This window comes from Gordonibacter urolithinfaciens (assembly GCF_900199375.1).
Taxonomy (GTDB): Bacteria; Actinomycetota; Coriobacteriia; order Coriobacteriales; family Eggerthellaceae; genus Gordonibacter; species Gordonibacter urolithinfaciens.
Genome location: NZ_LT900217.1, coordinates 3152791 through 3268133, shown reverse-complemented (window position 1 = coordinate 3268133; position 115343 = coordinate 3152791). Strand labels below are relative to the sequence as shown.

Sequence of the window (115343 nt, the reverse complement as noted above, 5' to 3'; positions counted from 1 at the left end):
CCTCGAACGCCTGGTTGATGTTCTCGAAGTCATAGAACTCCACCAGCTTGTCGAAGGGGAAGCGGCCCTGGCGGTAGTACTCTACCAGCTCGGGGATGAACAGCTGGGGCACGGTGTCGCCCTCTATGACGCCCGTCACCGTTTTCCCCTCGGCCATGACCTCGCCGAACATATCGACGGTCATCTCGGGCGTGATGCCCACGATGGCCACCGTGCCCAGCGGGCGCAGCGCCGCCAGGCTCTGGTGGACGACCGCGGGGACGCCGGTCGTCTCGACCGCGAAATGGGTACCCGACGAGCCTGTCGCCTTCCTGACCTCCTCCACCACGTCCACCTCGCTGCCGTTGAGCGCGTAGTCGGCGCCCAGCTCGCGCGCCAGCTCGAGGCGCCTCTCGTGCACGTCGACCGCGATGACGGTCCTGCATCCCGCGATCTTCGCCGCCATGACGGCGCTAAGCCCCACCGCGCCGCAACCGTACACGGCGATCGTGGAGCCGAACGAGGGCTTGAGGCGGACGAGCACCGTCCCGCTGCCCGTCTGGATGCCGCAACCCAGAGGGCCGAGCAGCTCCAGCTCCACGTTGTCGGGGACCTTCACCACGTTGCGCTCGTCGGCGACGGCGTAGGTGGCGAACGAGGACTGCCCGAAGAACGTGGCCACCGGCCTCCCGTCCTGCTCCAGGCGCTCGATGCCCTCGGAGCCGAAATTCAGGTCGTTCATCTTCTCGCACGTGGGGGGATGGGCGGACAGGCAGTTCTCGCAATGGCCGCACGAGGAGTACGAGAGCACCACGTGGTCTCCCGGCCCGACCGTCTTCACGTTCGCGCCCGCCCGCTCGACGATGCCGGCCCCCTCGTGCCCGAGGACGATCGGATAGGGCACGATGCCGTTGTCCCGGGCGACGGCATCCGTATGGCAGACGCCCGTCGCCACCACCCTCACCAGAACCTCGTTGGAGCGGGGTTCTGCCAGCTCGACTTCCCCGATCTCGAATTCCTCGCCCATGCCGTGGGTAACGGCGGCCTCGATCTTCATGGTGCGCTCCTCCTTCGTGCTCCTCGGTAGCCTTGCGCACCATGCTAGGCTCCGCGTCGAGCGCAGACGCGGCCGCACCGCCAACTGGCGGTATCGCCCATCCCTGCGGACGCGCGCGGCGGCGGGCGGCGAGGGAGCTGCGGCGGGCGGAGGCTCCCTTAGGAGGCTACGGGCGCTTCAAGGGCCTCGCGCGCCTCCAGCTTGCGCAGGCGGCGCCACTCCGCCGCCAGGAAGGCCACCACGAGCAGCGTGGACGTGATGTCCGAGATCGAGGGCGCGAAGAACAGGCTCTGCAGCGGCGTCCAGGGAAGCACGAGCGGCAGTACGTGGGGGCTCGCCAAGAGCAGCGGGATGAAGAACAGTATCTGGCGCGTGAGCGTGAGCAGCGTCGCCTTGAGCGCCTGCCCGGTGGCGTCGAAGTAGTTCGACCCGATGAGCGCCACGGGAAGGATGGGTATGAACACGAGGTAGGCGATGAGCGCCCACGCCGTGGCGTCCAGGTAGGCCTCCGGCAGGCTGAACAGGTGCGCGTACATATCGGGCAGGAAGAGCACGGTGAGCCACAGGGGCGTGGTGATGGCGATGCCCAGGAGGATGCCCTGCCCCAGCGTGCGCTTCATGCGCCCGAACTTCCGCGCGCCGTAGTTGTAGCCGATGATGGGCTGCGCGCCCATGGCGATGCCCATGGACGGCATGATGGTGAACATGCCCACGGCCGAGAGCACGCGCATGACCGCGAGCGCGCCGTCCGAGCCGAGGGGGTCGGAGGCGCCGTAGAACAGCAGCAGGTTGTTCATGATCATGTTCGACACCGCGAAGCCCAGCTCCATGACCGAGGGGGCCACGCCGAGCGCGCAGATGCGCAGCGCCACGCGCCACTTGATGCCGAGGGCCTCGCGGCGCAGCGGCATGGGCGAGCCCTTCTTCAGGAAGAACTGCATGACGAAGGCGGCCGAGAGCGCCCACGAGCATACGGTGGCGAGCCCCGCGCCCGTCATGCCGCCGTCGAGCACGATGATGAACAGGTAGCCGAGCACGATGTTCGCGCCCGTGCCCACGAGCATGGAGCCGAGCGCGCGGTTGGGGTGGCCCGCCGTGCGGATGAAGTTGTTCATGCCGAACGCCACGAACTGCAAGGGACAGCCCGCGATGATGACCGTCATGAAGGCGCGCGCGTGCGGCAGCACCGCGTCGTCGGCGCCCGAGGCGCGCAGGATGGGGTCGAGCGCCGCGAGGCCGACGATCCAGGCGACGACGCCCGCGCCCACGAGCAGCACGAAGCTGTTGCCCAGCACGCGCTCGGCCACGCGCTTCTTCCGCTCGCCCAGCTTGATGGCCGCGAGCGCGTTGCCGCCCACGCCCACGAGCATGGCCACGGCCACCATGAACGTCATGGCGGGGTTCGCCACCGTCGTGGCCGCCAGGCCGTTCTCCCCCACCGCGGCGCCCACGTACACGGCGTCGATGACGTTGTAGAGCGTCTGCACGAGCACGCCGAACACGGCCGGGATGGAGAATTCCAGCAGCAGCTTGAGCGTGCTGGCGGTGCCCATGCGGTCGATCTTCGCGTCGCCGGCGCGCTGCTGGTCCGTGCGCGCGACGGGCACGGCCACCTCGAGGTCGCCGGTGTCGAGCACCGGGCGGCGCTCGAACGGCTCCTGGGCGGCTATTTGGGCCGACAGCGACGTATCCTCGGCTTCGCCGCCGACGCGGGAGGCGCCCTCTCCCCCGCCTCGCGGCGTTCCCTTCTTCTCCTCCATCGTGCTACCCCGTTGCATGAACGCAGGCGACCTCGAGCCCTGCCCGCCTCGCGGACGGTGCGGTTTTCTCGATCGCGGAATTTCCCGGGTTGTCCCGGCAGACTGGACAGGCGGCGGAGCTTCCCTCTCGGGGCTCGACGCCGCGCCGGCTCGGGTCATCCCGAACAGAGGCCAGTATACGGGAGCCCGGAAGCGGCGGCAAGCCCGCCCGTGCGGGCAAATGCGGGCGCTTGCGAGGCCCTGCTTGCCAGCCGGCCGGTTGACGGGAACGCGACGGGCGCTCCCCCGGTTTTTCCGAAAATTCGCGCTATGCTGTCAGGAAAGCCGTCCCTGGATCGTATTGAAGGTGAAGCGACGTTGCTCGAACATCCCCGGCGGCAGCCGGGCAAGAGAGGGAAAAGCCACGGATGGGGACAAGAAGAGCAAGCGAGGTGGAGGCCGAGCGGCTGGTCGAGGCCTACGCGGACCTCATACTGCGGCTGAGCTACACCTACCTGAAGTCCACGCACGACGCGGAGGACGTCTGCCAGACGGTGCTGCTCAAGCTCATGGGGGCCCGCACGAGGTTCGAGGGACCCGAGCACGAGAAGGCCTGGGTCGTCCGCACGACGGCGAACGCCTGCAAGGACGCGCTGCGCAGCGGGTTCAGGAGGCACACGGTTGGGCTGGAGGCGGCGCCCGATGCCGCAGTCCCCGACGAGCCCGACAGCGGGGTCGTGGACGCCGTCATGGCGCTGCCGGCGAAGTACCGCGAGGCCATCTACCTCCATTATTACGAAGGGTACTCGATCCGGGAGATCTCGGAGCTCACCGGACGGAGCGAGTCGGCCGTCAGCGCCCATCTGAGCCGCGGCCGCGGCAAGCTCCGCACTATGTTGGAAGGAGCCTATTGTGGACAGGGAGTATAACGAGGCCATGGACGACCTGAGATTCTCGCCCGCCGCGAAGGAGCGCATGGCGGCGCGCCTGGCTGCGGCGCAGGAGCAGGCGCGGGCGGTGCGCCCGCAACCGGATGTGCACGCAGCGCGCGGCGGCAAGCGGCGCTGGCGCTTCGCGGCGGCAGCGGCGGCCACGGTGGTTCTGGCAGTAGGCCTGGCAGGGGGTGCGTACGCCTCCGGCGCGCTCATGGGCGTGGGCAACGTCATGGACGACCTGTTCGGCGGCCCACCCGCCCAGACCGAGGTCGTGGGCAAGATAGGGCGCCCCCTCGGCGCGAGCGCCACGTCGAACGGCGTCACCGTCACGGCCGAGGCCATCATCGGCGACCGGGCGAACTACACCATCGTGTTCAGCATCGCCAAGGACGACGGCACGCCGTTCGAGGGCGTCGAGGCCCTGGACAACGGTGCGCTGCCCCTCGGGTTCGGAGAGGCGGCCGGAGTCCACGTCGACGGGGTGACGACAAGCGGCGGAAGCAGCCACTTCTACGATGCCGACCCTTCCGACAACGTCATCCAGTACGTGGAGCAGATGTCCGTCACCTCGACCGGCGGCAGCATCATCGGGCATACGGCGCGCGCGAGCTTCCAGAACCTGTACCGGTACGGCGACGGCGGGCGCGAGGCCGTCGCCGAAGGCACCTGGGACATGAAGTTCGTCGTGGACTACGAGGACACCTCCGTCGACCTGCCGGCCGGGCAGCCGTTCGAGCTGAACGGCATGGGCGCCACGCTGGACAGCGCCAGCATCTCGCCGATCGCGCTCACGCTCGAGTACACGGCCGACGGCGCCATGGACTGGCTCGAGCAAGGATCCGGGCGCCTGTCCGAGCACAACGGCAGCGAGGTCGACCGCTTCCTCAACCCGTCCATCACGGTGAACATGAAGGACGGGACGGTTCTCGAAATCGATGCCTCGAAGCACAGCGGGGGAACCCGCGAGAACGGCAGCACGACCGCCTGCCATAAGAACATAGTGTTCGAAGAGTTCTTGAACACCGACGACGTGGCCTCCGTCACCATCGGCGGCACGGAGATAGCGCTGCCGTAGCCACTAAGCCGGAGGAGGCGCCGCAAGCCAAAGCAGCGGGGCCTCCTCCGGTTCGCCTAGGCGCTCTTCTTGGTGACGAAGTTGATGATGGCCAGCAGCACCACCGACCCGAGCAACGCCACCACGAACGACCATAGGTTGAACCCGGTGAAGCCCTCGGCCCCGAAGAAGCTCATGATGAACCCGCCGATGAGCGCGCCCACGATGCCCACGATGATGTTCTTCACCAAGCTGCCCTGCTCCTTCATGATCATGCCCGCGACCCAGCCGGCCAGGCCGCCGATGATGATCCACACGATAATGCTCATAGTTATGCTCCTTTCTGTGACCGACACCGTCCAGTGTAGGAGTTCGCGGGTCGGGCAGCCGATACTGGAAGCATCCCGTGCGCACGGCGTTTCCACGCTGTTTCGCGAAGATCCGCCCGCCGGCCGTCAGCGGCAGTCCAGGTACTCCAGGAAGCGTTGCGTGGCGAGCGAGGCCGCCTCGCGGCTGCGCAGGGCGAGTCCTATGGTGCGGTAGGCGGGCTCCTCCAACGGCCGCGCCGCGATGCGGTACGGCGCGCGCCGCAGGATGAGCCCAGGCAGGATGCTCACGCCCAGCCCGCATTCCACCATGGCCATGATGGCGTAGTCGTCCCAGGTGGTGAATCGCGTGCGCGGTGACAGGCCGTCGCGCTCGAACACCTCGGACACCACGGTGTTGTCGCCCTTCTCCAGCAGCAGGAACGGCTCCTCGCACAGCTCCGCCGCCGGCACGCGCTCCTGCTCGGCCAACGGGTGCCCCTCGGGGAGCACGGCCAGCAGCTCGTCGCGCTCGATGAACGCCGTCTCCAGGCCGCGGTGCGCAGGCAGGCGCAGGAAGCCGCAGTCCACGCGCCCCTCGAGCACCCACTCCTCGATCTCGCTGTAATCTCCCAGCAAAAGCTCGTAGTCGATGTTCGGGTAGTCCTCTTGGAACGCGCGGATGACGTTCGGCAGCCAATGGGTGGCCACGCTGGAGAACGTGCCGATGCGGATGAGGCCCGCCTGCAGCCCGTTCAGCTCGTCGACCTGGGCCTGCAGGCGCGCATGCTCCTCGCACACGCGTCGGATGCAGGGCAGGAGGCGCGTGCCCTCGGACGTGAGGCGCACGCCGGCCCGCCCGCGCTCGAGCAAGGCGACTTTCCACTCCCGCTCCAGGTCGGCCACCATGCGGCTCACGCCCGACTGGGAATACGACAGCGACTCGGCCGCCTTGGTGAAGCTTCCCAGCTCAACCGTCCTCACGAACGCCTGGTACTTCTGGATGCTCGCGTCCACCGCCGTCCTCTCTTTCCGCCTCCGTGGGCCATCGTTTCCCTTTTGCATGCGATTTTATCATGCTTATTATGATAAACATTCGCTTTTGTGCTGTTTGATTCTGTGACACACTGTCGCCCGGCAGTTTCTCGCACCTTATGCGGGTAGGCGGCGTGTCAAGGAAAGAAGGACGAAGGTGGCACGGGATTACGGGAAGTACGTAGGGGCTCTGCTCCTGTTCGGCAGCAACGGCATCGTGGCGAGCGGCATCGCCTTGCCCAGCTCCTCGGTCGTGCTGCTGCGCACGTTGCTGGGAAGCCTGCTGCTGGTCGTGCTGCTGCTTGCCGCGAAGCGCCGCGTCACGTTCCACCGGCACCTCGGCGACTTGGGCTGCCTTGCCGCATCCGGCGCCGCGCTGGGCGCCAGCTGGCTCTTCCTGTTCGAGGCGTATCGCCATCTGGGCGTGGGCACCGCCTCGCTCGTGTACTACTGCGGCCCCATCATCGTGGCCGCCCTGTCGCCGTGGCTGTTCGGCGAGCGGCTGACCCGTGCGAAGCTCGCCGGGTTCGGCCTCGTGCTGGTTGGCGTGCTGCTGGTGAACGGCCGCGCGCTCGGCGAGGGCGCATCGGGATGGGGGCTGTTCTGCGGCGGGATGTCGGCCGTCATGTACGCAGCGATGGTCGTGTTAGCGAAGAAGGTGCGCCACGTGGAGGGGCTGGAGAGCTCTGCCGTGCAGCTCGTGTCCAGCTTCGCGGCCGTTGCGCTGTTCGTCGGCGCAACCGGGGGGACCTCGCTGCAGATAGGCCCGGTCGACTGGGCGCCCCTCCTGGTGCTGGGCCTGGTGAACACCGGATTCGGCTGCTTCGTGTACTTCTCCGCCATGGGCAAGCTGCCGGCGCAGACGGTGTCGGTGTGCGGCTACCTGGAGCCGCTCGCGGCCGTCGTGCTGTCCGCGTTGCTCTTGGACGAGGCCTTCTCCCCTGCTCAGGCGATAGGCGTGGTGCTCGTCATAGGCGGCGCCGTGTACGCCGAGTGCGGCGCGAGGCTGCACCTGCCCCACGTCCGTCGCGCTCGCGGCGCGGAAGCGGCGCTGTAGGGCCAGGCGTTTCGGCTTCGCCCCAAGCGCCTGGCGTGAAGCCCGCGCAAGCACGAAAAAGCCGCCCGAAGGCGGCTTTCGAGTTTCTGGTCGGGTTGACAGGATTTGAACCTGCGACCCCTTGACCCCCAGTCAAGTGCGCTACCAAACTGCGCCACAACCCGTTATGCGTCTTGGGGTTTGCATCGTTTCCCCGTCAGACAGCTTGAACATATTACCGTTACTCGCCGGGTATTTCAAGATGGAATTTATCATCTTCCCCGAATCTTTTTCAATTGCAGGTGATCTTGGGTGCAACGCCCGCCGACGGGCCGATCGTGTGGATAGCGTGTGCAAGGGGCTTTCCGCCCAACCCCGACCGAAAAGCCCGCGGATGCGCGTACACTGGTTGACGCGGCATGTTGCCGCACGTTGTTGGCAGCGATTTGGTTTCGGCCGCGCTGCCCGTTAAGTGCCCTGCGGGGCAGAAAGCTAGGTTTGCATGTCTACTGGTACAGTCAAATGGTTCAACGCCGACAAAGGCTACGGTTTCATCTCTCAGGACGGCGGCGATGACCTGTTCGTCCACTTCAGCGAGATCCAGACCGACGGGTTCAAGACCCTCGAGGAGAACGCCCACGTCGAGTTCACCGTCGCGGTCGGCAACAACGGCAAGAGCCAGGCTACGATGGTGCACACCATCTAGTTCGCCGAACTTCCGAACTGCCCGGGGCCGCCTACCGGCCCCGATTCGAGAAAGCCCCTCCGCCCTTTCGGGCCGAGGGGCTTTCTTGCTTTTACAGGAAGGACCAGCTGAAAGATCAGGCTCGGCTTACGGCAGGAACGAGGCGGCCACGTCGAGGATGCGGTCGGCCAGCCGGTCCTTGGACATGAGGGGAAGGCCGTAAGTCTCCTCGGCGGTGACGAACCACACCTCGTTGTCGTCGGTGCCGAAGGCGCGGCCCCCTCCCACGACGTTTCCCACGACAAGATCGGCATGCTTGGAAGAGAGCTTCCGCTGGGCATTGGCCACCACGTCGTCCGTCTCGGCGGCGAAGCCCACCACCACCTGGCCGGGACGCTTGGCGGCGCCGAGCGTGGCCAGGATATCGGGGTTCTCCACGAGCTCGAGGGTATCGAGCCTCGCATCTCCTGCGCCCTTCTTCAACTTGTGCGCCGCAGCCTCGCGCGGCCGCATGTCGGCCACGGCAGCCGAGAACACGGCGATATCGGCTGCCGCAAACGCCCTTTGGGCCGCAGACAGCATCTCGCGCGCCGTCTCCACGTGCACCGTGCGCATGCCCTCGGGCTCCGGGAGCGCCACCGGGCCGGACACGAGCGTGACGTCGGCCCCGCGGGCCGCAGCCGCCCGTGCGATGGCGTAGCCGGTCTTGCCCGACGAGCGGTTCGTGAGGTAGCGCACCGGATCGATGGGCTCCACGGTGGGCCCAGCCGTGACCATGACGCGGCGCCCGGCCAGGTCGCGGCGCATATCCAGCTCCTCGAGCACGGCGGCCACGATGTCGGCCGGCTCGGCCAGACGGCCCCGTCCCACGTCGCCGCAGGCCAGATAGCCGTCGCCGGCCTCCACGATGCGCGCGCCGCGGATGTGAAGCTTGCCCAGGTTGTAGCGCGTCGCCGGGTTCTCGTACATGTTCACGTTCATGGCGGGCGCGACCACGAGCGGGCACGTGCAGGCGAGCGCCGTGGTGGTGAGCAGGTCGTCGGCCAAGCCGTTCGCTATCTTGGCAATGACGTTCGCCGTGCAGGGCGCGATGACGAAGCAGTCGGCCTCCTGCGCAAGCGACACGTGGTGTATGGGGTCTGACGGGTCGTCGAACAAGCCCACGGCCACCGGCTCGCGCGTGAGCGCACGGAACGTCGTGGGTCCCACGAACTCGGCGGCATGCTCGGTCATGACCACCTTCGCCCTCACGCCGGCCTTCTGCAGGAGGCGCACGATCTCGCAGGACTTGTAGGCCGCGATGCAGCCCGTCACGCCCACGAGCACCGTCTTCCGCGGCGCCGGAGCCGCGGCGCCTTCTTCCCTGGCCATCATCGGCCTCCTTCCACATGGGGGCGAAGCACGTCGGCGAGCACCCTCACGTGCGCGCGGCTGCGGTCGAGGCAGGGCACGTACGTGAAAGCGCCTTCGCGCGGCTCGCGGCCCGCCTTCCTGATCTGTTCGAAATAGAACGGCTTCAGCTCGTGCTCGATGTCGTAGAGCGTCTCGAGGCAGTCCACGGCGAAGTTCGGGCACACGAAGAACACGCGGCCCACGTCTGCCTCGGCCCAGCGCGCCAGGACGTCGCGCGTGAACGGCGAGAGCCATTCGCGCCCCTTGTCGAAACGGCACTGGTAGCCGATGGTCCACCGGTTGCGCTCGATGCCCAGCTCGCCCGCTATCTGGAGGCTCGAGGCACCCGACTGCAGCTCGTAGGTGTCGCCCGCCTCGATGTCGACGAGCGGGATGGAATGGTACGAGAACAGCACCTTGTCGTCAGAGTCGGGATCGAAGCCGGCGTGCCTGACCGAGGCGGCGATGGCGCGCACGTAGGTGGGGTCGTCGTGGTAGTTGTCCACGAAGTCGCAGGGCACGTCCCACCGCTCCTTGCGCAGCGCGCGGCCCACGCCGTCCGATACCGAGCCGGTGGTGGAGTGCGCGCTCTGCGGGTACAGCGGCAGCACGACGAGGCGCGTGCAGCCGGCCTCCTTCAGCTCGCGCACGGCGTCGCGCACGAACGGGGCGCTGTAGCTCATGGCGCAGCGCACGACGGCGTCGTGGCCCTCCTCGGCCAGCTGCGCGTCCAGGGCGCGGGCGAGCTTCATGTGGGCGACCGTGAAAGGAGACCCCTCCTCGGTCCAGATCCTCGCGTACTTCTCCGCCGAGGCGCGCCCGCGCTTGGGCAGGATGAACAGGTGGAGGACGAACCACCAGCCCACGCGGTTCATGGGGGCGATGCGCGGGTCCATGAGGAAGCGCGCGAGGTACTTGCGCACGGCGCGCGGTCGCGGCTCGTCCGGCGTGCCGGTGTTCACCAGGAGAATGCCGGTGCGGTCCCCTTCTTGCACGATGTCGATCCCCTTCCCGGCCTGCGCGCATCGCCGAGGCGAAACGGTGCCCGTCCAACTTGAGAAATCTGCTATAGTTTAGCCCTATCGGCCCCTCGAGGAACGGATGAATGGAGAAAGAACCGAAAAACCCGGGTTCGCCCGAATCGGAGGGCGATGCTCCGGCCCCTTCGGGGGCTGCGCCCGCGCGTGCGGGCGCCTCGGAGGGTGCGGACCTGCTGAGCGAGGTCAAGCAGGAGGTACGAGCCCAGGTGTTCCACAACACCGGCTACCTGCGGCTCGACTGGTTCAACCTGTTCTGGCTGTTCGTGGCGGGCTGCGTTATCGGACTCGCCGTGGAGACCGTGTTCCACGCCATCGTCTACGGCGGCCTCGAGAGCCGCGCGGGCTTGGTCTGGGGCCCCTTCTCGCCCATCTACGGCGTGGGCGCCGTGGTGCTGACGCTGTTCCTCAACCGCTTCTACCATTCGCACAACCTGGTCATATTCCTGGTTGCCATGGTGGTGGGCAGTGTGCTGGAGTACGTGACCAGTTGGGGCATGGAGTTCTTCTGGGGTGCTGTGGCCTGGGACTACTCGGGCACGTTCGGCTCCATCAACGGGCGCACGAACTTCGCGTTCGGCATGATGTGGGGCCTTTTGGGCCTTGTGTGGGTGCGCGTGGCGCTGCCTGCCGTCAAGCAGGCGTTCTCGCACGTGAACGCGCGAAACGCCGCCGTGCGCGCCGTGACGGCGCTCATGGCGGCCTTCCTGGCCGCGGACGTCGCGGTCACGGTGCTCGCCCTCGATCGGGAGGGGCAACGCGCCCAGGGCGTCCCCGCCACCACCTGGGAGCAGCGTTTCCTCGACGAGCACTTCCCCGACAGCTTCTTGCAGTCCAGGATGCAGAACATGAGCGTGTACGGGAAGGAATGAGACAAGGGGACGGGGTTAATGTCTCATTCTCGTGCGGTTGACGCGATCCTCAGGCTTTGCGGAATGAGACATTAACCCCGTCCCCTTGTCTCACCTTGTCTTACAGCCTCGGGTGCGGCGCGTCCCTCAACAGCTCGAAGACCTCCCTGCCGGCCTCGGTGCGGCCGCGGCTGCGGTCGGCCAGGGAATCGAGGGCGGCTTGCAGGTCGGCGGGCAGGTTGTCGGCGAACGAGAGCTCCTCCCCCGTGGCGGGATGGGTGAACGCCAGCTGGAACGAATGCAGGAACTGGCGCTCGAGCCCCAGGTCGGCAGTCGGATCCTTGGGGGCGCGGGAGCGGTAGACCGGCTCCCCTGCCAGCGGGTGCTTCGCGTACTCCATATGCACGCGGATCTGGTGCGTGCGGCCCGTGAACAGCTTGCAGTCGATGAGCGTGTAGCCGTCGTCGCGCGGCCCGTGCTCGAAGCGCTCCAGCACGCGGAACGTCGTCACCGCGTCGCGGGCCGAGGGCACGTCGCGCACGGCCATGCGCGTGCGCTCCTTCTCGGCGCGGGCGATGGGCGCGTCCACCATGCCGGTGTCGTGCGGGATGACGCCGTGGACGAGCGCCAGGTAGCGCCGGTCGACGGCGCGGGCGCGGATGTCCTCCATGAGCGCGTAGCCCGCCTCGTCGGTCTTGGCGGCCAGCATGAGGCCGCTCGTATCGCGGTCGAGGCGGTGCACGATGCCCAGGCGGTCGTCCTCGCCCTGCACGTTGCACAGGTTGGCGGCCCCGCAGTGGTGGACGAGCGCGTTCACCAGCGTGCCGTCGTAGTGGTCGACCGAGGGGTGGCACACGAGGCCCACCTGTTTCGACAGCACCAGGAGGTGCTCGTCTTCGAAGCGGATGTCCAGGTCGATGGGCTCCCCCTCCAGCGCGCGGGGGGCGGCCTCCTCGGGCGCCTCGTACACGACGGTGTCGCCGGCCGCCACGGCGTGCTTCTTGGCCACGTTCGCGCCGTTCACGAACACGGCGCCCTCCTCGATGGCGCGCGCGGCGGCGCTGCGGCTGGGGTACAGTCCGCGCTCGGCCATGAGCGCGTCCAGGCGAGCGCCGGCATCGGCCGCGCCCACGATGTGGCAGAGCGAGCGCGTCATCGCTCCCCCGGCCCTTCCCCGCCGTCCCCGGGCGCCTGCGGCCCCACGGAGCCCTCGGCCAGCGCCGCGGCCTCGCGGTCGGCGCGGCGGTACGCCAGGATCATCCCTGCCACGAACAGCACGAACCCGCATGTCACGCCTATGTCGGCCACGTTGAACACCGGGAAGTCTATGAACACGGGCTCGATGAAGTCCACCACGTAGCCCAGCGTGAAACGGTCGAACGCGTTGCCCAGCCCGCCCGCCACCACGAGCGCCACGCCCACGACCTCCAGCATCCCCGGACGGGGCGACAGGAAGAACAGGTACGCCACGAGCACGAGGCATACCGCGATGGACACCACGCCCAGCAAGAACGTCGAGTCGCCGAACATGCCCCACGCCGCACCCGTGTTGTGCACGAGGCGGAAGCGCACGAGCCCGAGGAAGGGGCCGCCGGCCACCTCGCCCACGGCGAAGGAGCCGTTGAAGTAGCCTTTCGTGAGCGTGTCGAGCGCGAGCCACGCCAGGGCCACCGCGCCGAACACGAGCGTGTCGCGCAGCCGTGCAGCCCGCCCGAGGGCGGCGTCCCCGCCCTCGGCGCTCACGCCCAACCCGCGCTTTTCCTCGCTCAAGCGTCCGACCCCGCTTCCTCGTAGCCGATGGCGTCGAGCACGTCGCCGCAGCGCTCGCACACATCCGGATGGCTCGGGTTGCCGCCGAGCGCGCGGTAGTTCCAGCAGCGCGGGCACTTCTCGGCGGTCGTCTTGCGCACCTCGGCCGAGAGTTCCTCGCCTTCGACGAACGACACGGACGCCACGATGAACAGCTCCTCGAACACGGCGGCGTCGTAGCGCTCCACGTGGTCGAGCACCGAGCGCGGGGCCGTCACGGTCACATCGGCCTCCTGGCTCTTGTTGACGACCTTCTGGCCGCGCGCGTCCTCGAGCGCCTTCGTCGCGATCTCGCGCACCCCGAGGATGATGCCGAAGTCCTCGGCGATGCGCTCGGCGTCCGCATCGTCCGGCAGCGAGGGCGCGAAGTCGGACTTCTCGGGCCAGCCGGCCAGCTGCACGTTTCCGGGACGTCCCTCGCGCGAGCGGATGGCCTCGGGATAGTGCTCCCACACCTCGTCAGTGGTGAACGACAGCACCGGCGCGAGGACGCGCACGAGCACCTCGACGATGTTCATGAGCACGGTCTGCGCGGCGCGGCGGCGCGGCGAGTCGGGCGCCTCGGAGTACACGCGGTCCTTCGTCGCGTCCATGTACACGGCCGAGAGGTCGCCCACGATGTAGTCGTACACCGCGCGGTACACCACATGGAACTTGTATTCGTCGTAGGCGCGCTCCACGTCGACGAGCAGGTGCCACAGGCGCACCATGGCCCACTGGTCGACGGGTTCAAGCGCATTCCAGTCGGTGACCGTATGCTTCAAGTCGTCGAAGTCGCTCAAGCTGCCCAGCAGGAAGCGCATCGTGTTGCGGATGCGGCGGTACGCCTCGCTCGTGCGCTCGAGGATCTCGTCGCCGATGTTCACGTCCTGGGAGTAATCGACGCTGGCCACCCACAGGCGCAGCACGTCGGCGCCGCTCTTCGCCATGACGTCCGCCGGGTCGACGCCGTTTCCGGCCGACTTCGACATCTTCTTGCCCTCGGCGTCCATCGTGAATCCGCAGTGCATGACGGACTTGTACGGCGGCACGCCGTAGGCGCCCATGCTGGTGAGCAGGGACGACTGGAACCAGCCGCGATGCTGGTCGGAGCCTTCGAGGTACATGTCGGCCGGGAAGCGCAGGCCCTCGGCCTCGCGGTGCTTCAGCACGGAGGTGTGCGACACGCCGCTCTCCCACCACACGTCGAGGATGTCCTTCTCGGGGACGAGCTCGGAGCAGCCGCAGGTCTCGCACTTCACGCCGCGCGGCAGGTAGTCGGACGGCTCGTGCGTGAACCACGCGTCGGCGCCCTCGCGGTAGAACAGGTCGATCACCGCGTCGAACGTCTCGGCGGTGGCCACCGTGTTGCCGCACTTGGCGCACTTGAACACGGGGATGGGCACGCCCCATGAGCGCTGGCGCGAGATGCACCAGTCGGGGCGGTCGGCCACCATGGACCCGATGCGGTTCTTCGCCCACGCGGGGATCCACTCCACCTTGTGGTCGATGGCGTCGAGGGCGTCCTCGCGCAGCGAGTTCTTGTCCATGGACACGAACCACTGGTCGGTGGCGCGGAAGATGACCGGCTCGTGGCAGCGCCAGCAGTGCGGGTAACTGTGCAGGATCTCCTTCTGGGCCACGAGCGTGCCGCGCTCGCGCAGCCACTCGATGATGGCCGGGTTCGCCTCGTCCACGTCGAGGCCCGCGAAGGGGCCCGCCTCGTCGGTGAGCACGCCGTTGTCGTCCACCGGCATGAGCAGCGGCACGTCGAACTCCAGCGCCACCAGGTAGTCGTCCTGGCCGTGGCCGGGGGCGGTGTGCACCGCGCCCGTGCCCGAGTCGAGCGTGACGTGGTCGCCGTAGATGACGGTGCCCTTGAGGTCCTGGCGGATGGGGCACGTGTAGGTCAGTCCCGTGAACTCGCGGCCCTTGAGCGCGACGGGCTCGCCGTCGGCGCCGCGCACGAGGTCGTAGGACTCCCAGCCCGCGATCTCGGCCACCTGCTCCACCAGCTCGCGCGCCATGATCATGTTGGAGCCGTCGGCGACCACCATGACGTAGTCGGCGTCGGGGGCCAGCGACACGGCCGTGTTCGCCGGCAGCGTCCAGGGCGTGGTGGTCCAGATGAGCACGAAGGCGTCGCCCACAGCACCCGCGGCCTCGAACATGCCGGGCATGAGGTCCATCTTGAACTTCACGAAGATGGACGGCGACGTCTCGTCGGAGTACTCGATCTCGGCCTCGGCGAGCGCGGTGTGGCAGCGCTTGCACCAGTGGATGGGCTTGCGGCCGCGGTACACCGAGCCGTCCAGGTACATCTTCTTGAACACCTCGACGTTGCCCGCCTCGTAGTTCGGAGTGAACGTGAGGTAGGGGTGCTCCCAGTCGCCGTTCACGCCGAGGCGCTTGAAGCCCTCGCGCTGCACGTCGACGTACTTCTCGGCCCACTCGCGGCACAGGCGGCGCAGCGTGGGCTGGTCGATCTTCGCCATCTTCTCGGGCCCGAGGGTCTTCTCCACCATGTGCTCGATGGGCTGGCCGTGGCAGTCCCAGCCCGGCACGTACGGCGTGAAGAAGCCGCGCTGCGCATGGGACTTGTTCACGAAGTCCTTGAGGATCTTGTTGAAGGCATGGCCGATGTGGATGGGGCCGTTGGCGTACGGGGGGCCGTCGTGCAGGATGAAGGGCTTGCCGTCCTTGTTCTTCTCCAGCACGCGCTCGTAGATGCGCTCTTCCTCCCACTTCGCGAGGCGCTTCGGCTCGTTCTCGGGCAGGTTCGCCCGCATCGCGAAGTCGGTCTTGGGCAGGTTCATCGTTTCCTTGTAACTGTTCGCCACGGGGTGCCGTACCTTTCCTTCAAGCATGCGCTGCGCGGGGCGGCGGCCGAGCCGCCGGGCCCCGCGGATTCAACATTCGATACAAACCGCTATAGTATAGGCGATTGCGCGCGGATTGCACGCGCGCCAAGGGCATATTCCCCTCGCCTTGGCCACATTTCAAAAATGCGACACAAGAAATTGCAGGGAAATAGGTATACTTTAGAAGGTAACCACGGCGCCCTTTCGCGGCGGCCCCGCACATCGGAGGAACGAAATGGATTTTGAGATCGTCACCGATTCAAGCAGCAACCTCGTCGAGGAGATGATCGACGACTTCGGCCTGCACGTCCTGCCCCTCACCTTCATGGTGGACGGCGAGGAGTACCAGAGCTACCTCAAGGGCCAGCACACCGACCTCAAGCAGTTCTACACCATGATGCGCGAGGGCAAGGTCATCACCACGTCGCTGCCGAACCTGGCCGAGTCCGAGGCGCTCATGCGCGGCCTCCTGGAGCAAGGGCGCGACATCCTGTACCTGGGTTTCTCGAGCGGCCTTTCCGGGACGTTCGAGGCCACCGAGCTCCTGATGCGCGACCTGGCGGCGGAGTTCCCGGAGCGCACGCTGTGCGCGGTGGACACGCTGGCGGCTTCCGGCGGCGAGGGCCTGCTCGTGTGGCATGCCGTGCAGCGCGCCCGCGCCGGCGCCTCCATCGGGGAGGTGCGCGACTGGGTGGAGGAGAACAAGCTGCACCTGGCCCACTGGTTCACCGTGGACGACCTCATGTTCCTGTTCCGCGGCGGGCGCGTGTCGAAGACGGCGGCCTGGGCGGGCACCATGCTCAACATCAAGCCGGTCATGCACGTGGACGACGAAGGGCATCTCATCCCGCTCGAGAAGGTGCGCGGCCGCAAGAAGTCGCTGAACGCGCTCGTGGACCACATGGAGAAGAGCGCCGTCCAGCCCATCGACCAGCAGATGGTGTTCATCACGCACGGCGACTGCCTGGAAGAGGCCGAGTACGTGGCCGACCAGGTGAAGGAGCGCTTCGGCGTGAAGGAAGTGGTCATCAACTACGTCGACCCCGTCATCGGCGCCCATTCCGGCCCGGGCACGATGGCCCTGTTCTTCCTGGCCGACAAGCGCTAGACGCTCTCCACCTGATTCAATCTGCCGGGAGGCCGGCTTCGCTTTGACGGAATCAACCTGCGACGCTTCTCTTACTTGTAATCCGCCGGGTTCTTGCTGGACGAGCCGGTGGTGTTCCCCTCGTTGCGCAGCTCGTGGCCGAAGCGGACGGCGGCCTCGCCGAAGCGGTCCTTCACGAGGTCGGTGGCCTCGATGAGGCCGCGGCGCTTGCGCTCGTCGCGCACGACGGGCTCCACGTCGTCGGCGGACGGCGCCGCCTCGGCCACGTCGAAGAGGCTCTCCTGCACGGCGCCCTCCTCCGCGAAGCCGCTCATGCCCACGCCGATGAGGCGCAGCGGCGTGCCGGGGCGCCACACCTCGTCGACCATGGCGTAGAGCAGCGGCGTGTAGGCCAGCTCGTCGTCGCTCGGCTGCGGCAGCTGGCGCTGCACCGAGCGCACGCTCAGGTCGTCGAACTTCACGCGCAGGGCGAGCGTGCGGCCGCGCAGGCCCTTGCGGCGAAGGCGGCGCCCCACCTTCGCGGCCATCGTGGCGATGGCGGCCTCCACGTCCTCTCGGCGGGTGAGGTCCGTCGCGAACGTCATCTCGTTGGAAACCGACTTCACGGCGTCGTCCTGCTCCACCGGCGCGTCGTCGCCGCCGTTCGCCCTCACGTGCATAACGCGCCCCAGCTTGCCGAACACGCGCTCGAGCATGCGCAGGTCGGCGTCGGCAAGCTGCCCGAGCGTGCGGATGCCGCGCGATCTCAGCTTCTCCTCGGCCGACGCGCCGATGCCGCTCATCGCTCGCACGGGCAACGGCGCCAAAAAGTCGCGCTCGCTGCCGGGGTAGACCACGGTGAGGCCGCGCGGCTTGTCCATGTCCGAGGCGATCTTCGCGATGGTCTTGGAGGTCCCCGCGCCGATGGAGCACGTCACCCCCAGCTCCTCCACGCGCCGCTGGATGCGCTGGGCCACGCGCACCGGGTGCTCGCGGTTCACCGCGGTAGGCGTGACGTCCAGGAACGCCTCGTCGATGCTCACCTGCTGCACGTGCGGCGTCTCGGAGCGCAGGATGGCCATGATGGCGTTGGACACCTCGCGGTAGCGGTCGAAGCGTCCGTGCGTCCAGACGGCGTCGGGGCACAGGCGGCGCGCCGTCGACGAGGGCATGGCGCTTCTCACCCCGTAGGGCCGCGCCTCGTAGGAGGCGGTGGACACCACGCCGTGCTTGTCCGCGTCGCCGCCCACGATGACGGGCTTGCCGCGCCAGGCGGGATGGTCCAGCTGCTCGACCGAGGCGAAGAACGCGTCCAGGTCTACCAGCAGGATGGCCGGCCCCTCCCACGGCTCGAGCGGCAGCGGGCGCGCCGGGGCTTCCCCCGCCCGCGGGCGGGAGGGGCGGTCGCCCGGTGCGGGCGCGGCGGTCTGCGGGAATTCTTCCTTCATTGCGCGAATTAGTCTACCATGCCGCACGCGGCCGTTGGGAACATGTGCTAGGATTATCATTCCCCCGCAACCTCCGCGCCCGATCGCGCGGGCGGGGAACTTGACATACACGGCCGCGCTCGAATCTGCCACCTGCTGAAACGTCCCCCAGATTCCCCTCAAGCCCGCAGCGGACCGTATCGGGAAGAGATGGGAAGGAGAGACGACATGTCGAACGGATGCGATGCGACGCCCGGCGTGCGAGCCGCGGTGACCGCCCTGCCCGAGCAGCTGCTCTCCCCTCCCTACGAGTTGCGCACCGAGATGAACTGGATAGACTTCTCGGGAACGGCCAACCCGCTGGGCACGCCCCCCTCGTTCATCCGCGCCATGCAGGCTGCCCTCGCAGCCGGCGAGTTGAACTACTCCCCCGACCGCGAGGCGCACACGCTGCGCAGCGTGCTGGCGCGCCAGCACGGCCTGCCCGTGGAGTCGTTCCTGGTGGGCTCGACCGTCGGCGACATGGTGCGCGCCGTCGCGCAGACCTACCAGCCCTGCACCGTGGGCGTGGCCGTGCCGGGCCCGGTGGAGTACGCGCTGGCGGCAGGCAACGCCGGGCATCGCGTGGTGGAGATCGCAAGCCCCGCCGGCTTCGTCATGCCCGACCCTGCCGCGGCCGCGCGCCACGGCGTGTCGTTCGACGCCGCGGTGCTGGCGAACCCCGGCTACCCCACGAGCCGTCTGCTGCCCCTGCCCACGTTGCTGGCCTACCTGGACGCATGCACCTGGGTCGTGGTGGACGAGCGCTCCATCGAGCTCACGCTCGGCGGCGAGAGCATGGTGGGCCTGGTGAAGGAGCACCGCAACCTCGTGGTGGTGCGCTCGCTCTGCGAGCCGTACGCCATGCCGGGCATCCCCATCAGCTACTGCGTGGCGCACCCCGACACCATCGCGCAGATCGCCCGCTTCTACGACAGCTCGGGGGTGCCCATGTTCGCCGAGGTGCTGGGCGAGCTGGCGCTGGCCGAGCGCGAGCACCTGGAACGCACGCGCGAGTTCCTGGATTCCGAGATCCCGTGGATGCAGTGCATGCTGAGCCTGGTGCCGGGCATCGACATCTTCCCCGCCGAGGCGAACTACGTCATGTGCGCCTTCGACCACGGCCCCGATTTGAACCTGGGCGTGGCGAGCACCGAGGAGCTGGCGGCGCGCCTGCAGCTGGCCGGTTTCCTCATCCGCAAGCTGCAGGGCACGCCGGGGCTCGCCAACGGCAAGTACTTCTGCGTGGCCGTGCGCACCCGCGAGGACAACGAGAAGCTCATCGCCGCCCTGCGCGAGATCATCACGGGGTGCTAGGAGAGGTTACTCCACGCCCGTTACCTCGTAGTCCTGCTCCTCCACGGCGGCCTTCAGGGTCGCATCGTCCACCTCGCGCGCGAGCCTCGCGACGGCGGTCTTCGCGTCGAGGTCCACGACGGCCTCTTTTACGCCGTCCACGGCCTCGAGGGCCTTCTTCACGCGCGCAACGCAGTGCTGGCACATCATGCCCTCGACATGCAGTACCTTTTCCATGACGATCTCCTTTCCCGCGGGCGCCGCGGCGCCCCCTTCGATTTCCTTACCACCGCTCTCCTCGCCCGCTGCGAGCGTCGACGGTCGAGCGGCGGGCGGCGCGGCCGCCGTGAACCGTGGCTGCCACCCGCGCAACCGCAGCGCGTTCGACACCACGCACACCGAGCTCAACGACATGGCAGCCGCGGCGATCATCGGGTTCAGGTTCACGCCCGCGAAGGCCAGCGCACCGGCCGCCACCGGGATGCACACGGCGTTGTAGACGAGCGCCCAGAACAGGTTCTGCTTGATGTTGCGCAGGGTGGCGCGCGACAGCTGGATGGCCGCCGGCACGTCCATGAGGTCGCTTCTCATGAGCACGACGTCGGCGCTCTCGATGGCAACGTCGGTGCCGGCGCCTATGGCGATGCCGATGTCGGCGCGGGCGAGCGCGGGCGCGTCGTTGATGCCGTCCCCCACCATGGCTACGCGTCCGCCCTGGGCCAGGCGGCGGATCTCGCGCTCCTTGCCCTCGGGCAGCACGCCGGCTATCACCTCGTCCGCGCCCACCTCGCGCTGGATGGCGGCGGCCGTGCGCTCGTTGTCGCCGGTGAGCATCACGGTGCGGATGCCCATGGCCGAAAGCTCGGCCACGGCGGCGCGGCTCGTGGGCTTCACCGTGTCGGCCACGGCGATCACGCCCAGCAGCCTGCCGTCCGCAGCGAAGAACAGCGGCGTCTTGCCGTCGTCGGCCAAGCGCCGCGCCCGCGCGCCCATCTCGCCTGCGTCCACGCCGCGCGCCTCCATCATGCGCAGGTTGCCGGCCAGCACGGCCGCGCCGTCCACGGTGGCGGAAAGGCCCTCGCCGGGCACCTGCATGAAGCCCTCGATGCGGGCGTCCGCCGCCGTCCCGCGTGCCTGCGCGAAGCCGCACACGGCGCGGGCGAGCGGGTGCTCGCTCAGATGCTCCACGGCCAGCGCCGTCGCCAGCAGGCGTCCCTCGGGCACGCCGGGCGCGGTTATCACGTCGGTCACGCTCGGGGCGCCCTCGGTCACGGTGCCGGTCTTGTCGAGCACGACGGTGCGCACGTCGTGGGCGCCCTCCAGCGCCTCGGCTGACTTCACCAGGATGCCGCTCTTCGCGCCGCGGCCGGTGCCCACCATGATGGCCGTGGGCGTGGCGAGCCCCAGCGCGCAGGGACACGATATCACGAGCACCGAGATGGCGTGCGACAGGGCTGTCTCCAACCCCGCTCCCAGCACCATCCATACGGCGAACGCGGCCAGCGCGATGACGATGACCACGGGCACGAACACGCCGCTGATGCGGTCGGCTATCTTCTCGATGGGCGCCTTGGAGCTGGTGGCCTCGTCCACGAGGCGGATGATGCCGGCGAGCGTGGTGTCGTCGCCCACGCGCGTGGCGCGCATGGTGAAGTAGCCCGTGCGGCTCACCGTGGCTCCCGTCACCGGGTCGCCGGGCGCCTTGTCGACTGGCACCGACTCGCCGGTGATGGCCGATTCGTCCACCGACGCCGCGCCGTCCACCACCACGCCGTCCACCGGCACGCCCTCGCCCGCGCGCACCGCCAGCACGTCGCCCTCGCGCACGTCGTCGGCCAGGATCTGCTCCTGGGTGCCGTCGGCGGAGACGCGCACGGCCGTCTTGGGCGCCAGGTCCATGAGCGTGGCGATGGCATCGGTCGTGCGGCCCTTCGCGCGCGCCTCGAAGTACTTGCCCAGCGTGATGAGCGTGAGGATCATGGCCGCGCTCTCGAAGTACAGGTCCATGCCGGCCGCATGCGCCCCGTGCACATCGCCCGCGCCGAGCGCGTAGGCAATGCGGTACAGCGCGTACACGCCGTACACCGTGGCCGCCGTGGAGCCGAGCGCGATGAGCGAGTCCATGTTGGGCGCGCCGCGGAAGAGCGTCTTGAAGCCCACGCGGAAGAACTTGAAGTTCACGAACACCACGGGCGCGAGCAGCAGAAGCTGAGTGAGGCCGAACGCCATGATGTTCCGCTCGCCCAGCAGGAACCCCGGCAGCGGCCAGCCGAACATATGGCCCATGGAGATATAGAACAGCGGGATGGTGAACGCGAACGACACGACGAGCCGCTGCCTTACCTGCTTGGCCTCCGCAGCCGCCGCGCCCATCGGCGAGGGGGCTCCCGCCTGGACGCCGCACGCAGGGCCCGCGCCCTTGGCCTGGCGCGGCAAGGCGCCGTAGCCGGCTTTCTCCACGGCCGCGACCACGGCCGAGAGCGTCTCGGGCGCGCCGTCGGAGTCCACCTCCATGCTGTTTTTCAGCAGGTTCACGGCAACGTCGGATACGCCGCCCACGGCGCGCACGGCCTTCTCCACGCGCGCCGAGCACGCCGCGCACGTCATGCCGGTCACGTCGAATGTCTGCTTCAAGGCTTCCGCCTCCTGTTCCGCGCGGCCCTTGCAGGCCGCGCCGTCTGCCTTCATCTCTCGCCGAACCGCGCATTGCGCGCCGGCCTTCCGGCGCAGGCCGCGCCGCGGCGCGGTCAGCGCGAGAACTTCCTCATGAGCTGCATGACCTCGTCGACTACCTCCACGTTGCCGCGCTGTATCTGCTCGACCACGCACGTCTCCAGGTGGTTCTGCAGAAGCCTGCTCGAAATGCTGCGCACGGCGCTCTCGGCCGCGGCCAGCTGCACGAGCACGTCGCCGCAGTAGCGGTTGTCGTCGAGCATGGCCTTCACCCCGCCCAGCTGCCCGATCACCCGGTTGAGGCGTTTTTGCAGGTCGGCCTGCAGCTCCTCGCTGCGGGGCGTGTCCTTGTGACGGCATGGGCAGGCCGTCCCGTCGCGTGAGCCGCTCTCCGCCGCCTTCGGTTTGCCGGCCGTCCCCGTATTTCCGTCCACCAACGGGCCGCCTTGCGCCATGGCTTGTCCTCTCTGCTTGCCAAATACCCCTTGTGGGTATCTCACGTGCGGTCAGTATATACCCCTTAGGGGTATTGTCAAGAGCCTGTCCCCCGACGGTTTGCCAACATCGCGCATGATTTCACGTCTCATTTGCCATGAGCCGGCCGCGCGAAGCTGCATGAATGATAGAATTGCCTGCTAAAAAACGATCGAGGAGGAACCCCATGACCACCGTCTCGTCCGTCAAAGACGTGAAGGACAGCAGGATAAGCGTGCAGGTTGCCGTGATCTCCATGCTGCTGGTGCCCGTGGCGGGCGTGAGCTGCCTGCTGTTCCCCTCCCTTGCCGAGGAGGCGCTTCCGTGGTACCTGGGCGTGCCGATGGTGGTCTCGGCCATCGGCAGCATCGTGGCCGTCGCACGCGAGCGCGACGCGGACGCGGGCCGCGAGAGCCTGGGCTCGGCCATCGTGCTGTGCGTCCTCGGCCTGGTCATCATCGTGCATGGGGCGAACTCCACCGTTTTTATCGGCATCGTATGGGGCCTCTTGGGCCTGCAGAAAGCCGCGCGCACGTTCGACGGCATCTTCTCCGACATCAGGCACAAGCGTCCCTTCGCCGTAGCGCTCGCGTTCTGCGTGCTGCAGTTCGTGCTGTCGGTGCTGCTCATACTGAACCCGTTTGCCAACATCGAGCACCATCTCATCGTGCTGGGCATCGAGCTCATCCTCTACCCCTTCAAGCTGCACCGCGAGCACGGCAAGCTGAAAGTCGAGGCCGAGGCGTAGCGAAGGGCGGGCAGAGACCCCGCCCTTCTCCTAACCCGCGTGGGTCGGATCGGCGGTTCCTAGAGCAGCTCGCCGCGCGTCGATATCGTGGCCACCGCGAAAGGCACGTCCTTTCCGCTGCGCGCGAGCGCCGTCCGGGCCGCCTGCTCGAGCCCGCCGCAGCAGGGAACCTCCATGCGCGCGACCGTGACCGAGGCCACGTCGTTGGAGGCGAATATCTCGGCCAGCTTGCCCGTGTAGTCGACCGCGTCGAGCTTGGGACAGCCGATGACCGTAGTCTTGCCGTCCATGAAACGGCGATGGAAGTCCGCATGGGCGAACGCCGTGCAGTCGGCTGCCACGAGCACGTGCGCGCCCGCGAAATACGGCGCCTGCGTGGGCACGAGCTTGATCTCCACCGGCCACTGCGCCAACCGTGACTTCGGCGGAGCGCCGAGGGCGTCGGCATCGGCGGAAGCGTCGGCCCCCGCCGACACGGCAGACGAATCCTCCGCCGCGAAGAACCTCGAGAGCGATCCCGGGCAGCCGCCCGCGTGCCGCGTCGCTGCGACAGGCTCGGGCGCCTCGCCCGCATGCTCCAGCGACGCGGCAGAGGCTCCTGGCGCCGCCCCCTTCGCCGCGAGCACCGCCTGCTCGTCGTAGGGTTCCGCCTCGCGCTGCACGAACGAGATGGCCCCGGCCGGGCATGCCGGCAGGCAGTCGCCCAGCCCGTCGCAGTAATCGTCGCGCAGGAGCCTCGCCTTGCCGCCCACCAGCCCTATCGCCCCCTCATGGCATGCGTCTACGCACAGCCCGCATCCGTTGCAGGCAACCTCGTCTATCTCCACGATCGTACGGATCATCTCCGCCTCCTCCGTTCTCCCTCGCTCGCGCCGAGCGCCCGATCTGCATCATGCGAACCGCCGTCAGCACCCGGACCTGTTCCCGTCGGAGCAAGCCTACCATCCCATCCTCCCCGCTTCCGTTGTATTTACAACATCCCCTACCACAACCGTTTTTTCGCGAACGAAAAAACGGTTGTGCAGCCCCTCCCGCGGTTTAGCGGCCCTGCAGCGCCGCGGCCCCTCAGCTCGGCAACTCGGCAGTTCCGCAGAACTCTCTCGGTTTCCGCATCTCCTCTTTTCTCTTTTCCATTCCCCTGCTCGCTTACTCCCTCGCAGGCACTTCCCCTGCGTTTCTGCAATAACACGACGCCCCAGTGATCTGGCTGTCCCCCTGCGCTCGCACCGTCGGGCCCCGTCATCCTAAATGTTTCACGTGAAACATTCGTTCGCTATCCCGGCGACCCGCGGCCCCTGCCATGAGCGGTGCCCCCTCTTTTTTCTTTTTTGCGCGTCTTTTCCGCAACCTTGCCTCTCGCCCTTCGGCTGCCGTTTTTCCAGCGCCCTTCCATATCTCCCTCCCCCCGACCCCTTCCGCCGTCTTCCGGACGATTCGTTTTTTCGCTGGCCGGGAGAAAGTCTGCCGAACCCCTTGACAGCTCCCTTCTGGTTCGTATACTTATGAACAGTTGATCATATGTTAAGAGGTTGAAATGGTATCTACGAGAAACGAAGAGCACGGAACGGTCGCACCGGCGGCCGAGCACGACCACCGGTGCGCGTGCGGCAGCGCGGAGCATCCCTCGCCCGACCAGCCGCCCGAATCGTTGCCCGACGAGGAACTGCTCTACGACCTGGCCGACCTGTTCAAGGTGTTCGGCGACACGACGCGCATCAAGATCCTCTACGCCCTCATGGGAACGGAGCGGTGCGTGGCCGACATCGCCGAGCTCGTCGGCGCCACGCAGAGCGCCGTGTCGCACCAGCTGCGCACGCTCAAGCAGGCCCGCCTCGTCAAGTTCCAGCGCGACGGCAAGAACGTCATCTACTCGCTGTCCGACGACCACGTGTACACCATGCTCGCCCAGGGCATGACCCACATCTGCGAATAGCGAACGACGAACAACCCGACGAACGCCCCTACCGAAAGGAACCCCCCATGCGCAAAGCATTCAAGCTCCAGGACCTCGACTGCGCGAACTGCGCGGCCAAGATGGAGAACGCCATCTCGAACATCGACGGCGTGAAAAGCGCCACGGTCAGCTTCATGACGCAGAAGCTCGTGTTGGAAGCCGACGACGACCGCTTCGAAGCGGTGCTCGACGAGGCCGAGCGCGCGTGCCGCAAGATCGAGCCGGATTGCGTCATCCTGCGCTAACCGCCCGCTGACAATTGAAGCGTCGCCCTGCAAGAACGCGAACGGATGTTTCACGTGAAACAGTCCGACGCTGCGGCGCGCCCTTTCCCGAACCATACGAAAAACAAGGTTGGAGATCATGAACAAGAAACAGAAACGCACGAGGAACCGCATCGTCCTCGCCATCGCGCTGTTCGTCGTCGTGTACGTCGTGGCGGAGCTGCTTCCGCTGTCGACGTGGCTCGGCAGCGAGACGACGGCGCTGTGGGTGGAGTTCGCGCTGTTCCTCGTCCCCTACCTCATCGCCGGCTACGACGTGCTGCTGCGCGCGGCGAAGAACATCGGCCACGGCCAGGTGTTCGACGAGAACTTCCTCATGAGCGTGGCCACCATCGGCGCTTTCGCGCTGGTGCTGTTCCCCGACAGCGACCCGCACATGGCCGAAGGCGCGGCCGTTATGCTGTTCTACCAGGTGGGCGAGCTGTTCCAAAGCTACGCCGTGGGCAAATCGCGCAAGTCCATCGCCGACATGATGGACATCGCGCCCGACTTCGCCAACGTGGAGCGCGACGGGCGGCTCGTGCAGGTGGATCCCTACGAGGTGGCCGTGGGCGACGAGATCGTCGTCAAAGCCGGCGAGCGCGTCCCGCTCGACGGCGTGGTGACAAGCGGCACGTCGCAGCTCGACACCGCGGCCCTCACCGGCGAGTCGGTGCCGCGCGAGGTGCGCGAAGGCGACGAGATCATCTCGGGCTGCGTCAACATGACCGGCCTCATCACAGTGCGTGCGACCAAGCCCTTCGGCGAGTCCACCGTGAGTCGCATCCTCGAGCTCGTGGAGAACGCGGCCGAGAAGAAGGCCAAGACCGAGAACTTCATCACCCGCTTCGCGCGCTACTACACCCCGGCGGTCGTCGGCATCGCGGTGCTGCTGGCCGTCGTGCCGCCGCTCGTGCTGGGCCAGAACTGGTCCGACTGGGTGCAGCGCGGGCTGATCTTCCTCGTGGTGTCGTGCCCCTGCGCGCTCGTCATCAGCGTGCCCTTGTCGTTCTTCGGCGGCATCGGCGGCGCCTCGCGCCTCGGCATCCTCGTGAAGGGCAGCAACTACCTGGAGACGTTGAGCCATGCCGAGACGGTCGTGTTCGACAAGACCGGCACGCTCACCGACGGCTCGTTCAACGTGGTTGCCGTGCACCCCGCCTCCGGCATCGACCCCGACCGGCTGCTGTCCATCGCGGCGCACGCCGAGGCGTACTCGAACCACCCGATCGCCCTGTCGGTGCGCGCGGCCTACTCGGGACCCATCGACCAGCAGCGCATCGACGACGTGCAGGAGCAGAGCGGCCACGGCGTGCGGGCGCGCATCGACGAGCACGTGGTGCTCGTAGGCAACGACAAGCTCATGAGCGAGTGCGGCGTGGGCTGCCACGACTGCGAGCTGACCGGCACCATCCTGCACGTGTCGCTCGACGGGGAGTACATCGGCCACATCGTCATCGCCGACGTCGTGAAGCCCGACGCGGCCGAGGCCGTCGCCGCCTTGCGCGCGGCCGGCGTGAAGAAGACCGTCATGCTGACGGGCGACCGCGCCGACGTGGCCGCCGCCGTGGCGAAGGAGCTGGGCATCGACGAGTTCCGCGCGCAGCTTCTGCCCCAGGACAAGGTGGCGGAAGTGGAGAAGCTCCTCGAAGAGACGCACGCGCACGCCACCGGGAAGGGCAAGCTGGCGTTCGTGGGCGACGGCATCAACGACGCGCCCGTGCTCACCCGCGCCGACATCGGCATCGCCATGGGCGCGATGGGCTCGGACGCGGCCATCGAGGCGGCCGACGTGGTGCTCATGGACGACAAGCCGTCCAACATCGCGCGGGCGATCGGCATCGCCCGCAAGACCATGGGCATCGTGTGGCAGAACATCGTGTTCGCCCTCGGCGTGAAGTTCCTCGTGCTGATCCTGGCGGCGGTGGGCATCGCGAACATGTGGCTGGCCGTGTTCGCCGACGTGGGCGTGGCCGTGATCGCCGTCCTCAACGCCATGCGCGCCATGAACGTGAGGAAGAGGTAGGGCGCACGGGGGACGCTCGACTCGATCCATCCCGATTGCCGAGGCAACGGCGCGTTCATGGGCAGTCAACGGGAGCGCGACCGGTTGGGCGCAGAGGGGTCGGCGCTAGAAGTCCGCGGTACGCTGGCGGGCATGGAATCTCGCAAGACATCAGGTAACGCCCCCGCGCCCTCCGACCGCTCGAAGCTGCGGCCGTTCGTCGTCGCCGGGCGATGGGCGGCCGCCGTTGCCTGGGGCGCGGCGGTCGTGGTGTTCTGGCCCGCCATCCCCCGCATGTTCGCCGCCTTTTTACTCGCCTTCCTCCTGGTGAACGCGCTCTGGCAGCATGCGGAGCTCAAGCGGGCATGTGCGATGGCGTTCGCCCTCACGGGGCTGCTCGCCATCGTGGGAGAGGTTGCCCTGGGGACCGCCGACTTCGAGTCCGTCCCGGTGCTCTGGCTCGTGGACGCGCTCGGCGCGGTCATCGGGGTCCTCGCGGCCTACACCGCGCTACCGCCGATCGACCGGGCGCTCAACCGGCTCCCGTAACGCGCAGTCCACCGCCCCCTCGCCTTCCCGCCCCTTCTCGCCATGCGCGCCCATCGCGCCGGAGCCGCCCATACCGTGTCGCTCCAAGTCAGATGCCAAGCGCCTAGAAGCCGCTCCCGGCAGCCCTCCTCGCTGCGCGGCGGCGCGTTTTCTGCTACCGTGTTCGGAAACGCCCGCAGGAGAAGGAGCCGAGCGCATGCGCATACTCATCGTGGAAGACGACGCGGCCATCGTGGCCAGCCTGACCGACCTCTTGCGCCGGGAGGGCTACGAGACCGAGCACGCCGACGGCCAGGACGCCGCCGCGGCGCTGCTGGCAGGCGAGCGGTTCGACCTGGCCCTCGTGGACATCGCACTCGCGCAGGGCAACGGGTTCGCCGTGTGCGCGGCGGCGAAGGCGGCCGACCCCGCGCCGGCCGTGATCTTCCTCACGGCCTCCGATGACGAGTACAGCACGGTGGCCGGCCTCGACATGGGTGCCGACGACTACATCGCCAAGCCCTTCCGCGCCCGCGAGCTGCTCTCGCGCGTGAAAAGCGTGCTTCGCCGCACCTCCGGCGCGTCCGCCGCGCTGCGCCTGGGCGACGTTGAGGTGGATCCGACGGCGGCCGCCGTGCGCAAGGCGGGCGCCGAGGTGCAGCTGACCGCTCTCGAGTACCGGCTGCTGCTCCTGTTCGCGCAGAGCCAGGGGCGCCTGGTCACGCGCGAGCACGTGCGCAACGCCATCTGGGACAGCGCCGGCGAGTATGTGAGCGACAACACCCTCAACGTGTACGTGAAGCGCCTGCGCGACAAGATAGAGGACGACCCGACAAACCCCAAACTCGTGCTCACGGTGCGCGGACTCGGGTACAAGGCGGGCCCTGTCGCGGAAGGCGGCGCGCGATGAGCCTTCTGCGCAACCGCTCCCTCGCGGTGGAGCTCGCCGTTCTGGCCGCGGTGCTCGGCGTCGTTGCCGCGCTCGCGTGGACGCTCGCCGGGCCGGGCGCGGGGCTTGCGGCGCTGGCGTCCCTCGCCCTCGCCTGCACACTCTTCACCGCGTTATCGGCCCGGCGCTACCGGGAGATCGCGCGGCTGGCCGCCGAGGTGGACGAGGTGCTGCACGGCGGCCGGAGCATCGACTTCGCGGACTACCGCGAGGGCGACGTGGCCGTTCTCAAGAACGAGCTGGCGAAGATGACGGCCGCGCTCGCGGGGGCCACCGATCGCCTCGGGCAGGAGAAGGCCGCGCTCGCCGATGCACTCGCCGACGTGTCGCACCAGATCAGGACGCCGCTCACCGCCATCGGCCTGCTGGTGCCCGCCATCGAGGACGCCGAGGGCCCCGACGAGCGCGCCCGCGCCCTGCGCGAGCTGGAGGCGCTCGTGGAGCGCGTAGGCTGGCTCGTGACGACGCTCCTCAAGCTGGCGAAGGCCGACGCCGGGGCCATCCGCGTGCAGGCCGCTCCCGTGGACGTGGAGCGCCTCGTGCGCGACGCGTTCGCCCCGCTCGCCGGCGCGTTCGACCTGCGCGGCGTGTCCTTCGAGGCGGACGTGGCGCCGGGCGCGTCGTTCGCGGGCGATGCCGCCTGGTCGGCCGAGGCGCTCGGCAACGTGCTGAAGAACTGCCTCGAGCACACGCCCGCCGGCGGCATCGTGCACGTGAGCGCGCATGAGGACGCCGTGGCGTTGCGCCTGCGCGTCACGGACACGGGCCCTGGCATCGCGGCAGAGGACCTGCCGCACCTGTTCGAGCGCTTCTACCGCGGCGCGGGATCGGAGGGCTTCGGCATCGGGCTCTCGCTCGCGCGCTCGCTCACCGTCGCCCAAGGCGGGACGCTGCGCGCCGGCAACGACCGCGCAACCGACGGCGCGCGCTTCGACTTCGCGTTTCCCAAGATGGTGGTGTGAGGGAGGGCGACCAGGGATGCGCGAGGTAAGGCCCAGAACCAAAGTGACTATTTCGTAATGCGGGGTTCACGTCGCCGAAAGGCCGCGATGGGACACTGTCCGTAGAGAACCGGGCGAGAAAGGCGAAACCTATGGACATCCTGACCACCGAGCGGCTGACGAAGGTGTACGGGCAGGGCGCGACGGCGCTCAAGGCCCTCGACAACGTGTCGCTCTCCATCGGGCAAGGCGAGTTCGTGGCCATCGTGGGCTCGTCGGGTTCCGGCAAGTCGACGCTTCTGCACCTCATGGGCGGCGTCGACCGCCCCACGTCGGGCACCGTGCGCCTGGCCGGCACGGACGTGTACGCGCGCTCCGACGAGGAGCTCGCCGTGCTGCGCCGGCGCGAGGTGGGGCTGGTCTACCAGTTCTACAACCTCATCCCCGTGCTCAACGTGGTGGAGAACATGACGCTGCCCGTGCTCATGGACGGGCGCAAGGTGAACGAGGAGCGCCTGCGCACGCTGCTCGACGGCCTGGGGCTGCGCGGCCACGAGGGCTTCCTGCCCAACCAGCTCTCGGGCGGGCAGCAGCAGCGCGTGGCCATCGGGCGCGCCCTCATGAACGCGCCGGCCGTGGTGCTGGCCGACGAGCCCACGGGAAACCTCGACTCGCGGAACTCGAACGAGATCATGGCTCTCCTGCGCGACTCGAACCGCCACTTCGACCAGACGCTCGTCGTCATCACCCACGACGAGGACATCGCCTGCGCGGCCGACCGCGTCATCGCCATCGAGGACGGGCGCGTGGCCTCGGACGAGAGGCGGCGCTAGCATGGGCATCTTCACGCGCTTCACGCTGCGCTCGCTCGCGAAGAACCGCGTGCGCACCGCCGTCACCGTGGCGGGTATAGCGCTCTCCACCGCGCTCCTGGCCGCCGTGCTCACGAGCGTGGGCAGCATGCAGGCGGCGCTCCTGCAGCGGACGATGGACACCGAGGGCTCGTGGCACGTTTTCTCCTCCGACGTGTCCGGCGAGGCTCTGGAGGCGATCGCGGCAGACGATCGCACGGTCGACATCGCCACGTTCGAGGAACTGGGGTCGGCGCTGCTCTCCGACGAGGAGGCGCATGTCGTGGGCGAATTCGTAGCCGTGCGGACGCTTCCCCGGGCGATGAAGGGGTCGTTCGAGCCGAATGGACAGCCACTCGCCATCATGCCGGAGATCGTGGAAGGCCGCTTGCCCGAGTCCGCAGACGAAGTCGTGCTGCCGGACTACGCACGCGGCATCGAGCTGGGCGGAGAAGGCGCACGCACGGACGGACCGCTCGCCGTGGGCAGCGAGCTCGCGCTCGACTTGGGGACGCGCCTGTACGACAACGGAGTCGACGGGCCGGCCGTGCTGAGCAGCGTGGACAACTGGTACCGCTCTCCCGAGAGGAATTCGGGAGATGCCGAAGAGGAGCTCGTCGACATCTCCGAGCGCACGTACAGGGTGGTGGGCTTCTACGAACGCCAACCGAACTTCCCTGGCAACAACTTTGCCGCATCAAGCTCCTCCATCGTGGCGCTTGCAGCCCCTGGCCAGACAGGCGGCGCGCTCACGGGGGCCTACGTGCGGACGCAGGGCATCGGCAGCCTGGAGGACATGAAGGCGTTCATGGCTGGGGCGACGGGCACGGAGGATTTCAGCTCCACGTACTTTCACACGAACCTTTTCCGCTACCTCGGCATCTCCGACGGACGGCCCATCTGGGGCACGCTCTGGATGGTCGCGGCCGTGCTCGCCGTGGTGATCGTGGCGGCATCGGTGTCGCTCATTTACAACGCCTTCGCCATCTCGGTGGCGGAGCGCACGCGCCAGTTCGGCCTGCTGGCCTCGCTCGGCGCGTCGAAGCGGCAGCTGCGGCGCACGGTGATCGCCGAGGCGCTCGTGCTGGGCCTCGTGGGCGTGCCGCTGGGCCTCGTGCTGGGCTTGGGCGGCACGGCCGGCGCGTTCGCCCTGTCGCAGGAGGCGTTCACCTCGCTCGTGGGCACCGGAAGCGGCGTGCCCGTGCACGTGGACGCAGCCGTGCTGGCCGCCGCCGCGGCGCTCTCGCTGGCCACGCTCGTGGCGAGCGCCTGGGTGCCGGCCCTGCGCGCGGCCCGCGTGTCGGCCGTCGACGCCATCCGCCAGACCCAGGACGTGCGCCTCTCGAAGCGAGCGGGCCGCAAGGCGGGCGCGGGCGCCGGAACGCAGGTGAGGATGGGCGCGGCCGGGAAGCTCTTCGGCGTGCCCGGCTTCGTGGCGCACCGCAACCTCTCGCGCTCCGCCGCACGCGGGCGCACCGTGGTGGCCTCGCTCGCGGTGAGCGTCGTGCTCATCGTGGCCACCGGCAGCCTCGCGGATGCGATGGCCCCCATCTCCGATCGCGCGGCCCGCGGCGGCGCGGCAAGCGAGGCCGACATCGTGGCTTCCGCCCACGTCGACACGAGTGCTTCCGGTTCATACGACCTTTCCGACCATGGCAGGGACCTCGACCTCTTCCTTGAAGACGCGCGCACTATCGAGGGCCTTGAGCTTCTCAGTTCGACGCGCCAGGGCCAGGCGGAAGGCATCGTGCCCGCCGCCATGATCGCGTCAGAGATGAAAGACGTGCGCGAACGCCTCGATGCCGAGCGCAACGCCGACTACGTGCCCTCCAGCTTTAACGAGCAGGGCGACTATCTCGGCTACACGGCGCTGTTCTATCTCGACGACGCCTCGTGGCGCGCGCTCCTGGCGGAGCTCGGCCTCGACGAAGCGGCGTACACCGACCCCGAAAACCCGCACGCCATCGGGCTCAACACGTTCCAGGACACGTTCATGGATGGAACCTACGCGTCGACTGCGCCATTCGCAGGAACAGGGAGCATCGACCTCTACGCCATCGACCGGCCCGACGGGTTCTCCCTCATGGGGATTCTCGACAGCGCCGAAGGCCCGCTCGTGTCCTACCTGGACATAACGGATCCGCAGGGTCCCGCAAAGACGATCCCGCTTGAAGACGTGGCGACGGCGATGCCGCTTAAGGTGGGAGCGCTCGCGAACAAGGAGCCCGACGCCCTAAGCATTATGGGCGCGAGCAACCAATTCCCTGCGTTCATCCTGCCCGAGAGCGTGGCGGTCGCATCGAGCGGCGACTACCGGACGAACCCCTTCACGTACTCGTTCGCAAGTTTCTCGTTCAAGGCCGCCGACCACGCGAAGGCCGCCGACGAGCTGGAGAAGATGGCCGCAGGCTTCGACGGCATCTCCATCAACGTGTCCGACCTCGAGGAGAGCGCGCGCCAGGACCGCCTGACGACGCAGGCCATCCAGCTGTTCGTAATGTGCTTCTCCGTCATCATGGCGCTCATCGCGGTGGCGAACGTGTTCAACACGCTGGCGAACAGCATCATCCTGCGCACGCGCGAGTTCGCGGTGCTGAAGTCGGTCGGTATGGGGGGCCGGGCGTTCGCCCGGATGCTCGCCTGCGAGTGCGCGAGCTACGCGGCGCGCGGCCTGGCGATCGGCCTGGCGGCTGCGACCGCCGTGGCGTGGGCGCTCCATCAGGCCACGGCTTTGGCGTTCGAGGGCCTCGCGTTCTCGCTGCCATGGCCCTACGTGGGCGCCGCGGTGGGCATGGTGCTCGCGGTGCTCGCCCTGAGCGTGGCCTACGCGCTCGCCCGCGCCCGCGCCGGCAGCATCGTGGAGGCCCTGCGCGCCGACGCGATCTAGGGATCGCCATTTCCCCGCGCAAGGGCCCCGGAACCTCGCTTTTCCGAGCGCGCCGGTCGACATGTTAAGATGGTTGCCGGCGCCTCGGAACGGGGTGGCATAGGCGCTTTGCGCAAGGAGGAACGCATGCTCGACTTGAACCGCACCATGTTCTACAAGACGGAGTTCGATATCTTGGCGCTGAAGGGGCAAGACGCCCTCTGGTCCGTCGTCCTGAAGATCCGCGGATGGATCGCCGACAAGGCGCGCAGATCGTCGTACCGCTTCCCTTGCGACAACGCCACCTGGACCTCCCTCAAGAACGGGACTCGTGCCAAGGCCGAGGGGGCGGACGTGGAGATGTACTCGTCGCTCCATATCGAAGAGGGCGTGTACACATGGGCATGCCGGTTTGCGGAGAACGTCGATCTCAAGGACGGCAGCGCTCCCCGCCAGTGGCTCACCGAGGTCGGGTTCAAGGGACGCAGCCTCGAGGAGAGCACCTTCTCCCTCGTTTTGTCGTATAGCGACCGGGCGGGCTTCATCGGCCCTCTGCAGGCCGTGCCGGGCCGCAGCATCCCGAAGCTCGTCGACTACCTCCTGAAAGACGACGCGCTGGACTGCACCGTGTCGGGCATCAATGTCAAGTCCGGCCCCGTCGAAGTAGGGTCGGAGAACGCGCAGGAGATGCTCGGCATCATCGCGAACACCGACCGCGGCATACCCGTCGTGTTCGCCAGCCCGGGCACTCTCGGGCAACCGCTCGTCGACCCGCACGAACTCCACCGGGCGCTGGGACCGAACGCGTTGGTGTGCTACGCAATGGGCCTCCAAGCAGCAGAGGCAATGAACAGCCTGCTCGAGCCCCTACGCCTTGCCTGCTTCGGTGGCGCGGTCCGTGTCTACGCAACGCAGCCACGCGTAGACGAGCCCCTTGACCACGCGCGCCATCGGTTCGTCGCCGCTTCCGCCATCCGCGAGCACGGCGAGGACTACGTGGTCGACATGCTGAGACGCGCGCTCGCCCAAGACGTCCATTTCTGGCAGAGCATGCTGCGTGTCGACGACGTCAAGCACCTCAACCGGGAATCCGCGCGCGAACGACGCATCGCCGAGCTCAAGCGCCGCTTCCAGGACGAGGCCCTCGAGGAGATGCTGTCCACCGAGGAGGCAACCGAAGCCCTCAAGCAGGACAACGAGCTGATCAAGGAAGAGAACAACCAGCTCAGGGAGGAAGTTCACAACCTTCGGGCCCGTTGCCAAAGCTACGAGGCCGCCTTCGCCGGCGCCTCCGCGGCGGATGGCGAAGGGCGGCTTGCCGAGATCGTCCGCGCCGCAAGGCGCCTCCCCCCGGCCACGGCGACGGAAACCGCCCGACTCGCCGTTGCGGCGTTCCCCGACCGGATAGACTTCACGGAGCGCGGGTGGGACTCATGCGGCGAGTGCCGCACGGATCCCTCCGTCTTGTGGGCCGCTATCCACGACATGTGCACCATTCTGCACCCGCTCTATGCCGGCAGCGAGAGCGTGGACATAGCGCGCGAGTTCAACAGCCGCTCTACCTTCTCGCTGGCGCGCGGCGAGGGCCGCATGACCCGCAAGAGCCCTAAGACCATGGCATCGCGCAAAGACGATTACCAGGGGCGCGACATCTTCATCGAACCCCACGTCAAGTCGAGTACCGGGAACCAGAAGGACCCGAACTTCGTCCGCATCTACTTCGACTGGGACGAAGCCAGCGAAAAGCTGGTGGTGGGTGATTGCGGCGGGCACCTCGAGAACCACTCCACGCGGTCCGTGCGGTAAGGCCGCCTGTCGCACCACGGCGTGCGACAGGCGGCCTACCTTCACCGGGGCGTCCCCTCAGCGGTTCTCTATGCTGCCGATGTTCTTGAGCTCGATGCTGATGAGGCCGTTCGGGCCGCTCACGAACTCGATGAACTCGGGGTTCTCGCCGAGCTCCGCGGGGAAGGTGATGTCGATGCCCGTGTCGGTGCGTATCTTATGGCTCCTCGCCACGCGCTTGGCCACGTTCTTCTCCACCACCACGCGCTCGGGAAGGGCCTCCTCGGCAAGCGCCTCCTCGAAACGGCGCTGCAGGGGCTCGTCTTCGAACACCTCTTCGCCGAGATCCCACGGGGCCAGCTCGTCGGATTCGGCAGCGTTCTCCGCCACGTAGGCCTTCGCCTTCGAGAGCGCCACGGTCGAGTTGGCGCCGTACTCCTCGGCCACCTCCTCCACCAGGCGCGCCACCGTGTCGAACACCTCCTTGCTCGAAGCCTCCATAGAGCATTGCAGAAGGCCGTCGGGGATGAGCCAGCGCCGCTCGCCCGCGATCTCGCGTTCCTTGTCGCAGAACGACACGCCGAGCGTCTTGGACTCGACCACCGCGAACGACGCCACCTTCTGCGAGGGGTTCGGCAGGATGGCATGGTGGCGCGCCACGTCCACGCGCTGCGCGCCGCTCTCGCCGTAGCCCACCTCGTGCATGTAGGCTTGCCGGCTCTCCAGCAGCATGAACGCGAAGTAGCGCTTGCCGCGCGCCTCGTAGGCGGCAGCAGCCTCCTCGTCGTCCATCGCGCGCACCATGGTGTCGGGATCGTCCTCGAAGTCGAGCACCAGGAGGTCGGCCGACTCGGACTTCTCCATGCGCCCCAGCTCGCCGGCGATGAACTCGGCTACCTGGACGGACAGCCCCACGAAGTCGCGCTGCCCGCGGAAGTAGGCTCGCAGCTCCTCGGCGAAGAGGCTGTCCTCGGCGAACTCGCCGCGCTTGGCGTCCATGTTGCCGAGCGCCTTCTTCGCGTGGCTCGTCACGTAGCGCTTGGCGTTCTTGCTGGCCAGGTCCAGCTCCTCCTGGGCATACACGTTAACGCACGACACGAAGTCGAAGACGTGCAGGATGGCATGGTTTATCTTCATGAACGGCTTTCCTCTTTCTCTTCCATTTCCTCGAACCCCCACAGGCGCACCTCGGGCACGAGCTCCACGCCCGCGCTCTCGCGCACGCGCGCCTGCACGTCGGCGATGAGCCGCCGCACGTCGGCGGCCGTCGCGCCCCCGCGTTCACCACGAAGCCCGTGTGCTTCTCCGACACCTGGGCGCCGCCCACGCGGTATCCGCGCAGGCCCGCCTCCTGCACGAGCTGGCCCACGAAGCATCCTTCGGGGCGCTTGAACGTGCTGCCGGCGCTCGGCAGCTCGAGCGGCTGCTTCTCGGCGCGCCGGCGCGCCAGGTCGTCCATGCGCGCCTGGATGGCGGCCGGGTCGTCGCGGCGCAGGACCAGCGTGGCGGCCAGCACCACGTAGCCTGCCGCGCCCATCATGGAGTGCCGGTACGACCATTCCGCCCGTTCGGCGTCCACGTCCTCCACGCTGCCGTCGGGGGCCAGGCAGCGCACCGAGGTGCACACGTCCTTGAACTCGCCGCCGTAGGCGCCCGCGTTCATGATGGCGGCTCCCCCCACCGTGCCCGGGATGCCGCAGGCGAACTCGTAGCCCGCGAGCCCCGCCGCACACGCGGCGCGGGCGACGTCGGCGTTCGCGCACCCCGCCTGCGCGCGCACCGTCTCGCCGTCCACCTCGAGCGCCGCGAGGTTCTCGGCCAGGCGCACCACGATGCCGCGCACGCCCTCGTCGGCCGCCAGCACGTCGCTTCCCAGCCCCAGCACCCGGAAGCGCGCGCCCGCCCGGCGGCAGGCCGCCGCCACGGCGCGCACCTCGTCCTCGGTGCGCGGCTCCACGCAGCACTCGGCGGGGCCGCCGATGCGAAACGTCGTCATCTCCGCCAAGGGCGCGCCGCAATGCACGCCCTCCACGCCCACGATGCCGCGCAACTGCTCCAGGAGCGCTTCGTCCACCACCGCGCTCACCTCCTCCGGTTCAGCTCGTAGAGGCGCCGCAGGCCGCGCAGCGTGAGCGTGTCGTCGGCCCGCGCCTCGTGGCGCAGCAGCGCTGCCATGGCGGTCGCGTCCGCGCCCGTCACCACCACCGGCGCCTCGCAGCCGAGCTCGCTCAGCACCAGGTCCACCAGCCCGTCGATGCGCGCGACCTCGCCCATGACCACGCCGGCCTGCATGGCCTCGCGCGTGGACGTGCCGATGACGGACGCCGGCGCCTTCAGCTCCACACGCGGCAGGCGCGCGGCAGCCTGCGCGAGCGCCTTCGCGCCCAGCGCCAGCCCCGGCGCGATGATGCCGCCCACGAACGTGCCCTCGGCGTCCAGCACCTCGAAGTTCGTCGTCGTGCCCAGGTCCACCACCACGAGAGGCCCGCCGTAGTCGGCCAGTGCGGCCGCCAGGTCGGCTACGCGGTCGGGACCCACCTCGGCGGGGTCGCGGTAGCGCATCCTGATGCCCGTCTTCAGGCCGGGGCCCACCACGAGCGCCCGGCGCCCGCACTCCGCGTGCAGGGCCCGGGCCCACACGTCCACGAGGTCGGGCACGACGCACGAGAGGATGGCGTCGGCCGGCCGGCACGCCCCGGCTACGGCGGCCGCATCCCCCTTCCCGGCGCCCCTGCGGCGCGCGAGCGCATCGAGGAAGCCCGTCACCACGAGGCGCGCCTCGTCGGACGTGCACCGCTCCGGCGTGGTGGCCTCCCACGTTGCCACGAGCCCCCCGCCGTCGAACAGCCCCAGCCGCGTGACGGTGTTTCCCACGTCGACCGCCAGCAGGCCGCCGGCCCGCTCGCCGCCGACCGCCTCACGCGCATCCGTTCCCATGATGTCGCCTCGCCTTCCGCGCCTCGTGCGGCCGTCGGACCGCGCGCTGCGCCTTTTTTACCCAATACCGCGAAATTAACGATGTTCACCGTCGCTCGCCCCGATTATACTGTACCCGTCTCATCAGTAACCCGACTTCCCGAAGAGAGGGGAAGCGGATATACGAGAAGGAGCGGAACATGCAAGCCTTGAAGGGGCAACTGACCTTGCGCGGCGTCGCCATCGGGTGCGTCGGCTGCGCGATCATCACCGCGGCATCGGCCTACACGGCCCTCAAGATGGGGGCGCTTCCCTGGCCCATCATCTTCGCCGCCATCATCTCCCTGTTCTTCCTGAAAGCCCTCGGGCACACGAACCTGAACGAGGCGAACGTCACGCACACGGTCATGTCGGCCGGCGCCATGGTGGCGGGCGGGCTGGCTTTCACCATTCCCGGCGCCTGGATGCTCGGGCACGCCGCCGAGATCGACTGGTTCCAGATGCTGGCCGTGGCGCTGGCGGGCGTGGTGCTGGGCCTCGTGTGCACGGCCCTGCTGCGCCGGCACTTCATCGAGGACGCCGAGCTGGAGTACCCCATTGGCCAGGCGGCCGCGCAGACGCTCGTCGCGGGCGACTCCGGCGGCTCCACCGGCAAGAAGCTGTTCGGCGCCATGGGGCTGGCGGGCCTGTTCACGGCGCTGCGGGACGGGCTGGGCGCCATCCCCTCCCTGCTGTTCGGCAACGTGGCCCTGCCGGGCGTGGCGTTCGGAGTGTACCTCTCCCCCATGCTCCTGGCCGTGGGCTTCCTCGTGGGCACCGGCGCGGTGGCCGTATGGTTCGCCGGGGCGCTCATCGGCAACTTCGGCATCGTCGTGGGCGGCACGGCGGCGGGGCTCTGGGACGTGGCCGCGGCGCAGGGCATCGTATCGAGCCTGGGGATGGGCGTTATGATGGGCTGCGGCGTGGGCGTCATCGCGAAGAACATCCTGTCGAAGGCCGTCTCGCTCGTCAGGGACACGCGCGGCTCGGTGGCCGTGGCCCGCGTTGACGCCGCCTCGCCGGCCGCCGCCGACGAGGCGGCGGCGACGGCGGCCCCGGGCGCCCGCCATCGCCGCCGCCTCACCGCGGGACTCGCGGCGCTGGCCGTGGCCGCCGTGGCGCTGCTCGCGTGCTTCGCGCTGGGGCTCGGCGCGGTGCCGAGCGTCATCGTGGTGCTGCTCGCGTTCGTGACCTGCGCCATGAGCGCGCAGAGCGTGGGCCAGACCGGCATCGACCCCATGGAGATCTTCGGCCTCATCGTGCTCTTGGCCGTGGCCGCCCTCTCCGACGTGGCGCAGGTGCAGCTGTTCTTCGTGGCCGGCGTGGTGGCTGTGGCGTGCGGCCTGGCGGGCGACATCATGAACGACTTCAAGGCGGGGCACGTGCTGGGAACGGACCCGCGGGCGCAGTGGATCGGGCAGGCCGTGGGAGGCGTGCTGGGCGCCGTGGTGGCCGTGGCCGTCATGGCAGTGCTCCTGGCCGCCTACGGGCCCGACGCGTTCGGCCTGCAGGGCACGTTCGTCGCGGCGCAGGCATCCGTCGTGGCCACCATGGTGGCGGGCATCCCCTCGGTGCCGGCGTTCCTTGTCGGCCTGGCCGTCGGCTTCGCGCTCTACCTGCTGGGCGCGCCGGCCATGATGCTGGGCCTGGGCATCTACCTGCCGTTCTACATGTCCCTCACCGCGTTCCTCGGCGCCATGGCGAAGATGGCCTACGATGCCGTGTGTGCGCGTCGCCGCGCGAAGCTGCCGCCCGACGAGGCGGCCGCGCGGCTCAAGGCGCAGGACGAGACAGGGCTCGTGGTGGCAAGCGGCCTGCTGGGCGGCGAGTCGGTCGTGGGCGTGGTCATAGCCCTGGCCGCCGTCGCGGCCGGATTGGGGGCGTAAGGACGCCCCTCCCGCTGCAGGCGCCGGCCTGGGGAGGGCGGCTTCGTGGTACCATGGCGAGGACGGGCGCGGCGCGGGACGCGCATCGGCCGACCTCGCAACCGCCCGCCCCGCCCGACCCTCGGAGGTTTTCCCATGGAGCTCATCATCACCCTGTGCGCGGCGCTGTCCGCCGGCACGGTGTTCGGCGTCGTCGCCGGCGCGGCGAAGTACCGCCTGCACCGCAAGCGGAGCTATTCCGACAAGCAGGTGGCCGCCTACCAGCGCCTGTGGAAGAAGGGCTCCATCCTCTTGCGGTTCGCCACGGGCACCGTCCTCGCCCTCGGGCTCATCTGGTGCACAGGCTTCCTCGTCGTCGGCGCGCTCTACCCCGACCAGACCGATTACGCGAACAACATGGCGGAGCTCATCGTGTGCGTGCTCACCGTGGTGTCCATCATCTTCGCCTTCTACGAGTTCGTGCGCAGGAAGTAGCGCCGCGCGCGGATCGGGCACGAAGCGAAACGGGTGCGGAGGTTGGCGTGGCAAGACAGCGAGAAGCCCCCTCGTGCAGATTCGGCACGAGGGGGCTTCTCGCTGCTGGCTCGTTCCGGCAGCCGTCGGGCCGCCGGAACCTAGTTGAACTTGAATATCTTCTGGGCCATGCGGTAGCCGGTGATGCCGATCTTGCGGCCCAGCTCGGTGGGCAGGTTCGTGCCCATGTTCAGCACGCTGCGGCGGATGCGCCGGTAGACCTCGGGGTTCTTCTCCTTGAGGTAGTCCCAGATGCCCTCGCGCTTGTCCTCGGCCTCGTCGGTGCCTATCATGCGCAGGAAGATGGAGCAGATGCACATCATCATGGACAGGTAGTTCTCCATGTAGCGCTCCAGGCGCTTCTCGGGAACGGCGTCGGGCAGCTGCACGGCGTCGATCATGAGGCGCGTGACGCGCAGCTGCTGGTCGATGCGGCCCTTCATGACGCTCTCGTTCACGCTCTGGTCCTCGCGGCCTATGTAGTAGCGGTACATGTCCACGTCGCGGTAGTAGATGGTGCGCACGTGCGGCAGCGGCACGTACACGAAGATGTTGTCCACGTAGAACGTGTGCTTCGGCAGCTCCAGGCCCATGTCGCGCAGAAGCTCGGTGCGGTAGACCACCGAGTGCATGAGCAGGTACTGGCTCTGGCCGAAGTGCCCCACCTCGTCCCAGCCGAACTCGCGTCCCTCGGGGAACACGTTGCGGTAGTGCATGACGGTGCGCGAGCCCTCGGACACCTTCTCGTACACGTAGTTGCCGATCACGAGGTCGGTGGCGTCCTCCAGCTCGTTCTGGCGGCGCAGGTAGGCCATGATCTCGCGCATGGCGGCCTCGTCGAGCCAGTCGTCGGAATCCACCACCTTGAAGTAGCGCCCCGTGGCGTTCGCCAGGCCCGTGTTCACGGCCTGGCCGTGCCCGCCGTTCTCCTGGTGCACGGCCTTGACGATGCCGGGGTGCCGCTCCGCCCACGCATCGGCCTTGGCGGCGGTGTCGTCCTTCGTCGAGCCGTCGTCCACGATGATGATCTCTATGTCGTCGCCGCACTTCAAGATGGACTCGATGCACGCGTCCATGTAATCGGCCGAGTTGTAGCACGGCACGGCGAAGGAGATGGTCTTCACGGCGCTACCCCACCAGCTCGTCTGCCAGCGCCAGCGCGCGCCCGATGATGACGTCCATGTTGTAGTAGCGGTACTCGGCCAACCGGCCCAACGGGTGGAAGTTCGGCAGCGACTTCGTCAGCGCGCGGTAGCGCTCGTAGTGCGCGGCGTTCTCGTCGTTGATGATGGCGTAGTACGGCGTCTGCGTCTTGGGGTCGTCGTAGGAGTGGCTGTACTCCTTCATGATGGTGGTCTTGTCGGCCTCCTGGCCCGTGAGGTACTTGAACTCCGTGATGCGCGTGTAGTCCTCGGTCACGGTGAAGTTCACCGTGCCGCAGGGCAGCACGTGGTCGGCGTCGTGCGTCTCGTACACGAAGTCCAGGCTGCGGTACGGCAGGCGGCCGAAGCGCGACAGGAAGAGCTCGTCCAGCGGCCCGGTGTAGACGATGGGCCCCGTGAACGGGCGATCCTTGACGTTGATGGCGGACAGCGGAGCGTCCTCGTCGTCGCTTTCGAACTCCAGGTCGAACACGCTCTCCGCCTCCACGCCCAGGCACACCTGGATGTTCTCGTGGTCGAGCATGCGCTCGAACAGCGGGGTGTAGCCGTGCAGCGGCATGCCCTGGAAGGCGTCCTGGAAGTAGCGGTTGTCGCGCGACACGAACACGGGCACGCGCGCCGTGACGGAGGGGTCAACCTCCTCGGGCGTGAGGCCCCATTGCTTCTGCGTGTAGTAGAGGAACACGTTCTTGTAGACGAAGTCGGCGATCTCGGAGAGCTCCGGGTCGTCTTGGGCGCGCAGCTCGGTGATGGTCACCTTGCGCTCGTCGCCGAACGTGTCCACGAGCTTCTCCGTGAGGCGCGCGGCCTTCTCCTCGCCGAAGGCGATCTCCATGGAGTTCTTGTTGAACGGCACGGGCAGGTAGGTGCCGTACCAGTCGGCCAGCACCTCGTGCTGGTAGTCGCGCCATTCGGTGAAGCGGCGCACGTAGTCGAAGGCGCGCTCGTCGTTGGTGTGGAAGATGTGCGGCCCGTAGCGGTGCACGAGGATGCCGGCCTCGTCGGCCTCGTCGTACATGTTGCCGCCGATGTGCGGGCGCTTCTCCACCACGAGCACGCGCTTGCCGCCGCGCTCGGCCAGCTCGCGCGCCATGACGCCGCCCGCGAACCCGCTTCCCACGACGAGGGCGTCCACCTCGTCGATATCGACGTCCTTGAAATCGCAGTACTGCACACCCATGGGGCACCTTCCTTTAGTCTCTATACCAGCGGTAGGGCCTCTCCCGGCCCGAAGTATGCGCATATTGCACCGAGAAGCCAGTTTACCGAAAAACCCAGCCCGCGGGCACGCTATCATACAACCATCGTTTTTTTCGCATGCCTTCCGTCGTGCGAGCTTCGATCATATACGCGAAAGGATAGTGCCGATGAGTGCATTTCTTGATTCCATGCTGGCCCGCGCCAAGGGCGACCTGCAGACGATCGTGCTGCCCGAGGGCGACGACGAGCGCACGCTGCAGGCGGCCGAGCGCATCTTGGCCGAAGGGGTTGCGAACCTCGTCATCCTGGGCGATGCCGCGGCCATCGAGGCGAGCCCCTACGCGCTGGACGGCGCCCGCATCGTAGACGTGCGCACGGCCGCCGAGCGCGCCGAGTTCGCCGCCGCCCTCTACGAGCTGCGCCGCCACAAGGGCCTGACGCCCGAGCAGGCCGAGGCCCTCATGGACGACGTGCTGTACTTCGGCGTGATGATGGTGAAGCAGGGCTTGGCCGACGGCATGGTGGCCGGCGCCTGCCACGCCACGGGCGACGTGCTGCGCCCGAGCCTGCAGATACTCAAGACCGCGCCCGGCGTGAAGCTGGTCAGCTCGTTCTTCGTCATGTGCGTGCCCGACTGCGACTTGGGCGCGAACGGCACGTTCCTGTTCTCCGACTGCGGCCTGGAGGTGCAGCCCGACAGCGAGAGGCTGGCGCACATCGCCGTGAACTCCGCGAAGTCGTGGGAGACCCTCATGGGCGAGGAGGCCCGCGTGGCGCTGCTCTCGCATTCGACCCATGGCTCGGCCAAGAACGCCGACGCCGCCAAGGTGGTGGAGGCGACCGAGATCGCACGCGAGCTGGCGCCGGACCTGGCGTTGGACGGCGAGCTGCAGCTCGACGCGGCCATCATCGGCTCCGTGGGCGCGTCGAAGGCGCCCGGCTCCCCCGTGGCCGGCCGCGCGAACGTGCTCGTGTTCCCCGACCTGGACGCCGGCAACATCGGCTACAAGCTCGTGCAGCGCCTCGCCCGCGCCGAGGCGTACGGCCCCGTCACCCAGGGCATCGCCGCGCCGGTGAACGACCTGTCGCGCGGCTGCTCCGCCGATGACATCGTGGGCGTCATCGCCATCACCTGCGTGCAGGCCCAGGCGAAAGCCGCCGAATAGCGAAGCGCCTGCAGGCCGCCCCCGCCTATGCGCAAGGGGGCGGCCGAGCGCAGGGGATTTCCTGCTCCCCCGGACGGCCATGCACGGCATACCAAGGCGGCCCCGCGCGTTGCGCGGGGCCGCTCCAGGTTCTGGGCTCGCAGGAGAAAGCGCCCTACGCCAGCACCGGCTCCTCGTCGAACACGGTGCCTTCCACGCGCATCTGCTCGTGGACGATGTCGTAGGTGTCGCGCGCGATCATGTACTCCTCGTTCGTGGGGATGATGATGATCTTCACCTGCGAGGAGTCGGCCGATATCTCGCGCTCGAAGCCGCGCTGGCGGTTCTTCTCCTCGTCGAGGATGATGCCGAGCGGCTGCAGGCCGGTGAAGATCATGCGGCGCATCTTCTCGCAGTTCTCGCCCACGCCGGCCGTGAGCACGATGGCGTCCACGCCGCCCATGACGGCGATGTACTGGCCGATGTACTTCTTCACGGAGTTCGAGTACATGTCGTAGGCGAGCATGGCGCGCTCGTCGCCCTTCTCGGAGGCGTCACGCACGCTGCGCAGGTCGTTCGAGATGCCCGAGATGCCCAGCAGGCCCGACTTCTTGTTCATGAGGTCGTTCATCTCGGCGCCGGTCAGGTTCTCGTGCTCCATGACGAAGGGCACGATGGCCGGGTCGATGGCGCCGCAGCGCGTGCCCATCATGAGGCCGTCGAGCGGCGTGAGGCCCATGGACGTGTCCACGGCCACGCCGTGGTCGATGGCGCTGATGGAGCAGCCGTTGCCCAGGTGGCACGTGATGAGCTTGAGGTCCTCTATCGGCTCGTCGAGCACGGCGGCGGCGCGCTCGGAGATGTAGCGGTGGCTCGTGCCGTGCGCGCCGTACTTGCGGATGGCGTACTTCTCGTACAGCTCGTAGGGCAGCGGGTACATGTAGGCCTTCGGGGGCAGCGTCTGGAAGAACGACGTGTCGAACACGGCCACCATGGGCACGTCCGGCATGTGCTTCTGGCAGGCGTGGATGCCCATGAGGGCGGCGCCGTTGTGCAGCGGCGCGAGCTCGGCCAGCTCGTCTATCTTGTCGATGACGTCCTGGTCGATGAGCACCGAGCGGTCGAAGTACTTGCCGCCCTGCACGATGCGGTGCCCCACGGCGTCGATCTCGTCGAGCGAGTCGATGGCCTTCGCCGGGCCCGACGTGAGCGATTCCAGGACGAGCGCCATGGCGTCGTCGTGGTCGGACATCTTGGCGTCGATGACCTCCTCGTTCTTGTCGAGGCCGTGCTTGTGGAAGGCCTCCGCCGAGCCCACGCGCTCGCAGATGCCCTTCGCGAGCAGCTCGTGCTGCTCCACGTTCACCAGCTGGTACTTCAAGGAAGATGATCCTGCATTGATAACGAGAACGTTCAACGACCTGCCTCCTTTTGGGCTCAATTCCTGAAACAATTAGTTTAGGGAAGCACTGCGGTCGTTGAATGGATACGGCCCGTTCATTCGGCAAACGGCGCGCCGCTCACCGAAAAAGCGTGACAGGGGGACGGGGATATTGTCACATTCCGTGACGCATCACGACCAGGCATGACGAACGTGAATGTGACAATATCCCCGTCCCCCTGTCACGCCCCGTTGCCGCAGAGCTACTTCCGCGAAGGGTCGCCCGAGTTCATGGGGGCGCCGCCCAGCACGTGCACGTGCAGGTGGTGCACCGACTGCTGCGCGTCGTCGTTCGTGTTCACGATCACGCGGTAGCCGCTCTCGGCGATGCCCTTGATGTCGGCCACCTTGCGCACCATGTTGAACAGGTAGCCCAGCTCCTCGTCCGGCACGCCGTCGCCGATGTTGTCGTAGTGGTCCTTCGGCACGATGAGCGTGTGCACCGGCATCTGCGGGCTCACGTCCTCGAACGCGAGCACCCGCTCGTCCTCGTACACCTTCGTCGACGGGATCTCCCCCGCCACTATCTTGCAGAACAGGCAGTCTTCCTTGCGCATGGCGCCCTCTCCTTCCTTTCCGTGCGCCGCCCCGTCGGGGCGGCGTCAGCCTACGACAGCGTGGCGTCGCGCGTGGCGTCGTCCACCTCGCCCTCGAGCTCGCCCATCAGCACCTCGACCTTCTGCTGCGCCTCGTTCAGGCGGCCCTGCAGCGCGCGCAGCAAAGACACGCCGCGCTCGTAGCTGACCAGGCTGTCCTCGAGCTCCAGCGAGTTGCTCTCCAGAACCCGCACGATGCCGTCGAGCTCGCCCATGGCCTCGCGGAACGTCAGCTCCTCGACGGGCTTGCGATCACCGGTCTCCATTGTCCTCATCCTCCCATAGTATCATCTCGATGTCCTCGCGCCGAGCCGACTCCACGCGGCACGCCAGCACGCCGTCCGACACCGTCACCTCGAGCGCCGAGCCAGGCGGCGCGTCCTCGACGCGCTTCGCCACGGCGCCTTCTTGGGTGCGCGCGATGGCGTAGCCGCGCCCGAGGACGGACAGGGGCGACAGGTCCTCCAAGCGCGCGGCCGCGAGCGCCGCCTGCTGGCCGAACCGGGGCACGAGCCCGGGCCCCAGCGACGCGAGCCGCTGCCGCGCGTGCCCGACCTGCACCCGATCGCGCTCCAGGTTGGCGGGCAGGGCCGGCAGCAGACGCTCACGGTACCGCTCGAGCGCGGCCCGCTCGCGCGCCACGCCCTCGGGCAGGAGGCGCGCCAGCCGCTCGCGCTGGCGGTCGAGCGTGGCGCGGTCGCGCTCCAGGTTGGCGGGGATGGCTCGGAACAGCCGCTCCGAGGCCAGGTCGACGCCCTGCATCGGGGCGGCGAGCAGCAGGTTCGGGTCCCGGAGCACGGGGCGCTCGGCGCAGCGGCGCACCTCGGCGGCCGCCCGCTCCACGGCGCGCCCGGCGCTCATGGACAGCGAGCGGGCATGCGCGCAGAACAGCTCCGCCAGGCTCTCGCGCGTGGGCGTGACGGCCATGGCCGCGTAGGTGGGCGTGGAGGCGCGCCGGTCGGCCACCATGTCGGCGATAAACGTGTCCGGCTCGTGCCCGATGCCGGTGACCACGGGGATGGGGCACGCCGCGATGGCGCGCGCCAGGGCCTCGTCGTTGAAGGGCATCATGTCCTCGTAGGACCCGCCGCCGCGCCCGACCAGCATGACCTCCACGCCGGCGCGGTACATGCAGCGCATGCCCTCCACGATGCTGGCGGCGGCCTGGGCGCCCTCCACCTGCACGCCCGCCACGAACACGCGCGCCACGGGGAAGCGGTTGCGCAGCGTGCGCAGCATGTCGTGCACGGCGTCGCCGCGCGGCGAGGTGACGATGCCGATGGTCAGCGGGAACTGCGGGATGGGCAGCTTGCGCGCCGGGTCCATGAGCCCCTCGGCCTCCAGCTTGCGCGCGAGCGCCGCCACCTGGGCGCGCAGGCGCCCCTCGCCGGCAAGCTCGATCGAGAACACGTCGAAGTTCATGCGGCCCTTGGCCGCGTACAGCGTGAACCTGCCGGTCAGCTCGACCAGCTGCCCCACGGCCAGATCCACGCCCGAGGCCTTGTAGCGGCCCATCCACATCATGCAGGGCAGCGCGGCGTCGGCATCCTTCACCGTGAAGTACACGGCCTTGTAGCCGCGCTTGCTGCTCGTCTCGGACACCTCGCCCACCAGGCGCACGACCACGCCCTCGAGCGCGCCCTTCGCAAGGGCCATGGCCGCGGAGACGGAGAGCGCCGCAGACGCGCCCCCGGCGCCCGCCTCGTGCCCTCCGCGCGCAGGGCCGCCCACAGGCGCGGCAGCGCACGAGTCGGCCGCGGAGGAGCCGGCCGTCGCGGCGCGCGCCCGCTCGAGCGCGTCGGCCAGGGCCGCGCGCGTCCCTTCTCCTCGATCCCCCATGTACGCCTCCGCTATTCCCGGCGCTGGCCCAGCAGCCACAGCAGCTGCAGGATGGACGTGAGGGCCGCCGCCACGTAGGTGAGCGCGCAGGCGCGCAGCACGCTGAACGCACCGCCCTGCTCGGACTGCGGCAGCGCGATGGTGTCCATATAGGTCATGGCGCGGCGCGAGGCGTTGAACTCCACCGGAAGCGTGACCAGCTGGAACAGCACCACCACGGCGTACATGACGATGGCGAGCGTCGTGAGCTGATTGCTCACCAGTATGATGCCCAGCATGAGCAGGAAGATCCACGCGTTCGAGGCCAGGTTCACCACGGGCACGATGGCCCCGCGGATCTTCATGGGCGCGTAGTTCTCGGCGTACTGGCAGGCATGCCCCACCTCGTGGCACGCGGTGGCCGTGGCCGTGATGGAGCGCCCGTCGAACGCGTCGGGCGAGAGCGTCACCGAGTTCGTGCGCGGGTCGAAGAAGTCCTGGCCCGGCCCGCCGCGGTGCACCGCCACGTCCGTCACGCCGTAGTAGGCGAGCATGCGGCGCGCGGCCTCGGCGCCGGTGAGCCCGTTGGAAATGGGCACCCTCGTGTACTTCTTAAGCTGCGAGTTCACGTACCACGTGGCGAGCCCGCCGATGGCGAGCGTGGCCACGATCAGCAGCAGGTATTCATAGCTCAATCCGAAAAACATAGGACGTAACCACTCCTTCGAAGAGGTTGCTTCCGCGACCGCATGGCGGCCGCTTTTTACCGTACACCTGTATTATACAAGAGCGTGAAATCGGGCTGAAAACGCGCGGCAAACAGCGCGGAATCACCAAAGGCGCGTTACCGAGCCGTGATCTTCCCGCAACCTTGCGGCCGCGGGCCTTTATCAGGAGCGGCCTGCCCAGGTGCCCGCCGCCTTTCCGGGCCGCGCGAACCCGGCCGGCCTCACGCGGCGCCGGGGCCCTCCCGCCGCTCCACCTTGAGCCCGCCGTCCAGGCTAAGCGCCAGCCGGCCGTCCAGCAGCTCCAGCAGCTCCTCGCCCACGATGGCGCGCCGCCAGCCGCGCAGCAGGTCCACGCCCTCGCGGTAGCCGCGCGCGACGCGCGCCAGGTCGTCGTGGCTGGCCAGCGTGGGGAACGCGATGCCGTTCTCCTTGGCCCTCAGGCGCACGAGCGCACTCATGAGGTCGAGCTCTGCATCCACGTTCGGCTCGCTCTTGCCGCAGCGGTCGAGCTCGGGCCACGTGTCCGGCGGCGCCGAGAGCGCCGAGGAGATGAGCGACACCACCGCGCGCGCGTCCTTCGTGGACAGGCGGTCGGACAGCCCCCGCACCATGAACAGCTCGTCGATCGTGCGCGCCTCGCGCTTGCACGCCTCCACGATCTGCTCGTCGGTGACCACCCACTTCCGCGGCACGTCGCGGCGCTGCGCCTCCAGCTCGCGCCAGGCCGCCACCTCGCGCGCGGCCGAGAGCTGCCGGCGCGACAGCTGGGACACGCGCTTGAGCCGCCGGAAGCGCTCGCGCTCGTTCGCCTCGTAGCGCGCCGGGTCGGACAGCTCCTCGAAGTCGTGGTCGAGCCAGTGCAGCCGCCCCTTCTCCTCCAGCGCCGCCCGCATGCCCGCATACAGCCGCGGGAGGTACACCACGTCGTCGGCCGCGTAGTCGCGCTGCGAGGCAGACAGCGGCCGGCGCGACCAGTCGGTGAACGAGTCGATCTTCTTGAGCGACACGCCGCATTCGGCATGCACGAGCGCCGCGTAGCCGATCTGCTGCGTGTGGCCCAGCAGCGCCGCCGCGATCTGCGTGTCGAATACGGGGCGCGGGAGCACGCCCACCTCGCGCAGGATGATCTCCAGGTCCTGCCCCGCCGCGTGGAAGAGCTTCACGATGCGCTCGTCCTCCAAAAGCGGCGCCATCACGGAAAGGTCGTCCATCTCGAAGGGGTCGACGATCACCACCTCGTCGTCGGTGGCCATCTGCAAAAGGCACAGCTTGGCGTAGTACGTCTTCTCGCGCAAGAACTCCGTGTCGATGGCGAGCACGCTCGACGAGCGCGCCCGCTCCACGAATGCCGCGAGGTTTTCCTGGGTAGCAATATACATGTACGAGATTCCTTGCCTTGTCATCCGCGCTCCATGTTGTACTATGCCATCATAGCAAACAGAAAGGGATTGTGTGAAACTGCTCGTCATCAACAACCTTGCCTCGGGTTTCGGAGAAGGGTCCGTCTACGACTTCATCCGCTCGTTCGCCCGCGACGGCGACGAGGTGTGCGTGCGCTCGACCGACGGCACCACCGACGTGCGCGACCTCCTGGGCGACGCGGAGGCGTTCGACGCCGTGGTGGCGAGCGGCGGCGACGGCACGGTGGCCACCGTGAGCTACCGTCTGGCGAACACGGGCGTCCCCATCCTGCCGTTTCCCGCGGGCACGGCGAACCTGCTGGCCGCGAACCTGGCCTCGCCCATGGAGCCCCACGCGCTCGCGAAGCTCGTGCGCGAGGAGCGCACGCTCGACTTCGACCTGGGCGAGATCGAGGTGGACGGGCAACGCTTCGGCTTCGGCATCATGGCGGGGGCCGGCTACGACGCGGCCATCATGCACGGCGCCGCGCCGGCGAAGCGCCTCCTGGGCCCCATGGCCTACTTCTCGGCCGCCTTGGCGAACCCCTTGCCGCAGACCTCCAAGTTCAAGCTGGACCTCGACGGCGAGCACGTTGAGAGCGAGGGCCTGGGCATCCTTTTGGTGAATTTCTCGAAGATCCAGTTCGACATCACGGTCACGCATGAGAACGAGCCGCGCGACGGCGTGTTCGACGTGGTGGTGCTGAAGGCCCAGAACGCCTTCGAGCTCATCCCCGCGCTCCTCGCCGGCCTGCTCGACCGCGGCGGCGACTTCCCCGAACGCACGGGCTCGCTCGAGATCCACCGCGCCCGCGAGGTGCGCGTGGAGGCCGACCCGCCCATGGAGGTGCAGTACGACGGCGAGGCCACCAACCTCACCACGCCGTTCACCGCCCACATCATGCGCCGCGCCGCCCGCTTCTTCGTGAGCGAGGAAGGCTGGAGCCTCTTCGCCGAGAAATAGGGCGTGGCAGGGGGACGCCCGTCCCCCTGCCACGCCAGACGCCATCCCCGCCCCCTGCCTCACGGCCGGCTGGAGAAGAGGGGCACGCCTACTTCTCCGCGGGCTCCTCGTACGTCGGCTCGACGTCCTCCACCTGGGCGCCTATCTCCAGCGGGGCGTCGAAGGCGGCGCTCGCGGTGCTCGAGGAGGCCATGAGCTCCTTGAACGATGCGGCGTCCTCTCCGGCCATCGGCATCATCACGTACACGTTGTTGCCGATGATGACGGGCCGGATGCGCTCGGCGGCGGCCGCCTTCGCGCCCTCGGCCGAAGCCCCTGCGGCGGCATCGCCGTCGGCATCGCGCTTCATCTGCTCCATCATCTCGGCGCGCACGCTGTCGATCTGCGCGGCCGTCTCGTTCTGCCAGCGCTCCTTGCGCCACGCGAGGACGTTCGCGTTATAGCGCATCTGGATGACCTCGAGCACGATGCAGAACACCATGGCGAAGTACACGATCAGCTTCTCGAGCGGCATGTGCATGAGCTCGATGCCGGTGTGGAAGCCCGCGCTGTCGATGACCAGCAGGCAGCCGATGGCCACGATGAACGTGAGCGCGAGCATCTTCATCTCGGGGTGCCCGTTGATGAAGTTGGAGATGGGGTCGATGAAGATCATCATGAGGAACACGGCCAGCATGACGGCGATGATCATGATGATGAGGTGGTCGGCCATACCCACGGCCGTGATGACCGAGTCGATGGAGAACACGAGGTCCATGACCATGATGGTGCCCACCGCCTGCGGCAGCGCGATGCGGTGGAGCGCCTTGTGCTCCTCGCAGTGCTCGGCCTTGAGCTCGGTGAGCTTGAGCGTGTCGCGCAGCTCGGCGATGCCCTTGTAGATAAGGTAGGCGCCGCCGACGAGCAGCACGAGGTCGCGCACCGAGAACCCGTGCGCGTAGGGCCCGAGGTCGATGGTGAACAGCGGCGTGGTCATATGCACGAGGAACGACGCGAAGCACAGGAAGACGATGCGCATGACGAGCGCGCCCGCCAGGCCGAGCTTGCGGCCGATGTGCTGCTTGTCCTCGGGCAGGCGGTTCGTGGTGATCGAGATGAACACCAGGTTGTCCACGCCGAGCACGATTTCCAGGAAGATGAGGCTGACCAGGCTGATCCATGCCTCGGGCGATGCGAAGATTGACAGATCCACGGGTTGCTAGCTCCTTTGTCGGGTTCCTCGTCCGTACCGCAGGCGGGCAGAGTCCACAAAAAAGACTCATGGCGCGGCTGCATGCATGCAAGCTGCGCCATGAGTCTCGTTATTCAAGACACGCCAGGCTTTTCGGCCATGATGTTGAACGTGCCGCTCGCGCTTCCAGAGCGCGAGCCAACTACTCCCCCACGGGCGAGACGTATCCTATCACGGAGCGGTGTGGGAACAATGCTATAATGCCCAAAGCACACAAACCCCTCAGGAGTACGCTCATGTTTTTCAACGCGCGAAAGAACGGCTACGACGCGGGCGACGGCCCCGTCCGCTACCTGGACGGCAGCTCGCTCACCCGCCCGCTGGAGGCGCCCCGGCCCCAGATGCTCGCCATGGCCGCGTTCGTCTTGGCCGCAGCCGTCATCGGCGGGGTCTTCCTGTTCAACGTCATCGACAACGTGACGCACTCGGCCGAGCGCACGCGGGCGACGGTCGAGCAGAACCTCGCACGCCCCGCCTCCATGGCCAGCCTGCCGAACCTCGCCTCGCTCGTCGGCCTCGATGCCGAGGGCGTCAAGACCGCGTTCGCGGAATCCGGCTGGTCCATCGCCGACAAGGGCGCGCTCTCCGGCGACGAAAGCGGCAACCTGGACCTCATCAAGCTGCCCGACGACGTGAGCGAGGCCCAGGCCCTTCTCATGTACAGCAACGTATCCAGCCTGTCCGCGGCCGACGCCACCCTGCTGCTCAACGGATCATGGCAGTTCACGTCCGAGGCGGGCGGTTCCGTGAACATGCGCGTGAAGTACGCCGACTTCTCGTCCGGCAGCGTGGAGGCCGCCGTGCAGACGGCCATCGCCTCCGAGGGCTTCGATCCGGCCACGGCCGGCGAGATGGCCGTCGACGAGTCGGGCAACACGTTCCAGGAGGGCACGGTCGCCGCAGGCGACGCCACGTACCACTGGCGCGTGTCCGCCATCAAGCTCTCGAGCGTCTACGACATCAAGGGACTGCCGGACACCGCCGTGTACGTGGGCATCCGCCTGTACGCCTAGACGCCCCGCCGCAGGAGGCAGGTGAGACAGGGGGACGGGAACGATGCCTCGTTCTGCGGCGCAGCCAAGGGCGGTACCTCCCTGATGACACAGGACATGACGCAGCGTGACACAGGACGGGGATAACGTCATCATTTTTGTTTGCCAAAAATGATGACGTTATCCCCGTCCCCCTGTCTCCCCTGTCTCCTCTTTAATTATCCACCGCAAAAAATAGAAGAAAACCCTTGCCCCCTTGAGGGGCTTCCCCGGTGCATCCTCGGGGCTACCCCGATTGGCAGGACCTCGCCTTCGGCGCATCATACGAGGTGAGGAAAGAGGGAGCGAATGAGACTATCAAGCGTCATAGCCGGCCTGTCAGCCGCTGCCGTGGCCTTCCAGGGCGTCGCCTATGCCGTGCAGGGCCCCGCAAAGAGCCTGTTGCGACCCCCCGGGGCGCAGGGCGAGGCCGATTTCTCGGCCCGCTGCATCAAATGCGGCAAGTGCGTGGAGGCCTGCCCGTACGTCGCCCTCTTCCCTGCACCCGGCAACCAGGGACTCGCCGCCGGGACCCCCATGGTCGACGCGCGCGCCCAGGCCTGCCGCCTGTGCGAGGACTTTCCCTGCGTCGAGGCCTGCCCCACGAACGCGCTGCGCGGCATCGAGGAGCGCTCCGACGTGCGCATGGGCACGGCCGTGATCGACGAGGATCTGTGCATCGCGTTCCAGGGCATGCGCTGCGAGGTGTGCTACCGCACCTGCCCGCTCATCGACCAGGCTATCTCGATCGACTACCGCCTGCGCGAGGGCGATGCCATCCATTCCGTGTTCGCTCCCGTCATCGACGAGGAGCAGTGCGTGGGCTGCGGCCTGTGCGTCGAGCGCTGCGTGGTGGACGAGCCGGACGTCGCCATCCGCATCAGGACCGACGCCGAGCATCCCCGTGCCGGCGCCTGACCCAAGCACTGCCAATCCGTTCGAGGAACGGTGGGATAGAAGAGCGAAGAGCTAAAAGCTAAGAGCTAAAAGGGAGAGAAGGAGGGGTGTCATGGACATCTCAAGACGAGCATTCGTCAAGGCGACGGCCGTCGCGCTGGCGAGCGCCGCAGCGGCGGGCAGCTTAGCGTCGATGACCGGCTGCGCGGGCGGCGGTTCGGGCTCCACGGGCGCCGCGTCGGGCGGCGAGGGGCAGAAGCACACGGCCGTGTGCCGGTTCTGCGGCTGCGGATGCGGCGTGATCTGCGAGGTGAAGGACGGCAAGCTCGTGAGCGTGACGGGCGACCCGGAGAACCTTTCCAACAAGGGACTCAACTGCGTGAAGGGCTACTACCTGGGCAAGATCCTCTACGGTGACGACCGTCTGACCAAGCCGCTCATCCGCGAGGACAAGGCCACGAAGGGCACCGACGAGGGCCTGCGCGAGGCCACGTGGGACGAGGCGCTGGAGCTCGTGTCCGCGAAGCTCAAGGAAACGTGGAAGGCCGACAAGACCCGCCTGGCGTTCTGGCTCTCCGGCCAGCAGCCCATCACCGAGGGCTACGCCTGCGCCAAGTTCATCAAGGCGGGCCTGCTGTCCAACAACGTCGACCCGAACGCGCGCCTGTGCATGGCCAGCGCCGTGGTGGGCTTCATGAACGTGTTCCAGACCGACGAGCCGGCCGGCTGCTACGCCGACCTCGACAACGCCGACGTGTTCGTCACCTGGGGCGCCAACATGGCCGAGGCGCACCCCATGCTGTACTCGCGCCTCACGGCCCGCAAGCTCTCGGGCAAGAACGTGAAGCACTACGACCTGGGCACGCTGCGCACCCGCACGTCTGTTAGCGCCGATACGGTCATGCTGTTCAAGCCGAACACCGACCTGGCCATCGCGAACTGCATCGCGAACTACCTCGTGCAGAACAAGAAGTACGACGAGGCCTTCGTGAACGACCACCTGCAGTTCAAGCAGGGCACCGAGAACATCGGCAATGCCACCGACGACGGCTACGACGCCAGCGACGTGGGCAAGACCGTCGACGCCGTGAGCCCCATCACGTTCGAGGAGTACGCCGCGCGCCTGGCGCCCTACACCTTCGAGTACACCTCGGAGCTCTCCGGCGTGCCGGCAGAGGACCTGAAGGCGCTCGCGCTCGAGTTCGCCGACCCTGACAAGAACATCATGTCGCTGTGGACGATGGGCGTGAACCAGCACAACCGCGGCACCTGGATGAACCACAACCTCTACAACATCCACCTGCTCTCCGGCAAGATCGCCCGCCCCGGCTGCGGCCCGTTCTCGCTCACCGGCCAGCCCACGGCCTGCGGCACGGCCCGCGAGGTGGGCACGTTCTCTCACCGCCTGCCCGCCGACCTCCTGGTGGCCAACGCCCAGCACCGCCGCTACACCGAGGCCATCTGGGATCTGCCCGAGGGCTACCTCGACGCCATCCAGAAGCCCGGCATGCACACGGTGAAGATCTTCCGCGAGATGTCGAAGGGCAACCTCGACTTCCTGTGGACCGCGCACAACAACTGGGCGCAGTCCATGCCGAACCTCACCCGCTTCCTGGGACAGGGCGACAAGAAGGGCATCTTCGACACGTTCATCGTGGTGAACGAGGTGTACCCGACGCTGTCCACCCAGTACGCCGACGTCGTGCTGCCCGTGGCCCTGTGGGTGGAGCGAGAGGGCCAGTTCGGCAACGCCGAGCGGCGCACGGCGGTGTTCGAGAAGGCCGTGGACCCGCCGGGCGAGGCCAAGTGGGACCTGTGGGCGTTCATGGAGGTGGCGCACCGCGTGCTCGACGGCGAGCAGATCGACGGCAAGGACGCCTTCGACCACCTGTTCGGCTTCATCTACGACAAGGGCGCGCACGACTTCAAGAACGACGGGCGCGAGACGAACCGCCTGCTGTGGGAGGAGTACCGCATCTTCTCGAACCCCGAGATGAACGAGAAGGCCAAGGCCATCAACGACGACGCCGACGGGAAGTTCAACGCGAAGCTGAAGATGGAGGCCAAGCAGCTGGCGCCCTACGAGGAGTACCTGGCGCGCCACGGCATGACCTGGCCCGTGCGCAACGTGGACGGAAAGTGGCTCGAGACGCACTGGCGCTTCGCCGACGGCAAGCAAGCCGACGGCTTCGACGAGATAGGCGTGGCGAAGTACGGCAAGCAGGGCCTGGCCAACAACCTGTCGTTCTACAAGTCCGCCAACCTGAAGCCCTCGGTGGTGTTCCGCCCCTACGAGCCGCCGGCAGAAGAGCCCGACGACGAGTACCCGTTCTACTTCTGCACAGGGCGCCTCCTGGAGCACTGGCACACCGGCACCATGACGCGCCGCGTGCCCGAGCTCGACCGCGCGCTGCCCGAGGCGCTGCTGAACATCCATCCGAACGACGCGTCGAAGCTCGGCGTGAAGGACGGCGACCTCGTGCACGTGAAATCGCGCTTCGGCGAGTTCGACATCAAGGCCTCCACGGCCGGTCGCACCGAACCGCAGGAGGGCATCGTGTTCGCGCCTTTCTTCGCCGAGGAGACGCTGGTGAACCTGGCGGTGCAGGACACGTACTGCCCGCTGTCGAAGGAGCCCGACTACAAGAAGACCTGCGTCTCTATCACGAAGGTCGAGGGGTGATCGCTATGAGGAAACATTTGGTTGCCGGCGCCCTCGTGGTTGCGATGGCGTTCGGTACGCTGGCCGCGGCCGGATGCTCGGGCCCCGCGCCCGCGGAGGACGTGAACGCGAACGTGCCGGTCGGCGCGCCGCCGCTCATGCCCGCCACCCATCAGGACCGGTTCGAGACCTTGGGCGCCTCCGGCTGCTACGGCTGCCACGGCGCGAGCGAGCGCTCGAACCCGATGCTGAACGGTTCCAAGGCCATGCCCGAGGACCACTATGCGGACGGCTCGTCCCAGACGCTCGAGCTCGATCCCACGCACGACCAGTGCAACACCTGCCACGTGCAGGGCTAGCACGTCGAGAAAGCACCCTTCCCCGTTGGGGCGGCTCCCTCCGCCGCCCCAACCCCCTTCGCCACCTTGGCTGTCCGCGAAAGCGTTCCCTGCGACCGCTTTCGCGGACAGCCAAACGGAACGTGCCCCGATGCGGGGCACCCGAATGCAAGGAGAACAGCATGGTCATATCAAGCCTCGTCGTGGAGACGACGCCCGAAACCACGGCGCGCGTGGCCGAGGACCTCGGCCGCATCGAGGGCGTCGAGGTGCACGAGACGAACGGCTACAAGGTCGTGGTGACCATAGAGGCCGAGACGCTCGACGAGTCGCACGACATCGCCAGCACGTTCGTCGCCCTCGAGGGCGTCATCGGCATCAACCTGGTGTACGCCAACTTCGAGGACGACCCCACGGTGCAGAAGGCAGCCGAGAGATGATGCGCACCCCGAACACCTCGCATTCACTCAAGTGGTCCTGGCTGCGGCACGCGGTGCAGATAGCGGCCCTGCTGCTGTTCGCCGCGCCGCTGCTCGTTGCCGGCTGGGGCCTGTTCGGGGTGTCCGTCGGCGGCGACGACCCTGTTCCCACTCCTGCCGACCTTCCCTTTTTCGGCAGCCTTTCCTCTTCATCGATAGGAGGGGTCACCCTCCTGGACCCGTTCGGGGTTCTTCAGGTCGTCGCCGCTTCCAAGACGTTCGAGCTCGAGTGGCTCTGGTTCGCGCTGCCGGTCGTGGCGTTCTACGGACTCGTGCGCGCCCGGGCGTTCTGCGGCTGGGTGTGCCCGGTGAACCTGCTGCTGGAGCTGGTGGACGCGCTGCGCCGCAAGCTGGGCATCAAGGTAAGCGAGGCGCCCGTGCCGCGCCGCGCGAAGATCGGGGTCGCGCTGGCCGTGCTCGTGCTGTCGGCGGCCACCAGCGTGCCGCTGTTCGAGTCGTTCTCGCCCATCGGCGCCGTGAACAAGGGCATCCTCTTCGGCAGCGTGGCGGGGCTCTGGACGCTCGGGGCCATCGTGGCGGCGGAGCTTTTCTGGGGCCACCGCGTGTGGTGCCGCGCGCTCTGCCCGCTCGGCGGCTTCTACGAGGCCATCGGCCGCGTGGGCGTGGTGAACGCGAGGTACGACCGCACGGCCTGCATCCACTGCGACGCGTGCCGCAAGGCGTGCCTGGCCGACCCGTCCATCCTGAACCCGGTGCTCGCCGGAGACGAGACGTACGTGCGCGCCGGCGACTGCATGGCCTGCGGCTCCTGCGTGGATGCCTGCCCCACCCGCGCCCTGTCGCTGGGCCTGGGCAAGGGCGCCAAGGAGGCGCCCGAAGCCTCCGCCGACGAGGTCCCCGCGAAAGCGTAAGGGCGCTCCCATAGCCGGTCGAAGGCACCTGCGCGATGCGGGACCGCCCAGCACGCCGGGCGGTCCCGCCGAGGTCGATCGCATGCGCCGGACAGCACCTCCCCCAACAGGCAAGCTCCCCTCCGGCCGGCCACAAGGGCTCACACGTCCAGCAGCTTGTGCTCCAGGGCGTAGGACACCAAATCGGCACGGGTCTTGAACCCGAGCTTCTTGTAGATCTTCGAGCGATGGGCTTCCACGGTCTTCACGGAGAGGTACACCTGCTCCGATATCTCCTTGTTCGTGTACCCCTTCGCCAGAAGCTGCAGTATCTCCAGCTCGCGGTTCGACAGCTGCTGGTAGGAGCGGTCCTCCTCCTCGCCGGCGCCCACGAGTTGCTTGGTGAGCAGCGCGGCCATCTTCGGGTGGATGTAGCTGCCGCCCCCGGCCACGGCGTGGACGGCGGAGAGCAGCTCCTCTGACGTGGAGTTCTTCAGCACGTAGCCCGCAGCTCCCCCGCGCAGCGTGTAGAACAGGTACTCGGGCTCGGCGAACATGGTGAGGATGACGATGCGCGTGCCGGGGAAGTCGCGCGCGATCTTCTCGCAGGCCACCAGGCCGCTCTGGCCGGGCGGCATGGAGATGTCCATGAGCAGGATGTCGGGCCTCTCGCGCGAGACTATCGTATAGGCCTGCGTGCCGTCCGCAGCCTCGGCCACCACCTTGATCTCGGCGTCCTGCTCCAAGATCATCTTGAACCCGGCGCGCACCACCTCGTGGTCGTCGGCCAGCACCACGCGTATCATGCCGCACCGCCTTCCGCCATCTTCATGGGCGCGACGAGCGTCACGACGGTGCCGCCCCCGTCGGAGGCCATCGTGAGGGTGGCGCCGATCAGACGTGCGCGCTCGCGCATGCCGGAGAGCCCGCAGCCGCTCCCCTTCACCTCGGGGTGCTCCACGTCGAAGCCGCAGCCATGGTCCACGACGGTGGCGTGCATCCAGCCGTCGGCGTCCTCCAGCGTCACGTAGACCTTGTCGGCGCCCGAGTACTTGCAGGCGTTCAGCACGGCCTCCTGGCAGATGCGGTAGGTTTGCGTCTCGAGCGCGGGGTCGAAGCGCTTGCGCGACAGGTTCCCCTCGAACACGATCTCGGCGCCGTAGGTCTTCTCGAACACGGCCGCCTGCGAGCGCAGGGCCGGGATGAAGCCCAGGTGGTCGAGCGCCGAGGGGCGCAGCTCCACCGAGATGTTGTGAAGCTCGTCCAGGATGCGGTCGATGTCGTTGTTGGCCTCCGTGAAGAGCTGGCGCGCCTCCGCGTCGCGGCTCAGGTACGGCTCAAGGCGCTTGAGCACGAACGAGATGCCCAGGAGCTCCTGGGCTATGCCATCGTGAAGCTCGCGCGAGATGCGCTTGCGCTCGGCCTCCTGGGCGGCGATGACGCGCGACACTTCCGAGTGGACGAGCAGCGGGCTGTCCGCCTCGTCGTCGCGCTTCTCCTCGGCGATGCGCTCGAAGTCCATGAAGTCGCTCGATACCAGGTCGAAGTCGGCGAGCCGGCCCTTCTGGTCGGCTATGAAGCGGCTGTAGCTCGTGCGGTGCGCGTCGCTCACGGTGCGGAACGCGCACAGGATGGCCCCCACGACACGGCCCTCCTTCACGAGCGGCAGGGCGCAGAAGCTGTGCAGGTCCTCGGCGAACACGATGGGGTACGACGAGTACTCGCGCGGGTCGATCTCGGCATCTATGTTCGTGAACAGCATGGGCTTTCCCGCCTTGATGACGATGCCGCCGATGCCGTGCCCGGGCGCGAGCACGATGCGGTGGTGCCGCTCGTCGGTGGCGCCCGCGCTGTAGATCCACTTGAGCGGCGCCCCCAAAAACGCCGTCAACCCCAAGCCCACGAAGTCGAACCCGTAGCGCTCCTTCAGGTCCTCCACGACACGCGCGTAGACCTCGCTCCTGCCCGCAAGCACGTCCTCGCAGAAATTCGACGCCCCCATGCCTCTCCCCCTCGCCTCGGTGCGGATGCAGCTGCCGCCGTCTCCGCGAAACGGCCTCCCCTTGCTCTTCCCCATTATCCCCTATTTCGCGTGCCGTTGCACGACATTCGGCCCGCGCGCGCCTGCGCAGGAGCCTGCGGCGCGCCTTGCCCGCCGCAGGGGCGTCGCCGAATGCTCGCCGTGCCGTTGCAGGGCCGCCACCGCCCAGGGGCGGCCGCGTGGTAGGCTGCTTGCCGAAGGATCCCCCCGACAAGCGAAAGGAGCGCGACATGGAGTTCCATACCGGAGACCAGCCCGGCGAAGGGCGCTACCGCTGCAAGAACTGCGGCTACATCGTGCGCATTACGAGCGATACCGAGAAGCTGCCCGCCTGCCCCAACTGCGGCCACCACGAGTTCGAGAAGCTCGAGGACGAGGACTGACGCGCGCGGGCCGAAACGATGGCAGGCCAGCGCCCGCAAGGGTGCCGGCCTGCGCGAGGTCCGCGCCAGACAGGCGCCCGCGAGGGGCGGCTGCATGAAAAAGGCACCCGCAAGGGTGCCTTTCGAGTTTCGATGGTGCGCGATGCAAGATTTGAACTTGCGACCCCCACCGTGTCAAGGTGATGCTCTCCCCCTGAGCTAATCGCGCACATTCCGCGGTTCGGACGCCGTCCGTACCGACGAATTGGTATGTTACCAGAACACGGCGCCGTGTCAAAGGGCCTTTTCACTTTTCGGACGAAAAGTTTCGAATTGCGGGCTTGGCGTGGACGCGGTATCCCGCAGCGCAGCGGAAAACGCGGCCTTTGGAAAGAGTTGTCATCGAGATGTGAAAAAATCAGAAATGGGGTCTTGCGCGAAAGTGGTCGTTCCAGTATTATATCTCCTCGCGACGCGGACGTGGCTCAGCTGGTAGAGCACGACCTTGCCAAGGTCGGGGTCGCGGGTTCGAACCCCGTCGTCCGCTCCATCGTCATCACGAGGCCGGTCATACTCCAAAGTTTTGGCCGGCCTTTTCCATGACGGTTTTGCCGCAACACGGCGACGTGGCCAAGTGGTAAGGCAGAGGCCTGCAAAGCCTTCACCCCCGGTTCGAATCCGGGCGTCGCCTCCATTCGCTCCTCCTTGCGAGGACGGATGACCAAAGCACTGCACGCTTCACAATGCGGACGTGGCTCAGCTGGTAGAGCACGACCTTGCCAAGGTCGGGGTCGCGGGTTCGAACCCCGTCGTCCGCTCCACGAAACCCCGCCCGCCGGACATCGATCCGGCGGGTTTTTTCTTATCCTGCGGCATACGGCGACGGGTTCCCTCGTCCGGCAGCGTCCCGCGGCCAGCCCCCCCCCGATGCAGCTGCACTCCAACAGCTCGACAACCTCCCCGTTCCAACCGGATGACAAACCGCCCCCTGTTCCAGGCCTTCTGCCATCATGTTCTGCGATATCCCCCGGAAAGGAGCAGACCAATGTCATCCACGAAGAAGACCATCGCGGAGGGCGCGCAGTCGGCAGTCGCGCGCAAGCTGCTGGCGTACGCACAGGGAGGCGACCCCGACGTGCAGCTGCCCAAGATGCTCAAAGCCGTGGACGCGCTGGTTCCCAAGGACTACCTCGTGGAACAGCGCGCCCTGTTCCACGAGGTCATCGACCATCCCGACAACAACTGGATGGTGCTGCTGAAGAGCCTGTGGGCCGACATCGACCCTGGCGTGCTCCAGAAGGTGCTGGAGAACTTCCTCGTGAACGCGAGCCTCATCGGGCTGCGCCGCCAGGACGCCGCGGCGGCCGAGCACGGCTGCAACGTGCCATGGGCCCTGCTCGTGGACCCCACGAGCGCCTGCAACCTGCACTGCACCGGCTGTTGGGCAGCCGAGTACGGCGACCGGCTCAACCTCACGTTCGAGGAGCTGGACTCCATCGTGGAGCAGGGCAAGGAGCTGGGGGTGTTCTTCTACCTGTTCTCGGGCGGCGAGCCGCTCGTGCGCAAGCGCGACGTCATCCGCCTGTGCGAGAAGCACGACGACTGCGCCTTCACGGCGTTCACGAACGCCACGCTCATCGACGACGCGCTGGCCGAGGACATGCTGCGGGTGAGGAACCTCATCCCCGCCATCTCGGTGGAGGGCTTCGAGGAGGCCACGGACGCCCGCCGCGGCAAGGGCACCTACGCCGCCGTCGTGCGGGCCATGGACGTGCTGAGGCGCCATCGCCTGCCCTTCGGCGTGTCGTGCTGCTACACGCACGCAAACGCCGCCTCCATCGGCAGCGAGGCGTTCTTCGACGACCTCGTGGCGCGCGGGGCGAAGTTCGCCTGGTTCTTCACCTACATGCCCGTAGGGGCCTCCGCACCGACCGACCTGTTGGCCACGGCCGAGGACCGCGCGTTCATGTACCGCCGGATACGCGCGTTTCGCGAGACGAAGCCGTTGTTCACCATGGACTTCTGGAACGACGGCGAGTTCACGCAGGGGTGCATCGCCGGCGGGCGGCGCTACCTGCACATCAACGCGAACGGCGACATTGAGCCCTGCGCGTTCATCCACTACTCGGACGCGAACATCCGCGACACCCCCCTTCTGGAGGCACTCAAGCGGCCGCTGTTCATGGCCTACCACGACAACCAGCCCTTCAACGGCAACCACCTGCGGCCCTGCCCCGTGCTGGACAACAAGGACCGCCTGGCCCAGATGGTGGAGGCCTCGGGCGCCCGCTCCACCGACCTGGAGGAGCCGGAGGACGCGGCGGCGCTCTGCGCGAAGACGCACGCCGCAGCCGACCGCTGGGAGCCCGTGGCGCAGCGCCTGTGGGAGGAGGGGCACTGGACGAGCGGGCCTAACGCGGGGAGGCGGAAGTAGCTCCACGGACCTGCGAGGCCGGCCCTGTAGGCGGCGGCAGGCGGAACTCGTCGCACACACTGCGCGAAAGCTCCTCGTCCCGCCTGCCGCCGCCTACAGGGCCTCTCGGTGCCGTGGTGTGCTTTTGCAACCGGGGGCCCGGGCGCCCGTGCGGGGCGAGAGGGGTCGACCTGTGGGGGATTCCTTATAGGAAGCTCGGGATGTCTCCGAGGGTTTCCACGCGGTCGTAGGGGCAGTCAGGTTCGGCGCCGTGACGGTCGATGATGACGGGGCGGATGCCGGCGGCCGCGGCCCCGTCCCCGTCCGCGTCGGGGCGGTCGCCCACGTGCGCGCACGCGCCGGGCCGCACGCCCAGCTGCTCGCAGGCGAGGTCGAAGATCACGGGGTTCGGCTTGCGGTAGCCCACTGCGGCGCTCGAAACCACCGTGTCGAAGTACGGCAGCAGCCGCAGGTCGCGGAGCAAGTCCTCAAGCTCGGCGTCCCAGTTCGACACGACGCCCAGGGCGAGCCCCCGCTCCTTGAGGGCGCGCAGGCAGCCCGCGACGTCCGCGTACACCTCCCAGCTCGCCGCGTGGCGGTACGCCCCGTTCACCGCGGCAGCCATCCCCTCCGCGTCGTGCCCGATGCCCGCCAGGTGGCACACGTAGCGGTACTGGTCCAGCCAGATGGCCGTCGAGCCCTCGTGCGAGCACCAGAAGTCCCCGTCGCGCAGGTACTCCGCCTCGTAGTAGGCGTCCATGGCGGGCATGTGGAGCTCGAAGTCGCGCACGGTCAGCGCGTGCCCGCGCTCGGCGGCTGCACGCGCCATCGTCTCGGCAACCGACGGGCACGGCCGGATGAGCGTCGATCCCACGTCGAAGAAAACGGCCTCCACCATGCGGCTCCCCTCCTAGTCCACGTGCCCGTCGTCGGGCTCGATATGCACGAGCGCCTCCGCCACGTTCGGGAAGCGCTCCTCCACGGCGCGCTCCACGCGCTCCGAGAGGCCGTGGGCGTCCTTCACCGTCATCTCCGGCGCGACGAGCACGTGCAGATCCGCGTAGACCTCCCCTTCCGTGCCCCTCGTGCGGATACGGTGCGCGTCGCGCACGCCGGGCACCGCCAGGGCCGCCGCGCGCACGTCCTCCTCGGGAATGCGCGCCCGGTCCGAGAGCGTGGCCAGAGCGTGCTTAAACACGTCCCAGGCCGTGGCCAGGATGGCGAGCGTCACCACGAGCGCCATGACGGGGTCGGCCATGGGGAACCCGAGCGCCACGGCCGCCAAGCCCACGATGACGCCGACGGACACGAGCGCGTCGGAGAGCGTATGGTTGGCGTCAGCCGCCAGCACCTCGCTCTTGAGGCGCTTGGCGCAGCGCCGCTCGTAGGTGGTGACCCCCAGGTTCACGGCCAGCGTGCCTGCCATGACCACGAACGACAGCGGCGTGACCTCTGCCGTATAGGAGCCCGACGCGAGCTTGGCTACGGCGCTCGATCCCACCTCGAAGGCGGCCAGGAGCAGCAGCACGCCGATGACGAGGCTCGCGTACGTCTCGAACTTCGCGTGGCCGTAGGGGTGCCCCTCGTCGGCCGGCCGCGAGGCCAGGGCGATGCCCACGAGCCCCACCACGTTGCCGGCGGAGTCGAACACCGAATGGATGCCGTCGGCCTGCATGGACGCCGACCCGGTGACGGCGCCGTACACGTACTTCGCAGCCGCCACGGCCAGGTTCAGCACGAGCACGATCCACAGCACCCGGCGGATCGACCGCATGCGCGTGGAGACCGCGTCCTTGGCAGCAAGCGCCTTCGCCATGCTCGATTCCTCCGCATCTTCTCGTCAGGGGCCAGAATACGAAAAAGGAGAGCCACTCGGACTCTCCTTCTAGCTTCGATGGTGTCGGAGGCGGGATTTGAACCCGCACACCCGTTGTGTGGGCACTAGCACCTCAAGCTAGCGTGTCTGCCGTTCCACCACTCCGACATATGCTGCTCACAAGCAACGCTGGTTATTCTACCCGAACCCTCGCTGCTTGTGAAGAGCGAATTTTCGCTATTTTGCGATCGTTCCCTGCGGGTAGATGATCATCAGCACGATGAGCGACAGCAGGAACACTACCGCGAAGATGATGGTGATGCGGTCGAGGTTCTTCTCCACGATGCTCGTGCCCGTCTGCGTGGAGTACACGGAGCTGGCGATCATGTCGGATATGCCCGTGCCCTTGCCGGAGTGCAGCAGGATGAACACGATGAGGCCCAAGCCCGAGACGACGAGCAGGATGAGCATGATGATAAGGAACGGGTTCAAGGCGTCTCTCTTCTTTCCATTGAGAACGAACGTTTACACAAGTCATGAAGTATACCCGAAAAGCGCCTTCCCTGGCAAGCGGGATGGGTCACAGGGCGTGGGTATCGCAAAACGTCCAGAACAGCGCGCCGACGACATGCAGGACGCCGCCCTGCCGTCGGCCTGACGGCCCGGCTTTGGTTCGGAGCCGGCCGTACCTTGGTTTCGGACGGCCGGCTCCGCCTGCCGCGTCTGGAGGGACCCTGCCGTACGCAGAAGAACCCTGTCGTGCGCGACGTAACTCTGCCAGGCACGACGGTACTCTGTCGTGCCTGGCAGAACCCCGCCGTGCACGACGAAGCCCTGTTGCGTGCAGCCCCCTTGTCGCCATTTCGGGCCTCCCCTGCCAAAAATGAGTCGGTTTGGCAAGGGAGGCCGCCCTCGACGGCCAAGTCGCAAGACGCGACCTGGCCTTTCCCGGACGATATGGGAAAGGCAGGCGGCGAATCACTTCCCACGATTGCCAAACCGCTCCTTTTTTGGCATAAGGGGGCTTTTTACGCTACAGCCCGATGGGCACAGGGCCGCCCGCGACCAAGAAGAGAGGCGCCGCGGCTCGGGCCGCAACGCCTCTCGGGGTCGGCCGATCATGCCGGGTTACGCGAGCAGGCTCCTGCCCGTCATCTCGGCGGGCTTCGGCAAGCCCATGAGCTCGAGCAGCGTCGGCGCGATGTCGCAGAGCGCACCTTCGCGGCCGTCGAGGGTGCGGCCGGTTCCGGCGAAGTCCGCGAGCACGAGCGGCACGGGAGCCGTGGTGTGCGCCGTGAACGGCGAGCCGTCCTCGCCGAGCATCTTGTCGGCGTTGCCGTGGTCGGCCGTGATCAGCGCCACGCCGCCCTTGCGCTCGAGCGCGGCGAGCACCTCGCCCACGCCCGCGTCCACCGCCGCGACGGCGGCCACCGCGGCCGGGATGACGCCGGTGTGGCCCACCATGTCGCAGTTCGCGAAGTTCACGAGGTAGACGTCGGCCTCGTCGGCGTCGATGGCGGCGGCCAGCGTGGCGGCCACGTCCGGCTCGCTCATCTCGGGCTTGAGGTCGTAGGTGGCCACCTTGGGGCTGGGGATGAGCGCGCGCTCCTCCCCCGTCTTCGGCTCCTCGCGGCCGCCGTTCAGGAAGAACGTCACGTGGGCGTACTTCTCGGTCTCGGCGATGTGGTACTGGCGCAGGCCCGCCGCCGCCAGCACGTCGGCCAGCACGTTGCCGGGGAACTCCTTGGGGTAGGCCACCGGCGCGGGGATCTCCGGGTCGTACTCGGTCAGGCACACGAAGCTCACCCGCGGGAACCGGCTGCGCCCGAAGCCCTCGAACGCCGGGTCCACCAGCGCGCGCGTGATCTCGCGGGCACGGTCGGGCCGGAAGTTGAAGAACACGACGGCGTCGCCGTCCTGCACCCCGCGCCCGGAGAGCGCCGTGGGCACGACGAACTCGTCGGTGACGCCCTCGGCATAGGAGGCCGCCATGACCTCGGCCGGCGCTGCGTCCGTGCACGGATCGGCAGCCACGATGGCGCGCCACGCCTGCTCGACGCGCTCCCAGCGGTTGTCGCGGTCCATGGCGAAGTAGCGCCCCGAGATGCTGGCTATCTCGGCGGCGCACGCGTCGTCGGTCAGCTCGGCCAGCACGGCCTCGAGCTCCTCCAGGTAGCCCGCACCGCTCTTCGGCGGCACGTCGCGGCCGTCCATGAAGCAATGCACCGCGATATGCCCGACCCCGGCCTCCTTCGCGGCGCGCGCGAGCGCGTAGAGATGCTCGTTGGAGGAATGGACGCCGCCGTCGGACACGAGCCCCATGAGATGCAGCGCCGCGCCCGGCTCGCGCGCCGCGGCGAACGCGTCGTTCAGCACGGGGTTCGCCGCCAGCGAGCCGTCGGCGCAGGCGCGGTTGATGCGCGTGAGCTCCTGGAACACCACGCGCCCCGCGCCGATGTTGAGATGCCCCACCTCCGAGTTGCCCATCTGTCCCTCGGGAAGGCCCACGGCCTCGCCCGAGGCCTCGAGGCACGTCCACAGACGCTCTGCGAACAGCGCGTCGAGGTTCGGCGTGCGCGCCTGCGAGATGGCGTTGCCGGGGCCGGGCTCGGCCAAGCCGAACCCGTCCATGATGACGAGGCAGGCCGGCAGCGTGAGACGAGCGCGCTCCATCACAGGCACGCCTCGATCAGCTGCACGAACGACTCGCACTTGAGGCTGGCGCCGCCGATGAGGCCGCCGTCGATGTTCGGCTGGGCCAGCAGGCCCTCCACGTTGCCGGGGTTCATGGAGCCGCCGTACAGCACGCGCATCTCCTCGGCCGCCTCGCCGCCGAAGAGCTCGGCGAGCGTCGCGCGGATGGCGGCGCACACGGCCTCGGCCTGCTCGGGCGTGGCCGTCCGGCCCGTGCCGATGGCCCAGATGGGCTCGTAGGCCACGACGCAGCCTGCTGCATCGCTCGCATCCACGCCGGCGAAGGCGGCGCGCACCTGGGCGGTGACGTACTCGTCGGTCGTGCCCTCGTCGCGCACGGCCAGCGACTCGCCCACGCACACGATGGCGTACAGGCCCCCTTCGACGAGCGCCTTCACCTTGAGGTTGACGTCCTCGTTCGTCTCGCCGAACAGCTCGCGGCGCTCGGAGTGGCCCACGATGGAGCACGCGCAGCCGATCTCCTTGATCATGGGCACCGAGATCTCGCCGGTGTAGGCGCCCTTCGGCTCCCAGTACACGTTCTGCGCGCCCACGGCGATCTTCGTCTTGTCGAAGTCGAGCACGGTCTTGGCCGGCTTGAGGTCCACGTAGGGCGGGCAGATGACGATGTCGACCGACTCAGGCCACTCCTTCTCGTACTGGTTCGAGATCTCCTGCGTGAGCACCACCGCCTCGCCCACCGTGTTGTTCATCTTCCAGTTGCCCGCCATCATGGGTTTGCGTGCCATTGGGGTATCCTTTCCTTCGAGTGTTGTGCGGCCCGTCCACGTTGCAGGGGCCGCACGGAACGGGTCCTACCGCAGCGCCTCAACGCCGGGAAGCGCCTCGCCCTGGACGAGCTCCATGGAGGCGCCGCCGCCGGTGGAGATGAACGTCATCTTGTCGGCCAGGTCGAACTTGTTGACGGCGGCCACGCTGTCGCCGCCGCCGATGACGGTGTCCGCGTCGGCGTTGGCGGCCACGGCCTCGGCCACGGCCTTCGTGCCGGCCTCGAACGGCTGCATCTCGAACACGCCCATGGGGCCGTTCCAGAACACGGTCTGGGCCTCTGCCACGGCGTCGGCGTAGAGCTTCGCCGTCTCGGGCCCGATATCGAGGCCCATCATATCACCGGGGATGTCGTCGACCGAAACCGTGAGCGTCTCGGCATCTTCCGCGAACCGGTCGGCGACGACGACGTCCACGGGCAGCAGCAGCTTCACGCCGCGCGCCTCGGCCTTCTCGATCATGGCAGCCGCGCGCTCCACCCAGTCATCTTCCTTGAGCGACGTGCCCACCTGCTTGCCCTGGGCCAGCAGGAACGTGAAGCACATCCCGCCGCCGATGATGAGCGTGTCGCAGGTGTCCATGAGCGCATCGATGACCTTGATCTTGTCGGACACCTTCGAGCCGCCGAGGATGGCCGCGAACGGGCGGCGGGGCGCCTCGAGCATGCCCGAGAGCGTGGACACCTCGCGCTGCATGAGGTAGCCCGCGTACGCCGGCAGCAGCGCCGCGACGCCGGCCGTGGAGGCATGGGCGCGATGCGCGGTGCCGAACGCGTCGTTGACGTACACGTCGCCGAGCGCGGCCAGCTCCTCGCAGAACGCGGGGTCGTTCTTCATCTCGCGCTTGTCGAAGCGCAGGTTCTCCAGCACGAGCACGTCGCCGTCGCGCAGAGACGCGGCCTTCGCGCGCGCGTCGTCGCCCACCGTGTCGGTTGCGAACACGACGGGCTTGCCCAAGAGCTCGGAGAGCTTCTGCGCGGCGGGGCGCAGCGTGAACGCCTCCTCGAAGCCCTCGCCCGCCGGGCGGCCGAGATGGCTCATGAGCACGACGCGCGCGCCCTGCGCAACGAGCTTCTCGATGGTGGGCAGCGCGGCGCGGATGCGCGTGTCGTCGGCGACGGCGCCGTCCTTCACCGGCACGTTGAAGTCGACGCGCACGAGCGCGCGCTTCCCGGCGGCGTCCAGCTCGTCGATGGTTTTGATATCGGCCATAGGGCCCTCCTTCTGCGAAGCGCGTCTAATTCGCGCGAAGCGTGAAAACAGGCGCACAGGTTGGCGTAGTAAGACAGCGAGGGGCGCTGCGGTGCCCGAGATTCGCGGGATGGCGCGGGCGATGCGTACTTGGGTACGCGAGTCCGCGGCATCGTGCGAAGATCGGGTGCCCCAGCGCCCCGCAGCGTCGACAGAGATTTTGCTCGTTAGAGCAAAATCTTCACCAGATCTTTAACCCTGTTCGAGTAGCCCCACTCGTTGTCGTACCAGGAGATGCACTTGACGAAGTTGCCCTCGCCGCCCAGCACCATGGTGAGCTTGCTGTCGAAGATGGAGGAGTGCGGGTTGTCCACGATATCGATGGAGACGATCGGGTCCTCGGTGTACTCCAGGATGCCCTTGAGCGGGCCCTCGGCGGCGGCCTTCATCGCGGCGTTGATCTCCTCGGCGGTGGCGTCCTTCTCAAGCTCAACCGTGAGGTCGACCATCGAGCCGTCCGGCGTGGGAACGCGGGTGGCGAAGCCGTCGAGCTTGCCCTTGAGCTCGGGCAGCACGAGCGACACCGCGCGGGCGGCGCCCGTGGTGGTGGGGATCATCGACATGGCGGCCGCGCGGGCGCGACGCAGGTCCTTGTGGGGAAGGTCGAGGATCTTCTGGTCGTTCGTGTAGGAGTGGATCGTGTTCATGTAGCCGCGCTTGATGCCGAAGTTGTCCATGAGCACCTTCGCGAAGGGGGCCAGGCAGTTCGTCGTGCACGAGGCGTTCGAGATGATGTTGTGCTTCTCGGGATCGTACTGGTCGTCGTTCACGCCCATGACGATGGTGATGTCCTCGTTCTTGGCCGGCGCGGAGATGACGACCTTCTTGGCGCCCGCGTCGAGGTGCGCCTTGGCCTTCGTGCCGTCGGTGAAGAAGCCCGTGGACTCCACGACCACGTCGACGCCCAGCTCGCCCCAGGGCAGGTTGGCCGGCTCGCGCTCGGAGAGCACCTTGACCGCATGGCCGTCGGCCACGAAGCCGTCCTCGGTGACCTCGACCGTGTCGAAGGCGCGCCCGTGGATGGAATCGTACTTGAGCAGGTGGGCCATCGTCGGAATGTCGCCGAGGTCGTTTACTGCCACGACCTCGATCTCGGGATCCTCCACCATCGCGCGGAACGCCAGGCGGCCGATGCGACCGAATCCGTTAATGCCTACTTTGATTGCCATGCGTATCCCCTTTCATAAGATACTCTTGCTCGCTGAAGCTGAGACGATGATACAACACGTACGCAAACCATTCTAGCGGTGTAACTCTTTCGCCATCTGCTCGATCCGGCGAACGCGATGGTAAACGGCCGATTTGGACAGGGGCGGGGTCGCGCGCTCGCCCAGCTCCTTGAGGGTGGCGTCGGGATAGGTCACGCGCAGGCGTATGAACTCCTGCAGCGCCGGGGGCAGGTTCTCCATGCCGTGCGCCTCCAGCACCTCCTTGATGGCGTAGATCTGGTCCACCGAGGCGCTGGCCGCCTTCGCCTGGTTCGCAATCTCGGCGTTCGTCATGCGGTTCACGTCGTTGCGCACGCTCTTGATGACCCGCGCGTTCTCCATGGACAGCGCGCTCTGGTGCGCGCCGGTGAACGCGAGGAACTCGAGGATGGCGGCACCGCTCTTCAAGTACACCATGTGCGAGCTGCGCCGCTGCATGACGCGCGCGTTGATGCCCTTGCGGTCGAGCAGATCCACGAGCCCCTCGGCCAGGTCCCCGCTCTCCACGGTGACCTCGAAGTGGAAGTCGCCGCGCGGGTCGGAAACGAAGCCGCTCCCGAGGAAAGCGCCGCGCAGGTAGGCCGCCGTGCAGCACTCCTTCGCCACGAGGCTCTCCTTGATGCCCAGCTCCAGGCCGCCCTCCTCCGAGAGCACGCCCATGTCGCGCAACGCATCGGCCAGATGGGGCTGTGCCGGCACCTCTATAAGGTAGTTCGGCGTCTTGTGCAGCACGCTGCGGCGCACGGTGAGCTCGGTCTTCAGGTGGTACAGCTCGTGGAGCAGCTTAATGATGAGGCGCGCCACGCTGGGCACGTCCGTGGCTATCTCGATGCGGTAGGTTCCCTGCCCGCTGAAGAACAGCGTGCCCTCGATGCGCACGAGCGCCGCCAGCGTGGCTTTCTCGCAGTGCGAGCAGGTGGGCGGCACGCGCGCGAGCTCGTCCTTTACCTCTGCCGTGAACGACATAGCTTCAACACCCCCGAGAACGCGTCGCGCAGGGCCTGCGGATCATGCCACGTGGGGCTGCCGCTGTCCACGAGGTTGCGCGCGATGACCACCGGTCCCTGGGCCTGGATGGCCTGCACGTCATGGTAGCTGATCCTCACCGGGCGGATACGGCCCGAGAGCTCCGCATCGTCGAGGCCCGACGTGGAGGCGTGCTCGGGTTCGGCGCCGGTCATGGCGCCGAACACGCCGGCGGCCGGGCTGTCGGGGCGCAGCGGCACCGGCGTGTGCACCAGCAGGTAGTCAACGAGTCCGCGCAGGCCGTGGTCCATGAGCGCCTCAACGTGCTCGCGGGCCGTGAGGCCCCAGGTCTCGCCCTGCATGTCGGCGAGCGAGCACACGAAGAGCGTGCTCGCCTGGGATGCGCGTATGGCGTCGACCACGCCCGGCACCAGCAGGTTCGGAATGATGGATGTGAAGAGCGACCCGGGGCCCAGCACGATGAGGTCGGCCTTCCGGATGGCCTCGAGGGCGGGCGGGTAGGCCTCGATGGAGCGGTCGGCGCGCAGCGTCACGCGCTCGAGCGCCGTGCGCGAATGGCAGGCGACGGCCTGGCCCTCCAGCTCGCGGCCGTCGCGCGTGCGCGCCACGAGCGTCACGCGGTCGAGCGTGGAGGGGTACACGCGGCCCTGGGCGCCCAGCAGCCGCTCGCATATGGCGATGGCCTCCGGGAACGACCCGGCCGCGTCCTCGAGCGCGGAGAGCATGAGGTTTCCCAGCGTGTGGTTGCCCGCGAACGGGAAGCGGTACTTGAACGCGCGAGTGAGCGGGTCGGCGGGATCGGCCGCCATGGCGGCCAGGCACTTGCGCACGTCGCCGGGGGGCGTGACGTTCGCCTCCTCGCGCAGCACGCCGGTGGAGCCGCCGTCGTCGGCCATGGCCACGACGGCGGCCGTGTCCAGGCCCATGGACAGGAGCGTGCGGATGGACACGGGGGCGCCGGTACCGCCGCCGATGACCACGGCGCGCAGGTGCTCGCCGGGCCCGACCACGGGAGGCGTGGAGCCGAGCGCCGCGAAGGCGGCGGTGGCCGAGGGATCGTGGGTGAACGCGGGCTTCGCCATGGGGGCGCCCTACGCCTGCGGGGCGGCCACGGGGCCGTCGGGGGCCGGGGCTGGCGGCTGCGGGGCGGCCGCCGGGTCGGGGCCGGGGGCCGCCGCCTGCGGGTCCGCTGCGAGGCGGCCGTCGGCGCCCTCGGCGAGCGCCAGGTCGCGATGGGCGATGCTCACCCGGTAGCCCTTCGTCTTTAGGTAGTCGCCCGTGGACTCCGCCAGCGCCACGGAGCGGTGCTGGCCGCCCGTGCAGCCCACGGCGATGGCGAGCTGCTGCTTGCCCTCGGCCACGTAGCCGGGCATGACGCAATCCAGCAGGCCGCGCCAGCGCTGCTCGAACTCCTCGGTCTCCGGTCGGTAGAGCACGTAGTCGCGCACCGGCTTGTCGAGGCCCGTGAGCGCGCGCAGCTGCGGCTCGTAGTAAGGGTTCGGCAGGAAGCGCACGTCCATGACGAGGTCGGCGTCGAGCGGCGCGCCGTGCTTGAAGCCGAACGAGTACACCGTCACGGCAAGTCCCTGCTGCTCGGAGCCGGGTGCGAACAGCGCGCGGATGGTCGCGCGCAGCTGCGCCGGCAGCATGTCGGTGGTGTCCACCACGTGGTGAGCCGCCTCGCGCACCTCGAACAGGAGGTCGCGCTCGCGGTCGATGCCCTGCGCGATGGAGGCGCCGTCGGCGCACAGCGGGTGCCGGCGGCGGCTGGACTTGTAGCGTGCGACGAGCTTCTCGTCGGCCGCATCCAGGAACAGGATGCGGTAGCCGATGCCCTGGGCCTTGAGCTTCGCCAGCTCGGCCGTGAGGTTGGCGAAGAAGTCGCGGTTGCGCGCGTCGCACACCACGGCCAGGCGGCGGTGCTCGTCGGGCTGGCCCGGCATGCCGGTGAGCTCGAGCAGATTGCCGATGAGGCTGGAGGGCAGGTTGTCCACGCAGAAGTAGCCCAGATCCTCGAACGAGTGCATGGCCTCGGTGCGCCCGGCGCCGCTCATGCCGCTCACGATGACCAGTTCGGGCATGCTCGCCAGCTCGGTGTTCTCGTCGGTCATGCGATCGTCCTTCCCTCGTTTCCTTCCCTGCCGGGCTCCCTGCCCTGCACGGCCGCGCGCACCGCCTCGTCCACGGCGGGCGACCACGTGGCGGCTGGCCCCGTGCCCGCGGGCGGGCAGGCGGCCGCACGCTCGTCGAGCGCGTCGGAGGCGTCCGGGCCGCACGCGGCCTCGGATGTGCCAGGGCCCTCCGCCCTCCCGACTCCGCCGCCCACGACGCGCTCGTCCTTGCGATCCCTATTATACTGCTGCAGCACGCGGTAGAGCTCCTCGGCCACCTCGTTCGGCACGACGCGCGCCTCCTTGATCTCCTCGAGCGTGGCGGCCTTCAGGTTCCTGAACGACTTGAAGTGCTTGAGCAGCGCCTTCTTGCGCACGGGGCCCATGCCGACCACGTCGTCGAGGATGGAGGCCGTCATGCCCTTGCCGCGGAGCTCCCGGTGGAACGTGATGGCAAAGCGGTGCGCCTCGTCGCGGACCTGCTTCACCAGGTAGAGCGACGCCGAGCCCGAGGGCAGCACGACGGGGCCCGTGTCCTGCCACGGCACGAACAGCTCCTCGTCGCGCTTGGCCAGGCCGCACATCGCGATGTCGTCGATGCCCATCCGGTCGAACATCTCGAGCGCCGCGGACAGCTGCGGCTTGCCGCCGTCGAGGATGATGAGGTCGGGCTTGCTGCCGAAGCGCTCGTCGGCCATGCGCTCGGGCGCGTAGCGGCGGCTCATGACCTCCTGCATGGACAGGAAGTCGTTCGCCTCGTCGAGCGGCGTCTTGATCTTGAAGCGGCGGTACTGGTTCTTGTCGGGCTTGCCGTTCGTGAACACCACCATCGAGGCCACCGTGTAGGAGCCGTGGATGGTGGAGATGTCGAAGCACTCGATGCGCATCGGCGGCTCGTCGAGGGCGAGCGCGCTCTCCAGCTGCAGAAGCGCGTTGTTGATGCGCTTGTCGTCGTAGTTCGTGCGCACCTTGTAGCGCATGAGCGTGTGCTTCGCGTTCGTCTCGGCCATGCCAACGAGCTCGGCCTTCTCGCCCTTCTGCGGAGCGCAGATGCGCACCTTGGCGCCATGGGGGCTGGCCAGCTTCTCCGTGAGCCATGCCTCCATGGCCTCGGTGTCCTCGGGCTCGTCGCGCAGGATGACCTCGTGCGGGATGGAGGTGGTGGCGTCGTAGTAGCGCAGGAGGAACATGTGCAGCAGGTCCTGGTCGGGCACGTCCTTGCCGCGGTTCAGCACGAACTCGTTGGAGTTGATGATGCGTCCCTCGCGCACCATGAACACGTGCACGCCCGCCACCGTCTCCTCGCGGAACAGGCCCACGACGTCCGCGTCGAGGTTGCGCGTTGACACCGCGTGCTGCCTGTCGGTGAGGCTGTTGATCGTGTCGATGCGGGCCTTGATGCGCGCCGCGCGCTCGAAGTCGAGCTCGGCGGCGGCGGTCTGCATCTCCTCGGTCAGCTCTTCGACGAACTCGCGGTGCTGGCCCGACAGGAAGCGCTCGATGCGCTTGACGTTGACCCGGTACTCCTCGGGCGTGATGCCGCCGCAGCACGCGCCGGGGCCGAGGCCCACGTGCGCGTCGAAGCACGGGCGCGCGTCGCGGTCGAGCAGGGCGAGCGGGTCCTTGTCGAGGCGGCGCTTGAGCCCGCGCCAGTCGGCGCACGACGTGGCGCACAGCGGCACGACGCGGCGGGCGATGTCCACCATGTCGCGGGCGGCGCGGCTGTCGGTGTAGGGGCCGAAGTACTTGGTGTCGGGGCGGTGCTTCTCGCGCGTGTACTTGATGGCGGGAAAGACGTCGCCCTTCGTGAGCGCGATGAACGGGTAGGACTTGTCGTCCTTGAAGTCGGCGTTGAAGAACGGAGCGTGCTGGTTGATGAGGTTCTTCTCCAGCACGAGCGACTCGTGCTCGTTCTCCACCACGAGGTAGTCGAAGCTGTCGATCTGGTCGACCAGAAGCGGGATCTTCGCGCGCTCGTCCTGGTAGTTCACGTACTGGCGCATGCGGGCGCGCAGCTGCTTCGCCTTGCCCACGTAGATGACCTGGCCGGACTTGTCCTTCCACAGGTACACGCCCGGCAGCGTGGGCACGGCGTTCAGCTCCTGCTTGATGCGCTCGAGCTTGGCGGCGAGCGCATCGTCGGCGGCGGAGCCATCCCCGCGCTCGCGCACGGCGCGGTTGAGCGCGGGCCGCCGCCGGCCCTCGCGCTCGAGGCGCTCGGCGTCCTCGGGATCGAGCGCGGGCTCGGGATCCAGGCGCTCGAACCCGCCCGCGTCGGCAGGCCCGAGGCCGTCGTCCACGTCAAACGAGGCGGCTCCGTTGTTGGTTTCGTTGAGTTCGTCCATACCGCCAGTATAGCAAACCGCACAAGCGTTCCCCTGGGCACGCTCCGCTCCACGCGGAATGCAAAAGGAAGCCCCCCCCCGACGACGGGCGATCCGCCACCCGAGCCCCCGCCGGAAACGCGAGAGGAAGGGTGTTCGGGGAAGGCGCTGCTCGTCGCGCACAGGGCGGACGCCGTTCGGGCCTTCCCGACCGCCCAGCGCACGCGAAACCGTGTTTCGTGGCAGATTTCGACGGAAAATGATCATCGAGAAGCCCGCACCGGGCCGAAAGCGCCGCGGCGAAACCGCCCCTTCGGCATCGCCCCAGGTCGGCAGGGCGTGCGGCTTCGAGTCGCCGACCGGCTCCCGAGCCGATGATCATTTCCCGTCGAAATATGCCACGAACGGGGGGTTTCGCGCGCTGCCCCGATGCCGACAGGCGCCGCGCGGGGTTGCAGGGCGGCCCTCGCCCGCCTCGGCGACGTTTCACGTGGGCACTTGCCGGATCGGCGCCGCCACGCGCAGGGGGCCGGGGTGGTTGTCCGCGGTCCTGCGCGATAAGGAGAGGGTCAGAACAAATGTTTCACGTGAAACATCCTGCATCGGACGCTCGAGGCGCGGAAAGCAGACGTTTGGGGCACGGATGCGGGCGCACGAGCCGCGCGGAATACGGGCCGCGAACGGGACGCAGGCGCAGGCTGCGCAACGCAGCCTGCGTATGGCGAAAAAAGCCGTCAGGCTTTTTCCAGCTTGGCTTTGAACGAGATGGTGCGGGGCGTGTCCATGTCGTCGAACTCCACCTCGTAGGCGCGCTTCTCGGTGTCGACGGCCGCCACGCGCCCGACGCCGAACACCGCGTGGGCCACGCGGTCGCCCGGGGAGAAACGCGCGTCGCGGACGAGGTCGGCGATCCAGCGGTCGGTCAGCGCGTAGGCGGCGCGCGCGTCCTCGATCCGCCGCTCGTCGGGCTTGTTCGAGAACTCGAGCGCCGCCGGGTCGATGTCGAGCAGGAAGCGCGAGGGGTAGCGCGGCGCGCCCTCGTGCGAGCGCCCCTCCGCCTCAGTGAGGTACAGCCCGTCGCGCGCCCGCGTCATGGCCACGAACGCCAGCCGGCGCTCCTCCTCCATGCCCTGCGGCGTGCTCGTCTTGCGCGACGGGAGCACGCCCTCGCTCATGGAGCAGAGGAACACGTGCGCGAACTCGAGGCCCTTCGCCGCATGGACGGTCATGAGCCGCACCTTGTCCTGCGCATCGTCCATCGCGTCGGCGTTCGTGAGCAGGGCCACGTGCGCCAGGTAGTGCTCGAGGGTCACCTCTTCCCCGCATGTCGACTCGAACTCGTAGATGGACTGCTTCAGCTCGGCCAGGTTGTCGAGCCGCTCCTGGCCGCCCTCGGTGCGCAGCATGCCCTCGTAGCCGCTTTCCGACAGCACGGCCGCCAGCACCTCGGACACGGGACGCCCCTCGTACGACGAGCGGAAGCGATCGACCAGCTGCAGGAGCTGCCGCGCCTTCGTGCGCTTGAACAGCTCGTCGTCCGCCGAGCGCGCGAGCGCTTCGATGAGGCTGCATCCCCATTCGTCGGCCTTCTCGCGCAGGAAGGCCATGCGCCGCTGGCCCAGGTTGCGCTTGGGGACGTTCGCCACGCGCGCGAAGTCCAGGTCGTCCTGGTAGGCGACGAGCCGCAGGTACGACAGCGCGTCCTTGATCTCGCGCCGGCCGAAGAACGGCACGCCGCTGTACACCGCGTGGGGCACCTCGGCGCGCAGCAGCGCCTCCTCCACCGGCCGCGACGCGTAATGGGCGCGGTAGAGCACCGCCATGTCGCGGTACGCCACGCCCTCGCCGTGCAGCGCGAGGGCGCCCTGGGCGATCCACGCGGCCTCGTCGGCCGAGCTCTTGGCGTGATGCCACACCGTGGGCCCATGGGCCGCGCGCGCGGCGACGAGCCTCTTCGGCATGCGCTCGCGGTTCTTCTCGATCAGCGAGTTCGCGACGGCCACCACGCGCGGCGCCGACCGGTAGTTCTCCAGCATCATGATGGTGCGCGTGCCCGGGAACGCGCGGTCGAAGTCCAGCAGGTAGCGCACGTCCGCGCCGCGCCAGGTGTAGATGGTCTGGTCGGGGTCGCCCACCACGAACAGGTTCTTGTGGTAGCCGGCGAGCACCTCCATGAGCTCGTGCTGCAGGCCGTCGATGTCCTGGAACTCGTCGACCATAATGTACTCGAGCCGCTTCTGCCACTTCGACCGGATGTCGGGGTTCTGCTCGAAGAGGTGCAGCACGAACACGATGAGGTCGTTGTAGTCCAGCCCGAAGCACTTCTTCTCCTGGTAGAGGTAGCCGTAGAAGATGACGTCCTTCGCGGCGGTCGCATCGAGGTACTTCTGCCGCAGGCCCTCGAGCGGCAGGGCCAGTATGTCGCGGTAGTAGTCCGGGCGCTCCTTCAGCTTCACGATCTCGATCATGTCGCGCGCCTTCGAGAACGTCATGTCGCGCAGCGTGAGCCCGCGCTCCTCGTAGACGACCTGCAGCATGGCGTCCACGTCGGCGTTGTCCAGCACGAGGAAGCTCTTCGGGTACTGGACGGCGTGGCAGTCCTCCTGCAGCACCGACACGCAGAAGCCGTGGAACGTGTTGATGTAGCCCGTGTCGCTGTCGCCGATCAGCCGTCGAATGCGGCGGCGCATCTCGCTGGCCGCCTTGTTCGTGAACGTGGCGCACAGGATGGTGCCCGGCATGATGCCCAACTCGTTCACCAGGTAGGCGAAGCGCTCGGTGAGCGCCCGCGTCTTGCCCGTGCCGGCGCCGGCGATCACGCGCACGTACCCCTCGGTCGCCTCGACGGCCTCGCGCTGGGCCGCGTTCAGGCGCGTTCGGCCGTCGTCTTCGTCCTGCCGTACGCTCGTCGTTGTCTCGATCGTCTGTTCCATAGGTACAGTGTAGCAGAAAACGGACGGATGTTCCCGAACAAATGTTTCACGTGAAACATTCTTGCGACGGCGCGGCGGAGCCGCGCGGGGAGGTCCGACGCGGCCAGGGGACGGGGAATCGGCGCGGCCAGGGGCCGGAGGTCCGACGCGGCCAGGGGGCGGAGGACCAATGCGGCCAGGGGACGGCAGGAACGGACCCGGGGCAGGACGAGGGATCCATGCGGCAAGCCGGCACGGTGCGGCCCTTGGCCCCACCCCCTACATCAGCTGATGGAACGCCTCGATCAGCACGGGGACCAGCGCGGAGCAGATGACGCCGTTGAGCACCGAGAGCACCACGGTCTCGCCGTTCGTGCAGCGGATGAGCATGGGCAGCGTGGTGTCCTCGCTCGTAGCGCCGGCGGGCGCGATGCACGTGGGGTAGTTGAGGTGCTTCGCGATCCAGGGGATGCTGAAGAACGACACGAGCTCGCGCAGCAGGTTCGCCAGAAACGTGATGCTGCCCACCTGGGCGCCGGCGATGTCGGTCATCATGACGCCCGCAAGGCTGTACCATCCCAGGCCCGACGCCACGGCCGCGCCCGTGGGCAGCGGCATGCCCGCAAGCGGCGCGCACGCGAGGCCGCCCAGCACCGAGCCGATCACGATGCCCGCCGGAACGATGAGCACGCGCACGTGGTACTGGCGCAACTTGCCCAGCAGGCCGCGGCTGCCGCCCACGCTGATGCCCACGAAGAACATGAGCGCGTAGAGGATGGCCTCGGAATGGCCGGCTACGAAGTCGACCGGCGCGATCGGCACGTTTGCCAGCCCGTACGCCGCGCCGAGCGCGAGCGCCCCCACTGCCACGCCGATCATCGCGGCCTCGCCGCGCACGCCCGCCCCGCCCTCGGCGCCGTCCTGCGCAGCGGCCACGCGCGGACCGGCCGGGCGGCGGGCGATGTCGGACATGAACAGGCTCGTCAGCGCGTACACGGCGATCGTCGAGAACGCCACCGGCACGAGGCAGAACAGGACGCTGGCCCACCCCACGGTGCCGAGCTCCTCCAGAAACGACTCGCGCCCGGCCAGCAGCACGCCCATCGAGAAGATGAGCAGCCCGGTGGCCGCGAGCGTCAGCTTCTCGTTCAGCCCCTTGAGCCGCGCGGGGAACACCGTTGCTCCCACGAGCACCCCCGCGACCATGACGACCAGTATCTCCACGACATCCCTTCCCGCCGTGCGCATGGCGAGAGCCTGCGCTGCGATCTCATCGGTGAAGGAGCCATCTTACCGCAAGTTCGCGGGCGGCGCAGCGTTTCGCGCCAGCGCGACCCACGCGAGCTTCGCCGCCCCCGCGGCGACGAGCAGCGCGGCGCTCAGGACGAGCACGAGCGCCGCGTCGGGGGCGAACGCGAGCAGGTCGCGCCAGGGCACGCCCCGTGCGAGCGGCAGCGCGAGGAGGACGGCGGGCAGCGCCGCGTGCAGCGCGAGTCCCTGCGCGAGCAGGCGGCGGGGAGGCGCCGAGGCCAGCCTCCGCGGCCAGCGGCGTACCAGCAGCAGCGGGGCGGCGCAGACCAGCACCGCGCACGCGTACAGCACGTCGGTGCGCTGGCGCCACAGCGCGGTCCACTGCGCGTCAACCGGCGCGGGCACACCGCCCACCGCCGCGGTCACAACGCCGCTGACCAGGTCGAAGAATCGGCTGTTGCCGCCGGCGTTGTCGTTGGCGTCCGCCAGCACCACCACGCCGATGCCGCGCTCGGGCAGCAGGCACATGCTGGCCACGTAGTTCTCCACCTGGCCGTCGTGGGACAGCACGAGCTCGCCGTCGTCCCAGTTAAACGACGTCCACCCCATGCCGTAGTACGTGTCGCCCTCCGGATCGGGCACGCGGTCGAGGAACATGCGCCGCACGCTGTCGGCCGACAGCACGCGCCCGCCGCCGTCGGCCGCGCCGCCGTTCAGGTACATGCGCAGGTAACCGGCCATGTCCTGCACGCTGGACGCCACGTAGCCCGACGCGGGGCCGCCCCATGCGTCGTCGCCCTGCGCGTGCCGGAACCCGTCGGCCAGATGGAGGCCGAACCAGTCGCGGTGCCCCGGCGCCATGCCGAGCGTCTCGGCGCGAACGGGATCGGCCGTCGAAGCGGTCATCCCGAGCGGGCCCAGCACGTGCTCGTCGAGGTAGCGCGCGTACGGCTCGCCCGACGCGCCCTCGACGACGCGCCCGAGCAGGTCGTAGTTCGCGTTCGCGTACGAGAACGAGCCGAACGTGTCGCCCAGCCGCCCGTCGGCGGCCTCCGAGAGCGAATCGCGGGAGCCGAACCCGCTCGTCTGGTTGAGCAGGCTGCGCACCGTCACCTCGTCGGGCACGTCGTAGCCCTGCGCGTAGCGGGCGGCGGGGGCGTCGAGGTCCACCGTCCCCTGCTCGACCAGCTGCATGACGGCCACGGCCGTGAACGACTTGCTAAGCGAGCCCACGACGAACGGCGCGTCGGCGCCGGGGCAGTCGCCGAGCGTGGCGAGGTAGCGCACGCCGTCGGCGTCGACCACGGCGACCGCCGCCCCGGGCATGCCCACCTGCGGGAAGTTCGCGGACAGGTAGGCGTCCAGGCGCGCGGCGAGGTCCTCCCCCGTCGGCTCGAGCCCTGCGGGCGCGGCGCCGTCCGCGTCCTCGGGCCCCTCCTCGTCGTCGGCGGGGCCCTCGTCCGCCGTCGCCGCCGTTTCGGCGGCGAAGCCCTCGTCATCCGCCGTATCCGCCTCGGCCCCGCACGATGCCAGCGGCAGCGCGCACGCCAGCGCGAGCGCCGCTGCGGCGAGCGCCCGCGCAACCCGTCCCGCGCGCGACGCGCGCGCCCGCCTGTCGTCGTCGCGCGCCATCAGAAGCTGCTGTACACGAACTGCACCGGCCCGTTCAGCCCCGAGAACACGAGGAACCACGCGAGCAGCGCGACCATCGCCGACGTCGCCAGCGCCGCGAGCGCGCCGAGCAGCCGGGGCCGCGCCTCCACCGCGGCGCGCACCGCGGCCGCCGCCCGCATCGCCCGCGCCATCACGAGGCCGCCTCCCCCGCGCCCGCCAGCGACGCGCCCGCGTTGCCCGCCGCGTCGAGGCCCTCGGCCGCGCCGAACGAGCCGCCGCCGAGGAAGGCGTCGTCGCGATCGTGCACGAAGTCGTAGAACGCCTGCTCGATGCGCACCCAGCCGCGCCACCCGGGATGCACGGTGTCGCAGAGGAAGTACTTCTCGTACTCGCAGGTGGAGAAGTCGGCGTAGGCCGCGCCCGCCGCGTCGGCGATGCCGCGCACGCGCTCGTAGTACGCCTGCCGCTCGTCGGCGGAGACGTCCTCGCGATCGTACCAGGCCCCGTGCACCGGCAGGATGACCACGAGCGGCTCGATCCCCGTCTCGCGGCATACCTGGAGGAAGCACGCGAGGTCGGCGTACTCCTCGTCGGCCTGCGAGAAGGTCTGGCCGCGCTCGGCGTCGTAGCCGGAGTTCTTCTGCCAGTACGCGTCGTAGACGCCGTAATCGTTCGTGGTGCAGGCGGCGTCGCCCGACGCGTCGGCCTCCTCGAGCAGCGCGTCCCAGTCGGGCTCGCCGGTGGGCTCGCCCGCGGCGCGCACGGCGCTCTTGAGCGGCGCCTGGCCCACCACGCTCGGCAGCTCGGAGCGCAATCGCAGGTCGTCGGCCGCCGTGCGCACCGCGTCGTTCACCGCGTCGAGCGGCGTGTCGCGATGCGCCGACGCCGTGGTCTTCGCGTCCACGCCCAGTTGCTCCACGCGCGAGCGCACGTAGGCCTTCGTCTCATCCGAGATGCTCGGGTTGTCCGCGAACTGGCGGTACAGCGCGTAGGAGAACTTCGAGGCGAACTTGCCCTGGTCGCCGTTGCCCTTGAAGAACCACTGGGGCGATACGACGATCATCGCCTTTCTGTTCTTCACCTGGCTGCCGTACGCACCCGCGGCGATGGCCTGCCACAGGCTCTGGTCGTACGCCTCACCGACGTAGGTGAGGTCGACGCCCGTCACGTTCTCGCCGAGCACCTGCTGCGGGCATTGCGCCACCTTGTCCTTCGAGATGTAGAATTCCGACGACCCGAACGCCAGGTAGCCGTCGTCGCTCATGGTGGCCAGCGTGAACGCCGTGCTCTCGGACTTCGTGCCCGAGTACACGTAGTCGTACAGGCGCGCGGGGTCGTGCGCGGTCTGCGCGGGCAGCAGGGCGTTCGCGCCCGCCAGCACGAGCGCCGCCGCCAGCAGCCCCGCCAGCACCGCGCGCAGAAGGCGCATGCCCGACGGAGCCGCGCCCGGGGTGTCCGACCGGTTCGCCATGGTCGCCTACAGCCTGATCTCCACCTGGTGGATGATGAGGTTCACCGTGTTCATCTCGGCGCGCTCCACCTCGGTGGGGGCGATGAACACGCCGAACTCGTCCTCGATGTCCACGAGCAGCTCGATGGCGCCCATCGAGTCGAGCAGCCCGAGCGCGAACAGGTCCTCGTCGCGGCGCACGCGCACCTCGTCGTCGCCGCACACCTCCTCGAGGATGTCGAGCATCTTCTCTTCGAGCTCCTCGTGCGTCTTATCAGCCATGGAACGCTCCTTTCACGAGCATCGTGATCTGCCCCGAGAACAGCGCGAACCCGAACATCACCAGCTGCAGCGTGACGAACCAGGACAGCGCCTTGAACGCGGGGTCTTTCCTATGCGCCTTGTAGAACTTCGATTTCTTCTGGAACGCTTCGGTGCCGGCCAGCAGCAGGCCGTGGAACAGGCCGTACAGCAGGTAGTCCGCCGTGAGGCCGTGCCAGGCGCCCATGAGGGCCATGTCGAACACGAAGCCCCAGCACGCGACAGCCAGCCGGCTGTCGAACCAGCGGCGCTTCAGCGCCAGGCGCGAGAAGCGCATGAACACGAAGTCGCGCAGCCAGAACGACAGGGTGATGTTCCACCGGTTCCAGAAGTCCTTGATGTCGATGGAGGCGAACGGGGCGCGGAAGTTGCGCGGCGTCCGGATGCCGAAGCAGTAGCTGGCTCCCATGGCCATGAGGCTGTAGCCTGCGAAGTCGAAGAACAGGTACAGCCCGTACGCGTACGCCGTCTGCACCTGCGCGCCCAGCTCGGCCAGAAACGGGCCCGAGCCCCAGGCCGCCGGCGCGTAGAACCGATGCAGCCACGCGGCCACGACGAAGGTGTAGACGAGCCCGGCCAGCAAAAGCAGGATGCCGCGCGCCAAGAGGCCCGCGTACTCGTCGCGCGAGCGCACCGCGTGCGCATCCTCGGCGAACCGGCGCGACCGGTCGATGGGGCCCGAGGTGAACACCGGGAAGAACAGGAGGAAGTACAGGTAGTCGAACAGGCCGAGCTCCTCGATGATGCCGTCGCGCACCTCGAACAGCACCTGCAGCGCCTTGAACGTGATGTAGGACACGCCCATGAAGCCCAGCAGGTTCTGGTCGAACACCGCGCCGACCTTCGCCGAGAGAAGCGGCGCGAGGATGAGCGCGAACGCGACGGCGAAGCGCTTGTTCGAGCGGGGCTTCGCCAGCACCCAGCGCGTCGAGAGCACGGCCACCGCCACGAAGCACAACGCCACGGCCAGCCCGGGCAGGTCCTTGCAGAACAGGCACGCCAGGAACGCTGCCGAGGCGGCCATGCCGTAGCGCGCGAGCGGCTTCTCGCGCAGGCCGAGGAAGGCGGCGCCCGCCACGGTCAGCGCCAGCAGCGCGAAGAAGCTCGGATCGGCGTAGAACGTCATCGATGCTCGCCATGCCTCATGCCTCGGCCAGCGCCTTGCGGTCCACCTTGCCGTTGCAGGTGAGCGGCAGCTCGCCCACGAGCGTCACCGCGCGCGGCACCATGTAGCCGGGCACGCGCTCGGCGAGCCGCGCCTTGATGAGCCGCGCGATCTCGAAGTCGGTGCCGGCCGGACGCTCGCGCAGCACGACGCACGCCTTCAGGTACGCCACCCGCTCGCGGCGGCGCACGGGCACCACGGCCGCCTGCTTCACGAGCGGCAGCGCGCCGAGGTTCTCCTCGACGTCCTCCAGCTCGATGCGGAACCCGTTCACCTTCACGAGCGAGTCGAAGCGGCCGTCGCAGTACAGCATGCCGCTCTCGTCGAGGTGCCCCGCGTCGCCCGTGCGGTAGGCGCGCGCGGGCGAGCCGTCGGCGAGCGTCGCGTCGAAGAAGGCTGCGGCCGTCTTCTCGGGGTTGCGGAAGTAGCCCTTGGCCACCGTGTCGCCTACGATGACGATCTCGCCGGTCCGCCCGGCCTCGCACGGGGCGCCCGTCTCGGGGTCGACGATGCGCAGCTCGGTGCCGGGGCGCGCCGCGCCCACCGGCAGCGGGCGCTCGCCGGCGAGCTCGGCGTCCCCGATCTCGACGTAGGTGACCGCCACCGTGGACTCGGTGGGGCCGTACGTGTTCGCGATGCGGGCGCGGGGGAAGCGCTCGCGCAGGGCGGCGGCCGTGGAGCGGCGCAGGGCCTCGCCGCAGAACAGGAACAGGCGCACGTCGGGCAGCAGCCGCTCGTCGAAGCTGCGGTCGACCAGGCACAGGTCAGCGAACGACGGCGTGGACGTCCACACCTCCACGCCCGAAGCGCGCAGGTCGGTGAACAGCGCCCGCAGGTCCTCCGTCTCCTCGCGCGCGACGGCGTGCAGGCAGCCGCCCGTGGACAGCGCGCCCACCACCTCGTACTCGGACAGGTCGAACGAGTACGGCGGTTGGTCGAGGAACACGCGCCCGCCCTCGCCGATCACCGGGAAGGTGCGCACCCAGTCCATGAAGCGCGCGACGTTGCGCGCGCTCACCTCGATGCCCTTCGGGCGGCCCGTGGATCCGGACGTGAAGATGAGGTACTGCGTCTGCTCGCCCGTCACCCAGCGCCCGCGGTCGGGCGCGCGCACCGGGCAGGGGGCCGACGCGATCGCGCGCACGTCCACGATGCGGCCGACAGGCACGCAGCCGCGCAGCGCCTCCGGCACCGGCACCGTCGCTGCCAGCAGCGGCGCGCCCAGCTGGGACACGATGTCCATGAGGCGCGCGGCGGGCATCTCCGTGTCCACCGGCACGAACGCGTGCCCGCTCTTCAGGCAGCCCAGGAAGCCGGCCACCATGAGCGGCGCCTTGTGCCCCAGCACCACGACCGGCGCGCGGTCGTCCGTGCGCGCCGCCAGCGTCGCGGCGATGGCGTCCGACAGCTTCCACAGCTCCCCGTACGTCATCGTCGTCCCGTCGGCCGCGCGGTAGGCGGGCGCCTGCGGACGCAACCGCACCGCTTTCTCAACCGAAAGCAAGAATCCGTTCTCCTCTGCCATCTACCACCGCCCCGTCTCTCTCGTCGTGGTTGAAGCCCGACTGCGTTCCTCAAGCGGGCGGATCAAAGATAGGACCCGATTATGGAAGCGCTGTTGCGGCCACAGACTCCTGACAGAACGGTCACCGGCCCGTTACGGAATGCGCGCAAACCTCACGGTTCGCAGCCCTATACTGGTTGGGGGTTCAGAAAGCGACGGAGGTGCCATGAAACCCACCATCTACCTGGATGCGGATGCGTGCCCGGTCACGGCCGAGGCGCTCGCGGTCGCGCGCGCGTGCCAGGTGCCCGCCGTCATCGCGGGCAACTCGACGCAGAACCTGGCGCGCCATCTGCGGCGGGGCGACCCGCGCACGCCCACCGGCGGGTTCTGGGTCGACACGCTGCCCGTAGGCGTGGGCGCGGACGCGGCCGACTTCGCCATCGTGCAGGAACTCCAGCCCGGCGACATCGTGGTGACGCAGGACATCGGCCTGGCCGCCATGGCGCTCGGGCGTCGCGCGCGAGCCATCGGCGTGCGCGGGCGCGTGTTCACGCTGGCCACCATCGACCTCGACCTGCACATCCGCCACGAGGAGAAGAAGGTGCGCCGGCAGGGCGGGCGCACGCGCGGCCCCGCCCCCTTCGAGGACGACGACCGCGAGCGCTTCGCGGCGAACCTGCGCCGCCTCGTGGAGGAGTCGCTGCGCGACGGAGAACGAGAGCACTAGCTGGCGAAGGTTCCTTCTGTAAAATCACCGATTTCGGCGCATCGACGGGATCTCGAAAGGCCCGTCGCAAAACCATTACCCTCGATACCGTTTCCACCAGGACTTTCGACTAGGGCTTCCGAATCAATACGAGGCACGGGGCGTTCCCCGACTTGCCACAACGCCGAAATCGGTGATTTTGTAGCGCACATGCGCCTCAGTGAAGGCCGGGAGCCCTTCGGGTCCCGAGAGCCGGCGCATCATGCGGCGGGCATGTTCTCCCCAGTAGCCCGACGAGGCGTCGTCGTTGCCGACGATCGCCTTCGCGCGCAGCACGCCCTCGGCCGACAGGTCGGAGAACCCGATGACCGCCCCGTCCATTCCCCGCTGCAAGCCCTTCATGCCGTGCGGGCGCCGCTCGACGAACGCTTTCCGATACGCGCGGTCCGGTGCCGTTCTCGACGAAGCCGCCCTAGTCCGCGCGGAGCGGGAACCCGCCCTCCCCGAGCCCGAGGCGACCGAGCCGACGATGCCGCGAGCACTGCGACGAGCGCGCCCGCCCGCGCGTGCCCCGTACAGGCGGGCGGCTGCATGCCGACTTCCCCGTCGTTACGACTCGTCGCCGTCTTGATCGGCCTTCAATGCTTCGAAGGCGGCCTTCATGGTGGGGTTCTTCCTGGTCAGGCGCTTGATGGTGAGGTCCTGGGCCTTGTTGTTCGCCAGGCGCAGGTTGTTCTCGGACGACACGAGTGCGTCCTTGGTCTTCTGCAGGTGCAGGATGGTCTTGTCGATCTCGTCGATGGCCGTCTGGAACTTGCGGCTGGCCAGGTCGTAGTTGCGCGCGAAGCCCGTCTTGAACGCCTCCATCGACTCCTCGAAGTTCGTGATGTCGATGTTCTGGTTGCGCACGACGGCCAGCTCCGCCTTGTACGCCATCGAGTTCAGCGCCGCATTGCGCAGGATGGAGATCATCGGGATGAAGAACTGCGGCCGGATGACGTACATCTTCTCGAACCGGTACGACACGTCCACGATGCCCTGGTTGTACAGCTCGCTCTCCGGTTCGAGCAAGGTGACCAGCACCGCGTACTCGCACCCCTTCTTCGTGCGGTCGGCGTCGAGCTTCTTGAAGAAGTCCTCGTTCTTGTGGCGGTAGGCCGACTCGTCGGACTCGTTCTTCATCTCGAACATGATGGAGACGATCTCGTTTCCCTCCTCGTCGCACTCGCGGAAGATGAAGTCGCCCTTGCTGCCGCCGGACTGATCGTTGTCCTTCTCGAAGTACGCGCGCGGGAACGCCGTGGCGCGGATCTTGTTGAACTCAACCTCGCAGTGCTGCTCGAGCGACTCGCCCACAAGCTTGGTCGACAGGCGCGCCTTCATGTCCTTGTAGCGCTCGATCTCGCCCTCCTTGTAGGCGATGATGTCGTCCTTCGCCTTGAGCTCGATGGCCAGCTGCTCCTTGAGGGCGCTGGCAACCTGGCACTTCTCGGCATCCTTGAGCTTGACCTGCGCCGCAAGCTCGTCGCGCTCGCGCTCGAGGGCCGAGCGCGCCTGCTGGACCGCCAGCTGCTTCTCGGCCTCGTTGGCGCGCTGCTGCGCGGACAGGCGCTGCTCGAGCTCGGCGATGCGGGCATCCTTCGCCGCCGCCGCGTCGGCCAGCGCCCGCTCGCGCTCGGCCTGGGCCAGGCGCGACTCGCTCTCGCGCTCGCGCGCCGCCGCCTCAAGGCGGGCCTCCAGCTCGGCGATGCGCGCCTCCTTCTGCGCCGCCGCTCCCTGCGCATCGCCGAGCGCTTGGGCCACGGCGAGCTCCACCGCCTGGCGCTTCTCGGTTTCCAGCAAGTCGGCGTGGCGGCGCACCTCCTTGTCGAACTCGGCGTCGCGCACCTGCTTGAGGATGGCCGCGAAGCCGGCCTCGTCGATGGTGAACATCCCGCCGCAATGGGGGCACTTGATCTCGTTCATGCTCTCTCCTTCTCGCGTCCCGACGATTCTACCGCATCCGCCCGCCCCTGGCAGTCCCACGTCCGGAACACTCGTCGAAGCCTCCGCCGTCGGACGCGGCGGGAGGGGCGGGAGCGCATCCCGCATGCGCCCGTCCGGAGCGGATTTGTTTCAAAACGTTTAAATAATCATTGTCATCACCGTTCGCACCTTATAATGAGGGCATGTGAAAATTCCCCGAAGGAGGTTCCCCCACCATGAGCTACGTCGATCGCGTCATCGAGCAGGTGAAGGCCAAGGATGCCGAGCAGCCGGAGTTCATCCAGGCCGTCACCGAGGTGCTGAAGTCCCTGGAACCGGTCATCGAGTCCAACCCAGCCTACGAGAAGGCGGGGCTGCTCGAGCGCATCGTCGAGCCGGAGCGCGTCATCATGTTCCGCGTGCCGTGGGTCGACGACGAGGGCAACGTGCACGTGAACCGCGGCTACCGCGTGCAGTTCAACAGCTGCCTCGGGCCCTACAAGGGCGGCCTGCGCCTGCACCCGTCGGTGAACCTGGGCATCATCAAGTTCCTGGGCTTCGAGCAGATCTTCAAGAACAGCCTGACCACGCTGCCCATGGGCGGCGGCAAGGGCGGCTGCGACTTCGACCCGAAGGGCAAGTCGGACCTGGAGGTCATGCGCTTCTGCCAGAGCTTCATGACGGAGCTCTACCGCCATATCGGCGCCGACACCGATGTGCCGGCCGGCGACATCGGCACGGGCGCCCGCGAGGTGGGCTTCATGTTCGGCCAGTACAAGCGCATCAAGAACGTGTGGGAGGGTGTGCTCACCGGCAAGGGCCTGTCCTACGGCGGCTCGCTCGCCCGCACCGAGGCCACGGGCTACGGCCTCATCTACTTCGTGCAGGAGTACCTGAACTGCCATGACGACTCCTTCGAGGGCAAGACCGTTGCCGTGTCCGGCTCCGGCAACGTGGCCATCTACGCCACGCAGAAGGCCCAGCAGCTCGGCGCGAAGGTGGTCACGCTCTCCGACTCCACCGGCTGGATTCACGACCCGGCGGGCATCGACGTGGACCTGGTCAAGCAGATCAAGGAGGTCGAGCGCGGCCGCATCAGCGAGTACGCGAAGCGCAAGGAAGGCGTGGAGTACCACGACGGGCGCGGCGTGTGGAGCGTGCCCGTGGACATCGCCCTGCCCTGCGCCACGCAGAACGAGCTCTTGCTCGAGGACGCGAAGCAGCTCGTGGCGAACGGCTGCCAGATCGTGGCCGAGGGCGCGAACATGCCCACCACGATGGACGCCACCGACTACCTGATGGAGAACGGCGTGGTGTTCTGCCCCGGCAAGGCGGCGAACGCCGGCGGCGTTGCCACGTCCGGCCTGGAGATGTCGCAGAACTCCGAGCGCCTCTCCTGGTCGTTCGAGGAAGTGGATGCCAAGCTGCAGGGCATCATGAAGAACATCTACCACGCGGCCGACGACGCGGCCAAGGAGTACGGCCACGAGGGCAACTACGTCATGGGCGCGAACATCGCCGGCTTCAAGAAGCTCGCCGACGCCATGATGGCCCAAGGCATCGTGTAGCGCGAACGCGACGAAGCGAGCGCATGAAGAGGCCCTGTCGATCGACGGGGCCTCTTCATGTTCTACTTCCGGCGCCTGCGATTGGAGCCGAACCCCTCGGGCTTGTCGCGATCGAGCAGCTTGATCGTCCGCTCCAAGAGCGCCACGAGGTCGTCGCCGTCCTCGGGATAGTACACAGCTGCCGAACGTGCGCGGCAGAACGCCTTGCGGTCGCCCGCGCGCACCTTCCACATGAGGGCGAGCTCGAGCGAGCGCATCGTGTCCACGAGCACCTGCTTGCCCACCCGCCCGCGGATGGCGACGGCGAAGGTTCCGCAGCCCACCCGTGCGCCCACCTGGTTGCCGCGCACCGCCGCGTCTATCTCCCCGAGCACTTTGCCAAGATACTCCTGTCGCGCGTCCCGGCCCATTGCGATGGACGTTTCCTCGAAATCGTCCACCGTCGCGCAGATGAGCGTGAGCGGCGAATCGGGGCCGAGCCTTTCTTTCTCGAGCATCTCAACGAAGCCGTCGAAGTTGTACATGCCCGTCTCCTGATCGGTGCGCTTCGCCCGTTCGACGCATCGTTCCATCCGCCTCGTCCGTTCACCGAGGAACATAAGGCCGACTAAAAGGAGCGAGATTGCGGTCGCCACGGCCACGATGGCCGCCGTCCAGAGGCCCGGAACCCAGCCGTCGGCCGGCATGACGGACAGCGTCCATTCGGAGGGCATGCCGAAGGTCGCTTTCGCCGCATGGGAGAAATCGTGCCCCCCGTCCGAAACGGCGATGACGTCCTTGCGACCGTCCTGGGGGCTTACCGCCCACAGCTCGTAGAGGTAGCCGCCCTGCTCGAGCAGGGAAAGGTCGAGCTGCTCGATGACGAAATCCGCCTTGAGGGCCACCGCAACCTCGCCATGGTACGCGCCGTCGACATCGACGGGTTCCACGAACACGAACGACTCAACGCCGTTCTCAAGCGTGACCGGCCCCTCCACGACGAAGCCGTCGGTATACTTCGCCAAGGTGAACACGTAGGTGAACTGGGAGAGGTCGCGCCCCACCATGTTGCCGAAGTCGCTTTCAGGAAACGCGTAGCGCATCGTATCGTCCACCACGTAGAGAACGCCGACCACCTCGTCGCGCGCGAGGAGGGCATCCGCAGCAGCGGGCAACCATGCCTCGTCGGAAGGATCGACCTCGAGGGCGGCCACCAAATCGCCCGTCTCGCCCAAGCCGCCCTTCAGCTTCAACTCGATGGTCTGCTGGAATGAGGCGAGCAGGTTGTCGGCATCGGTCCGGCGAATGTCCTTCACCTCGTTGTAGACGGCCATGCCGAGCGCGGCGCACAGCGCGACCGCCGCGAGGGAGAGCAACGCGAATCCGAAGCCCCCTCGCCACGCCGAACGCCTCATGACCACTCCTCGTCCTGGTAGACGCAGTAGCCTTCTTTGCCACGCTGCTTGACAAGGTACAGCGCACGATCCGCCTGCTCCAAGAGCTCGTCGGCGTCCACCTGGCGATCCCACACCGACGCGCCCATGCTGCAGTGCACCGCGAACGAGGCGCTTCCAGCCCGGATATCCACGTGCAGGCGCTCGGTGAGCTCGTCGAGGACGCGTCGCAGTTCGGCCTCGTCGTCGAAGTCGGTCATGAGCAAGGTGAACTCGCCTCCCCCGTAGCGGCCGACCAATCCGTCGTAGCGGCGCTCGAACTCGCGCAGCAGGAAGCCCACGGCTTTGAGCGCCATGTCTCCGGTTGCGTGGCCGAACGTGTCGTTGATGCCCTTGAAGTCATCGATATCGATGAAGCAGAGCACGTAGATGCCGTCGCCGGCGCCGTCCAGCGCGTTCGCCAGCCGGCTCGTGAACACCGAGCGCGTCACCGTGCCGGTCAGGCCGTCGGAAAGCCCCGATGAGGTGAGCTCGATGAGGTCGGCGAAGCCGCTGTCGGCGGGTCCGTCGCTGTAGACCTTCTTCTGCAGCTCGGCAACCGACTTCTCCAAAAGGCGCGCCTTCTTCATCTGGCGCGCGAAGGGGCGCTGCATAAGCAGGAAGGCCGCCGCGATGACTGCCACCGCCACGATGGCCAGCGGGAAGATGACGCGCATGACCTTGGCATACGCGTCCCAGAACCCTGCCACGCTCACGACGTCCCACTCGGTACCCGCCACGGGAGAGGCAGTGTAGTAGCGCACATCGAGGCCGTCCACGGTCCAGAACGCCACCGGGTTCAGGTCCAGAAGCTCGCTTTGCACGACGTCGGCGGTCATGCCGAAGGCGATGGAATCGCGGATGGGCTCGAGAAAGGGATCGTCGTACACGTGCCCCGACGTGGCATGGCACCCTGCCCGTCGCGCAACGGCACGATCACGGTGTAGTTGAGGGTGGTGCCGTCGGCGCCCGCCACGAAGCTGTCGGTGACGTAGCGCTCGCCGGTGGAGTACACGCGCTGCATGTGCGAGCGGCTGGCCAGGCTGGCAGGTCCCGTTGCGTCCCACACGTTGATGTCGGCGTCCACATAGCAGAGCAGGAAGAACCCGAAATGCTCGTTTACCTTGTCGACGAAATCTACCTTCTCCATTACGTCGACGTCGGGATCATAGAGCGTCTCGCTCTCCGCGAGCGTCTCGAGCAGCTTGAACGTCTCGTCAATGCGCCCCTCCACGCGGGGAAGGGCCGCCGCGATCGACACGTCCGCCTCGTGACGCATGTCGGAGACCGCCATGAACGCTCCGAAGGCGAACACCACCATGACGGAGACAACGGCCAGCATGACACCGTAGAGCGCCATCTGCTTGTACGAGAACCTGGAGGCCCCCTGCCCGTTGCCCGCCTCGCCCGCCATTACGTATCGCTCCTTCGCCTTTAGATCCACGGAGGCATTGTAGCATGGTGAAAGGCTTTGAACTGGGAGGATTTCCCGCCTGCTTGAACCTCTCTACACGGTCTCGCCCGCCTCGTACGAGGCACCAACCGCGCCTAACGGACGACGCCCTACGAGGCCTGCAGCACCTTGGCGGACACGACGTTGCTGGGGGATATGAGGATGGCGCCCACCGAGCCGACGGCCGGGGCGTCCACGTAGAACGTGCCGTCGATGGTCTCGCCCATGACGAACAGGTCCTCGTCCTGGGTGGACACCACGATGTCGATGCCCGAGACGTCCTCGGCGTACTCCTTGTCGGGCGTGACGAGCACGATGAAATCGACCTTGTGGCGCTTGAAGTAGGCGATCTGCTTCTCCAGCACGATGGTGGACGTGGGCTCGGCGATGCCGAAAACGCCGAAGCGGTGCCCGCCCTTCTTCAGGATGACGCCCTCGCGGTACGCGTCGAGGTCGACCGTGTCGAGCGAGAACACCGTGGCGCCCTTCTCCTCGTAGCCTTCCTTTGCCTCCTGGGCGCTGAGCGTCTTCTTCTTCGAGCCGAGCAGGCTCTCCCCGGCATCCGTTCCCGGGACGGACGCGGTCCCTGCCGTGCCGGTGGCGTCTTTGCCGCCGGACGACCCCGGGGCATCCGGCGAGCCGGCATCGGCCTCCTTGCCGGCAGCCGCGCCTTCGGCCGATTCCTTGCCGTCGGCCGCGTCCCCAACCGCATCGTCCTCCGCAGCCGCATCCCCCGCACCCTTCCCGGCCACCGGTTCGACGGCAGTCCCCGGGTACACGATGGCGGTGTAGCCGTCCATGCTTCCGAACGTGTCATCCAGGTTCGATGCCGCCACGTTCCAAGAGTGCCCTGCCACCAGGTACCATCCCAAGCCGCACAGGCTAAGGACGATAAGGACCAGGAACACGAAGAGCGCTATTTTCTCGCGAGATTTCACCGACATAATGCTCAGCATTATACCGTGCCGCATTGAGGCCGTCCCCCAGATGGGCAACCGACAGAATTTCGACAGCTACGCGCTCCCGCCGACGCGGGCGCTGCAAGGGATGACGGCGCGACCGCTCACCCGGTCTACACCAGCTTCTCGTAGGCGATGCGCTCGGGCGTGCCCGCTTCGGCATGCGCGATGTAGATGACGCCGCATTCGGCGTAGCCGCTCTTCTCCAGCAAACGGCGCATGGGCAGGTTGCCAGGATGCGTGTCGATGCGCACGCTCTCGCATCCTCGGTCGCGCGTCAGCTCCTCGGCGCAGGCCAGCAAGAACGAGGCGGCGCCGCGCCCCTTGCACGAGGCCGAGACCGCCACGCGGTGCACCACGCCGTAGCACGCATCATCCGAGCGCGTGTTGGTGAGCCATGAGCCCCGATCGATCAGGTCGTAGTCGCGTTCGCCCGAGAAGCCCACCATAGCCGTGGCCACGACGTCGCCTTCGTCGCCGACCACGACGTAGGACTCTCCGCGTGCACGATCGGCTTCGATAGCCTCGCGATGCGGGTACCCGCCCTGCCACTGGTCGATGCCGAGCTCGGCGAGCGCGCGCCGGCCGTCGGCGAGGATGTCCATGATGCGGTCGACGTCCGACGCGCGGGTTGAGCGGAATTGCACGGGGATGTTCTCTTTCTTCTCAAAGGAGCCGTTCGAAACAAAGCGTCGACCCGCAGGTCGCAGGGGCGCCTTGGGGCGCGGTCAGAGGATTGCACGGCCGGCGGGGCCGCCCGCCTTCACCACAGGCGCTCGAACGCGGCGCGGCGTCTCTCGCGGCCCAGGCGGTCGCGCAGGACAGCGGTGCCGCAGGACGAGAAGCCGTACTCCATGAGCAGCGCGCGCATGGGCTCGTTGCCCTCGTACACATCGCAGCGAAGGCTGCGCTTGCCGGCAGCCTTCGCGAGGCGCTCGGCCTCGCCCAGGATGAACATGCCCACGCCGCGGCGGCGCGCCTCCGATGCCACGCACACCCAGTGCAGGGCCGCATACGGGGCCTCCCCGGCAGGAGGCTCGGCAGACTCGGTGAGCCAGTCCGCGCCCGAGGAACGGCCATAGGCCTCGTCTCCGCGCGGGTCGACGGCAAACACGCCGATGATGCGCTCGCCGCCGGCCTCCTCGTCGCCGGTGCGCTCGGGCACCGTGACCACATGGGCGGTGCCCCAGTCGATGGCGCGCATGACGCGGCGCTCGGAGGGGTACTTCTTCGACCCCTTCTCCTCGATGCCCAAGGCGGCCAGCGCCTCGTGGCCGTCTTCCAGCACCTCCTGGAAGCGCACGAAGTCGTCGTGCGTGGCAGGACGGGAGCGATAATAGCCCAGAAGCGAGGCGCGTCCCTCGAAGGGCGGCAGGTCGTCGGGCGAGCCGTCCAGGCCGCCCTCGCCCTTCGCGGGCGCCTCCTCGCGCTGCGTCACCAAGAGCACCATGACCACGATCATGGCGATGCCCGCCACGTCCACCGGCGTGACGGGCGTGCCCAGCCACACGGCCGAGATGACCGTTGCCGACACCGGCTCGACGCAGCCCACGAGACCGGCACGCACCGGGCCGGCATCGGTGATGCCCTGCAGGTAAAACAGGTACGCGGCGAACGTGCCGATGATCACCATGGCACCCATGACGCCCACGAGCTCGGGCGTGATGTCCACGGGGATGCTCCACGGCTGCACGAACACGGTGGCCACCGTGCCCCCCAGGAGCATGGCCAGGCCCGTGACGATGAAGCTGCCCCACTTCGCCAGCACCTTGCCGGGAAGCAGCGTGTAGGCCGCCAGCGCGAATGCCGACACGACGCCCCACATGAGCCCCTCGGCCGGTATGGCGAGCGCTCCGATGTTGCCCTTCGTGGCGATGAGGAACGTGCCGCCCAGGGCGAACACGAGGCCGAACAGCTCGCGCGGCTTCGGCCAGCGCCGCACGCGCACGCACACGATGAACATGATGACCACGAGTCCAAGGCGTTCCAGCACGGTACCCGTGCCCGCATTCGTGTAGGAGATGGCCGACAGGTAGCTCATCTGGGTGAGCAGCACGCCGAACATCGAGAAGGCCGCGATACGGAGCAGCGAGCGCTTGTCGCGCAGCACGGCGCGCAGGCTGCGCCAGTTCTTGAAGAGGCACGCCACGAGGAAGATGAGGGCTCCCAGCAGCAGGCGCACGCAGGTGATCCACGCCACCGGCACCCCGAGCTCGCTCGTCATGAGCTGGGCGCAGGTTCCCGAGAACCCCCAGCAGATGCCACCGAGCGCCGCGAACGCGATGCCGCGTGCCACATGGCTTTTCCTGGGCGCCGCCTGCGCGATTGCCGCCTGACCGACCATGGCCCTCCCCCTCTCCTTGTCTCGCGGGGCTTTGCCCCCCTTGCATCCATCAGCGCATTGTCCCACGGAAGCCCACCACGGTAAAGAGGTTTGGCGAGCCTTTTGCGTCGTTTTTGATCATGCGCCCAAAACCGGGCGCAGACGGCCCTTGCCTACAGAAGGCGCTCGTAGGCCACCCGGGTTTTCCGGCGGCCGAACACGTCCCTCATGGAGAGGATGCCGCAGCGCGCATAGCCGTGCTTCTCCAAGAGCTTCTGGATGGGCACGTTCCGCTCGTACACGTCGGCGCGGATGCTCCGGCGCCCGCCTGCGCGCGCGATGCGGCCCGCCGTCTCCAGGATGAACTGACCCACGCCGCGCCGCCGCGCCGCGGGCGCCACCGAAACCCAGTGCAGTTCGGCGTAGGGTTGGGGCTGTTCGTCCGTGTCGGTGAGCCAGGCGCCGTCGATGCCCGCCGCATAGTTCTTGTCGGGCGAGAACGACACGGCGAACACGGCTATCATATGCCCATGCGCGTCCTCCACCACGTGCGTCGTGCCGTTCTTTATGCTGTGCATGAGGCGGCGCGCCGAGGGGTACTTCTTGCGCCCCTCGTCGATGCCGAGCGCGGCGAACGTCTCGTGCCCGGCATCGAGCAGGGCCGACACCTGGTCGAAGTCCTCGCGCACGGCGGGACGGCTCGTGTAGTAGCCCAGCACCGAGGCGCGGCCGGCGAACAGCGGCGGATCGTCGTAGGCGACCATGCCGGCGGCAATCGGCTCCGCGACTCCGTCTGCGGCCCGCGGCTTCTTCTCCCGTTCGGTCACGAGGAAGATCATGGCCACAATGAGGCCGCAGCCCGCCAGGTCCCACACCGACACGGGCGTATGCAGCCAGAACAGGGCCAGCACCATGGCCGACACCGGCTCGACGCAGCACAGCAGGCTGGCCTTCACCGGGCCGGCGTCGGCCACGCCCTGCAGGTACAGCATGTAGGCGCCCAGCGTGCCCACGAGCACGATGGCCACGAGCGCCGCCAGTGCGCCGCCCGAAAGCTGCACCGGAACGGCCCACGGCTGCACGACGGCCGACGCCGCCGAGCCGCCGAACAGCATGGCCAGCCCCGTGACCAGCATGGCGCCCCATTTCTTCAGCACGCGCACGGGCATGAGCGTGTAGAAGGCCAGCGCCACGGCCGACACGAGCCCCCATCCCAGCCCCTCGGGCGGGATGGCCAGCTGGTCGATCTCGCCCTGCGTGGCGATGAGCAGCATGCCGCCCAGGGCGCACGCGAGCCCCAGCGCCTCCCGCACGCGCGGCAGGCGCCGGGCGCGCACGCACACGTAGAGCATGATGAGCACGAGGCCGATCTGCTCGATGGTGGTGCCCACGCCGGCGCTCGTGTACCTGATGGCGTTCAGGTAGCTCATCTGGGTGAGCAGCACGCCGAAGACGGCGAACAGCGCGATCTGCACGAGCGAGCGGCGGTCGCGAAACACGGCCACGAGGTCGCGCCAGTCGCGCACTGCGGTTAGGAACAGGAAGAACACGGCGGCGATGACCATGCGCACGCAGGTGATCCACTCCGCCGGCGCGCCGTAGTCGTTCATGAGCAGCTGCGCGCAGGTGCCCGAGAAGCCCCAGCACACCCCGCCCGCCAGCGCGCACACGATGCCGCGCGCCATATGCCGGCCTCCCGCCGGAGCCCCTGCCGCCTCTGTCACCTGCACCCGCTCCCCTCGTTGTCCGCTGGATTCCCGGCCGGAAAAGGCCGCAGCGCATTGTCGCACGAGCACGCGGGCAGGTAAAGGAGGCATTCGGTAAGATTCTCGCAAAGCGGGGGCGCGACGGGAAGCCCCCGTCACCGTCCCCCCGCTGCACCGATCTTCTCGACCAGGTCCTTCCGGTTGTTTACGCCCAGCTTCAGGTATATCCTCTTGCGGTGCGTGTCGACGGTGTTGATGGACACGCACAGGCTCTCGGCGATCTGCCGGTTGCTGTAGCCGAGGGCGAGCAGCTCGCAGACCTCGCGCTCGCGTGCCGTCAGGGGGCTGCCGTCGCGCCGTTCGAGGCGCCATGCGGGCTCCGGGATGTTCAGCTCGGCGATCTCCTGCGTTATCCTCTGCGCAAGGGCGTCCAGGCCGTCGCCCACGAGCCTCCTTTCGCGCATCCCCCCGAGCAGGCGCGTCATGGAGAACCCCTCGTTGACGAACGCCTCTATCTCGCCGGTGTCCCGGGCCAGCTCCAAGGCGCGCAAGACCGCATGCGAGGAAGGCCCCTGCAGGCCCTGGGCGTAGAGGACCATGCCCTTGGCGACGAGCGCGGAAAGGAGGAGCCCGTAGCGCCCGCTCTCCTCGAACGCCCCGGCAAGCCGGTCGAGGGATTTCCCCGCCTCCTCCACCTGGCCGCTCGCGAAGCGGAAGCGCGCAAGGGCGAGCGCGATCAGGTCGCCGATAAGATCCGCCGAGGCGGGGTTCGCGCCCCTCAGCGCCCGAACATGGTCGGCGGCCTGGTCGATGTTCCCGGCGTCTATCTCGATCATCGCCAGGTACACGAGGGCTATCAGCCGCGGCCGCTCCGCATGGCTCCTGTCGCAGAGCTGCAGGATCGAGCGGGCCGTGTCGGCGGCCTCCCCCATCCTGCCCTGCGCGCGCAGCGCCAAGGCGAGGCCGCACCCCGCCTCGGCGAAAAACTCGATCCCCGAAGAGGGGCCGAGAGAGCCGAGACAGCGGGAGTAAGCCTCCTCGGCGCGTGCGAACTCCCCTCTTTTCCGCATGACCGTCGCCTCTATCACCTCGGGGAGGACCTCGAGCTCGTCCATGCTGGAGAAGCCGAGGCCGTCCCTTGCCCTCCAAGCAGTCTTCTCGGCACTCCGCAAGTCCCCCGCATCGATGCGCTGTCGCGCTGCGAAATAGCAAAGCACCGAGCATGCGGGCCTGTTACCCTGGCCCGCGGCTACCTCCAAGCAGTTTTCGAGGTAATCGACTACCCTTGCGGGCTCCTTCTCCCTCGCCACGATGCACCCCGCCGCGTTGTACACCAGGCTGGCGAGCACTCCCGGGTCGCCCTGGCCGCAGCTTAGAAGCTCGGCCACCATATCCTTCCCCGCCCGGATGTCGCCGCTGTGACCGCAGCAAAGGGATAGCACGGCCAAGCGTTCCGCCTTAAGCTGGGAAGCATCGGGGGAATCCGCATCGGTAAGGCTTTCCGACATCTTCACGAAGCGTACGGACTCCTCGACCGAGCCGGCCTTGGCGAGCACCCATGCCTGGGCTATGCTCAGCTTCGGGGATGATTCGAGGACGTGACGCGGCAGCTTCGAGAGCACCTCGCCGAACACGTCGAAGCGGTTGTCGAACATGAGCGAGAGGTGATGCTCGCCGACCAGGTCTTCGAGCTCGTCCCAAAGGGCCGCTTTGCACAGGCAGTCGATCGCCTGCCCCACATGGTTATGGTTCTTCAGGTAGGCGCTGGCCCTCTTGCACAGCCCCCTCACCTCGGCGCGATCGAGCTTCCTGAACTTCGATTGCAGGTAATGCGGCCAAGGGCTCTGCGCCTTGTACCAGCGCCTCTTGCCGTCCACCGTCACGAGGACGCCGGTTTTCGCCGCGATCGACGCCAGGACGCCGTCGCACCCCTCGGCTTCAAGGACATCGTCGCAAAGCGGCGGGCTCACTAAGTCGAGGAAGGACGTTTTCACCAGAAGGTCCCGCTCCCGTTCGGAGAGCGCCGCCAAGAGCTCGTCCAGCAGCGAGAGCCGGCCGCATGCAGCAGAATCGGGAACCTCGTCCATGCGGGGCCGCGCCTCGGCAAGGCAGCGCGCAGCCACGTTCAAGGCCGGAAGCCGACCGCCGGCCGCCCGGACCGCCGAGCCGAGGATGCTCTCGGGCACCCCTGCCTCCTCCCCGAGAGAGGAACGGAGGAACCCCGCGGCCGCCTTATCGTCCAGCACGAGCTGCTCCGCAGTGACGAGCGCGGCCATGTCGTCGAAATCCGGGACCGGGCTCGCTGCTGAGAGAGAGGGCGCTTCCTGGCTGCACACAACGAGCTTGTACCCGGCCGGCATGTAGGCGATGAGATAGCTGACGAGGCGGTCGACCGGGCCGTTGCTCGCAGCCTCGAAGTTGTCGAGTACGAGCACGTTCCTGCCGCAAGCCGCCGGCAGGCCGGCACGTTCGATGGCGACTACCAGGGCGCCCGGAACCGCATCCGGCCCGCCGTCCCCCAGCACCTCGCAAAACTGCTGCCGCACGTCCGGGACGAAAGCCTCCAAACCGGCAAGGAGCAGGCTGCAGAACCGCGCGTAATCGCTGTCGTCGGCATCGAGCCTGACCCACGAGACGCTCGTCGGCGTACCGTCCTCGGACTGCCTCGCATGCCTTTCCCAGGCGGCGACGAGCGAGGTCTTGCCGCAGCCGGCAGGGGCCGCGAGGATGAGCGAGTTCTTGTCTAAGGCCCTTTCCACCAGCTCGTAAAGCTCGCCAAGCGGGTAGAGGCGGTTGGGAAGGCGCGGGGCGCGGAGCTTCGTCGAGGGGAATACGCCGGGATCCGTTCGCAATGCGGAAAGGTTCTCCATAAGCCGAGCCTCGCTGACTCCTTCGTGCAAACCCTGCGTTTCCCACCGGCTTTCCCCGACATGCCGGGTGTTCGCTTCATAGCGGCGGAAAGGCCGTTCGTCTTTACCCGAACCTTTTTTCAGGATTCTACCACACCTTTTGCCGCGTATTTCGGTCATGGATAGAAAAGGGCGGGTGCCGACCGCAAGTCGGCGACACCCGCCCGCAACCGCTGCGCGAGGTTGTTGGATGGAAAGCGCGTCGGCCTACGCCCTCTCTCCCAGCTCCTTGACGGCGTCCTCCTCCATCTTCGTCAGCTCCTTGCTCTTCTTGGCGCCGAACAGCATGAACGCAGCCGACACGAGGATGAACGCGGCGCCGACGATCAGCGCGCCGTCCCAGCCGAAGGCCGAGCCGCCCACCGCTGCGAGCGCGGGGACGCCGATGGCGTCCATGACGGTCTTCGCCAAAAACGCGATGCTGTAGAGGGCGGCGAAGTAGGCGGGGCCCAGGTACTTGGACACGGCAGACGTGAAGCACACGGGCGCCGAGCTCAGGGCGGCGCCGAAGAAGAAGCCGCCGATGTAGAGCACCGCGACGTTGGCGCCGAAGAGCACGATGAGCAGAAGGCCGCAGGCGGCGAGCACGTTGACCACGACGTAGGTGATGCGCGGCCCGATCCGGTCGATGAAGTAGCCGGACAGGAGCTTGCCCACACAGCCCGCGATGGAGAGGAACGTCATGAACACGCCGGCCGTCGCCAAGTCGAACCCGGTGTAGACGATGTAGGTGGGGAAGTTCTGGAACACGCCCTGCTCGCCGATGCCGATCAGGCCGAAGCTGAATATGATGGCCCAGAACGTGAAGGTCTTCACCGCCTGCGAGCGGTTGAGTCCGACCACCTTGACCGCGCCGGCGGTCTCCTCGCTCTTCACCTGCGCCGCCTCCTCCTCGGTCATCCCGTCGGGGTACAGGCCGACGTCCTGCGGGCGGAACTTGATGAGGAACGCCGAGACCAGAAGCACGACGAACGAGATGAGGCCCAAGATCAGCGGGGCGTTCTGCCAGCTGCCGGCGGCGGCCAGCACGGCAACCAGGTTCGTGGTGATGAGCGAGGCGGGGAACGTCGCGCAGAGCGTGATGCCGGTCGCGAGGCCGCGACGCTTGACGAACCAGTTCGCCGGTATCGACGTGATGAGCACGAAGCCGCCGCATCCGTTGCCGATGCCCATGACGGCGTACGCCAAGAACACCATCCACAGCGAGTCGACGAAGCCGAGTATCAGGAACCCGCCCGAGTACATGACCGCGGCGATCAGCAGGCATCCCTTGATGCCGATACGGGAGACCAGGCCGTTCACGGCGAGACCGGCGACCCCCGACACCACGAGGTACACCGAGAATCCCAGGCTCACGACGGAGGCCTCGGCTCCCAGCATCTCCGTCATGGGAATGCGGAGCATGCTGAACGAGTACAGCCCGAACCCCTGCGTGACGATGCAGACGATGAAAACGAGGAACACCTGGATCCAACCTTGGGTGAAGAACTTCCCCTTTGCTTTTTCTGACACGATATCATCCCCTCTCTGGGTGAGCACTATCCTGGCAAGAGGCCCGATCGCACACGCACGACCTCAGAAGGACCAGGATGCTTCGGTAAAAATCGGATTCGGCCGTAGCGGACGCGCGGTCGCAGAAAAAAGGGACCCATCTGGCCAGATGCGCTTCCTTGAACGCCGAGGCCTCCAACAGCGCCCCGTCCCTCTCCGCGTCCCGCCCCGCCTCCTGGGCGAGGCGTGCCCGATCGTACAGGAAGGCGAGGAAGCGCAGCTCGTTCGAAAGATGGTCCTCCGGCTCGCCGTCCTCCTGCCCCGCAGCGTAACCGCCCGCCCGATACAGCTCGCGCACCTCGTCGCGGGCCCCCTGCATGAGAAGGCCCCCTCCGTCGGCATACAGCGACTCGTAGGGCAGGGGCGCGCCCAGCCGCGAGCTCGCGAACAGGGCCGTGTACTCCACCCTCAGGTCGCGCGCCGCGCCGTCGTCGGCGAGCGCGCGCCTCCGGTCCCGCTCGACGCCCTCCCTCGCCCGTTCGACGGCCTCTCCCATGCCGTCGAACGGGGCGAGATCGAGCGATTCCAGCGCCTCGCGGTCGGCGACGTTCCAGAATATCCGGGCGAGCAGGCTCAGACGCTCGGCCTGAGCTTTGCAAAAACCTTCCCCGAGGGCATCATGGTTCTCCATCGAAGCCCCTCCTTCCCTGTTTCCCGGCAGGCCGGGGCAGAGGCCCCGGCCTGCCGGCGTGCCTGCTAGCGGGCGCGCAGCCCGTCCATGTCCTGCCACCGCTTCGAGCTCAATAGGTAGTAACAGGAGGGCTCGTTGCCCGTCTCCGGCTTGAGCTGGTGGACGTTGTCGCCCATCGCTGCGAGAACCTGCGATATACCGCTCTCGGGATCGTCCACGTCCCCGAACATCCACGCGTTCGAGTTGCAGGCGAACGCGCAGGCGGGAGCGAGCCCCTGGTCCACGCGGGCAGCGCACATATCGCACTTCCCCACCGTGTTGTCGCGCTCGTTGTAGCTGATGGCGCCGTAGGGGCAGGCGTCCATGCACTCCTTCCCCCCGCAGGCGGCGCAAGGTGCCGTGTCGATGACGACGATTCCGTCCTCGCGCTTGCGTATCGCCTGCTCGGGACAGGCCGGAACGCAGGAGGGCTTTCTGCAATGCTGGCACATCACCGGGATGAAGTACGTCTCCGCATCGGGGAACCCGCCGGTGGTGGAGGTGTACGTGCGTACCCAGAACGCGCCGAGGTCGACGTTGTTCTCCTGCTTGCACGCCCCCATGCAGCCGCGCGTGTCCATGCAACGGTCAAGGGATACGACCAAACCTAGCTGCGTCATTTTGCACACTCCTCCGGGGTCATGGGCATGAGCGCCTCGAGCTGTTCGCGCGTGATCTCGGGCCGGTAGCGCGCGATATCCTCCTCGGTTGCCTTGTAGATACGGCATATCTGCGAGCGGTACCCGCCCGATCCGGTCTCGGGGCAGTTGTTCTCCACCTCGATCAGGGCCTCGGTGTTCCACTCGAAGGCACCGTGCAGCTCCTCCTCCACGGTCTTCTCGGGACGCCACCACGCGTGCTGGGAGTACGAGACAATGCCGGGAGCGACCATGAACCTGAACGACACCTTGCCCATGATCTTGTTGTAGGGGGCGCGCCCTCCCGTGGGCGGGGACTCCACCCATATCCAGTCGTTCTCGGCGACGCCGAACTGCGCGGCCGTCTCCGGGTTGATGAACACGTCGGGCGTCCTCGTCATCTCTCGCGTCCAAGGCAGCTGGCGGAACTCCGAGTGGAAGAAGCCCGCCTGCCGCTTGCCGTACGATCCAACCAGCGGATAGTCCTTTGCGAGGTCGGGGCGCGACAGCAGGGACTCGGCCGGCTCGACGTACACCGGCAGGGGCGGGTAGCCGCACTTCTGGTGGATCGTCGAGAACAGGTTCGCCTTGCCCGTGTCGGTGGGGAACTTCCCGGCTATCAGGAAGCGCTCCGTGGACGGCGGCGTGTCGGCACCGGGGACCGCCACCACGCGGCGCTTGAGCACGTCCTCGAACGGCATGCCCAAAAACTCGCGGGACAGGAGGTCGCGCTGTCCGTCGATGGTGTCGGCGGGCCAGAACTTCCCGTACTCCCCCGCCCAGTGGTTGGTCCACTCGTGGTTGAGGCGGCCCTCAACGTAGCGCTTGTCGTACTTGCCAAGCGCCTTGGAGAGCATCGCGCCGAAATCGTAGTCGTGGCGCGCCTCGCAGAGGGGCTCGACGGCCTTGTTGTAGGCCTGGTGCAGCGGGCTCGAGCCGCCGCCGGTGCCGAAGTTGAGGAAGTTGCGCTCCATCCAGGTGACGGCGGGCAGCACATAGTCCGCCATCTCGGCCGTCGGGGTCATGACCACGTCCGTGACCACGTGCAGCTCGATCTTCGTCTCGTCCTCGAGCAGCTTGAGCCAGCGCGCGAGGGTGGGATCGTGCATGAGCCAGTTGGACGAGATGGCTATGATGCCGTGCACGGGATAGGGACGGCCCGTCTCCGCCGCCTCCATGACGCTCGTGAGGTCGGGGAACAGCATGGCGCCGTCGGCGTTCTGCGGGCGGATAGGCTGCCACTTCACCATCTCCTCCCAGGCGTAGCCGCAGCCCACCCGGTGCGTGTAGTAGCCGAGGCGCTTGCGCTTCTGCTCCAAGGGCAGCCCGTCGGCCCAGGAAAGGTCGAGTTCGCTGGGGAAGGCGTGCGGCGTCACCGGGTAGAAGGCGCCGAGCACGTTGCCGCCCGCCACGTCCACGCTGCCGGTGATGATCTTCAGCACGTTGATGGCGTTCACGTACTGCGAGACGTTCGTGGACATGTACTGCATGCCCTGGTTGATGTCGACGGGTTTGAGCGTGCCGATCATCGTGGCCACGCGCTCCACCTGGTCGGCGGGAACGCCCGTGATCGACTCGGTGTGCTCGGGCGTCCATTCCGCGACGTTGTTCGCGAGCATCTGGAAGGCCGGGATGCAGGTGATCTTTCCTCCGCGCGTGCAGAGCTCCACCTCGTGCTCGCCGAACAGCGCGGGCATGATGGAGTCGGGCAGGTCGGCCGCCGGCGACTTCTCGGTCGAGGTCTTGTTCTTTTCGAACAGCTCCACCAGATGGTCGTAATGGGCCTTGCCGGAGGGGCCGCCCTCCCACTGGATCTCCTCGGCGTCCCAGTACTTCAGGCGGTCCTCCTTCTCGTCCCACACCATGAAGCGCTTGTCGCTGCCGCCCTCCACGATGTCGCTCTCAAGCAGCAAACCGCCCGTGTCGCCCCGCACCAGGAAGGGGGCGTTGCTCCAGCGCACGACGTAGTCCTTGTCGTAGAGGCCCTTGTCGATGATCACCTTCGCCATGCCCATGATCAAGCCGACGTCGGTGCCGGGACGCACGGGGACCCACTCGTCCGCCTTGCTGGCATAGACTCCCTGGACGGGATCCACGACGATGAGCTTCATGCCGTTCTCTTTGTTCGCCATGATGGTCTGCGCCTGGATCGGCCACGCGTAGGCCTGCTCGGCGGAGAAGCTCACGTGGCATTTCGTCGCAGCCGAGCCGCCGCCGGTCGCCGTGTAGAACCCGTAGTTGACCTGCTCGTGGAACTGCGGCAGGTAGCAAACCTGGATGGCCCCGTAGTAGTTGTTGGGGGTGCCGATGGTCCGGGCGATGCGGTGGGCGACCCAACCCATGTCATGGCGCCCGGTGCGTCCCGGGAGCACGAACGTCTCCGCGCCGTGCTTCTCCACCATCTCATGGATCTTGGCTGCGATCTCGTCCACGGCTTGATCCCATGAGACGCGCTCCCACTTCCCCTCGCCGCGCTTCCCCGCTCGTTTCAGGGGGTAGCGCAGGCGCGTCGGGCTGTACTCGAACTGGATGGCCTCCGAGGCCCTCACGCATGCCTTGCCCATGTTGGGCGGACCGAGCTTCGGGTCGCCCTCGACCTTGACGGCGCGCCCGTCCTTCACCGTCACCCACACAGGGCAGTTCAGGTGGCAGGATCGGCAGCCGGCATAGACTTTCCTCGTCTCGCCTTCGGTGCCTGTCTGAGCATTCTCCACGTTTCTCATCCTCCGTTCCTCGTGTTTCGATCGCTTGCCTTGCGATGCGGCGCCCCGCAGCGGGCCCTCGCCGGTGCTATGCCGACAGGCCTTCCGAGGCGGGATGCAATCACCCCATCGGAGCCGACGGCGCGCCCGGTGCCTTCGGGGCGCTCGGCGCTTTCGGCGCGCCTGGTGCCTTGGGTGCACCTGCCGGGGCGGCGAACCCCGGGGCGGCGGCGTCGGGCCCTTCGAGCTCGGCCCCGCACTTCTCACAGATAGCCGCATACTCCAAATTGTCCGCGCCGCACTTGCGGCAGGTATTGGCCTGGGCCTTCACGTCTGCAGGTCTGAAGCACATGGTCTCCTCCTTTCTCGATTGCTGTCCTCCTGTCGAGAAAGTATAGGAAGCGCCCGGGCATCTGAAACCACCGGAAACACGTGACAAGGGGTGGTGATCTTTCCTTGAAGACGACGGGGCCCTGCGGAAGCGTTGCTGCGCCGCAGAAAACGAAGCGGCGAGCGCCAGGCGCTCGCCGCTTCGTTTTCTTCTGTTGCCAGCGTGCCGTCCGAACGGGGACGGCGTGCGCCGGGGAGCCTACGCCTCCAGCATCCTCTTCACGAAGGCTCCCGTGTAGCTGCCCTCGACCTCGGCCACTTCCTCGGGGGTGCCCTGGGCCACGATGGTGCCGCCGCGGTCGCCGCCCTCGGGTCCCAGGTCGATGATACGGTCGGCGCACTTGATGACGTCCAGGTTGTGCTCGATGACGAGCACCGTGTTGCCGGCGTCCACCAGGCGCTCCAGCACCTCCAAGAGCTGGCGCACGTCCTCGAAGTGCAGGCCGGTGGTGGGCTCGTCCAGGATGTAGAACGTCTTGCCGGTCTGGCGGCGCTGCAGCTCGCTCGACAGCTTCACGCGCTGCGCCTCGCCGCCCGAAAGCGTGGTGGCGGGCTGCCCCAGGCGGATGTAGCCCAGACCCACGTCGTGCAGCGTCTGCAGCTTGCGCTTGATGCCGGGGATGTTCTCGAAGAAGGCCAGCGCGTCGTCCACGGTCATGTCCAGCACCTCGGCGATGTTCTTGCCGCGGTACGTGACCTGCAGCGTCTCGCGGTTGTAGCGCGCGCCGCCGCACACCTCGCAGGGCACGTAGATGTCGGGCAGGAAGTGCATCTCGATCTTGATCTGGCCGTCGCCCTTGCAGGCCTCGCAGCGGCCGCCGTTCACGTTGAAGGAGAAGCGCCCCGGCCCGTAGCCGCGCGCCTTCGACTCCTGCGTGCTGGCGAACAGCGCCCGGATGTCGTCCCAGAGGCCTATGTAGGTGGCCGGGTTCGAGCGCGGCGTGCGCCCGATGGGGCTCTGGTCGATGTTGATGACCTTGTCGATCTTGTCCAGGCCGGTGATCTTCTTGTACTTGCCGGAGCGGCGGTGCGCATGGTTCACGCGGTTCGCGAGCGCCGGTGCCAGCGTGTCGGTGACCAGCGAGCTCTTGCCCGAGCCCGACACGCCCGTGACCACGGTGAGCGTGCCGAAGGGAACCTCCAGCGTCAGGTTCTTCAGGTTGTTCTCCGAGGCGCCCGTGAGCTTGAGCGACCCGCGCCGCGGCTTGCGGCGCTTCTCCGGGACGGGGATGGTGCGGCGGCCCGAAAGGTAGTCGGCCGTGAGCGAGCCCTCGAATCTCACGATCTCGTCGGGCTTGCCGGCCGCCACCACCTCGCCGCCGTGCTCGCCCGCGCCCGGGCCCATGTCGATGACGTAGTCGGCGCTGCGGATGGTGTCCTCGTCGTGCTCGACCACGATGACGGTGTTGCCCAAATCGCGCAGGCGCTCCAGCGTGGCGATGAGCCGCTCGTTGTCGCGCTGGTGCAGGCCGATGGACGGCTCGTCCAAAATGTAGAGCACGCCCATGAGGCCCGCGCCGATCTGCGTGGCCAGGCGGATGCGCTGCGCCTCGCCGCCCGAGAGCGTGGCCGTGGCCCGCTCGAGCGTGAGGTAGTCCAAGCCCACGTCCACCAGGAAGCGCAGGCGCGCCTTGATCTCCTTCACGATGGGACCGGCGATATGCTCTTCGGAGCCGTGAAAGGCCAGGCCCTCGAAGTAGTCGAGCGAATCGGCCGCGCTCATCTCGGTGACATCGTGGATGGACTTGCCGCCCACCGTCACGGCCAGGATCTCCGGCTTCAGGCGCTTGCCGCCGCACGTCTGGCACGGCACGATGGCGAAGTACTCCGACAGCTTCTCGCGCTGGTTGTCGGACTGGGCCTCCTGGTAGCGGCGCTGCACGGCGGCGAGCGCCCCTTCCCACTCGATGTACCAGTACGTCTCGCGCCCGTCCACGGTCACGTAGTCCACGCGCACCTTGTCGTCGCCCAGGCCGTAGAGCAACGCGTCGGTGGCCTTCTTCGGCATGTCCTCCCAGGGCGTGTTTTCGTCGGTGCCCATGTGCTTGGCCACGGCGCGCAGCACCTGCGGGTAGTAGTTGCCCGTCTTGAACGGCGCGATGGCGCCCTCGGCCAGCGTGAGCGAGGGGTCGGGCACCACGAGAGAGGGATCCACCTCCTCGCGGCTGCCGATGCCGAGGCAGTCCGGGCAGGCACCGTAGGGGGCGTTGAACGAGAAGTCGCGCGGCTGCAGCTCGTCCATGGAATGGCCGTGCTCGGGGCAGGCAAGCGCGAGCGAGAAGATATGCTCGCCGGCGCCGAGGCCACCCGTAGCGCCGCTCGACTTGCCGCCGCCCTCGCCGAGCGGTTGCCCGTCCTCGCCCAGCACCTGCACGAGCACGCGCCCGTCGGCCAGCTTCGTGGCCAGCTCCACCGCCTCGGCAATGCGGCTCGTGGCGCTCTCCTTCAGCTGCACGCGGTCCACCACCACGTCGATGAAGTGCTTGATCTTCTTGTTGAGCGTGAGCGGCTCGGCCTCGAGCTTCACGATCTCGCCGTCGATGCGCACGCGGCTGAAGCCCTCCTTCTGCAGGTCGGCGAACAGCTTCGCGAACTCGCCCTTGCGTCCGGTGACGACCGGGGCCATGATGATGGCCTTCGCATCGGGAGCGAGCGCCAGTATCTCGTCGGTCACCTGGTCGGTGGTCTGCTTGCGAATGACGCGCCCGCACTCGGGACAGTGAGGCACGCCCACGCGAGCGAACAGCAGGCGCAGGTAGTCGTATATTTCGGTGGTGGTGCCCACGGTGGAACGCGGGTTCTTGCTCGTGGTCTTCTGGTCGATTGAAACGGCCGGTGACAGGCCGTCGATGCTGTCCAGTTCCGGCTTGCTCATCTGCCCCAAGAACATGCGCGCGTAGCTGGAGAGGCTCTCCACGTAGCGGCGCTGGCCCTCGGCGTACATCGTGTCGAACGCGAGGCTCGACTTGCCGCTGCCTGACAGACCCGTGATGACCACGAGCTCGTCGCGCGGGATGATGAGGTCGATGTCCTTGAGGTTGTGCTCGCGGGCACCCTTGATGACGATGGCGTTCTGTCCCATGTGGCTTATCGCTCTTTCTCTTGCGCATCCGCAGCCGGCAGCCGTGCCCCGGCGTCGCGTGCCGTGGGTCGCAAATTAGGCTACCGGGAAACTATCATTTCCGTGCAATCGTTCATTCTAGCGCAGCGCGCGGAAAGAGCCAGCGAAAACATACGTTCGTGTTCCAGCGTTCAAACGATGCGCACAATTCGTTCGCTTTCCAATGCTGCAGCGTGCCGGGAGGGGGGGGCAGCGGCACTGCCCTCTAGTTCAGCCGCGAGGGTGACGCAGGGCGCGGGATGACGCATCATCCTGAATCATCTACCCCGAAAGAGAAGTTCCCCCTAACGGAGCGTTCCCGTCAGCCGTGCGCGCTCCACCATCTCGTCGAAGGGCAGCGCGGGCGCGTAGAGGTAGCCTTGGAAGTAGGAGCAGCCGAGCGTCTTCAGCACGTCGCGCTGCTCGGCCGTCTCCACGTACTCGGCCAGAACCGTGAAGCCCAGGTGCTCGGAGAGGTCGGCGATGGACGAGACGATCTCGGCGTAGCGCTCGTTCTCCATGACGCCCTTGGCAATGGTCCCGTCGAGCTTAACCACGGAGAACACGCTCGTCTCGAGGTACTGAAACGAGGTGCGGCCCATGGAGAAGTCATCGATGGCCAGCGGCATGCCCGCGTCCGCAACGCGGCGCAGCAGGTCGTGCGCGCCCGCGTCCCACAGCAGCGCCTCGCGCTCGGTGGCCTCCACCACCACGCGGCCGGCATCGAGCCCGCGGGCGCGGAAGGCGTCGATGACGAAGCCGACGGCCGCCTCGTCCTGCAGCATCGTGGCCGTGGCGTTTACGCTCACGCTGAAACCCGCATCGAGCTCGCCCGCATGCGCGAGCGCCTCCGCAGCCTGCGCGTCGGCCAGCGCCCGCTCGAACACGGCGCGCTCGAGCTCGCCGCCCGCACCGGCCTCGCGTGCCAGCTCGATGACGAGCGGCGGGTAGAGCCAGCCGTACACGGGGTGCTCCATGCGAAGCAGGGCCTCCGCGCCAACCGCGCGGCCGTCAGCGTCGAACTGCGGCTGGTAGCGCAGCTCGAAGGCCCCCGCGTCCACGGCGGCCCGCACGTCCTCGGCGAGCGAGCGGGCCACCGCGCCCAGCGAGCCCGCGGCCGTCACGAGCTCGACCGAGCGCCCGGCGCGCTCGTCGTCCTGGAACGACGAGAGCAGGGCATCGTACTGCACCCGCGCGTGGGCGTCGGCCAACCGCTCGTAGCGGCGTAGGAACGGCAGGTAGAGCACCGTGCCCAACACGATGCACGCGAGCTGCAGCACCGCGCCGGCGGGCGAGCCCGTGGCCACCCAGCCGCCCACGAGAGGCGGCGTGGTCCACGACACGTCCACCACCACGGGCGGCACGAGCCCGGCCGCCATGGCTGCGTACGACACCACCATGTTCACCAGGGGCACCGCGATGAACGGCACGAACAGCGCCGGGTTCCACACCACCGGCAGCCCGAACAGCATGATCTCGGATATGTTGAAGCACATGGGCACGGCCGCGAACGCCGAGAGCCGCCGCGCGCTCCTGCGGCGGCCGAACAGCAGGATGGCCGCGAGCAGCGACAGCAGCGCGCCGGCCCCGCCGATAGAGGCGAACACGTCCAGGAACGTCTTCGTCACGATCTGCACGGGCTCGCCGCCCGCCGCGAGCGCCGCCGCGTTGGCGGCCGTGCCGGGCACGAACACGCTCTGCGCCACTCCGTCGAGCATGTTGCCGCCGTGGATGCCGAAGAACCACATGACGTTGTTCAGGAAAAGGTACAGAAGCCCGCTGCCCAACGTGGCCGTGGCCAGGGGGAAGAGCGCGCTCACGCTGTCGAAGAACAGCTGCTCGATGCAGCTCGAGCCCGAGAGCGCCGCCACGGCGGCGTTCGCCGCGCCGAAGAGCGCGATGACGGCCGCGATGGGCAGGAGGCCCGACACGGCCTGGTTGAACACGTTGTCCAGGCTGTCGCCGTACAGCCGCCGGGTGCGGCGCAGGCGCACGAGCCGGCAGTACAGCACCGACGAGGCCAGCCCGCACACGATGGCGATGAACAGCGAGCGCGTGCTGAGCACGATGGGATCGAAGCCCTCGGTGCCGAATCCCACGGACATGAGGTAGGCCGCGAGCGCGGCGAAGGGCGCGCCCTGGACGAAGAAGCCCCCGAAGCGCTCGGCGCAGGCGTTGGCGTAGCGCAGCGCCACGGCAACGGACACGTAGAGCGAGAAGATGCCCATGGTACCGTCGTACACGAGGTCGAGCAGGCCCTCGACGCGCGGCGCGCCGGCGAGGGCGTCCTGGTAGGGCGCGAGCGGCAGGTTGAGGAAGATGAGGCAGAACGACCCCACCAGCAGAACGGGGATGGTGAGGATGAGCCCTTGGCGGATGGCCTGAAACGCCATGACGTCCTCCAAGCGCGCGAACAGCGCGTCAACCTTGTCGAGCATGCCCGCCCTTCCGTCCCGTCCTCACCGTTTCGTCGAAGCCATTGTACCCCGAACGGAGACAACGGGCGGCGTGAACGGATACGTTCGAGAAACAGATCCGCGGCGCACGCGGACGTTCAGCGGCCCAGCAGGTGCCGCACGGCCGCCACCGGGTGCCTCCCCAGCATGCGCGGGCCGGCGTAGCGCATGACGGCACGGATCTCGTCGCGCTTCTCGGGGGCATAGCAGTGGTTGCCGCATTCCTCGCAGGAGGTCTTGACCTCCATCTTGCGGCAGCGCTCGGTACGCAGCACCGCGTAGGCATCGATGGCCGCGCAGTCCGCGCACACGGCCTCGCCGCAATGGGCGCGCTCGGTGCGAGCTGCGGCGTCGTGGTTGCCCGCGCAGTAAAGCGCCACCATCTGCGAGATGGTGCGCTTCTCGCGCACGCGGCGCTTGGCGGTTTTCGGCGAGTCACCCATGGCGAACATGGTAGCAGAACCGCCGCCGCGCCGCGAGCGGGATTTCCCCGCGACGCGACGGGCGGCGGCTCGGGCGGAGCAGCGCGCGGCGGCCCCGCCCTACCCCACGAGCTTCTTGCCCAGCGAGGCACGGATGATGCCCTTGCTGGCGAAGTACGTGACCGCGAGGTACGCCCCGTACACCACCGCCACCAGCACGGCGGTCATGAGCGCAGGCTCGAGCACCGACACGCCCAGCTGAGAGATGACGGAGTCGCTGATGACGCCCACGGCGCACACGGTATGGCACACGGCCACCGCCAACGGCACGAGGAAGTACACGAGCACCTGCGCGCGCAGCGACTGGACGATCATGCGGCGGTCGCAGCCGATCTCGGCGAGCACCCGGTAGCGCGGCAGCGAGTCGCTCGCCTCGGACAGCTGCTGGATGGCCAGGACGGCCGCCGTGGCGATGAGGAACACGAAGCCGATGTAGAGCGCCAAATACGAGATCATGAGGTTCATGCCGCCCGACTGCACGAGCACCTCCTCGGCCGTGAACGACAGCGTCACGGGCCAGGGCTTCGGGCTGAACTTCCAGCCGGATGCCGCCACCTCCGGGTTGGCGGGCGACGCCTCGGCGAGCACCTGCTCGAGCAGCTTGTCGCCCTCGGCCCGGTCCGTCCGATACATGAGGTTGAGGATGCTCTGCTCGGGAACGGCGCCTTGGGCGCGCAGGCCGGCGATCACCGCGTCGGGCACGATGAGCTCTGCCCCGCTCGCAGAGAACGTGGTGTCCTCCATCGGTTGGCTGCGCAGCTCGCCCGAGGACTCGAGCACGCGCCCGCCTGCGACCACCGTCTCGCCCTTGCGCGCAAGCGCCTCGGAAAGCGCCTTCATGGCGTCGAGCGTGTTGTTCACCGCGTAGCCGTCCTCGCCCACGTCCACGGTCGGCCGGCCCGCAAGCTCTGCGAGCGCGTTGAACTGCGAGACGCCGATGAGCGTGACGCCCTGGTTGTGCAGGGCCTCGTTCTGCTTCGCATTGCCCGTGTCCTGGCCGTAGCGCCCCATGAGCTCGCCGTAGGACGTCTCGTCGCTCACGAAGGCGTCGATCTGAGCGGACTTCGCCACGAGCTCGTCCCACGCCGACGAGGCGTCGGCCAGCTTCGCGGCGATATCCCAGCCGTAGGCCTCCGCGTCGGCCTCGATGGCGGCCGCCTTCTCGTCGGCCACCTTCTGGTACTCGCGGTCCTCCTCGGT

At 68.0% G+C, this 115343-nt stretch carries 96 protein-coding genes and 6 tRNA genes (2 of these 102 only partly in view); 34 read left to right on the top strand and 68 right to left on the bottom strand.

What is annotated here, in order from left to right; all coding sequences use genetic code 11:
• Together BN3560_RS14050 and BN3560_RS14045 are read right to left on the bottom strand one after the other, a co-directional pair.
• On the bottom strand, positions 1–1036 hold the 5' portion of the coding sequence (locus BN3560_RS14050; RefSeq protein ID WP_096228518.1) for an NAD(P)-dependent alcohol dehydrogenase. It extends 47 nt beyond the left edge of the window; 1036 of the gene's 1083 nt are visible here — the first part of the coding sequence; its start codon is at positions 1034–1036; the stop codon falls past the left edge of the window.
• A 158-nt stretch (positions 1037–1194) separates the two neighbouring features.
• Positions 1195–2796 carry an MATE family efflux transporter gene (locus tag BN3560_RS14045; RefSeq protein ID WP_172623294.1) on the bottom strand — a complete coding sequence of 534 codons (1602 nt, stop codon included), beginning with the start codon at positions 2794–2796 and terminating at the stop codon, positions 1195–1197.
• 407 nt (positions 2797–3203) lie between these two features.
• Here BN3560_RS14045 and BN3560_RS14040 point away from each other — a divergent pair, with 407 nt between their 5' ends.
• A complete protein-coding gene (locus tag BN3560_RS14040) occupies positions 3204–3704 on the top strand; it encodes an RNA polymerase sigma factor (protein ID WP_087189813.1) in 501 nt (166 codons plus the stop codon).
• A complete protein-coding gene (locus BN3560_RS14035) occupies positions 3688–4785 on the top strand; it encodes a DUF4179 domain-containing protein (RefSeq protein WP_096228517.1) in 1098 nt (365 codons plus the stop codon). The genes BN3560_RS14040 and BN3560_RS14035 overlap by 17 nt, the downstream gene beginning before the upstream one ends.
• Positions 4786–4841: 56 nt before the next feature.
• Here BN3560_RS14035 and BN3560_RS14030 read toward each other — a convergent pair whose 3' ends face one another.
• Positions 4842–5093 (bottom strand): GlsB/YeaQ/YmgE family stress response membrane protein, encoded by a 252-nt coding sequence (locus BN3560_RS14030; protein WP_015538797.1) that lies wholly within the window; start codon positions 5091–5093, stop codon positions 4842–4844.
• A 126-nt stretch (positions 5094–5219) separates the two neighbouring features.
• Positions 5220–6086 (bottom strand): LysR family transcriptional regulator, encoded by an 867-nt coding sequence (locus BN3560_RS14025; RefSeq protein ID WP_087189815.1) that lies wholly within the window; start codon positions 6084–6086, stop codon positions 5220–5222.
• Positions 6087–6261: 175 nt separating this feature from the next.
• On the opposite strand from BN3560_RS14025, the gene BN3560_RS14020 reads away from it, so the two are divergent.
• Positions 6262–7161, top strand: a complete 900-nt coding sequence (locus BN3560_RS14020; RefSeq protein WP_096228516.1) for a DMT family transporter — start codon at positions 6262–6264, stop codon at positions 7159–7161.
• 87 nt (positions 7162–7248) lie between these two features.
• On the opposite strand, the gene BN3560_RS14015 is transcribed toward BN3560_RS14020, so the two are convergent.
• A tRNA-Pro gene (locus BN3560_RS14015) sits at positions 7249–7325 on the bottom strand.
• A gap of 317 nt (positions 7326–7642) precedes the next feature.
• Here BN3560_RS14015 and BN3560_RS14010 point away from each other — a divergent pair.
• A complete protein-coding gene (locus BN3560_RS14010) occupies positions 7643–7846 on the top strand; it encodes a cold-shock protein (protein WP_015538799.1) in 204 nt (67 codons plus the stop codon).
• Between the two features lie 126 nt (positions 7847–7972).
• Here BN3560_RS14010 and coaBC read toward each other — a convergent pair whose 3' ends face one another.
• Positions 7973–9199 carry a bifunctional phosphopantothenoylcysteine decarboxylase/phosphopantothenate--cysteine ligase CoaBC gene (gene coaBC, locus BN3560_RS14005; RefSeq protein WP_087189817.1) on the bottom strand — a complete coding sequence of 409 codons (1227 nt, stop codon included), beginning with the start codon at positions 9197–9199 and terminating at the stop codon, positions 7973–7975.
• On the bottom strand, positions 9196–10212 hold the full coding sequence (gene hemH, locus BN3560_RS14000; RefSeq protein ID WP_224767871.1) for a ferrochelatase: 1017 nt from the start codon (positions 10210–10212) through the stop codon (positions 9196–9198). The genes coaBC and hemH overlap by 4 nt, the downstream gene beginning before the upstream one ends.
• 110 nt (positions 10213–10322) lie before the next feature.
• Between hemH and BN3560_RS13995 the strand changes: the two genes are divergently transcribed.
• Entirely contained in the window at positions 10323–11126 is an 804-nt protein-coding gene (locus BN3560_RS13995; protein WP_096228515.1) for a putative ABC transporter permease, read from the top strand.
• 100 nt (positions 11127–11226) lie between these two features.
• Here the strand turns inward: BN3560_RS13995 and BN3560_RS13990 are convergent, their stop codons facing one another.
• From BN3560_RS13990 to ileS, 3 genes are read right to left on the bottom strand one after another with little or no spacing between them, the layout of a single operon-like run.
• Positions 11227–12261 carry an RluA family pseudouridine synthase gene (locus tag BN3560_RS13990; RefSeq protein ID WP_096228514.1) on the bottom strand — a complete coding sequence of 345 codons (1035 nt, stop codon included), beginning with the start codon at positions 12259–12261 and terminating at the stop codon, positions 11227–11229.
• A complete protein-coding gene (lspA, locus tag BN3560_RS13985) occupies positions 12258–12875 on the bottom strand; it encodes a signal peptidase II (RefSeq protein WP_172623293.1) in 618 nt (205 codons plus the stop codon). The genes BN3560_RS13990 and lspA overlap by 4 nt, the downstream gene beginning before the upstream one ends.
• Entirely contained in the window at positions 12872–15733 is a 2862-nt protein-coding gene (gene ileS / locus BN3560_RS13980) for an isoleucine--tRNA ligase (protein WP_096228513.1), read from the bottom strand. The genes lspA and ileS overlap by 4 nt, the downstream gene beginning before the upstream one ends.
• Positions 15734–15989: 256 nt before the next feature.
• On the opposite strand from ileS, the gene BN3560_RS13975 reads away from it, so the two are divergent.
• Complete coding sequence (locus tag BN3560_RS13975; RefSeq protein ID WP_096228512.1) at positions 15990–16862, top strand: DegV family protein; 873 nt, start codon at positions 15990–15992, stop codon at positions 16860–16862.
• Between the two features lie 71 nt (positions 16863–16933).
• On the opposite strand, the gene dinB is transcribed toward BN3560_RS13975, so the two are convergent.
• Positions 16934–18289 carry a DNA polymerase IV gene (gene dinB, locus BN3560_RS13970; protein WP_096228511.1) on the bottom strand — a complete coding sequence of 452 codons (1356 nt, stop codon included), beginning with the start codon at positions 18287–18289 and terminating at the stop codon, positions 16934–16936.
• A gap of 207 nt (positions 18290–18496) precedes the next feature.
• Here dinB and BN3560_RS13965 point away from each other — a divergent pair, with 207 nt between their 5' ends.
• Positions 18497–19624, top strand: a complete 1128-nt coding sequence (locus BN3560_RS13965) for a pyridoxal phosphate-dependent aminotransferase (RefSeq protein WP_087189824.1) — start codon at positions 18497–18499, stop codon at positions 19622–19624.
• 6 nt (positions 19625–19630) lie between these two features.
• Here the strand turns inward: BN3560_RS13965 and BN3560_RS13960 are convergent, their stop codons facing one another.
• Complete coding sequence (locus tag BN3560_RS13960; protein WP_269456921.1) at positions 19631–22237, bottom strand: heavy metal translocating P-type ATPase; 2607 nt, start codon at positions 22235–22237, stop codon at positions 19631–19633.
• A gap of 113 nt (positions 22238–22350) precedes the next feature.
• Positions 22351–22731, bottom strand: coding sequence for a metal-sensing transcriptional repressor (locus tag BN3560_RS13955; RefSeq protein ID WP_241555802.1), 381 nt, complete (start codon positions 22729–22731; stop codon positions 22351–22353).
• A 206-nt stretch (positions 22732–22937) separates the two neighbouring features.
• Between BN3560_RS13955 and BN3560_RS13950 the strand changes: the two genes are divergently transcribed.
• Positions 22938–23498: a DUF308 domain-containing protein gene (locus BN3560_RS13950; protein WP_096228509.1), complete on the top strand. Its 561-nt coding sequence runs from the start codon at positions 22938–22940 to the stop codon at positions 23496–23498.
• A gap of 59 nt (positions 23499–23557) precedes the next feature.
• Here the strand turns inward: BN3560_RS13950 and BN3560_RS13945 are convergent, their stop codons facing one another.
• A complete protein-coding gene (locus BN3560_RS13945) occupies positions 23558–24340 on the bottom strand; it encodes an ATP-binding protein (RefSeq protein WP_096228508.1) in 783 nt (260 codons plus the stop codon).
• 692 nt (positions 24341–25032) lie between these two features.
• Between BN3560_RS13945 and BN3560_RS13940 the strand changes: the two genes are divergently transcribed.
• The 9 genes from BN3560_RS13940 (at position 25033) to BN3560_RS13900 (ending at position 35661) form a co-directional block, all read left to right on the top strand.
• Positions 25033–25431, top strand: coding sequence for an ArsR/SmtB family transcription factor (locus BN3560_RS13940; protein ID WP_172623292.1), 399 nt, complete (start codon positions 25033–25035; stop codon positions 25429–25431).
• A 47-nt stretch (positions 25432–25478) separates the two neighbouring features.
• Complete coding sequence (locus BN3560_RS13935; RefSeq protein ID WP_087189829.1) at positions 25479–25697, top strand: cation transporter; 219 nt, start codon at positions 25479–25481, stop codon at positions 25695–25697.
• Between the two features lie 118 nt (positions 25698–25815).
• Positions 25816–27741, top strand: coding sequence for a heavy metal translocating P-type ATPase (locus BN3560_RS13930; RefSeq protein ID WP_096228700.1), 1926 nt, complete (start codon positions 25816–25818; stop codon positions 27739–27741).
• 57 nt (positions 27742–27798) lie between these two features.
• Complete coding sequence (locus BN3560_RS13925; protein WP_231897412.1) at positions 27799–28269, top strand: hypothetical protein; 471 nt, start codon at positions 27799–27801, stop codon at positions 28267–28269.
• Between the two features lie 196 nt (positions 28270–28465).
• The gene (locus tag BN3560_RS13920) at positions 28466–29158 is read left to right on the top strand and encodes a response regulator transcription factor (RefSeq protein WP_096228507.1); all 693 of its coding nucleotides are present in this window, start codon (positions 28466–28468) and stop codon (positions 29156–29158) included.
• Positions 29155–30159, top strand: a complete 1005-nt coding sequence (locus tag BN3560_RS13915; RefSeq protein ID WP_096228506.1) for a sensor histidine kinase — start codon at positions 29155–29157, stop codon at positions 30157–30159. Before BN3560_RS13920 ends, BN3560_RS13915 begins: the two co-directional genes overlap by 4 nt.
• Before the next feature lie 131 nt (positions 30160–30290).
• On the top strand, positions 30291–30971 hold the full coding sequence (locus BN3560_RS13910) for an ABC transporter ATP-binding protein (protein WP_096228505.1): 681 nt from the start codon (positions 30291–30293) through the stop codon (positions 30969–30971).
• 1 nt (position 30972) lies between these two features.
• Positions 30973–33876 (top strand): ABC transporter permease, encoded by a 2904-nt coding sequence (locus tag BN3560_RS13905; protein WP_096228504.1) that lies wholly within the window; start codon positions 30973–30975, stop codon positions 33874–33876.
• 126 nt (positions 33877–34002) lie between these two features.
• On the top strand, positions 34003–35661 hold the full coding sequence (locus BN3560_RS13900; protein ID WP_096228503.1) for a hypothetical protein: 1659 nt from the start codon (positions 34003–34005) through the stop codon (positions 35659–35661).
• A 57-nt stretch (positions 35662–35718) separates the two neighbouring features.
• Here the strand turns inward: BN3560_RS13900 and BN3560_RS13895 are convergent, their stop codons facing one another.
• Genes BN3560_RS13895 through BN3560_RS13885 form a run of 3 tightly spaced genes read right to left on the bottom strand, consistent with a single transcriptional unit; the run spans position 35719 to position 38577 of the window.
• Complete coding sequence (locus tag BN3560_RS13895; RefSeq protein WP_096228502.1) at positions 35719–36777, bottom strand: nucleoid-associated protein; 1059 nt, start codon at positions 36775–36777, stop codon at positions 35719–35721.
• Positions 36725–37714, bottom strand: a complete 990-nt coding sequence (murB, locus tag BN3560_RS13890) for a UDP-N-acetylmuramate dehydrogenase (protein WP_331712900.1) — start codon at positions 37712–37714, stop codon at positions 36725–36727. The genes BN3560_RS13895 and murB overlap by 53 nt, the downstream gene beginning before the upstream one ends.
• 8 nt (positions 37715–37722) lie before the next feature.
• Positions 37723–38577 carry a type III pantothenate kinase gene (locus tag BN3560_RS13885; RefSeq protein WP_096228501.1) on the bottom strand — a complete coding sequence of 285 codons (855 nt, stop codon included), beginning with the start codon at positions 38575–38577 and terminating at the stop codon, positions 37723–37725.
• Positions 38578–38756: 179 nt separating this feature from the next.
• On the opposite strand from BN3560_RS13885, the gene BN3560_RS13880 reads away from it, so the two are divergent.
• Both BN3560_RS13880 and BN3560_RS14575 read left to right on the top strand, forming a co-directional pair.
• Entirely contained in the window at positions 38757–40481 is a 1725-nt protein-coding gene (locus BN3560_RS13880; RefSeq protein ID WP_096228500.1) for an OPT/YSL family transporter, read from the top strand.
• A 135-nt stretch (positions 40482–40616) separates the two neighbouring features.
• Entirely contained in the window at positions 40617–40955 is a 339-nt protein-coding gene (locus tag BN3560_RS14575) for a hypothetical protein (protein ID WP_015538811.1), read from the top strand.
• Positions 40956–41095: 140 nt separating this feature from the next.
• On the opposite strand, the gene BN3560_RS13870 is transcribed toward BN3560_RS14575, so the two are convergent.
• Complete coding sequence (locus tag BN3560_RS13870) at positions 41096–42118, bottom strand: glycosyltransferase family 2 protein (RefSeq protein WP_096228499.1); 1023 nt, start codon at positions 42116–42118, stop codon at positions 41096–41098.
• A 4-nt stretch (positions 42119–42122) separates the two neighbouring features.
• On the bottom strand, positions 42123–43337 hold the full coding sequence (glf, locus tag BN3560_RS13865) for a UDP-galactopyranose mutase (RefSeq protein WP_096228498.1): 1215 nt from the start codon (positions 43335–43337) through the stop codon (positions 42123–42125).
• Between the two features lie 187 nt (positions 43338–43524).
• On the opposite strand from glf, the gene pta reads away from it, so the two are divergent.
• Complete coding sequence (pta, locus tag BN3560_RS13860; RefSeq protein WP_096228497.1) at positions 43525–44523, top strand: phosphate acetyltransferase; 999 nt, start codon at positions 43525–43527, stop codon at positions 44521–44523.
• A 154-nt stretch (positions 44524–44677) separates the two neighbouring features.
• Here pta and BN3560_RS13855 read toward each other — a convergent pair whose 3' ends face one another.
• The 6 genes from BN3560_RS13855 to rnd form a co-directional block, all read right to left on the bottom strand.
• Positions 44678–45919 carry an acetate/propionate family kinase gene (locus BN3560_RS13855; protein WP_096228496.1) on the bottom strand — a complete coding sequence of 414 codons (1242 nt, stop codon included), beginning with the start codon at positions 45917–45919 and terminating at the stop codon, positions 44678–44680.
• A gap of 227 nt (positions 45920–46146) precedes the next feature.
• Positions 46147–46500, bottom strand: a complete 354-nt coding sequence (locus BN3560_RS13850) for a histidine triad nucleotide-binding protein (RefSeq protein ID WP_096228495.1) — start codon at positions 46498–46500, stop codon at positions 46147–46149.
• A 50-nt stretch (positions 46501–46550) separates the two neighbouring features.
• The gene (gene xseB / locus BN3560_RS13845) at positions 46551–46805 is read right to left on the bottom strand and encodes an exodeoxyribonuclease VII small subunit (protein WP_015538814.1); all 255 of its coding nucleotides are present in this window, start codon (positions 46803–46805) and stop codon (positions 46551–46553) included.
• Complete coding sequence (xseA, locus tag BN3560_RS13840; RefSeq protein ID WP_096228494.1) at positions 46792–48378, bottom strand: exodeoxyribonuclease VII large subunit; 1587 nt, start codon at positions 48376–48378, stop codon at positions 46792–46794. The genes xseB and xseA overlap by 14 nt, the downstream gene beginning before the upstream one ends.
• 11 nt (positions 48379–48389) lie before the next feature.
• The gene (locus tag BN3560_RS13835; protein WP_087192147.1) at positions 48390–49064 is read right to left on the bottom strand and encodes a zinc metallopeptidase; all 675 of its coding nucleotides are present in this window, start codon (positions 49062–49064) and stop codon (positions 48390–48392) included.
• A gap of 242 nt (positions 49065–49306) precedes the next feature.
• A complete protein-coding gene (gene rnd, locus BN3560_RS13830) occupies positions 49307–50464 on the bottom strand; it encodes a ribonuclease D (protein ID WP_096228493.1) in 1158 nt (385 codons plus the stop codon).
• A gap of 73 nt (positions 50465–50537) precedes the next feature.
• Between rnd and BN3560_RS13825 the strand changes: the two genes are divergently transcribed.
• Complete coding sequence (locus BN3560_RS13825; RefSeq protein WP_087192146.1) at positions 50538–51449, top strand: diacylglycerol/lipid kinase family protein; 912 nt, start codon at positions 50538–50540, stop codon at positions 51447–51449.
• Positions 51450–51537: 88 nt separating this feature from the next.
• Here BN3560_RS13825 and BN3560_RS13820 read toward each other — a convergent pair whose 3' ends face one another.
• Positions 51538–52641: a TerC family protein gene (locus BN3560_RS13820; RefSeq protein WP_087192145.1), complete on the bottom strand. Its 1104-nt coding sequence runs from the start codon at positions 52639–52641 to the stop codon at positions 51538–51540.
• A gap of 275 nt (positions 52642–52916) precedes the next feature.
• Between BN3560_RS13820 and BN3560_RS13815 the strand changes: the two genes are divergently transcribed.
• The 6 genes from BN3560_RS13815 (at position 52917) to BN3560_RS13790 (ending at position 58959) form a co-directional block, all read left to right on the top strand.
• On the top strand, positions 52917–53693 hold the full coding sequence (locus BN3560_RS13815; protein ID WP_096228492.1) for a teichoic acid transporter: 777 nt from the start codon (positions 52917–52919) through the stop codon (positions 53691–53693).
• Positions 53694–54020: 327 nt separating this feature from the next.
• A complete protein-coding gene (locus BN3560_RS13810) occupies positions 54021–54629 on the top strand; it encodes a 4Fe-4S dicluster domain-containing protein (protein ID WP_096228491.1) in 609 nt (202 codons plus the stop codon).
• Positions 54630–54720: 91 nt separating this feature from the next.
• A complete protein-coding gene (locus BN3560_RS13805; RefSeq protein WP_096228490.1) occupies positions 54721–57291 on the top strand; it encodes a molybdopterin-dependent oxidoreductase in 2571 nt (856 codons plus the stop codon).
• Positions 57292–57296: 5 nt separating this feature from the next.
• Positions 57297–57629 carry a hypothetical protein gene (locus BN3560_RS13800; protein WP_096228489.1) on the top strand — a complete coding sequence of 111 codons (333 nt, stop codon included), beginning with the start codon at positions 57297–57299 and terminating at the stop codon, positions 57627–57629.
• A 161-nt stretch (positions 57630–57790) separates the two neighbouring features.
• Entirely contained in the window at positions 57791–58048 is a 258-nt protein-coding gene (locus BN3560_RS13795; RefSeq protein WP_087192140.1) for a chaperone NapD, read from the top strand.
• Positions 58045–58959: a 4Fe-4S binding protein gene (locus tag BN3560_RS13790; protein WP_096228488.1), complete on the top strand. Its 915-nt coding sequence runs from the start codon at positions 58045–58047 to the stop codon at positions 58957–58959. Before BN3560_RS13795 ends, BN3560_RS13790 begins: the two co-directional genes overlap by 4 nt.
• Positions 58960–59099: 140 nt before the next feature.
• Here BN3560_RS13790 and BN3560_RS13785 read toward each other — a convergent pair whose 3' ends face one another.
• Both BN3560_RS13785 and BN3560_RS13780 read right to left on the bottom strand, forming a co-directional pair.
• On the bottom strand, positions 59100–59744 hold the full coding sequence (locus tag BN3560_RS13785; protein ID WP_015538819.1) for a response regulator: 645 nt from the start codon (positions 59742–59744) through the stop codon (positions 59100–59102).
• Positions 59741–60940 (bottom strand): GAF domain-containing sensor histidine kinase, encoded by a 1200-nt coding sequence (locus tag BN3560_RS13780; protein WP_096228487.1) that lies wholly within the window; start codon positions 60938–60940, stop codon positions 59741–59743. The genes BN3560_RS13785 and BN3560_RS13780 overlap by 4 nt, the downstream gene beginning before the upstream one ends.
• Before the next feature lie 269 nt (positions 60941–61209).
• Between BN3560_RS13780 and BN3560_RS13775 the strand changes: the two genes are divergently transcribed.
• On the top strand, positions 61210–61362 hold the full coding sequence (locus tag BN3560_RS13775; RefSeq protein WP_087192136.1) for a zinc ribbon-containing protein: 153 nt from the start codon (positions 61210–61212) through the stop codon (positions 61360–61362).
• A gap of 133 nt (positions 61363–61495) precedes the next feature.
• On the opposite strand, the gene BN3560_RS13770 is transcribed toward BN3560_RS13775, so the two are convergent.
• Positions 61496–61570 (bottom strand) — tRNA-Val (locus tag BN3560_RS13770).
• Positions 61571–61815: 245 nt separating this feature from the next.
• On the opposite strand from BN3560_RS13770, the gene BN3560_RS13765 reads away from it, so the two are divergent.
• From BN3560_RS13765 to BN3560_RS13750, 4 genes are all read left to right on the top strand, one after another.
• A tRNA-Gly gene (locus BN3560_RS13765) sits at positions 61816–61891 on the top strand.
• A gap of 70 nt (positions 61892–61961) precedes the next feature.
• Positions 61962–62035 (top strand) — tRNA-Cys (locus tag BN3560_RS13760).
• Positions 62036–62086: 51 nt separating this feature from the next.
• Positions 62087–62162: transfer RNA gene (locus tag BN3560_RS13755), tRNA-Gly, on the top strand.
• A gap of 224 nt (positions 62163–62386) precedes the next feature.
• Positions 62387–63775, top strand: coding sequence for a radical SAM protein (locus BN3560_RS13750; RefSeq protein WP_161959469.1), 1389 nt, complete (start codon positions 62387–62389; stop codon positions 63773–63775).
• 184 nt (positions 63776–63959) lie between these two features.
• Here the strand turns inward: BN3560_RS13750 and BN3560_RS13745 are convergent, their stop codons facing one another.
• The 20 genes from BN3560_RS13745 to dltA all read right to left on the bottom strand — a co-directional run bounded on the left by BN3560_RS13745 (position 63960) and on the right by dltA (position 87171).
• Entirely contained in the window at positions 63960–64652 is a 693-nt protein-coding gene (locus BN3560_RS13745) for an HAD family hydrolase (protein WP_096228485.1), read from the bottom strand.
• Positions 64653–64664: 12 nt separating this feature from the next.
• Positions 64665–65570: a cation diffusion facilitator family transporter gene (locus tag BN3560_RS13740; protein WP_096228484.1), complete on the bottom strand. Its 906-nt coding sequence runs from the start codon at positions 65568–65570 to the stop codon at positions 64665–64667.
• 79 nt (positions 65571–65649) lie between these two features.
• A tRNA-Leu gene (locus tag BN3560_RS13735) sits at positions 65650–65738 on the bottom strand.
• 69 nt (positions 65739–65807) lie between these two features.
• Positions 65808–66062 carry a preprotein translocase subunit SecG gene (gene secG, locus BN3560_RS13730; protein WP_041238829.1) on the bottom strand — a complete coding sequence of 85 codons (255 nt, stop codon included), beginning with the start codon at positions 66060–66062 and terminating at the stop codon, positions 65808–65810.
• Positions 66063–66698: 636 nt separating this feature from the next.
• A complete protein-coding gene (gene gpmI, locus BN3560_RS13725; protein WP_096228483.1) occupies positions 66699–68243 on the bottom strand; it encodes a 2,3-bisphosphoglycerate-independent phosphoglycerate mutase in 1545 nt (514 codons plus the stop codon).
• Positions 68243–69013 carry a triose-phosphate isomerase gene (gene tpiA / locus BN3560_RS13720; RefSeq protein ID WP_096228482.1) on the bottom strand — a complete coding sequence of 257 codons (771 nt, stop codon included), beginning with the start codon at positions 69011–69013 and terminating at the stop codon, positions 68243–68245. The genes gpmI and tpiA overlap by 1 nt, the downstream gene beginning before the upstream one ends.
• A 66-nt stretch (positions 69014–69079) precedes the next feature.
• Positions 69080–70264: a phosphoglycerate kinase gene (locus BN3560_RS13715; RefSeq protein ID WP_096228481.1), complete on the bottom strand. Its 1185-nt coding sequence runs from the start codon at positions 70262–70264 to the stop codon at positions 69080–69082.
• Positions 70265–70470: 206 nt separating this feature from the next.
• The gene (gene gap, locus BN3560_RS13710; RefSeq protein ID WP_096228480.1) at positions 70471–71472 is read right to left on the bottom strand and encodes a type I glyceraldehyde-3-phosphate dehydrogenase; all 1002 of its coding nucleotides are present in this window, start codon (positions 71470–71472) and stop codon (positions 70471–70473) included.
• Positions 71473–71544: 72 nt separating this feature from the next.
• Complete coding sequence (gene whiA / locus BN3560_RS13705; RefSeq protein WP_096228479.1) at positions 71545–72477, bottom strand: DNA-binding protein WhiA; 933 nt, start codon at positions 72475–72477, stop codon at positions 71545–71547.
• Entirely contained in the window at positions 72456–73580 is a 1125-nt protein-coding gene (locus BN3560_RS13700) for a gluconeogenesis factor YvcK family protein (protein WP_096228478.1), read from the bottom strand. Before BN3560_RS13700 ends, whiA begins: the two co-directional genes overlap by 22 nt.
• 9 nt (positions 73581–73589) lie before the next feature.
• Positions 73590–74609 (bottom strand): RNase adapter RapZ, encoded by a 1020-nt coding sequence (gene rapZ, locus BN3560_RS13695; protein ID WP_096228477.1) that lies wholly within the window; start codon positions 74607–74609, stop codon positions 73590–73592.
• Positions 74606–76954, bottom strand: coding sequence for an excinuclease ABC subunit UvrC (gene uvrC, locus BN3560_RS13690; RefSeq protein WP_231897411.1), 2349 nt, complete (start codon positions 76952–76954; stop codon positions 74606–74608). The genes rapZ and uvrC overlap by 4 nt, the downstream gene beginning before the upstream one ends.
• Positions 76955–77667: 713 nt before the next feature.
• On the bottom strand, positions 77668–79866 hold the full coding sequence (locus BN3560_RS13685; protein ID WP_172623291.1) for an ATP-dependent helicase: 2199 nt from the start codon (positions 79864–79866) through the stop codon (positions 77668–77670).
• A 258-nt stretch (positions 79867–80124) separates the two neighbouring features.
• Positions 80125–81069 (bottom strand): LysO family transporter, encoded by a 945-nt coding sequence (locus BN3560_RS13680; RefSeq protein ID WP_096228476.1) that lies wholly within the window; start codon positions 81067–81069, stop codon positions 80125–80127.
• Positions 81070–81135: 66 nt separating this feature from the next.
• The gene (locus tag BN3560_RS13675; RefSeq protein WP_096228475.1) at positions 81136–82728 is read right to left on the bottom strand and encodes a serine hydrolase domain-containing protein; all 1593 of its coding nucleotides are present in this window, start codon (positions 82726–82728) and stop codon (positions 81136–81138) included.
• Positions 82728–82901: a hypothetical protein gene (locus BN3560_RS14440; protein WP_157780595.1), complete on the bottom strand. Its 174-nt coding sequence runs from the start codon at positions 82899–82901 to the stop codon at positions 82728–82730. The genes BN3560_RS13675 and BN3560_RS14440 overlap by 1 nt, the downstream gene beginning before the upstream one ends.
• Complete coding sequence (gene dltD, locus BN3560_RS13670) at positions 82901–84181, bottom strand: D-alanyl-lipoteichoic acid biosynthesis protein DltD (RefSeq protein ID WP_096228474.1); 1281 nt, start codon at positions 84179–84181, stop codon at positions 82901–82903. The genes BN3560_RS14440 and dltD overlap by 1 nt, the downstream gene beginning before the upstream one ends.
• A 6-nt stretch (positions 84182–84187) precedes the next feature.
• The gene (gene dltC, locus BN3560_RS13665) at positions 84188–84442 is read right to left on the bottom strand and encodes a D-alanine--poly(phosphoribitol) ligase subunit DltC (RefSeq protein ID WP_096228473.1); all 255 of its coding nucleotides are present in this window, start codon (positions 84440–84442) and stop codon (positions 84188–84190) included.
• Positions 84435–85607, bottom strand: coding sequence for a D-alanyl-lipoteichoic acid biosynthesis protein DltB (gene dltB / locus BN3560_RS13660; RefSeq protein ID WP_096228472.1), 1173 nt, complete (start codon positions 85605–85607; stop codon positions 84435–84437). The genes dltC and dltB overlap by 8 nt, the downstream gene beginning before the upstream one ends.
• Positions 85608–85623: 16 nt before the next feature.
• Positions 85624–87171, bottom strand: a complete 1548-nt coding sequence (gene dltA / locus BN3560_RS13655; RefSeq protein ID WP_096228471.1) for a D-alanine--poly(phosphoribitol) ligase subunit DltA — start codon at positions 87169–87171, stop codon at positions 85624–85626.
• A 205-nt stretch (positions 87172–87376) separates the two neighbouring features.
• Here dltA and BN3560_RS13650 point away from each other — a divergent pair, with 205 nt between their 5' ends.
• Positions 87377–87880 carry a YaiI/YqxD family protein gene (locus BN3560_RS13650; RefSeq protein WP_096228470.1) on the top strand — a complete coding sequence of 168 codons (504 nt, stop codon included), beginning with the start codon at positions 87377–87379 and terminating at the stop codon, positions 87878–87880.
• A 123-nt stretch (positions 87881–88003) separates the two neighbouring features.
• Here BN3560_RS13650 and BN3560_RS14800 read toward each other — a convergent pair whose 3' ends face one another.
• Together BN3560_RS14800 and BN3560_RS13640 are read right to left on the bottom strand one after the other, a co-directional pair.
• Positions 88004–88240 (bottom strand): hypothetical protein, encoded by a 237-nt coding sequence (locus BN3560_RS14800; RefSeq protein WP_227154101.1) that lies wholly within the window; start codon positions 88238–88240, stop codon positions 88004–88006.
• 228 nt (positions 88241–88468) lie between these two features.
• On the bottom strand, positions 88469–89824 hold the full coding sequence (locus BN3560_RS13640) for a DUF2130 domain-containing protein (RefSeq protein WP_096228469.1): 1356 nt from the start codon (positions 89822–89824) through the stop codon (positions 88469–88471).
• Positions 89825–90060: 236 nt separating this feature from the next.
• On the opposite strand from BN3560_RS13640, the gene gdhA reads away from it, so the two are divergent.
• Positions 90061–91392 (top strand): NADP-specific glutamate dehydrogenase, encoded by a 1332-nt coding sequence (gene gdhA / locus BN3560_RS13635; RefSeq protein WP_087191602.1) that lies wholly within the window; start codon positions 90061–90063, stop codon positions 91390–91392.
• A 62-nt stretch (positions 91393–91454) separates the two neighbouring features.
• Here gdhA and BN3560_RS13630 read toward each other — a convergent pair whose 3' ends face one another.
• The 17 genes from BN3560_RS13630 to BN3560_RS13555 all read right to left on the bottom strand — a co-directional run.
• Entirely contained in the window at positions 91455–92786 is a 1332-nt protein-coding gene (locus BN3560_RS13630; protein WP_096228468.1) for a GGDEF domain-containing protein, read from the bottom strand.
• On the bottom strand, positions 92783–93694 hold the full coding sequence (locus BN3560_RS14795) for a GGDEF domain-containing protein (protein ID WP_231897410.1): 912 nt from the start codon (positions 93692–93694) through the stop codon (positions 92783–92785). Before BN3560_RS14795 ends, BN3560_RS13630 begins: the two co-directional genes overlap by 4 nt.
• Positions 93640–94218, bottom strand: a complete 579-nt coding sequence (locus BN3560_RS14790; protein WP_227154098.1) for a hypothetical protein — start codon at positions 94216–94218, stop codon at positions 93640–93642. The genes BN3560_RS14795 and BN3560_RS14790 overlap by 55 nt, the downstream gene beginning before the upstream one ends.
• 149 nt (positions 94219–94367) lie before the next feature.
• A complete protein-coding gene (locus BN3560_RS13620) occupies positions 94368–95201 on the bottom strand; it encodes an alcohol dehydrogenase (RefSeq protein ID WP_096228696.1) in 834 nt (277 codons plus the stop codon).
• A gap of 128 nt (positions 95202–95329) precedes the next feature.
• Complete coding sequence (locus tag BN3560_RS13615; protein WP_087191603.1) at positions 95330–95863, bottom strand: GNAT family N-acetyltransferase; 534 nt, start codon at positions 95861–95863, stop codon at positions 95330–95332.
• A 116-nt stretch (positions 95864–95979) separates the two neighbouring features.
• Entirely contained in the window at positions 95980–97560 is a 1581-nt protein-coding gene (locus BN3560_RS13610; RefSeq protein WP_096228467.1) for a GNAT family N-acetyltransferase, read from the bottom strand.
• 152 nt (positions 97561–97712) lie between these two features.
• A complete protein-coding gene (locus BN3560_RS13605) occupies positions 97713–99224 on the bottom strand; it encodes a GNAT family N-acetyltransferase (RefSeq protein WP_087191605.1) in 1512 nt (503 codons plus the stop codon).
• A 176-nt stretch (positions 99225–99400) separates the two neighbouring features.
• On the bottom strand, positions 99401–102115 hold the full coding sequence (locus tag BN3560_RS13600) for a LuxR C-terminal-related transcriptional regulator (RefSeq protein WP_157780594.1): 2715 nt from the start codon (positions 102113–102115) through the stop codon (positions 99401–99403).
• Between the two features lie 246 nt (positions 102116–102361).
• Entirely contained in the window at positions 102362–103666 is a 1305-nt protein-coding gene (locus BN3560_RS13595) for an MFS transporter (protein ID WP_154270400.1), read from the bottom strand.
• A 4-nt stretch (positions 103667–103670) separates the two neighbouring features.
• The gene (locus BN3560_RS13590; RefSeq protein WP_096228464.1) at positions 103671–104336 is read right to left on the bottom strand and encodes a TorD/DmsD family molecular chaperone; all 666 of its coding nucleotides are present in this window, start codon (positions 104334–104336) and stop codon (positions 103671–103673) included.
• 65 nt (positions 104337–104401) lie between these two features.
• Complete coding sequence (locus tag BN3560_RS13585) at positions 104402–104995, bottom strand: 4Fe-4S dicluster domain-containing protein (RefSeq protein ID WP_157780593.1); 594 nt, start codon at positions 104993–104995, stop codon at positions 104402–104404.
• Positions 104992–107736: a molybdopterin-containing oxidoreductase family protein gene (locus tag BN3560_RS13580; protein ID WP_096228462.1), complete on the bottom strand. Its 2745-nt coding sequence runs from the start codon at positions 107734–107736 to the stop codon at positions 104992–104994. Before BN3560_RS13580 ends, BN3560_RS13585 begins: the two co-directional genes overlap by 4 nt.
• 100 nt (positions 107737–107836) lie before the next feature.
• A complete protein-coding gene (locus tag BN3560_RS13575) occupies positions 107837–108067 on the bottom strand; it encodes a zinc-ribbon domain-containing protein (protein ID WP_154270404.1) in 231 nt (76 codons plus the stop codon).
• 237 nt (positions 108068–108304) lie between these two features.
• Entirely contained in the window at positions 108305–111187 is a 2883-nt protein-coding gene (uvrA, locus tag BN3560_RS13570; protein WP_096228461.1) for an excinuclease ABC subunit UvrA, read from the bottom strand.
• Positions 111188–111510: 323 nt separating this feature from the next.
• Complete coding sequence (locus BN3560_RS13565) at positions 111511–113643, bottom strand: PTS sugar transporter subunit IIC/EAL domain-containing protein (RefSeq protein ID WP_096228460.1); 2133 nt, start codon at positions 113641–113643, stop codon at positions 111511–111513.
• Between the two features lie 116 nt (positions 113644–113759).
• Positions 113760–114113, bottom strand: coding sequence for a nitrous oxide-stimulated promoter family protein (locus BN3560_RS13560; RefSeq protein ID WP_224768033.1), 354 nt, complete (start codon positions 114111–114113; stop codon positions 113760–113762).
• 90 nt (positions 114114–114203) lie between these two features.
• A protein-coding gene (locus tag BN3560_RS13555) for an FtsX-like permease family protein (RefSeq protein ID WP_096228459.1) crosses the window boundary here: on the bottom strand, positions 114204–115343 show its 3' portion. The gene runs 1053 nt beyond the window's last position; 1140 of the gene's 2193 nt are visible here — the last part of the coding sequence; its start codon lies off the right edge, out of view; the stop codon is at positions 114204–114206.

What these genes read in the sequence shown, in the direction of transcription:
- BN3560_RS13950 (WP_096228509.1), top strand. Translation starts at nt 22,938, where the DNA reads ATGACCACCGTCTCGTCCGTCAAAGACGTGAAGGACAGCAGGATAAGC.
- uvrC (WP_231897411.1), bottom strand. Translation starts at nt 76,954, where the DNA reads ATGGACGAACTCAACGAAACCAACAACGGAGCCGCCTCGTTTGACGTG.
- BN3560_RS13835 (WP_087192147.1), bottom strand. Translation starts at nt 49,064, where the DNA reads ATGTTTTTCGGATTGAGCTATGAATACCTGCTGCTGATCGTGGCCACG.
- BN3560_RS13895 (WP_096228502.1), bottom strand. Translation starts at nt 36,777, where the DNA reads ATGAAGATAAACCATGCCATCCTGCACGTCTTCGACTTCGTGTCGTGC.
- BN3560_RS13915 (WP_096228506.1), top strand. Translation starts at nt 29,155, where the DNA reads ATGAGCCTTCTGCGCAACCGCTCCCTCGCGGTGGAGCTCGCCGTTCTG.
- BN3560_RS14040 (WP_087189813.1), top strand. Translation starts at nt 3,204, where the DNA reads ATGGGGACAAGAAGAGCAAGCGAGGTGGAGGCCGAGCGGCTGGTCGAG.
- BN3560_RS13750 (WP_161959469.1), top strand. Translation starts at nt 62,387, where the DNA reads ATGTCATCCACGAAGAAGACCATCGCGGAGGGCGCGCAGTCGGCAGTC.
- BN3560_RS13880 (WP_096228500.1), top strand. Translation starts at nt 38,757, where the DNA reads ATGCAAGCCTTGAAGGGGCAACTGACCTTGCGCGGCGTCGCCATCGGG.
- uvrA (WP_096228461.1), bottom strand. Translation starts at nt 111,187, where the DNA reads ATGGGACAGAACGCCATCGTCATCAAGGGTGCCCGCGAGCACAACCTC.
- rapZ (WP_096228477.1), bottom strand. Translation starts at nt 74,609, where the DNA reads ATGACCGACGAGAACACCGAGCTGGCGAGCATGCCCGAACTGGTCATC.
- BN3560_RS13930 (WP_096228700.1), top strand. Translation starts at nt 25,816, where the DNA reads ATGAACAAGAAACAGAAACGCACGAGGAACCGCATCGTCCTCGCCATC.
- BN3560_RS13940 (WP_172623292.1), top strand. Translation starts at nt 25,033, where the DNA reads ATGGTATCTACGAGAAACGAAGAGCACGGAACGGTCGCACCGGCGGCC.
- BN3560_RS13715 (WP_096228481.1), bottom strand. Translation starts at nt 70,264, where the DNA reads ATGGCCGATATCAAAACCATCGACGAGCTGGACGCCGCCGGGAAGCGC.
- BN3560_RS13945 (WP_096228508.1), bottom strand. Translation starts at nt 24,340, where the DNA reads ATGATCCGTACGATCGTGGAGATAGACGAGGTTGCCTGCAACGGATGC.
- coaBC (WP_087189817.1), bottom strand. Translation starts at nt 9,199, where the DNA reads ATGATGGCCAGGGAAGAAGGCGCCGCGGCTCCGGCGCCGCGGAAGACG.
- BN3560_RS13610 (WP_096228467.1), bottom strand. Translation starts at nt 97,560, where the DNA reads ATGGTCGGTCAGGCGGCAATCGCGCAGGCGGCGCCCAGGAAAAGCCAT.
- BN3560_RS14790 (WP_227154098.1), bottom strand. Translation starts at nt 94,218, where the DNA reads ATGGCGGGCGAGGCGGGCAACGGGCAGGGGGCCTCCAGGTTCTCGTAC.
- BN3560_RS13815 (WP_096228492.1), top strand. Translation starts at nt 52,917, where the DNA reads ATGTTTTTCAACGCGCGAAAGAACGGCTACGACGCGGGCGACGGCCCC.
- BN3560_RS13795 (WP_087192140.1), top strand. Translation starts at nt 57,791, where the DNA reads ATGGTCATATCAAGCCTCGTCGTGGAGACGACGCCCGAAACCACGGCG.
- BN3560_RS13955 (WP_241555802.1), bottom strand. Translation starts at nt 22,731, where the DNA reads ATGGCGCAAGGCGGCCCGTTGGTGGACGGAAATACGGGGACGGCCGGC.
- BN3560_RS13605 (WP_087191605.1), bottom strand. Translation starts at nt 99,224, where the DNA reads ATGGCGCGCGGCATCGTGTGCGCGCTGGCGGGCGGGGTGTGCTGGGGC.
- gap (WP_096228480.1), bottom strand. Translation starts at nt 71,472, where the DNA reads ATGGCAATCAAAGTAGGCATTAACGGATTCGGTCGCATCGGCCGCCTG.
- xseB (WP_015538814.1), bottom strand. Translation starts at nt 46,805, where the DNA reads ATGGAGACCGGTGATCGCAAGCCCGTCGAGGAGCTGACGTTCCGCGAG.
- BN3560_RS13935 (WP_087189829.1), top strand. Translation starts at nt 25,479, where the DNA reads ATGCGCAAAGCATTCAAGCTCCAGGACCTCGACTGCGCGAACTGCGCG.
- BN3560_RS13900 (WP_096228503.1), top strand. Translation starts at nt 34,003, where the DNA reads ATGCTCGACTTGAACCGCACCATGTTCTACAAGACGGAGTTCGATATC.
- BN3560_RS13805 (WP_096228490.1), top strand. Translation starts at nt 54,721, where the DNA reads ATGGACATCTCAAGACGAGCATTCGTCAAGGCGACGGCCGTCGCGCTG.
- BN3560_RS14575 (WP_015538811.1), top strand. Translation starts at nt 40,617, where the DNA reads ATGGAGCTCATCATCACCCTGTGCGCGGCGCTGTCCGCCGGCACGGTG.
- pta (WP_096228497.1), top strand. Translation starts at nt 43,525, where the DNA reads ATGAGTGCATTTCTTGATTCCATGCTGGCCCGCGCCAAGGGCGACCTG.
- gdhA (WP_087191602.1), top strand. Translation starts at nt 90,061, where the DNA reads ATGAGCTACGTCGATCGCGTCATCGAGCAGGTGAAGGCCAAGGATGCC.
- BN3560_RS13630 (WP_096228468.1), bottom strand. Translation starts at nt 92,786, where the DNA reads ATGAGGCGTTCGGCGTGGCGAGGGGGCTTCGGATTCGCGTTGCTCTCC.
- BN3560_RS13580 (WP_096228462.1), bottom strand. Translation starts at nt 107,736, where the DNA reads ATGAGAAACGTGGAGAATGCTCAGACAGGCACCGAAGGCGAGACGAGG.
- BN3560_RS13800 (WP_096228489.1), top strand. Translation starts at nt 57,297, where the DNA reads ATGAGGAAACATTTGGTTGCCGGCGCCCTCGTGGTTGCGATGGCGTTC.
- BN3560_RS14010 (WP_015538799.1), top strand. Translation starts at nt 7,643, where the DNA reads ATGTCTACTGGTACAGTCAAATGGTTCAACGCCGACAAAGGCTACGGT.
- BN3560_RS13650 (WP_096228470.1), top strand. Translation starts at nt 87,377, where the DNA reads ATGAAACCCACCATCTACCTGGATGCGGATGCGTGCCCGGTCACGGCC.
- BN3560_RS13910 (WP_096228505.1), top strand. Translation starts at nt 30,291, where the DNA reads ATGGACATCCTGACCACCGAGCGGCTGACGAAGGTGTACGGGCAGGGC.
- BN3560_RS13780 (WP_096228487.1), bottom strand. Translation starts at nt 60,940, where the DNA reads ATGGGGGCGTCGAATTTCTGCGAGGACGTGCTTGCGGGCAGGAGCGAG.
- dinB (WP_096228511.1), bottom strand. Translation starts at nt 18,289, where the DNA reads ATGAAGGAAGAATTCCCGCAGACCGCCGCGCCCGCACCGGGCGACCGC.
- BN3560_RS13675 (WP_096228475.1), bottom strand. Translation starts at nt 82,728, where the DNA reads ATGGCGCGCGACGACGACAGGCGGGCGCGCGCGTCGCGCGCGGGACGG.
- BN3560_RS13560 (WP_224768033.1), bottom strand. Translation starts at nt 114,113, where the DNA reads ATGTTCGCCATGGGTGACTCGCCGAAAACCGCCAAGCGCCGCGTGCGC.
- BN3560_RS13920 (WP_096228507.1), top strand. Translation starts at nt 28,466, where the DNA reads ATGCGCATACTCATCGTGGAAGACGACGCGGCCATCGTGGCCAGCCTG.
- glf (WP_096228498.1), bottom strand. Translation starts at nt 43,337, where the DNA reads ATGGGTGTGCAGTACTGCGATTTCAAGGACGTCGATATCGACGAGGTG.
- BN3560_RS13790 (WP_096228488.1), top strand. Translation starts at nt 58,045, where the DNA reads ATGATGCGCACCCCGAACACCTCGCATTCACTCAAGTGGTCCTGGCTG.
- BN3560_RS13565 (WP_096228460.1), bottom strand. Translation starts at nt 113,643, where the DNA reads ATGCTCGACAAGGTTGACGCGCTGTTCGCGCGCTTGGAGGACGTCATG.
- BN3560_RS13745 (WP_096228485.1), bottom strand. Translation starts at nt 64,652, where the DNA reads ATGGTGGAGGCCGTTTTCTTCGACGTGGGATCGACGCTCATCCGGCCG.
- BN3560_RS13925 (WP_231897412.1), top strand. Translation starts at nt 27,799, where the DNA reads ATGGGCAGTCAACGGGAGCGCGACCGGTTGGGCGCAGAGGGGTCGGCG.
- rnd (WP_096228493.1), bottom strand. Translation starts at nt 50,464, where the DNA reads ATGTATATTGCTACCCAGGAAAACCTCGCGGCATTCGTGGAGCGGGCG.
- BN3560_RS13740 (WP_096228484.1), bottom strand. Translation starts at nt 65,570, where the DNA reads ATGGCGAAGGCGCTTGCTGCCAAGGACGCGGTCTCCACGCGCATGCGG.
- BN3560_RS13995 (WP_096228515.1), top strand. Translation starts at nt 10,323, where the DNA reads ATGGAGAAAGAACCGAAAAACCCGGGTTCGCCCGAATCGGAGGGCGAT.
- BN3560_RS13885 (WP_096228501.1), bottom strand. Translation starts at nt 38,577, where the DNA reads ATGGGAACGGATGCGCGTGAGGCGGTCGGCGGCGAGCGGGCCGGCGGC.
- BN3560_RS13965 (WP_087189824.1), top strand. Translation starts at nt 18,497, where the DNA reads ATGTCGAACGGATGCGATGCGACGCCCGGCGTGCGAGCCGCGGTGACC.
- tpiA (WP_096228482.1), bottom strand. Translation starts at nt 69,013, where the DNA reads ATGGCACGCAAACCCATGATGGCGGGCAACTGGAAGATGAACAACACG.
- dltB (WP_096228472.1), bottom strand. Translation starts at nt 85,607, where the DNA reads ATGACGTTCTACGCCGATCCGAGCTTCTTCGCGCTGCTGGCGCTGACC.
- BN3560_RS13990 (WP_096228514.1), bottom strand. Translation starts at nt 12,261, where the DNA reads ATGACGCGCTCGCTCTGCCACATCGTGGGCGCGGCCGATGCCGGCGCT.
- BN3560_RS14045 (WP_172623294.1), bottom strand. Translation starts at nt 2,796, where the DNA reads ATGGAGGAGAAGAAGGGAACGCCGCGAGGCGGGGGAGAGGGCGCCTCC.
- BN3560_RS14800 (WP_227154101.1), bottom strand. Translation starts at nt 88,240, where the DNA reads ATGGACGGGGCGGTCATCGGGTTCTCCGACCTGTCGGCCGAGGGCGTG.
- BN3560_RS13975 (WP_096228512.1), top strand. Translation starts at nt 15,990, where the DNA reads ATGGATTTTGAGATCGTCACCGATTCAAGCAGCAACCTCGTCGAGGAG.
- BN3560_RS13905 (WP_096228504.1), top strand. Translation starts at nt 30,973, where the DNA reads ATGGGCATCTTCACGCGCTTCACGCTGCGCTCGCTCGCGAAGAACCGC.
- gpmI (WP_096228483.1), bottom strand. Translation starts at nt 68,243, where the DNA reads ATGGAGCGCGCTCGTCTCACGCTGCCGGCCTGCCTCGTCATCATGGAC.
- BN3560_RS13785 (WP_015538819.1), bottom strand. Translation starts at nt 59,744, where the DNA reads ATGATACGCGTGGTGCTGGCCGACGACCACGAGGTGGTGCGCGCCGGG.
- BN3560_RS13585 (WP_157780593.1), bottom strand. Translation starts at nt 104,995, where the DNA reads ATGACGCAGCTAGGTTTGGTCGTATCCCTTGACCGTTGCATGGACACG.
- BN3560_RS13600 (WP_157780594.1), bottom strand. Translation starts at nt 102,115, where the DNA reads ATGGAGAACCTTTCCGCATTGCGAACGGATCCCGGCGTATTCCCCTCG.
- BN3560_RS13640 (WP_096228469.1), bottom strand. Translation starts at nt 89,824, where the DNA reads ATGAACGAGATCAAGTGCCCCCATTGCGGCGGGATGTTCACCATCGAC.
- BN3560_RS13775 (WP_087192136.1), top strand. Translation starts at nt 61,210, where the DNA reads ATGGAGTTCCATACCGGAGACCAGCCCGGCGAAGGGCGCTACCGCTGC.
- BN3560_RS14440 (WP_157780595.1), bottom strand. Translation starts at nt 82,901, where the DNA reads ATGGCGCGGGCGATGCGGGCGGCGGCCGCGGTGCGCGCCGCGGTGGAG.
- BN3560_RS13590 (WP_096228464.1), bottom strand. Translation starts at nt 104,336, where the DNA reads ATGGAGAACCATGATGCCCTCGGGGAAGGTTTTTGCAAAGCTCAGGCC.
- xseA (WP_096228494.1), bottom strand. Translation starts at nt 48,378, where the DNA reads ATGGGGGATCGAGGAGAAGGGACGCGCGCGGCCCTGGCCGACGCGCTC.
- dltD (WP_096228474.1), bottom strand. Translation starts at nt 84,181, where the DNA reads ATGGCGAACCGGTCGGACACCCCGGGCGCGGCTCCGTCGGGCATGCGC.
- BN3560_RS13850 (WP_096228495.1), bottom strand. Translation starts at nt 46,500, where the DNA reads ATGCGCAAGGAAGACTGCCTGTTCTGCAAGATAGTGGCGGGGGAGATC.
- dltA (WP_096228471.1), bottom strand. Translation starts at nt 87,171, where the DNA reads ATGGCAGAGGAGAACGGATTCTTGCTTTCGGTTGAGAAAGCGGTGCGG.
- BN3560_RS13620 (WP_096228696.1), bottom strand. Translation starts at nt 95,201, where the DNA reads ATGTCGGTGAAATCTCGCGAGAAAATAGCGCTCTTCGTGTTCCTGGTC.
- BN3560_RS13700 (WP_096228478.1), bottom strand. Translation starts at nt 73,580, where the DNA reads ATGGCGAAGCCCGCGTTCACCCACGATCCCTCGGCCACCGCCGCCTTC.
- BN3560_RS13810 (WP_096228491.1), top strand. Translation starts at nt 54,021, where the DNA reads ATGAGACTATCAAGCGTCATAGCCGGCCTGTCAGCCGCTGCCGTGGCC.
- whiA (WP_096228479.1), bottom strand. Translation starts at nt 72,477, where the DNA reads ATGTCGTTCACGGCAGAGGTAAAGGACGAGCTCGCGCGCGTGCCGCCC.
- BN3560_RS13575 (WP_154270404.1), bottom strand. Translation starts at nt 108,067, where the DNA reads ATGTGCTTCAGACCTGCAGACGTGAAGGCCCAGGCCAATACCTGCCGC.
- BN3560_RS14030 (WP_015538797.1), bottom strand. Translation starts at nt 5,093, where the DNA reads ATGAGCATTATCGTGTGGATCATCATCGGCGGCCTGGCCGGCTGGGTC.
- dltC (WP_096228473.1), bottom strand. Translation starts at nt 84,442, where the DNA reads ATGGCTGATAAGACGCACGAGGAGCTCGAAGAGAAGATGCTCGACATC.
- BN3560_RS13685 (WP_172623291.1), bottom strand. Translation starts at nt 79,866, where the DNA reads ATGGAACAGACGATCGAGACAACGACGAGCGTACGGCAGGACGAAGAC.